At 60.6% G+C, this 115,343-nt stretch carries 84 protein-coding genes, 1 tRNA gene and 1 pseudogene; 49 read left to right on the forward strand and 37 right to left on the reverse strand.

Features of this window, described 5'->3' with window-relative positions; all coding sequences use genetic code 11:
• Nucleotides 1-422: 422 nt before the first annotated feature.
• From PLJ71_00680 to PLJ71_00690, 3 genes are all read left to right on the forward strand, one after another.
• The gene (locus PLJ71_00680) at nt 423-3,740 is read left to right on the forward strand and encodes a family 78 glycoside hydrolase catalytic domain (protein HQM47166.1); all 3,318 of its coding nucleotides are present in this window, start codon (nt 423-425) and stop codon (nt 3,738-3,740) included.
• Nucleotides 3,741-3,925: 185 nt separating this feature from the next.
• Nucleotides 3,926-5,821 carry a translational GTPase TypA gene (gene typA / locus PLJ71_00685; protein HQM47167.1) on the forward strand — a complete coding sequence of 632 codons (1,896 nt, stop codon included), beginning with the start codon at nt 3,926-3,928 and terminating at the stop codon, nt 5,819-5,821.
• A 126-nt stretch (nt 5,822-5,947) separates the two neighbouring features.
• A complete protein-coding gene (locus tag PLJ71_00690) occupies nt 5,948-6,334 on the forward strand; it encodes a tryptophan-rich sensory protein (GenBank protein ID HQM47168.1) in 387 nt (128 codons plus the stop codon).
• Nucleotides 6,335-6,336: 2 nt separating this feature from the next.
• Here the strand turns inward: PLJ71_00690 and PLJ71_00695 are convergent, their stop codons facing one another.
• The 14 genes from PLJ71_00695 to PLJ71_00760 all read right to left on the reverse strand — a co-directional run bounded on the left by PLJ71_00695 (nt 6,337) and on the right by PLJ71_00760 (nt 23,061).
• Nucleotides 6,337-7,593 carry a 4Fe-4S dicluster domain-containing protein gene (locus tag PLJ71_00695; GenBank protein HQM47169.1) on the reverse strand — a complete coding sequence of 419 codons (1,257 nt, stop codon included), beginning with the start codon at nt 7,591-7,593 and terminating at the stop codon, nt 6,337-6,339.
• A complete protein-coding gene (locus PLJ71_00700) occupies nt 7,590-8,930 on the reverse strand; it encodes an FAD-dependent oxidoreductase (protein HQM47170.1) in 1,341 nt (446 codons plus the stop codon). The genes PLJ71_00695 and PLJ71_00700 overlap by 4 nt, the downstream gene beginning before the upstream one ends.
• Before the next feature lie 160 nt (nt 8,931-9,090).
• On the reverse strand, nt 9,091-10,818 hold the full coding sequence (locus PLJ71_00705) for a histone deacetylase family protein (protein HQM47171.1): 1,728 nt from the start codon (nt 10,816-10,818) through the stop codon (nt 9,091-9,093).
• Nucleotides 10,819-10,920: 102 nt separating this feature from the next.
• The gene (locus tag PLJ71_00710) at nt 10,921-12,390 is read right to left on the reverse strand and encodes an arylsulfatase (protein ID HQM47172.1); all 1,470 of its coding nucleotides are present in this window, start codon (nt 12,388-12,390) and stop codon (nt 10,921-10,923) included.
• A 41-nt stretch (nt 12,391-12,431) separates the two neighbouring features.
• Entirely contained in the window at nt 12,432-12,656 is a 225-nt protein-coding gene (locus PLJ71_00715; GenBank protein ID HQM47173.1) for a hypothetical protein, read from the reverse strand.
• A gap of 150 nt (nt 12,657-12,806) precedes the next feature.
• A complete protein-coding gene (locus PLJ71_00720) occupies nt 12,807-13,946 on the reverse strand; it encodes a right-handed parallel beta-helix repeat-containing protein (protein ID HQM47174.1) in 1,140 nt (379 codons plus the stop codon).
• A gap of 265 nt (nt 13,947-14,211) precedes the next feature.
• Nucleotides 14,212-15,432 (reverse strand): DEAD/DEAH box helicase, encoded by a 1,221-nt coding sequence (locus PLJ71_00725; protein ID HQM47175.1) that lies wholly within the window; start codon nt 15,430-15,432, stop codon nt 14,212-14,214.
• A gap of 253 nt (nt 15,433-15,685) precedes the next feature.
• Nucleotides 15,686-18,388: a DEAD/DEAH box helicase family protein gene (locus PLJ71_00730; protein ID HQM47176.1), complete on the reverse strand. Its 2,703-nt coding sequence runs from the start codon at nt 18,386-18,388 to the stop codon at nt 15,686-15,688.
• Between the two features lie 9 nt (nt 18,389-18,397).
• A complete protein-coding gene (locus tag PLJ71_00735; GenBank protein ID HQM47177.1) occupies nt 18,398-19,375 on the reverse strand; it encodes a carbon-nitrogen hydrolase family protein in 978 nt (325 codons plus the stop codon).
• Between the two features lie 60 nt (nt 19,376-19,435).
• Nucleotides 19,436-19,651: a hypothetical protein gene (locus tag PLJ71_00740; protein ID HQM47178.1), complete on the reverse strand. Its 216-nt coding sequence runs from the start codon at nt 19,649-19,651 to the stop codon at nt 19,436-19,438.
• Nucleotides 19,652-19,822: 171 nt separating this feature from the next.
• The gene (locus PLJ71_00745) at nt 19,823-21,757 is read right to left on the reverse strand and encodes a methyltransferase domain-containing protein (protein HQM47179.1); all 1,935 of its coding nucleotides are present in this window, start codon (nt 21,755-21,757) and stop codon (nt 19,823-19,825) included.
• Nucleotides 21,758-21,854: 97 nt separating this feature from the next.
• A complete protein-coding gene (locus PLJ71_00750; GenBank protein HQM47180.1) occupies nt 21,855-22,142 on the reverse strand; it encodes a hypothetical protein in 288 nt (95 codons plus the stop codon).
• A 129-nt stretch (nt 22,143-22,271) separates the two neighbouring features.
• Nucleotides 22,272-22,799 (reverse strand): hypothetical protein, encoded by a 528-nt coding sequence (locus tag PLJ71_00755; protein ID HQM47181.1) that lies wholly within the window; start codon nt 22,797-22,799, stop codon nt 22,272-22,274.
• A 175-nt stretch (nt 22,800-22,974) separates the two neighbouring features.
• A tRNA-Leu gene (locus PLJ71_00760) sits at nt 22,975-23,061 on the reverse strand.
• Between the two features lie 236 nt (nt 23,062-23,297).
• Between PLJ71_00760 and PLJ71_00765 the strand changes: the two genes are divergently transcribed.
• The 6 genes from PLJ71_00765 to PLJ71_00790 all read left to right on the forward strand — a co-directional run bounded on the left by PLJ71_00765 (nt 23,298) and on the right by PLJ71_00790 (nt 28,453).
• Entirely contained in the window at nt 23,298-24,476 is a 1,179-nt protein-coding gene (locus tag PLJ71_00765) for a cellulase family glycosylhydrolase (GenBank protein ID HQM47182.1), read from the forward strand.
• 85 nt (nt 24,477-24,561) lie between these two features.
• Nucleotides 24,562-25,497 (forward strand): GNAT family N-acetyltransferase, encoded by a 936-nt coding sequence (locus PLJ71_00770; GenBank protein ID HQM47183.1) that lies wholly within the window; start codon nt 24,562-24,564, stop codon nt 25,495-25,497.
• Nucleotides 25,498-25,580: 83 nt separating this feature from the next.
• Nucleotides 25,581-26,498: a hypothetical protein gene (locus PLJ71_00775; GenBank protein ID HQM47184.1), complete on the forward strand. Its 918-nt coding sequence runs from the start codon at nt 25,581-25,583 to the stop codon at nt 26,496-26,498.
• A 28-nt stretch (nt 26,499-26,526) separates the two neighbouring features.
• Nucleotides 26,527-27,150 (forward strand): signal peptidase I, encoded by a 624-nt coding sequence (gene lepB / locus PLJ71_00780; GenBank protein ID HQM47185.1) that lies wholly within the window; start codon nt 26,527-26,529, stop codon nt 27,148-27,150.
• Between the two features lie 214 nt (nt 27,151-27,364).
• A complete protein-coding gene (locus tag PLJ71_00785) occupies nt 27,365-28,063 on the forward strand; it encodes a rhomboid family intramembrane serine protease (protein HQM47186.1) in 699 nt (232 codons plus the stop codon).
• A gap of 21 nt (nt 28,064-28,084) precedes the next feature.
• Complete coding sequence (locus PLJ71_00790; protein HQM47187.1) at nt 28,085-28,453, forward strand: J domain-containing protein; 369 nt, start codon at nt 28,085-28,087, stop codon at nt 28,451-28,453.
• Between the two features lie 13 nt (nt 28,454-28,466).
• On the opposite strand, the gene PLJ71_00795 is transcribed toward PLJ71_00790, so the two are convergent.
• From PLJ71_00795 to PLJ71_00805, 3 genes are all read right to left on the reverse strand, one after another.
• Nucleotides 28,467-28,880 (reverse strand): STAS domain-containing protein, encoded by a 414-nt coding sequence (locus tag PLJ71_00795; GenBank protein HQM47188.1) that lies wholly within the window; start codon nt 28,878-28,880, stop codon nt 28,467-28,469.
• Complete coding sequence (locus tag PLJ71_00800; GenBank protein HQM47189.1) at nt 28,877-29,311, reverse strand: ATP-binding protein; 435 nt, start codon at nt 29,309-29,311, stop codon at nt 28,877-28,879. The genes PLJ71_00795 and PLJ71_00800 overlap by 4 nt, the downstream gene beginning before the upstream one ends.
• Nucleotides 29,312-29,430: 119 nt before the next feature.
• A complete protein-coding gene (locus PLJ71_00805; protein HQM47190.1) occupies nt 29,431-29,658 on the reverse strand; it encodes a hypothetical protein in 228 nt (75 codons plus the stop codon).
• A gap of 89 nt (nt 29,659-29,747) precedes the next feature.
• On the opposite strand from PLJ71_00805, the gene PLJ71_00810 reads away from it, so the two are divergent.
• Complete coding sequence (locus tag PLJ71_00810) at nt 29,748-32,150, forward strand: BNR-4 repeat-containing protein (protein HQM47191.1); 2,403 nt, start codon at nt 29,748-29,750, stop codon at nt 32,148-32,150.
• Between the two features lie 82 nt (nt 32,151-32,232).
• Here the strand turns inward: PLJ71_00810 and PLJ71_00815 are convergent, their stop codons facing one another.
• Complete coding sequence (locus PLJ71_00815) at nt 32,233-33,603, reverse strand: Gfo/Idh/MocA family oxidoreductase (protein ID HQM47192.1); 1,371 nt, start codon at nt 33,601-33,603, stop codon at nt 32,233-32,235.
• Between the two features lie 168 nt (nt 33,604-33,771).
• On the opposite strand from PLJ71_00815, the gene PLJ71_00820 reads away from it, so the two are divergent.
• The 3 genes from PLJ71_00820 to PLJ71_00830 all read left to right on the forward strand — a co-directional run bounded on the left by PLJ71_00820 (nt 33,772) and on the right by PLJ71_00830 (nt 37,120).
• Nucleotides 33,772-34,977: a sialidase family protein gene (locus PLJ71_00820; protein HQM47193.1), complete on the forward strand. Its 1,206-nt coding sequence runs from the start codon at nt 33,772-33,774 to the stop codon at nt 34,975-34,977.
• 141 nt (nt 34,978-35,118) lie between these two features.
• Nucleotides 35,119-35,601 carry a MarR family transcriptional regulator gene (locus tag PLJ71_00825; GenBank protein ID HQM47194.1) on the forward strand — a complete coding sequence of 161 codons (483 nt, stop codon included), beginning with the start codon at nt 35,119-35,121 and terminating at the stop codon, nt 35,599-35,601.
• A 97-nt stretch (nt 35,602-35,698) separates the two neighbouring features.
• The gene (locus PLJ71_00830) at nt 35,699-37,120 is read left to right on the forward strand and encodes a radical SAM protein (GenBank protein ID HQM47195.1); all 1,422 of its coding nucleotides are present in this window, start codon (nt 35,699-35,701) and stop codon (nt 37,118-37,120) included.
• On the opposite strand, the gene PLJ71_00835 is transcribed toward PLJ71_00830, so the two are convergent.
• The 4 genes from PLJ71_00835 to PLJ71_00850 all read right to left on the reverse strand — a co-directional run bounded on the left by PLJ71_00835 (nt 37,012) and on the right by PLJ71_00850 (nt 44,006).
• Nucleotides 37,012-38,766, reverse strand: a complete 1,755-nt coding sequence (locus PLJ71_00835) for a DUF4129 domain-containing protein (protein HQM47196.1) — start codon at nt 38,764-38,766, stop codon at nt 37,012-37,014. The genes PLJ71_00830 and PLJ71_00835 overlap by 109 nt on opposite strands.
• Nucleotides 38,741-40,024 carry a DUF58 domain-containing protein gene (locus PLJ71_00840; GenBank protein HQM47197.1) on the reverse strand — a complete coding sequence of 428 codons (1,284 nt, stop codon included), beginning with the start codon at nt 40,022-40,024 and terminating at the stop codon, nt 38,741-38,743. Before PLJ71_00840 ends, PLJ71_00835 begins: the two co-directional genes overlap by 26 nt.
• Nucleotides 40,025-40,150: 126 nt before the next feature.
• Nucleotides 40,151-43,561 carry a M56 family metallopeptidase gene (locus PLJ71_00845; protein HQM47198.1) on the reverse strand — a complete coding sequence of 1,137 codons (3,411 nt, stop codon included), beginning with the start codon at nt 43,559-43,561 and terminating at the stop codon, nt 40,151-40,153.
• 4 nt (nt 43,562-43,565) lie between these two features.
• Nucleotides 43,566-44,006: a BlaI/MecI/CopY family transcriptional regulator gene (locus tag PLJ71_00850; protein ID HQM47199.1), complete on the reverse strand. Its 441-nt coding sequence runs from the start codon at nt 44,004-44,006 to the stop codon at nt 43,566-43,568.
• Nucleotides 44,007-44,271: 265 nt separating this feature from the next.
• Between PLJ71_00850 and PLJ71_00855 the strand changes: the two genes are divergently transcribed.
• The 3 genes from PLJ71_00855 (at nt 44,272) to PLJ71_00865 (ending at nt 47,215) form a co-directional block, all read left to right on the forward strand.
• Nucleotides 44,272-45,615: a hypothetical protein gene (locus PLJ71_00855; GenBank protein ID HQM47200.1), complete on the forward strand. Its 1,344-nt coding sequence runs from the start codon at nt 44,272-44,274 to the stop codon at nt 45,613-45,615.
• A gap of 185 nt (nt 45,616-45,800) precedes the next feature.
• Entirely contained in the window at nt 45,801-46,982 is a 1,182-nt protein-coding gene (locus tag PLJ71_00860; protein ID HQM47201.1) for a Gfo/Idh/MocA family oxidoreductase, read from the forward strand.
• Between the two features lie 5 nt (nt 46,983-46,987).
• Nucleotides 46,988-47,215: a hypothetical protein gene (locus PLJ71_00865; protein ID HQM47202.1), complete on the forward strand. Its 228-nt coding sequence runs from the start codon at nt 46,988-46,990 to the stop codon at nt 47,213-47,215.
• 74 nt (nt 47,216-47,289) lie between these two features.
• On the opposite strand, the gene PLJ71_00870 is transcribed toward PLJ71_00865, so the two are convergent.
• The 4 genes from PLJ71_00870 to PLJ71_00885 form a co-directional block, all read right to left on the reverse strand.
• On the reverse strand, nt 47,290-47,787 hold the full coding sequence (locus PLJ71_00870; GenBank protein HQM47203.1) for a DinB family protein: 498 nt from the start codon (nt 47,785-47,787) through the stop codon (nt 47,290-47,292).
• Nucleotides 47,788-47,929: 142 nt separating this feature from the next.
• Nucleotides 47,930-48,400, reverse strand: coding sequence for a peptide-methionine (S)-S-oxide reductase MsrA (gene msrA, locus PLJ71_00875; GenBank protein HQM47204.1), 471 nt, complete (start codon nt 48,398-48,400; stop codon nt 47,930-47,932).
• Nucleotides 48,401-48,728: 328 nt separating this feature from the next.
• Nucleotides 48,729-50,669, reverse strand: a complete 1,941-nt coding sequence (locus tag PLJ71_00880) for a DUF4838 domain-containing protein (protein HQM47205.1) — start codon at nt 50,667-50,669, stop codon at nt 48,729-48,731.
• A 126-nt stretch (nt 50,670-50,795) separates the two neighbouring features.
• Nucleotides 50,796-52,010 (reverse strand): anion transporter, encoded by a 1,215-nt coding sequence (locus PLJ71_00885; GenBank protein HQM47206.1) that lies wholly within the window; start codon nt 52,008-52,010, stop codon nt 50,796-50,798.
• A 299-nt stretch (nt 52,011-52,309) separates the two neighbouring features.
• Between PLJ71_00885 and PLJ71_00890 the strand changes: the two genes are divergently transcribed.
• The 9 genes from PLJ71_00890 to dut all read left to right on the forward strand — a co-directional run bounded on the left by PLJ71_00890 (nt 52,310) and on the right by dut (nt 63,169).
• Nucleotides 52,310-53,158, forward strand: a complete 849-nt coding sequence (locus PLJ71_00890; GenBank protein HQM47207.1) for a sugar phosphate isomerase/epimerase — start codon at nt 52,310-52,312, stop codon at nt 53,156-53,158.
• A 376-nt stretch (nt 53,159-53,534) separates the two neighbouring features.
• A complete protein-coding gene (locus tag PLJ71_00895; protein HQM47208.1) occupies nt 53,535-54,500 on the forward strand; it encodes a DUF1559 domain-containing protein in 966 nt (321 codons plus the stop codon).
• Between the two features lie 300 nt (nt 54,501-54,800).
• Nucleotides 54,801-55,766 carry an alpha/beta fold hydrolase gene (locus tag PLJ71_00900; GenBank protein ID HQM47209.1) on the forward strand — a complete coding sequence of 322 codons (966 nt, stop codon included), beginning with the start codon at nt 54,801-54,803 and terminating at the stop codon, nt 55,764-55,766.
• 503 nt (nt 55,767-56,269) lie between these two features.
• Complete coding sequence (gap, locus tag PLJ71_00905; protein ID HQM47210.1) at nt 56,270-57,265, forward strand: type I glyceraldehyde-3-phosphate dehydrogenase; 996 nt, start codon at nt 56,270-56,272, stop codon at nt 57,263-57,265.
• Between the two features lie 72 nt (nt 57,266-57,337).
• Nucleotides 57,338-58,570, forward strand: a complete 1,233-nt coding sequence (locus PLJ71_00910; GenBank protein HQM47211.1) for a phosphoglycerate kinase — start codon at nt 57,338-57,340, stop codon at nt 58,568-58,570.
• 120 nt (nt 58,571-58,690) lie between these two features.
• A complete protein-coding gene (rpsO, locus tag PLJ71_00915) occupies nt 58,691-58,960 on the forward strand; it encodes a 30S ribosomal protein S15 (GenBank protein ID HQM47212.1) in 270 nt (89 codons plus the stop codon).
• Between the two features lie 125 nt (nt 58,961-59,085).
• Nucleotides 59,086-61,377, forward strand: coding sequence for a polyribonucleotide nucleotidyltransferase (pnp, locus tag PLJ71_00920; protein HQM47213.1), 2,292 nt, complete (start codon nt 59,086-59,088; stop codon nt 61,375-61,377).
• A 56-nt stretch (nt 61,378-61,433) separates the two neighbouring features.
• Nucleotides 61,434-62,717, forward strand: a complete 1,284-nt coding sequence (locus PLJ71_00925) for a pitrilysin family protein (protein ID HQM47214.1) — start codon at nt 61,434-61,436, stop codon at nt 62,715-62,717.
• A complete protein-coding gene (gene dut / locus PLJ71_00930; protein HQM47215.1) occupies nt 62,714-63,169 on the forward strand; it encodes a dUTP diphosphatase in 456 nt (151 codons plus the stop codon). The genes PLJ71_00925 and dut overlap by 4 nt, the downstream gene beginning before the upstream one ends.
• Nucleotides 63,170-63,499: 330 nt before the next feature.
• On the opposite strand, the gene PLJ71_00935 is transcribed toward dut, so the two are convergent.
• Complete coding sequence (locus PLJ71_00935) at nt 63,500-64,639, reverse strand: hypothetical protein (protein ID HQM47216.1); 1,140 nt, start codon at nt 64,637-64,639, stop codon at nt 63,500-63,502.
• A 211-nt stretch (nt 64,640-64,850) separates the two neighbouring features.
• Nucleotides 64,851-66,950 carry an SUMF1/EgtB/PvdO family nonheme iron enzyme gene (locus PLJ71_00940; protein ID HQM47217.1) on the reverse strand — a complete coding sequence of 700 codons (2,100 nt, stop codon included), beginning with the start codon at nt 66,948-66,950 and terminating at the stop codon, nt 64,851-64,853.
• Nucleotides 66,951-67,226: 276 nt separating this feature from the next.
• Between PLJ71_00940 and PLJ71_00945 the strand changes: the two genes are divergently transcribed.
• Nucleotides 67,227-68,606 carry a hypothetical protein gene (locus PLJ71_00945; protein ID HQM47218.1) on the forward strand — a complete coding sequence of 460 codons (1,380 nt, stop codon included), beginning with the start codon at nt 67,227-67,229 and terminating at the stop codon, nt 68,604-68,606.
• A 231-nt stretch (nt 68,607-68,837) separates the two neighbouring features.
• Nucleotides 68,838-71,393, forward strand: coding sequence for a sodium/solute symporter (locus PLJ71_00950; GenBank protein ID HQM47219.1), 2,556 nt, complete (start codon nt 68,838-68,840; stop codon nt 71,391-71,393).
• Between the two features lie 118 nt (nt 71,394-71,511).
• Here the strand turns inward: PLJ71_00950 and PLJ71_00955 are convergent, their stop codons facing one another.
• Entirely contained in the window at nt 71,512-72,699 is a 1,188-nt protein-coding gene (locus PLJ71_00955; GenBank protein ID HQM47220.1) for a sialidase family protein, read from the reverse strand.
• Between the two features lie 473 nt (nt 72,700-73,172).
• Here PLJ71_00955 and PLJ71_00960 point away from each other — a divergent pair, with 473 nt between their 5' ends.
• From PLJ71_00960 to PLJ71_00970, 3 genes are all read left to right on the forward strand, one after another.
• Complete coding sequence (locus PLJ71_00960; GenBank protein HQM47221.1) at nt 73,173-74,123, forward strand: sugar phosphate isomerase/epimerase family protein; 951 nt, start codon at nt 73,173-73,175, stop codon at nt 74,121-74,123.
• Between the two features lie 56 nt (nt 74,124-74,179).
• Complete coding sequence (locus PLJ71_00965) at nt 74,180-75,565, forward strand: Gfo/Idh/MocA family oxidoreductase (protein HQM47222.1); 1,386 nt, start codon at nt 74,180-74,182, stop codon at nt 75,563-75,565.
• A gap of 447 nt (nt 75,566-76,012) precedes the next feature.
• Nucleotides 76,013-76,996, forward strand: coding sequence for a prepilin-type N-terminal cleavage/methylation domain-containing protein (locus tag PLJ71_00970; protein HQM47223.1), 984 nt, complete (start codon nt 76,013-76,015; stop codon nt 76,994-76,996).
• Between the two features lie 264 nt (nt 76,997-77,260).
• Here PLJ71_00970 and PLJ71_00975 read toward each other — a convergent pair whose 3' ends face one another.
• Nucleotides 77,261-77,410, reverse strand: coding sequence for a hypothetical protein (locus tag PLJ71_00975; protein ID HQM47224.1), 150 nt, complete (start codon nt 77,408-77,410; stop codon nt 77,261-77,263).
• A 264-nt stretch (nt 77,411-77,674) separates the two neighbouring features.
• Here PLJ71_00975 and PLJ71_00980 point away from each other — a divergent pair, with 264 nt between their 5' ends.
• Nucleotides 77,675-80,329 (forward strand): tetratricopeptide repeat protein, encoded by a 2,655-nt coding sequence (locus PLJ71_00980; GenBank protein HQM47225.1) that lies wholly within the window; start codon nt 77,675-77,677, stop codon nt 80,327-80,329.
• A gap of 23 nt (nt 80,330-80,352) precedes the next feature.
• Here the strand turns inward: PLJ71_00980 and PLJ71_00985 are convergent, their stop codons facing one another.
• Nucleotides 80,353-81,234, reverse strand: coding sequence for a twin-arginine translocation signal domain-containing protein (locus PLJ71_00985; protein ID HQM47226.1), 882 nt, complete (start codon nt 81,232-81,234; stop codon nt 80,353-80,355).
• 255 nt (nt 81,235-81,489) lie between these two features.
• Between PLJ71_00985 and PLJ71_00990 the strand changes: the two genes are divergently transcribed.
• The 3 genes and pseudogenes from PLJ71_00990 to PLJ71_01000 all read left to right on the forward strand — a co-directional run bounded on the left by PLJ71_00990 (nt 81,490) and on the right by PLJ71_01000 (nt 84,468).
• Nucleotides 81,490-82,815 (forward strand): hypothetical protein, encoded by a 1,326-nt coding sequence (locus PLJ71_00990; protein ID HQM47227.1) that lies wholly within the window; start codon nt 81,490-81,492, stop codon nt 82,813-82,815.
• Between the two features lie 229 nt (nt 82,816-83,044).
• A pseudogene (locus PLJ71_00995) lies at nt 83,045-83,459 on the forward strand (GxxExxY protein).
• 118 nt (nt 83,460-83,577) lie between these two features.
• On the forward strand, nt 83,578-84,468 hold the full coding sequence (locus PLJ71_01000) for a histidinol-phosphatase (GenBank protein HQM47228.1): 891 nt from the start codon (nt 83,578-83,580) through the stop codon (nt 84,466-84,468).
• Between the two features lie 85 nt (nt 84,469-84,553).
• On the opposite strand, the gene PLJ71_01005 is transcribed toward PLJ71_01000, so the two are convergent.
• Both PLJ71_01005 and PLJ71_01010 read right to left on the reverse strand, forming a co-directional pair.
• On the reverse strand, nt 84,554-84,904 hold the full coding sequence (locus PLJ71_01005; GenBank protein ID HQM47229.1) for an Hsp20/alpha crystallin family protein: 351 nt from the start codon (nt 84,902-84,904) through the stop codon (nt 84,554-84,556).
• A 48-nt stretch (nt 84,905-84,952) separates the two neighbouring features.
• Nucleotides 84,953-85,405, reverse strand: a complete 453-nt coding sequence (locus PLJ71_01010) for an Hsp20/alpha crystallin family protein (protein ID HQM47230.1) — start codon at nt 85,403-85,405, stop codon at nt 84,953-84,955.
• A 376-nt stretch (nt 85,406-85,781) separates the two neighbouring features.
• Between PLJ71_01010 and PLJ71_01015 the strand changes: the two genes are divergently transcribed.
• The 8 genes from PLJ71_01015 to PLJ71_01050 all read left to right on the forward strand — a co-directional run bounded on the left by PLJ71_01015 (nt 85,782) and on the right by PLJ71_01050 (nt 95,593).
• The gene (locus PLJ71_01015; GenBank protein ID HQM47231.1) at nt 85,782-86,135 is read left to right on the forward strand and encodes an exosortase system-associated protein, TIGR04073 family; all 354 of its coding nucleotides are present in this window, start codon (nt 85,782-85,784) and stop codon (nt 86,133-86,135) included.
• Nucleotides 86,136-86,170: 35 nt separating this feature from the next.
• Entirely contained in the window at nt 86,171-86,407 is a 237-nt protein-coding gene (locus tag PLJ71_01020; protein ID HQM47232.1) for a hypothetical protein, read from the forward strand.
• A complete protein-coding gene (locus tag PLJ71_01025) occupies nt 86,404-87,255 on the forward strand; it encodes an HDOD domain-containing protein (protein HQM47233.1) in 852 nt (283 codons plus the stop codon). The genes PLJ71_01020 and PLJ71_01025 overlap by 4 nt, the downstream gene beginning before the upstream one ends.
• Before the next feature lie 20 nt (nt 87,256-87,275).
• On the forward strand, nt 87,276-88,343 hold the full coding sequence (gene recF, locus PLJ71_01030) for a DNA replication/repair protein RecF (GenBank protein ID HQM47234.1): 1,068 nt from the start codon (nt 87,276-87,278) through the stop codon (nt 88,341-88,343).
• Nucleotides 88,344-88,377: 34 nt separating this feature from the next.
• Nucleotides 88,378-88,713, forward strand: coding sequence for a DUF721 domain-containing protein (locus PLJ71_01035; GenBank protein HQM47235.1), 336 nt, complete (start codon nt 88,378-88,380; stop codon nt 88,711-88,713).
• A 120-nt stretch (nt 88,714-88,833) separates the two neighbouring features.
• Nucleotides 88,834-91,239, forward strand: a complete 2,406-nt coding sequence (gene gyrB / locus PLJ71_01040) for a DNA topoisomerase (ATP-hydrolyzing) subunit B (protein HQM47236.1) — start codon at nt 88,834-88,836, stop codon at nt 91,237-91,239.
• 84 nt (nt 91,240-91,323) lie between these two features.
• Nucleotides 91,324-93,858 carry a DNA gyrase subunit A gene (gene gyrA, locus PLJ71_01045; protein HQM47237.1) on the forward strand — a complete coding sequence of 845 codons (2,535 nt, stop codon included), beginning with the start codon at nt 91,324-91,326 and terminating at the stop codon, nt 93,856-93,858.
• A gap of 259 nt (nt 93,859-94,117) precedes the next feature.
• A complete protein-coding gene (locus PLJ71_01050) occupies nt 94,118-95,593 on the forward strand; it encodes an oligosaccharide flippase family protein (GenBank protein ID HQM47238.1) in 1,476 nt (491 codons plus the stop codon).
• A gap of 201 nt (nt 95,594-95,794) precedes the next feature.
• Here PLJ71_01050 and PLJ71_01055 read toward each other — a convergent pair whose 3' ends face one another.
• Nucleotides 95,795-96,058 (reverse strand): hypothetical protein, encoded by a 264-nt coding sequence (locus PLJ71_01055; GenBank protein HQM47239.1) that lies wholly within the window; start codon nt 96,056-96,058, stop codon nt 95,795-95,797.
• 84 nt (nt 96,059-96,142) lie between these two features.
• On the opposite strand from PLJ71_01055, the gene PLJ71_01060 reads away from it, so the two are divergent.
• The 5 genes from PLJ71_01060 (at nt 96,143) to PLJ71_01080 (ending at nt 106,181) form a co-directional block, all read left to right on the forward strand.
• Nucleotides 96,143-97,552 (forward strand): O-antigen ligase domain-containing protein, encoded by a 1,410-nt coding sequence (locus PLJ71_01060; protein HQM47240.1) that lies wholly within the window; start codon nt 96,143-96,145, stop codon nt 97,550-97,552.
• A gap of 110 nt (nt 97,553-97,662) precedes the next feature.
• Nucleotides 97,663-98,976, forward strand: a complete 1,314-nt coding sequence (locus tag PLJ71_01065) for a glycosyltransferase family 4 protein (protein ID HQM47241.1) — start codon at nt 97,663-97,665, stop codon at nt 98,974-98,976.
• A 246-nt stretch (nt 98,977-99,222) separates the two neighbouring features.
• The gene (locus PLJ71_01070; protein HQM47242.1) at nt 99,223-99,972 is read left to right on the forward strand and encodes an FkbM family methyltransferase; all 750 of its coding nucleotides are present in this window, start codon (nt 99,223-99,225) and stop codon (nt 99,970-99,972) included.
• Between the two features lie 423 nt (nt 99,973-100,395).
• Nucleotides 100,396-104,376, forward strand: coding sequence for a PKD domain-containing protein (locus PLJ71_01075; protein ID HQM47243.1), 3,981 nt, complete (start codon nt 100,396-100,398; stop codon nt 104,374-104,376).
• 227 nt (nt 104,377-104,603) lie between these two features.
• Nucleotides 104,604-106,181 (forward strand): DUF5010 domain-containing protein, encoded by a 1,578-nt coding sequence (locus PLJ71_01080; GenBank protein ID HQM47244.1) that lies wholly within the window; start codon nt 104,604-104,606, stop codon nt 106,179-106,181.
• A 46-nt stretch (nt 106,182-106,227) separates the two neighbouring features.
• Here the strand turns inward: PLJ71_01080 and PLJ71_01085 are convergent, their stop codons facing one another.
• Entirely contained in the window at nt 106,228-107,139 is a 912-nt protein-coding gene (locus tag PLJ71_01085) for a radical SAM protein (protein ID HQM47245.1), read from the reverse strand.
• Nucleotides 107,140-107,155: 16 nt separating this feature from the next.
• On the reverse strand, nt 107,156-107,767 hold the full coding sequence (udk, locus tag PLJ71_01090; GenBank protein ID HQM47246.1) for a uridine kinase: 612 nt from the start codon (nt 107,765-107,767) through the stop codon (nt 107,156-107,158).
• 178 nt (nt 107,768-107,945) lie between these two features.
• On the opposite strand from udk, the gene PLJ71_01095 reads away from it, so the two are divergent.
• Nucleotides 107,946-110,735 carry a carboxypeptidase regulatory-like domain-containing protein gene (locus PLJ71_01095; protein HQM47247.1) on the forward strand — a complete coding sequence of 930 codons (2,790 nt, stop codon included), beginning with the start codon at nt 107,946-107,948 and terminating at the stop codon, nt 110,733-110,735.
• Entirely contained in the window at nt 110,728-113,379 is a 2,652-nt protein-coding gene (locus tag PLJ71_01100) for a hypothetical protein (GenBank protein ID HQM47248.1), read from the forward strand. The genes PLJ71_01095 and PLJ71_01100 overlap by 8 nt, the downstream gene beginning before the upstream one ends.
• Here PLJ71_01100 and PLJ71_01105 read toward each other — a convergent pair.
• The gene (locus tag PLJ71_01105; GenBank protein ID HQM47249.1) at nt 113,358-114,911 is read right to left on the reverse strand and encodes a lipase maturation factor family protein; all 1,554 of its coding nucleotides are present in this window, start codon (nt 114,909-114,911) and stop codon (nt 113,358-113,360) included. The genes PLJ71_01100 and PLJ71_01105 overlap by 22 nt on opposite strands.
• Between the last annotated feature and the right edge of the window lie 432 nt (nt 114,912-115,343).

The following is a 115,343-nucleotide window of genomic DNA, read 5'->3' on the forward strand; positions in this document are numbered from 1 at the left end:
CAATAGTGCCACTAATCCGAGACAAGTGATTCGGCGCGTGATTGTGCTCTCAAACATGGCCATTTCCTTTCTGACGCGCGTTTACGGAACGCGAATTCCTCGGCAACGAACCCCCCGTTTGCGCCTTGTGTGCCGTCGCGACGAGGACGCCGAAGCGAGACACTAAAATCCCCATACAACTTGGTCTTGTCGGATACCCGCCCCCTATTATGCCGAAATGGACGCAAGAATGCATCAACCTAGATTTTCGTCCAGAGGAGAAGCCTGGAAGACCGGAGTCGGGTGCGCGAGCTACCCGGCAGCGGACCCTGTGTGGGAGAGTATTGCCTTTTCTGGCAGCCGCATGCAAGATACCGCATGTTCCGCATGCGGTATGTCCGGGCCACTGGCAAATGGCCTAACCGTCTGAAAGGGATATGGATATGTTTAGCCCGAATCTCCAGGTGCTGGTGTGTATCTCGGCTCTGACTGGCGGGGTACCGGCCGCGCCGGGCGCACTGCAGCCGGGATTCCTGCGCTGCGAATACCTTGTTGATCCCATAGGAGTGGGAGTTGCCCCGCCGCGGTTCTATTGGACGGTTGCCTCAAACGAGCGCGGACAGAGGCAATCCGCGTATCAAGTCCTTGTCAGCACGTCGGCTGCCCTCCTTGACCAAGACCAGGGCGAGCGGTGGGACACCGGGCGCGTCGAGTCCGATGAGACGCTGCATGTCACGTATCAAGGCAAGCCACTGGCCCCGGAAACTACGTATTACTGGAAGGTGAGGGTGTGGGACCGTTCGGGGAATCCTTCGGAATGGAGCAAGACTGCCACATTCACCATGGGCCTGCCAAACCAGGCGGATTGGCAGGCGAAATGGATCGAAGCCCCGCGCGAAGCGCCCGAGCCTCTGCCGAAACACAATGGGTTTCACACCCAATTTGTCGAAGACCGCGATACGCCCAAGTGGGTAACGATCGACCTGGGAGCGCAGCGCCCATTCGATAAGGTCCAACTTCACCCCGCGCGGCCATACGATTACACGCCGGACACGCCCGGCTACCTGTTTCCCGTGCGTTTTCGTGTTGATGTGTCCGACAAGGAGAATTTCGAAGTCTTTCAGACGGTCGTCGACAAGACCGGCTCGGACTTCCCAAACCCTGGCGAAAGCGCCCCTGTATTCGAATTCGGCCCCGCAACAGCGCGCTACGTGCGGTTGTACGTGACCCGGCTTGCGCAGCACGATCCCGGCAACCATGCCTTTGCCTTGACCCAGATGCAGGTGTTCGACGGCAACGAGAACATCGCGCGTAACATGCGGGTCATCGCCTCGGACAGCGTGGGGGGGACTTGGTCGCCGGAAGCACTGGTGAACGGACGCACGGAACCCGGTGCGGGCCGCCAAGGCGAACGCCACGCCGCACCCGTATTCCGCAAGGAATTCGAATTGGCCGCCAAACCGGTCCGCGCGCTTCTGCACATCTCCGCGCTGGGATTATGCGAAGCCGAGATGAACGGCCAACATGTCGGCGACCACATCCTCGCTCCGGAATGGACGGACTACCACACCCGTGTGCAGTATCAGACGTATGACGTCACGCCGCTGCTCAAGGAAGGGGAAAATGCCATCGGCGTGACGCTCGGGGACGGCTGGTACGCCGGGCGCATCGGTCTGGCGAATGTCGTACCCGACGGCCTGACGTGGGGCATATACGGCGTGAATCCGAAGCTCATCGCCCGACTGCATATCGAGTGCGCGGACGGTTCGCAGGCCGCCATAATCACGGACGATACCTGGCGCTGGACCCGGAACGGTCCCGTACGCGCAAACGACATCCTCGACGGGGTGGCCTACGACGCGCGTAACGAAATGCCCGGATTCAGCCGGCCGGGGTTCGATGACAGCGGCTGGGAAGCTGCCCGCGTCACCACCCACGACGCGGTGCTCGCAGCCCAGCCGAACGAGCCCATCCGCGTAACGAAGGAGCTTCCCGCCGTCGCGGCGACCGAGCCGAAACCGGGCGTCTACATCTTCGATCTCGGCCAGAACATGGTCGGGCGGCCGCGCATCACGGCGCAAGCGCCCGAAGCTACTGTCATGACCGTGCGGCACGGGGAAATGCTGAACCCCGACGGGACGCTTTACGTTGACAATCTGCGCGGAGCGCCTCAGGTCGACACCTATACTTTCCGCGGTGAAGGCCCCGAAGTTTTCGAGCCGCCGTTTACCTATCACGGGTTCCGCTATGTCGAGCTTTCGGGCCTGCCGGAACGCCCTGCCGAAAATGCGGTCCTCGGCCGGGTGTTTCATTCCGATGCGCCGGTAGCCGGGTCGTTTCAATGCAGCGAACCCATGCTGAACAAGCTGGCCGAGAATATCCTGTGGACCCAGCGCGCCAACCTCATGAGTTCGCCGACGGATTGTCCTCAGCGTGACGAGCGCCTCGGTTGGATGGGGGACATTCAGGTCTTCGCACAGACCGCCGTCTTCAACATGGATATGGCGGGTTTTTTCACCAAATGGCTGCAGGATGTGCGCGACGCGCAGGCCCTCGACGGCCGCTTCCCCGATTTCGCGCCCCATCCTTTCGGCCCCAACGAGCGGTTTTCGGGCGTGCCGGCCTGGGGCGATGCGGGAGTGTTCGTGCCCTGGCACGCCTACGAGAATTACGGCGATGTGCGGATGCTCGGCGAGCAGTACGAGGCCGCAAAACGCTGGCTCGCCTACATCCGCGGCATGAATCCCGATCTCATCTGGCGCAACGGACGCCACAACGATTATGGTGACTGGCTCAACGGCGATACCCTCATCCTTGAGGACTGGCCCAAGACGGGCGGGGAAGTCCCCAAGGAGGTCATGGCGACGGCGTTCTTTGCTCGGTCCACGCAATTCGTGAGCCGCATGGCGGAGGTTCTGGGCAACGATACGGAGGCGCAGGAATATCGGAAGCTGGCGGATGACATTCGTGCGGCTTTCCAGCGCGAGTTCATCGATGCAGAAGGGCGCATCACAGGCGATACGCAGGCCGGATACGCCCTCGCGCTGCATTTCGGGCTGGTGCCCGAAGAACTCCATGACGCCGCGGTCGCCCATATGGTCGAAGCCGTGCGCCGCTACGACGGCCGCATCTCGACCGGCATCCAGAGCACCATCCGCCTCATGATGCAGTTGACCTGCAACGGCCATGTGGACCTCGCCTACAAACTCGCCTTGAACCGCGAAATACCGTCCTGGGGCTACGCCATCGGCCAGGGCGCCACCACCATCTGGGAACGGTGGGACGGCTACGTTGAAGGCCGCGGCTTCCAAAACCCGGGCATGAACTCCTTCAACCATTGGGCGCTGGGCGCGGTGGGCGAATGGCTGTTCCGCGTCGTGGGCGGCATCAATCCCGCGTATCCGGGCGAACCTGAGTGCCTGCCCGCGTATAAGCGCTTCGTCATTTACCCGCGCCCCGGAGGCGGACTCACCTGGGCCACGACCGAATTCCGGTCCATCCGCGGCCCCATCCGGACGGCCTGGCGCATCGAGAACGATACATTGACGCTCGAAGTCTCTATCCCCGCCAATACCACCGCCATCGTCTACGTCCCCACCAAAGACCCGGCGGGCGTCACCGAATCCGGACAGCCCGTGGCCAACATCAAAACCATCACCCCCCTGCGGGATGAAGACGGCTGCGTGGTATATGAGGTGCGGTCAGGGGAGTATGTGTTTGAGGCCGATTTCGGCAATTTTGGGGACACAATACTCAATTAGGCCTTCGCGCGGGCGGCATTCTGTACGTATTCTTACCCCGATTAGCCGGAATTGAGTATTGTGTCCCCCAAATTGCCAAATTGCTAAGTTGCTTTGTGGCAGTGAAATAGGGTAAACTCAGCTACTTTCTTCCTGCGATCTCCGCAGATCGGCGGAGATCGGTCACCCATGAGGACCCCTGACGCATGACCGCTGTCGAGAAGATCAGAAATGTCGCTATTATTGCTCATATCGATCACGGGAAGACCACCCTGATCGACAGCATTTTTCGGGCGGCTCATGTGTTTCGCGATAACGCGCTGGTTGCCGAGCGGGTGATGGACAACAACGAACTCGAGCGCGAGCGCGGTATCACCATCCGGGCCAAGCACTGCACGGTCGAGTGGCACGGTTACCGCATCAATATCATTGACACGCCCGGGCACGCGGACTTCTCGGGAGAGGTCGAGCGCATCCTCTCGATGGTGGATTCGGTGCTTCTGCTGGTCGACGCCAACGAAGGTCCCATGCCGCAGACGCGCTATGTGCTGATGCGGGCGTTGCGGCTGGGTCTGCGGCCCATTGTCATCGTCAACAAGGCGGACCGGCCGGGCGCCGCTCCCGGCCGCACGCTCGACCTGACGTTTGACCTGTTTGTCGAACTGGGCGCCAACGACGCGCAGTGCGACTTTCCGGTTCTTTACGGTTCGGGACTCCAGGGCTGGCTCGTGCGGGACCTCGCAAAGGACCCGCACGAGGGTATGAACGCCCTTTTCGAGACCATCATCGAGAACGTGCCTGCCCCCAGCGCGAACCTCGATGCGCCTTTCCTCATGCAGGTGAGCACGCTCGGGTGGCGCAACCATATCGGGCGCACGGGCACGGGCCGGGTGTTGCAGGGACGGCTCACGCGCGGCGGCGCCATCGCCCATATCACGACGAGGCGCACGGGCACGCAATGGCTCCGTCACCGGGGCGAAGATGTTTCTGATGACTGGGAAGTCACGGGCGTCGCGGACGACCGCGCGGTGCACCTCTGGGTAACCCGCGGCATTGAGACCGTGGCGTGCGGCGAGGTCTCCGCTGGAGATATCGTGACCATCGCGGGCCCGAAGGCCATAAGCATCGGCGACACGCTGGCCGCGCCGGGTCTCGAGGATTGTGCCCTGCCGCCCCTGGACATCGAGGAACCCACCGTAGCCATGACGGTGCTGGTCAATACGGGTCCTTTCGCGGGGCAGGACGGGAACGCCGTCACCATCCGCCAGATCCGGACGCGTCTCGAACGGGAACTGCGCACCAATGTGGCGTTGCGGGTCGAGGAAACCAATCGCGGCGACGGCATGAAGGTCTCGGGCCGGGGCGAACTGCACCTGGCTATCCTCATCGAGGAAATGCGCCGCGAAGGCATGGAACTCTGCGTGTCGTCGCCGGAAATCATCACGCACCACGACGCCGCCGGCACGCTGTTCGAGCCCTTCGAAGAACTGGTTATCGACGTGCCCCTCGAGTTCCAGGGCACCGTTATCGAAAAGGTGGCCCAGCGCAAAGGCCAACTGGTCAGCGTCGAGACCAACGGCGCCGGCATGGTCCGCCTCGAGTTCGCCATTGCCACGCGAGGACTCATTGGTTACCGTGGCGAGTTCCTCACCGATACCCGCGGACTCGGCATCATGGCGTCGCGATTCACGGGGTACGAACGCTGGTCGGGTCCCATCATCACCCGCAGCCGGGGGTCCATGATCAGCATGGACACGGGTGAAGCCACGTCGTACAGCCTCGAAAACCTCCAGGAGCGCGGCACGCTCTTCGTCTCGCCCATGGACCCCGTGTACGAGGGGCAGATCATCGGCGAGAACGCGCGTCCTGGTGACCTTCCCTGCAATCCCACCAAGCGCAAGGCCTTGACCAATCACCGTGCCGCGGGCAAAGACCACGCCATCGGGCTGGACGTCCCGCGCATCCTCACCCTTGATGCCGCGCTCGAATGGATCGCTCCGGATGAACTCGTGGAGGTTACGCCCAGGAACATCCGCGTACGCAAAGCCGTCCTGAGCGTGGAAGACCGCAAACGCCTCCACAAACGCGCGGCCGACGAATAGGGGAGAGGCGGCAGCGCCGGGGCTCGAAAGGCCATTCGGGGCGCTAAGAGAGCCTTGCCAATCTGTATTCGCGGGGGTATCGTGATTGCGGCGAAGCCCTGGATGCGCGGAAAGGAGCGCCGAACGATGTCGGGATGGTATGACGCCCTGGTGAAGCCCGCCTACAACCCGCCCGCGTGGATCTTTGGCCCCGTCTGGACCGCTCTCTACATCATGATGGCGGCGGCGTTCGTTGTCTTCGCCCTGAAATGCAAAGGGCGAACGCGCTGGCTCGGCCTGACGGTCTACACGGTCAACATCATGGCAAATCTCCTGTGGACGCCCCTCTTTTTCCGGTGGCATCTCATTGGAGTGGCGTTTGTGGACTGCTTTTTCATCGCAGCGTCCGCGTGGTTCGTGATTGTGTGGTTCTGGCGTGCGACCCGGGTGGGTGCTTTGTTGTTGATTCCCTACGCCCTGTGGACCTCCTTCGCGAGCGTTCTGAACTTCCACCTCTGGTTCTTGAACCGATAGGCTTAGACAGCGCGGTCAAACCCGGCCGCCCGGTCCGGCAGGCGCTGGGCTTCGCCCCCGCTCTCTCGCGCATTTCCGTAAAGGGCCGCCGGAATCACCCCGATCACCCGTGGAGGGCATGCGGCCACACAGGCGCCGCAGCCGTTGCATTGCTCCGCGTCGACGCGGACCATTGTGGTGTAGGTCTCACGCGAGAACTCTTCGACAATGGCCTTGCGCGGGCAAATCAGGGCACAGGCGGAACATTCCTTCTCCTCTGTAAGAAGGCAGCCGGTCTGTTGGATTTGCGCGAGCCCGATCCGCCAGTTGTTCTTTTCATCGAGAGGAAGCGCGGTAATGGCGCCGGTGGGGCAGCCCAGCCCGCAAGCGTTGCAGGTTTCGAGACAGTAGTTGGCGTCGAAATGAAGTTCGGGAACCAGAAGCAACGCCCAGCTCGGCGGCCGGAGGCCGGGCTGGATGATATTGGACGGGCATGAGCGGACACAGTTTCCGCAGCGGATGCATACTGCCGCAAAGCGGGTTTCGGCGACCGCGCCGGGCGGACGGAGGCGATGCTCATCCGCGGCGCGCGGCGCGCGAACCGCCAGCGCCGACACCGCCATGCCGCCGCCCAGCCCAAGAAACGCCCGGCGCGCGAGTTTGAGGTCCGGCTTCGCTGTTTCGGAAGCGTTGGACGATGCGCGGCGCGCAAGCGCTGCGTTAAGTTCCGCCAGAAGATCCTGGGTCGCGCCGAGCGGGCACAAGCGTTTGCACCATAACAGGGGAAACACGAGGCTCAGGATGAGCACGGCGGCCAATCCTGTCGCGCAGGCAACTTGTGCGGGGAAGGCGATATGCGCGGCGCCGGCTGCTCCCGTGAACAGCGCCAGCGGGTCCAGCAGAAGAAACAGGGGAAGCGACGCGATGGCCCCGCCTAGAGTGAGTAGCGCGGCCCATTGACCGACTTGCGGGACGCGCGAATACGTGGAGTCCGCCGAGGGCCTGGCCTTGGCACATAGCTCCACGAGCCATCCCACCGGGCAGAAATAGCGGCAGAATCCGCGTCTGCGCCATATCACGAACCCCAGCATGGGGAGCGCCAACAGGGCAGACAATGACAGTCCCACCGCCTGGGTGGCCATGACCGTGCACAGAAACAGGAACGGGCTGAGCGCCGGCAGCGCATAGCGCAGGACAACGGGAGGCAGACAGACGGCGCATACCTCCAGAAACACCAGGATTGCGAGACGGTAGCCGGTACGCGGCGGGAAGAATGTCATCCCAGATACGCCCCCTGCTTCTTCAACAATCCCTGAAGCGCCGCAACGGAGATGTTTCGCGGAGTGGCGTTTTCCTGGACAGCGAGGGCGGCTGCCGCGCCCGCCGCGTGCCCCGTCAGCATGCAGGGGGCAATCAGACGCGTATAGTTCAGCATGGTGTTGTCGGCAGCTACGCACCGCCCCGTGGCGAGCAGGTTATCAATGCGCTTCGGCACGAGGGTTCCGTAGGGTATAGGGCATGCCAGGTCTTTCAGGAATGAGTAGGTTCCCCCGATGCCCACCACGTCAGGACACGGCTTCTGTTCGAGCGTGTCTTCCAGCCGAAGCTCCTGCGTGCCCACCAGCGTGCGCGAGGCACGCACGCCCAGTTGGGAGGCGACGTCGAGCAGAAAGACGTTTTCGTAGCCGGGCGTGTCCTGGATCTGCTTGAGCTTGCTCCAGATGGCCTCGCGGGCGTCAAGTTCGCAGGTGGTCAGGGTCTGCACGTCGAGGCAGTCGCCTTGAGGCCCCTGCATGTTGACCCAGCGCACGCCGGGGACCGGGGTAGCGTCGCCGAGGTTGAGTCCCTCCGGCGCCTTGCCGTCCGGCACGTTGCCCAGACGGTGCACGAGGCCGATCCGGTGCACATGAGGGATGCTCTCCGCGCCCGCGGCATCGAACACGTCTCCGTCGCCGGTGGCGTCGATGACCACTTTGGCCCGGACCGCCATGCAACCGGCTTTGCTTTCGAAAAGCACGCCCGTGATGGCGTCGCCGTCCATGATGGCGTTGGTGACCCAACTGTGGAGGACAATATCGACCCCCTCTTCGCGGAGCATCTTGGCCAGAATGTACTTGGCGGCTTCGGGGTCTGTCGTGGCGTCGTGCGGACCGTCAGGAGTGTAGTTGATCGCGCCGTATTTGAGACTGTTTATGCGGCCGAGGATTTCATCGCCGATGCCCTGGACCATCTTCTTGCGCTTGCCGCCGCCGGGGATGTGTGTGCACAGCACGATGAGTACGAGGCCGGCGGTCCACAAACCGCCAAAACAGCCGTAGCGTTCGACAAGGGTGACGTTGACCCCGGCTCGCCGTGCGGCGAGCGCCGAAACAACGCCGGCGGTGCCGCCCCCCACAACCAGCACATCCGTGTCGCGGAACACGGGAATCTCGCGGCGAGGCTGGACCACTTTGCCGTCTTCAAGGAATGCCGCGCCTCCCCGGGCGCTCGCGGTGATTTTGCCGACAACCATGCTGCCTTCGTGAATGGGTTGGGAAGATGCGCGGCCGAATCCGGCGGCGGCAAGCGATGTAAGCCCCAATGCCCTGATGAAATCGCGGCGGTTAAGGTGTTTCATGAAGCAACTCCTATCCTGATGCCCGTGAGACAACCACGATGCCAGAACGGCTGCAAGAATGCCAGAGATGTCGCGTGACGGGCATAGGCCGGCGCCGCATTCCCGCGAACGGTCTGAAACACTCGGTCAGAGTCCATGCAGCGCGTCTTCAGACCATGTGTCAGGCGCACGCGGCGCAGCCTGAGAAGAACGCGACACCCGCCCGCCGGATGTTGCGCACGCTGTAACCGCCTTCCTGGACGACCAGCAGCGGCAGGCCGGCCCGGGCGAGGCGTTTCCCCATCGTACGAAACGCTTCGGCGCGCAATAGCAGGTTTCCCGTCGGATCACCTTTCATGGTGTCGAATCCGAGGCTGATGACGAGGATCTCCGGCTTTTTCCGGCCGATTTCGTCGAGGGACCTGTCGAAAATCCGCAGGTATGCCTCGTTTTCGATACGCGGCGGGAGCGGGAAATTCCTGTTGAAACCGAGGCCTTTGCCGGCGCCCGTTTCGTCGGCGAAACCCGTGAAATAGGGGTAGGCGTAGTCGGGGTGGCCATGAATCGAGACGGTAAACACGTCGTCGCGGTCGTAGAAGATGTCCTGGGTGCCGTTTCCGTGATGGAAATCGATGTCGAGGATGGCCGTCCTGGCCTGTGCGCTGAGATGCTGAGCGGCGATGGCTGCGTTGTTAAAATAGCAGAACCCGCCAAAGAACCGCCTTCCAGCGTGGTGTCCGGGTGGCCGGCAAACGGCATAGGCGAGGCGTCTGCCCGCGAGGATTTCGCCGGCGGCGGTGAGTGCGGCGTCGGCGGCGTCGCGGGCGGCAATATACGCGTTGCGGTATAGAGGCGTATCCGCATCCAGACAGTAGTAACCGGCCTGCACGAGCAATCGTTTGGGTCGCCGTTCCGGGGTGCGCAGAGGGAACGTATCGGGATAGACGGGGCGCCCTTCCTTGATCTTGCCGCACACCTCGCGCAGGTATTCGAGGAATTCGGCATCGTGTACGGCAGCCAGCGGCGCGCGGCCGTGCGGTTTCAGCGGTACGGCCGCGAATAGCCCCGTCTGATCCAGCGAGTCGCATAGGGCCTGGACGCGGATCGGATGCTCGAAATAGCCGCGTTCTTTCACGTGATGAATCTCGTGGCGGGGCGGACGCACCATGGCGAAGGCGTCTGAGAGCTTTCCGGCCTGGACCTCGGCAGGGCGGCCGAGGCTCCTCTGGAGCCGGACCGGCCGGAACCTGACGGGGTCGTCTTGGAAGGAACTCACTACGCGGCGCACATACTCGCGGTCCGCGACATGGCCAAAGCGGCGGGTCAGAATCAGTTCGACGGCTTGGCGGGCTTCGCTGCGCGACAAGGGTTCGTGTCGTCCCAGACCGTCGAACAGAAGGAGCGCGGAACTGGGCGGGCTGCCTACAGGCAGGTGGTACTGGGTGCCGTCGACTACGCGTACGCCGTACCGTTCGTAAAACCGTATGCGTTGGCGGTTTTCGGTTAACGCTGCGGGGTCTCGCGTGAGTTCGGGTTCATCGGGCTCGACCTCCAGGTAGAGTCCGCGTGCTCCGAGGTTGGAGCAGTATTCGCGAACGGTCTCGTACAGCGCTCCTCCGATGCCGCGGCTGCGCACTCCCGGCCGGGTGGCCACGAAATCCAGGAACGCGCTCTTGACTTCGGAAAAGTAGAGGACGAGCGCGAAGGCGTCTACCCGTCCCAGAGCCCCTTCGGCTACCAGGAGGCCCGAGCGGAACCCGTGCTCCGTGGGATGGTGCAGGAGAGACGGCAGCTTGTCGGCATACTCCGCCAGGCCGGGAAAGGTCTCGCGGAAAATGTGTTGCACCTGCTCGACCCGGTCGTGGGAGAGGAAAAAGGCGTTGCCGTGAATGGCCCGGATTCGAAACATGGGCGAAGGCCTCCGAAATTCGCTCCCGTACACATCCCATGGAGGGAACGATATGCGACATTATAGCGTGCCGCGTTCATGAGCCGGCACGGGCGCATGCTATTACGCCTCCGGAGGCTTGTACCGGCCGAATCGGAAGGCTTCGAATTCGGGAACGGCGCGTGCGTCCCACATGATCTGCTCGATGCGCGCCGCGATGTCCGGGTGCTCCCCCGCCACATTCCTGGATTCAGAGAGGTCATTTTCAAGATCGTAGAGTTCCAGGGCGGCGCCGGGGTTCTTTTGGAGGTCCGTTTTGATGCCCTTCCAGTTGCCCATGCGCACAGCCACCTGGCCGCCGTACCCGGCAAAGTCCCAGAACAGAAACTCGTGTTTGCGTTGCGCATCCGCATTTCCCGTGATTACCGGCAGAAAACTGATGCCGTCGGTATTCGGGGGAGGTTCGGCGCCGGCGAGTTCAGCGAGCGTGGCGGCGACGTCATAATGAGCGGCAACATGGTCCGTCACGGCCCCAGGCGCGATTCTGCCGGGCCACCACGCGATCATGGGCATGCGTATGCCGCCTTCATAGAGCGCCCCCTTGAGGCCGCGGAGGGGGCCGACGCTGTTGAAAAATTCGTAATCGACCTGCTCGATAAGGTGGGTCGTGCCGTTATCGGACGTGAAGAATACGAGCGTGTTGCCGTTGATTCCCAGTTCTTCGAGGAGGGCGAAGAGTCTGCCAACCTGTTTGTCCAGGAACGAGATCATGGCGGCGTAACAGGCCCTGGGCGTGGGATGCGGCTGGTAACTCTCGCCTTTGTACGGAGTTTCCTCCCATTTGCCTTTGTATTGCGTGAGTTCCTCTTCGGGAACCTGCAGTGCGAGGTGCGGGATCACCGTGGGGTAATAGAGGAAGAACGGTTCGTCCTTGTGGTCGCGCACGAACTGCAGCATCTCGTCCGCGATGCGTTGCGGCGCGTAGTGTTTGCCCGTCGGGCCGTTGGTATTGCCCTCGAGCGGCTCGCGTTCGGCCTGATTCACGAGGAAACTAGGGTACAGGTTGTGCGCGTGACTCTGGCAGTTGTAACCGTAAAACCGGTCGAACCCCTGGGTAAGCGGATCGCCGCTCGAACCGGGTGCGCCCAATCCCCATTTGCCAAAGCAGCCGGTCGCGTAGCCCCGGCCCTTGAGCAGTTCCGCGAAGGTCACCTCGTTCGCGGGAAGGGGCAATTGCCCGGCGAACGAGTCGCCGCGTCCCATCGCATGGTTGTTGCGCACATAAGCATGGCCACCGTGTTTTCCGGTGAGCAATACGCAGCGCGACGGCGCGCAGACGGCCGAGCCGGCGTAGTACTGCGTGAATCGCATGCCCTGCGCGGCCATGCGGTCGATGTTGGGCGTCTTGATCTTCTCCTGCCCGTAGCAACCGAGTTCTTTCCAACCGAGATCGTCGGCCATGATGAATACGATGTTGGGCAGAACTCCCGGGGACTCCGCGGACCGGGCTGACCGCCCCAGCAGCGAGCCGACCGCACACCCCGCAGCCGTCATTTTGAGAAACTGACGCCGGTTGAGTCCGTTGTCGTACATAATAGCCTCCTGACAATGGCCTTCCAACTTCTACATGGTGTTCAACGCAGTTCGCAGCGCGGCGCGGTTTCCGGCGCTGCCACTCTCTGGACCGCGGATCTCGTGCTCTCTTCGCCGCTATGCTCGGCAATCTTCGCGATGAGCCCTTCGATGAATCTCTGATCAAAAGACACACCCTTGAACGGCGTCTTATCGGGCACGCCTTTCCTGGCCTTATCCTTGGGCGCCTTTTTGCCGGGCTGCTTCTTGTTTGACCGTTCAGACACGGATCTCGTCCCTCATATCTGACGTTTTAGACCGCGAAACGTGTTCCGCCAGGGGACACGTCGCGACCGCCCCCTCTATGATGCCGCAGCCGCGGCTATCTTGCCCGAGCGCACCGCCTGGATCAAGCCAGAAATGAAGATGCGCCCGCCTCACTGGGGAACGGTCTCCTCGCGAATCATCATGCCGTTCTTTACGACCACGGAAGTGTTGTCGAGGATGTTGTCCTTGATGATGATGGGTTTGCGGGCTTCGGTCTGGTCATCGACTTCGATGGCCACATTCTGAAGGACGTTTCCGGTCACCACGATATTGCCGGCAGTGAGTTTAAGGAGGAGAGGCGCGTCCGGATTGCTCGTGTAGATGCAGTTGCCCGTGACGGTCGTGTCGAAGCCGCGCAGGTCCATGGCATGTGTGCACTTTCCGCCCTCATCGACCATGACGATGTTGTCGTTGATGACGTGCCGGTGCGAGTCGGCCCATGTCCGGAAGGCGATATCGATATCGCCGGTTTCGCGCACGTGCACGATGTTTCCGGCCATGATGATATTGTTTCCGCGGTCAGAACCAACGGCGACGTGGGTGCGCCCGGTGATTTCGAAGTAATTGCCGCGAATCTCGCCCGGGCCGGTCAGGATTTCGACGATGTCGGAGGTGGCGTTGCCGAGCCGGTTGTTGATGACCTTCATGCCGGGACCCTCGAGCATGATGCCCAGCCGTTGCGCATCGAACACCACGCAATTCTCGACCGTAATGTGGTGGGTGTCTTCGACCGCGCTGGAGTCGCCGGGCCGGTTGCGATAGGCCTTGATGCCGCAGAACTCGAACCGGTCATGCGATATGTTCGGGTCGCCCTCGGCTTTGGGGTTGCCGTCGCGGTTGGCATCGACGCACACGTCGCGGATGGTCACATGGCCGACGCCTGACCCGATAATCCGGATGACATTCGTTTCCTGCTCAGGCGCCTGGATCAGCTTTGTAGCAACCCCTTCTCCCTGGAGCGTCACGTTGCTTCGGCGAATCAGGACGCCGCCCAACTCACCCTCGACACGCCGTATATCGTAGGTCCCCGCTGCCAGAAAGACAGTGCCGCCCGCTTCCGGCAGCGACTCGATGGCCGCGTTGATCTCCTCCTGGTCCCCCGTGCCGTCGCAAAGAAACTGGGCCGTTGCACGGACCGCAGGGCAAGCGTCACCTGCCGCGACGATCACCTCAAGGGGCCGCGGCTTCTGCTCTTCTGCTTGACCCACGGCCAGGGCCGCGAGTGCCATCACGAACACCGGTGCTCTCATGGCGGTGCCCTTTCTCCGTTGGTTGTCCATGCGCGGAGCTAATGTAGGAGGCCGAAGCCACAGGGTCAAGTTCTTCTTGTATTCGTGCCGTACGAACTGGTGGCGCGAAGGTCCGGATGGCGGAATCCTGGAACCGGGACAGAACCGGCTCGTCCCCCTTCGCCGGACTCGCTTGGGTCAGTCCCTCAGGACAGTGTCTCCGAGGGAGAAGTGGGATTCTCACGCGGCGGCGGGGCACCTGGTCTGCATGTGTCGACGCCGCGGATTACCGGGCAGCCATGAGCTTGCGGCTTCGGCGTCCGCTGCGGATGCCGCGCCGTCTGTTCTTGAATGCTCCCTGTTTGTCCGAGCCGAACAGCGAGACGACGGGAACGGCGCCTTCCCAATCCTCGCGGGGAAGGTTCTTGCCGAGTGCGGTCTCGATCTCGTTCAGGGCCATGAATTCGTCGGGGCAGACGAAGGTAATGGCGTCTCCGGAAGCATTGGCGCGGGCGGTCCGGCCGATGCGGTGGATGTAGTCGTCCGAGCTGTTGGGGATGTCGAAATTGACAACATGGCTGATGCCCTCGACGTCCAACCCCCGCGCGGCCACGTCCGTCGCGACGAGGATCTTGTAGCGTCCGTTGCGAAACCCTTCGATGGCCTGGTCACGCTGGCTTTGTGTGCGGCCGCCGTGGATGGCTTTCACTTTGAAGCCGGCCTTTTGAAGGGCTCGTGCGGTACGGTCGGTGCGGTGTTTGGTCCGCAGGAATACCAGGGCGGACTCTACGTTGGGTTCGCTCAAGATCTTCGACAAGAGGCCGAGCTTGCGTCCGTGCTCGACGGTATAGATGCCCTGGCGGACGGCGTCCGCGGGTCTTGCTGGGGCCCCCACTTGGATGCGGGCGGGGTTGCGGAGCATTTCAGCCGCGAGGCGCTCGATGGGTTTGGGGAAAGTGGCCGAGAACATGAGCGTCTGGCGGTTCTTGGGCAATACGCCAAGGATGCGTTTGATGTCGGGCAGGAACCCCATGTCGAGCATGCGGTCCGCTTCGTCCAGGACGAGGACGGAGAGGTTGTCGAACCGGGTGTTTCGGCGGCCGAGGTGGTCGATGAGACGGCCCGGCGTAGCCACGATGATGGGGCAGCCCTGGCGCAGCGCTTTGGTCTGGGCATCGAAACCGACGCCTCCAAACACGCAGGCGGCGCGCATACCCATGGCTCGTGCCAGCGGCTCGAGCACGGAATGGATCTGCTGGGCCAGTTCGCGGGTGGGGGTGAGCACAAGCATGCCGGTGCCCGGCGTCTTGCCGATGGCCAGACGCGCCAGGGCGGGCAATACGAACGCCAGCGTCTTGCCGGTGCCTGTCTGGGCGATGCCGACCAGGTCGCGCCCGTCCCGGGCGATGGGAATGGCCTGGGCTTGAACCGGTGTCGGTTCAGTGATGTGTTGCTCCTTCAGTATGCGAAGGCAGCGGGGGTCGATGTTCAATTCTTCGAAATTCACAGTGATGTTCCTTCTTCCTTGCCGGTCTGCACCGTTTCAAGGAGTATTCTGCTTTATCAGCACCGGCAAAGTGGGAAGCATCACGCACGTGGGATCCGACTCTGAGGTGAGCATAGTGTAGGAGGGATCGTAAAGGTCAACTGCACCTACTACCATATAAGCAGGCTCTGATTTGTCGTAAGTATACGCGGTAACCTGCTGAAAAGCAACTATCTATCGTGGGCGTTCTGGGCGTTCGGCAGCGCGCGCGACGTTATTGCCATTGGCTCAGGCGTTTGGTTTTGCGCAGGAACCGGCTCGAGAAGGCGCGGGCACGGGCTTTAAGCAGGAAAGCGCGGCCCTCGGGGTTGCGGGTGTAGATGAGGTTGCCCTTGGCGACGCGGCGGTTCCAGCGACGGTGGAAGATGGACGCGCGATCCTTGTTCATGCCCAGAATGATTGGGACGGCGTGGTAGTCCTTCTTGAGCCCCCTGCGCCGGGTAATGAGGTAGCGGGGGTTTTCGATGGGCCCGAGGATCTCGTTGAGGGCATCGGAGAACACGGACTGTTCGTAATAGGTTGCGCCGGCGAGATAGATCTGCCACTCGCCCTCTTGTTCCCGGGTGATGACTTTGAGGTGCCGCCGCTCGGTCTCGATACAATCTGTTTCGCACAGCGCATCGAGCAAAGCGACGCCGATCTGTTTGATGCTGCCATCCACGGGCAGGTGGCGGAGCGAAGTCAGGAGCGCGCGCAACGTCTTGGGCAGGGCCCAAACGAAAGCACCCAGGAACAGGAGCAGGACGGCTATCCCGCCCCCCTCGCTCCGACCCTCCACAAAAGCCCGCGCAGGCCCTTCGAGAACATAGGCGGCGGTGGCAAATGCCGCGCCCGCCTGCACCACGAGCCATTTGAGGGTGTTGGCGAAGTGGACCAGCCGGAACGAAGGCGGCTGCGGGGTCTGCAGTGTGGGAACGACGCGCTGCTGCTCGCCCCGCTCGATGGCTTCCTTCCAGCGCACCTGGAGATTGTCGCGGTCCTTTTCGAGGCGATGAGCCATTTCCTCGTTGTTCGCCTCAATCCCGAACTGGACCATGGTGGTGGCCAAGAAACGGGACGAGCCGGGAAGTCCCAGGCGTTCGATGCCCGCTTCGATGACGGATTTCTGGCAATGCAAGCCGGCGAACGTCTGGAAACGTTCTGCTAACGATGCGTAATCGGAGATGCCGGAAACCAAGCTGGGCGCAATGGCCGCGAGATGCCAGATGCTGGCCGTTTTGCCGGCATCCGTGGGGTCCACGCGGATGGCCCGCCCGCGCATCTGGTTGGTCATGACAAACGCCCCGATTGCGGTGGCGAGGATCAGGGAGTTGACGGAGGGGCAGTCCCATCCTTCGCCAAGCAGGGCGCGGGTGCCGGCCAGCACATGAATGGTTCCGTTTTGTAGAAGCGCCGTGAACGCGCTGGTCAAGTCGTTCAGTTTGCCGGCAACCTCCACGAAATCGCCCGCGAAAGCCATGTCGCGGAACCGTGCATCGGGGGCGTATTGGGCCAAAACCGGTTCCAGCGACCGGTGGGCGACGGCGATGCGGCCGGTGAGCAGAGCCAGGCGGGGACGGTCATGGAATTGAGCGGCTTGTACGAGTTCACAGAACACTGGCCATGCCCCCAAGGTGTCGCTCGCGGTTTCCATGTTCACGGCGCTCTCGTAACGGATGAAATCCGTAAGGATGACCTGGCGCAGGGCATCGCCGCGGATGCGCCGCTCCAATTGGTAGATTTCGGCGCAGCCAGCGACCTTCTCGGACGCGGTGGCGAGGCAACGTTTGACCGGGCGCGATTCGTTCAAGCGCACTTCGCGGCGGTAAAGCAGTTCGGCCGCCCGCAGCGCGCGCGCGAGCTCTTTCTGGTAGGACTGCTGCTCTTCGTTCAGAACGAAACTTGTGTGAAAGAGAAACCCTTCGACCAGAACGTTCCACCAGTGACGGTTCATGTCCGGAAGGTCGTGCGGCGAGGTGTCCAGCGCTGTGAGACAGTGTTTCGGCAACGGTTTGTTTTGCAGTTTCCGGAATGCGAGCAACGCTGCCAGCAGCTCGACGTCGTCGAGCATGACGTCAATGCCGGTGTTCTCGCCGGTCATCCAGGGATGATTGAGAACGGGCTCAACGAACAGCGGCTCCGCCAGGAGGCTCCGGATGGTCTCCTCGACGGAGGCATCGTAGGCGGCCACACGCTCGCGATTGCTCCCCCCGAGCCGGACCAGCCACACGTAGTCCTGATGCGGACACAGGTTGTTGGCGCGGACGAGTTCCGGGACGGAGATCTCCTCGTCGATGGGACCGCACAGCTCCTGGTAACGGCGCCATTCGACGCCGGCAGCGCCGTAGGGAGGCGTGGCGGTCAGGCAGATGAGATACACGTCGTCAATTTCGCCCACGATGTCCTGGAGCGCTTTCCACCATTCGGAATGGAGATGATGCGCTTCGTCGAGGATAAGGGTTCCAAACCCGGCTTTCTTGATGCGTTCGGCGGTGCGCTTGACCTCGCTTTTGTCGGGCGCGCCGGTTTTCGCTTCTTCGTCCTCGTCTTCCCCGGCGATATCCTCGCGGTAACTGGTGTGCAGCGCCTGATAGGTGATGGACGTCAGGAACGCGGGTTTGTCGAGATCCCGGCTGACCCACGGGATATCGGGTGGCGCATCATCAGGGAGGAAATCGCCCAGCCGCAGGAGCCACTGGTCGCGGATGGTGCGCGTGGGCGAGAGAATGAGGCACGGGCGGCCGATGCCGCGAAAAACCTCGAGTCCGAGGGTGGTCTTGCCCGCGCCCGGCGCCGCGACCAGATGCAGGCGCCGGTCGTCGAGATGGCGCTCCACCGCCTGGAGCACCCGCGCCTGATACCCACGCCAGGGAAACCTCAGGGAAAGCGTGTCGAATTCCGCGGGGTGGTTCTCTGCGGCACTTCTTGGCACTGCCATTGTAGACCTCTACCGCTCCGCGGCATTGTATGGGTTGCCCATTCCGTCGATGCGTTCGAAGATCTCTTCTTTGTCCGTGTCGGTGATTCTGCCATACCTGTGAGGCCGGCGGTAGGCGTTGCCCCAGATGGTCTTCGCCCGTTTCTCACGGATAGCGTCGAGGTCGAAGGGTGCGAGATAGAGACCTTCGGATGCGCCCGCGTGCACGACGACCTCGCCCGCCGCGTCGTACGCCACCGATTGACCGTTCATGTGGGGCGCCGGGTAGTTAGTCATAGCGACTCCCACGGCGTTTTCGACCGCACGGATGCGGAACTGCTGGAGGCGCATGTCGTCAAGTTTGCAGCAGTTGGGCGTGAGGATGATCTCGGCCCCGTTGAGCATGAGGATGCGCGCACTTTCCGGGCTTTCGCGGTCGAAGCAGATCATCGCGCCGATCTTGACGGGACCGTTTTCGGTGTCAAGTTCGGCTACAGGCCAGTCGTCACCGGGGGTGCAGTTGCGTTCCATGGGTTTAAAGTCACTGGTGTGGACTTTCGCGTAGGTCAGGACCTGTTTGCCGTGGCGGTCGAACAGAGACAGCGTGTTGCGGGGTGGCCCGTCCCATTTCTCGAGGTAAGTCACACCAATGGCGATTTCGAGTTCCTTAGCGAGATCGGCGAAGTGCCGCACCCATGCACTGTCCCGGCCGATGGCCTGGGCTTGCCATTGCGCGATGGTCTCTGGTTCCGTGCCGTCGGGACGCGTATAGCCAATGCTCCAGATCTCCGGCATGAGGGCCAGGTCTGCCCCCATTTCAGCGGCTTTCTGGCAGAAGAAGCTCGCTTTCTTCAGGTTCTTCTCCTGGTCGTTTCCGTGGGACTCCATTTGAAGCAGAGCCACAGTGAATTTGCCCGGAGACAGCTCCAAGTCCTCGGGCTGAGCAAGAGGAGCAACGACCAGCATGCTTATTATAATCAACAGGATAGGCCGCGTGATGAGGCTCACGGTCTTTCTCCTCAAGGCGCGATAACGCCCGATACTCCGAAAATTGGCCGCAGTCGCGTGCTAGTCCTCCGATGATTTCATGATGGCGATGGACAGGACGATAATGGGCAGGCTGTGCAGCAGGATGCTGAGCGGGCTAGTAATGTTGTAGACGAGCATCATGCTCTGGCTGCCGCCCATCCCCACGACAGGAAGGAATCGCACCAGATACTGGATGAAGTTGAGACCAATGCCCATGCATGCCAGTATGAGTGCCAGTCGTGCAGCGGATTTCATCGCCATCCCCCTCTGTATTGTCGCGCGGATGCGCGCGAAGCGCCCTACCCTCAATCTCTCGAACACGAGGCCATTGTAACGAGGATGGGGAAGGCTGGCAAGAATGAGATGCGCCGGGTAAATAGAAAGCGATGGGCGGCCGGGGCCGCCCATCGCGAACGGGCCGGGTCTCTATGCTGAGTGAGCAGCCATTTCGGGGATGGCGATCCCGGCGGCCTGGTAGCGGCTCTGTGCGGCTTCCAACACAAGCCGGAGCAGGTCGGCATATTTCATGCCCCCGAATCCCGCCATGTAGTTGAGTTTCCCGTCCCAGCACCATCCCGGGTTGGGATTGACCTCGAGGAGCTTGATGCGGCCCTGCGCGTCGGCGCGGAAATCGAATCGGGCGTAATCGCGGCATTCAAGGCGCTCGAACAGCGCGAGGGAGTAATCGTTCAAAGAACGTTTGGTGGTTTCGCCGATGTCGGCCTCGTGGTAATGGATCTCGTTCCAGTAGGGCGATTCGGGGATCCATTTGGATTCATAGCCGAGAATCGGAGGCAGTCCCTCGGGCAGACCGCTGTAATCGACTTCGAGGACCGGCAGGACAGTGAAATCGAAGCCGGGATTGCCGATGATGCCCACGCTGTATTCGGGACCGGTCAGGAATTCCTGGACCAGGACGGGCCGTCGCGGGAAGTTGCGGCGAAGGCCTTCGAGGTAGTCGATCAATTCTTCCTTGGTATGCACCACGGCGTCTTTGGTGATGCCCTGGCTGCTGTCGCCAAAATTGGGTTTGAGGAGCGCCGGGAACAGCGACGGCAGGGTAGCGGCCTGGTCGTCGGGGCTCGAATAGGTTTCGAGCGGCACGGGTACCTCGAGCGACTGCGCGATGGAGCGCACCAGTGCTTTGTTGTAGCACATGCCGAGGCATGCGGGGGCGCCGCCGGAATAGGGGATTCCAAACAGCTCAAGCAGCGCCGGCACGTGCAGTTCCTTGAACGGGTCGTTCTTGAACCCTTCGTCGCACAGGTTGAACACGAAGGGGGGCCGTTCCCTCTCGAGAGAGTCCAAAAGGCTTTCGTGGTCATCCCAGAACGAGAATCTGTATTCCTTGAGCGAGGCGAGCGCCTCTTTCATCCGGCGCACGGTCTCGATGTCTTCGGGGTTGAACTGGCCTTCCCGTTTGACGTCGTCGGGGAGGCGCGGATCGCCGAGGAGCACGGTTACGTCGCGGAAAAGAGGGCCTCTGCGCGTGACCCGAAAGCGGGGTCCGGGAGCCGTGGCGACGATGAAGAGGCGTTGAGCCATCATGCCGAGGTCCTGTTGGCGGTCGGAATCGGTCACGGGTGCGTCTACACGGTTGACGTCGATGAAACCGGCGGTGCGCAGGAGTTTCTTGAGGTCTTCGCAGGTGTAAAGCCGTTCGGCGTAGAACTGGTCAGCGATAACGCCGCGCTCGACATGCGTCACGACTTCGCGGGTGATGAGACGCACTTTGTCGCTCGCGAGGGCGCGTTCCCGGCAGACGAAGTGGTTCTGGTCGACCCATTCCCAGCTTCTGGGCTCGAAATGCGCGCGCATCCAGTCGCCGTCGGTCACGTCAAGCAGGACCTTGCCGCCGTCTCGGAGTACGCGCAGCACGGCGCGCAGCACGGCCAGGTCGTCTTCTTCGCGTTCGAAGTACCCGAACGAGTTGCCCATGATGAAGACGCAATCGAACGAGGACTCGGGGAGCCGGAACTTTCGCGCGTCGCCTTCTCGAAAGGTCACCTGAATCTTCTTGCGGTCGGCGCGGCGCCGGGCCAGGCGCACCAGGTGGCGCGAACGGTCGATGCCGGTCACACTCTTATAGCCGCGCCGTGCAAGTTCCATGCTGTGCCGGCCTTGACCGCAGCACAGGTCGAGAATGCGATCGTCGGGGTCGATGCCCGTGGCCGCGATGAGTTGATCCACGTCCTGGATGGTATTGGTTTCGTTCTCGACGACATCGCCGTCCGTCTTCAAGTAGAGGGCTTTGAATAGAGTTCGCCACCAATCGCTGGGAAGATGGCGTTCGAGGTCGGAGACAGGTCCAAGGGTGCGTGTGCCTTGTCCGTTTGAATTTGTGTGGTGGTTGTTGTTCATTTAGATGCTTCCTTAACCAATCAACGTGTTTTTGCCAGGTTTCTGTGGGCTTGGATGGATTCGGTACATGTCTCAGGCAGAGACGGAGACCGCCGGCCTAATGCGGCATCTCGGCGGTAGCGGAGAGATTGGTGAACTTCAACGACGAAAGTGTTCTATCGGCTCTCATGATCATCTTGACGATGGGCTCATGGAGAAAGCCGTTAAAGGCCTCACGGCTTTGTCCGTCAAGCGATGTGATGTCTCGGCCATCGTCGTTGCTGGCGCGGAATAACCAGCTCTTGCGGTAAACTCTCTTATCCCGCATCTCGGCTCCCCGGATTTCCGATGTGGCGATAAAACGTTGCAGGCCTTGAACCTGCACGTTCGCCCTGGTTCGAGTCATTTGCTTCTCCCTGGGCCCTGGCTTTCCAGAACGCAAAATATTATACACACATACTTTTTGTTTGTATCCACATTTTTTTGGAGGGAGCGGGAAGCGTCCCGGAACGCGGGAGACGCCGCGGCATTTCGACTAAATATTGTAGTCGGCTGCGCCCCGGGAAACAGACACTCTGCTTACCGTCATTCTGTCTCTGCCAGCGGATTTCCACGATCTGCCGGTCCATTCGTAGGTCACGGAGAAGCTGCTGGCGGCCAGCTGGGTTTCCCAATCGGAGTAGTGGATGCGAAGCCGCGTGGCGCCAAGGGGCTCAATCTCCATTCGGAACATGAAACCGTTCTTGAAACCTACCATCTCACCGTTTCGGAACATTTTAGATGCGGCCGGAATTTCATCCTCGGTGAGGTACACGGTGTATTTCTTTCGCAGGCGCGCCAGGACCTTCTCGGTCAATTGCGGCAGCGCGTTGTCTTTTGGGGAGATGAACATGCACCAGGAGAACTTCGTCCCCTTCACCCAATGAGTATGTTCAGGGGTGTTGTCGAGGACCTGCTTCGCCAGGCCGTCGAAATCGGATTCGTCCGGAGGGCGGACGGGTCCGCCATCGCTCGCGCACGACGCCAACAGCAGCAGAGCCGCGACGGTAATGGCATATCGCATGGGAGTAATCTCCTCGCGCCATAGGGCCAAAAGGTGACTTCCTCGCCGAAAAGCATACAACTACGAAACCATGGTAGTCTGGATGAAAGGCCCGTTCAAGGTAGCGGCATCGGGGCTGTTGGAATAAAAAAACGCCCGGCGAAGCAGGATTATCCGCCAGGCATACATGTCGCGATGGTGCCGGAGGGGGGACTCGAACCCCCACACCCTTGCGAGTACATGGCCCTGAACCATGCGTGTCTACCAATTCCACCACTCCGGCGGCGTGCTCTTTCTAATCAAGCCAAAACATGGTAGCGCACGCCGATGGGCCGGGTCAAATCAAACGTGCTGTTGCCAGCACAGAGGTACTAGGCATGCAGAGCGGCGGGCGTCCAAGGAGTCTGAGAGGACCCCGAGCAGGGGTCCAGTTTCGAGCCGGGGTTGGGGCTTTCTTGAGGGGTTCGTGGCGGGATCGTATGCTGTGTCGCGTCAGAAGAGCAAAGGAGGAAGTGCACGGTGAACAGAATCGGCGTTCTAGCGGCATTGTGCATGGTGTGGGCCGCGGGAGTCCGCGCGGCGGAACAGCCGCCGGGCCTTAGTGTCAGCAAGGAGGGTGTCCTTCTGAAAGACGGTCAACCGTACCGGGGAATCGGGGTCAATTATTTCAACGCATTTCTGCGCCGCGTGCAGAATCCTCAGGATACGAGTTACCGGGAGGGATTCAAGACGCTTTCCGGGAAGGGGATTCCGTTTGCCCGGTTTGCGGCGTGCGGTTTCTGGCCGGTCGAGTGGCGCCTGTACCGCGAAGACAAGGAAGCCTACCTGAAACTGCTGGACGATGTAGTGCGGACCGCCGAGGAGGCAGGGGTCGGTCTCATTCCCAGCATGTTCTGGTTCGATGCGTGCGTGCCCGATATCGTTGGGGAGCCGCGCAGCGCCTGGGGCGACCCCGAGAGCAAGACCATCGCGTTCATGCGCCAATACGTGGCGGATGTCGTGCCGCGCTACGTGGATTCTCCTGCCATTTGGGCGTGGGAGCTGGGCAATGAATACGATCTGGCGGCGGACCTTCCCAACGCGTCCACTCACCGCCCCTATGTGCTTCCCCGAATGGGCACGGCCAGTGAGCGCACCGAAAGAGACGACATGACCACCGAGATGCTCGTGTCGGCCTGCCGCGAATTCGCCAGAGCGGTCCGGCAATATGATTCACACCGGGCCATTACGACCGGCAACAGCCTTCCCCGGCCCGCGGCCCATCATATGCATACAGAGGGGACCTGGACGCACGACACGCGCGAGCAGCTTCAGCAGCGCCTGATTCTGACAAGTCCGGACCCGGTCAATCTGGTCTCGGTGCACGTGTATCCCTTCGACCGTGAGGCGCGCTTCGATGGGCAGCCGTCCTACGAGGAGATCCTGTCGCTCGCCCTGGCCGCCTGTAAGGGAGCGGGGAAGGCGCTGTTTGTAGGCGAATTCGGCGCGGCTGATGACGGAAAACACGGCGGGCCACAGGGGCCGGAACATGAGAATCGCGCCGTTTTCGACGCAATAGTGGCCAGCGGCGTGCCGCTCGCCGCCATCTGGGCCTATGACCTCGAGCAACAAAAGGATACGTTCAGCATTACGCCCGACAATGACCGCGCATATCTGCTGGACCTTGTCGCGGAGGCAAACAAGCGGATGAATCCGTGACGGGGAATCGGCGCCGCGCCCCATGCATGAGGGGCCATTGATGCCGCCGCACCCCCGGCGCTTCTCCGCAAGGAGTGTAGAAGCCGTGCGTATTCGGACGATTCTCACGCCTCCCGGCAATTTCTCCGAGTTCATCCGCGACATCGCGCAGGGTTTGACCCAACTGTACGGACCTGCCGCGGGGGATGCGTACCGGCGGATTGCGCCGAAGGCCGTGGAGGCCACGATGCGTTCGCCCGAGGTCCGCACCTATTGCGCCGAGGTGGACGCAGAGGCAGTGGGTATCGCGATGGCACTGTGCCAGAACGACAGGGGCCGGATACCATTTGTGCACGTATTGAAGCGCTTCTGGGGAACGGGTGTTGAAGACCGCCTCATCCGGGAGGCAGTAGAGCCCCTGCGCAGGGGCGGGGTGAGCGCAATCGCTTCGGAATGTATCCCGTTTTGTGACTTGGACTTACGTAAGACCTTCGAGGATTTGGGATTCCAGGTGTTTCCGCGTCAGCTGATGAGTGCCGACACGCAACTGCTTGCAAACATTGGGACGGGGGTGTCGCGTTCGGCCCCATGCGGTCCGTTGGACCTGCGGGGCGCCGCGGAGACGATCGCGGCGGCCTACGAAAACCATCCGGAACGTGAGCTGCATCCCGAAGTGCAAGACGCGCCCTCAGCGGAAGACTACATCCGCAGCACGCTGCAGGGCGCTTACGGCGCGTGCCATCCGGAGTACGTGCGGGTGCTGCGTGGGTACGGTCGCATCCTCGGTGTGATCGTGGGCTGCGAAGTAGCACCCGGCGCAGGCTTTGTGCTGCAGGTGGCCGTGCACCCCGATGCTCAGAAACACGGTCTGGGGAGCGTGCTCATTCAAGACCTTGCGACGTGCTATTTTAAAGCGGGCATGAGGAAAACAGGCTTGGGTGTTACGGTTTCGAATCCCGCGCGCAACCTGTATCTGCGTCTGGGATTCGAGCCGCTGCGCGACGTCGACGCGTTCGTATGGATTCGCCCCTGCCAGGCATAGCCGCCGATGTTGCCGGCGGGACTTGCCGGCGTGCTATAGTGTGATGAAGCGCAGCAGGCGCCGCATTATGGGAAGCGAAAGCCATGAGAAGAAACTTGCTTGCAACATTTGTTCTGAGCTTTGTATTCAGTGCGGCAGCCATTTCCGCGGACCTTCCTCCGGCGCTGTCGCACATGGAGGCGCTTGCCGGTGATGAGCAGCGTCTGGCGGCTGCGGTTCGCGACTTCGACCGCCAGCAGTGCCGCCTGGCCCAGTGGGATATGGACCTCGCCGAGGAATTGGCCATGGCGGGAGATAAGGACCTTGCACAGGAGACCATGGAACGGGCGAAAGATCGCCTGACCATGGTCCAGCAGGCTTACAATTACGTGCTGGAACGGTATCCCGATAACGGCCGCGCTCTGACGTATTATGCCGAGTTGCTTTACGACTACCAGGGGGACCACGCAAAGGCGATCATGCTGTGGAAAAAAGCGTCCGCGCTCTACCCCGAATTGAGCGAACCGTTAAACAATCTGGCGCTCCATTATTGCCATACGGGCGACTTATCGATGGGGCTGGCCTATTTCGATAAAGCGCTGAAACTCGAGCCCAACCACCCGGATTACCTCTTCAACCTGTGCCAGATCTACCTCACGCACTTTCCGGAGGTGGCAAAACGCAACAAGTGGAGTCTCAAGAAGGTCTACCGCACGGCCATGAAAATGTCGAAGAAGGCGGCTGAACTCAGCAATGAGTACGAATTGATTCAAGACTACGCCGTGAATTTCTTTGCTGCTCAGAATTTCCAATTGGAGGCCGACTGGCGGGAAGCCGCCCGTGCCTGGCAGTGGGCGCGGCAGAAAGCGCGCACGACCGACGAGGAATTCTATACGTGGCTCAACGAGGCGCGCGTCTGGATTGCGGATGGGAACAAAGCGAAGGCCCGTGAATGCCTTGATGCGGCACTCGCTATTCGCCCCGGAAACGACGTCGCCACGAACCTGCTGTCCAAACTATGATCCGCACTATCCTGGGAACCTGAGCACCATGACTCAAGAACGGCGAATCTCCCGTGTTCGTTATACCTTCTATGTGTTCATCATCTGCTGCTCGACAGTGATCTGTTATTTGGGCTTTTTCCGGGGCATGCGGTTTTTCGCGGTGCCTTCCGATTCCATGATACCCACCCTGTACCGGGGCGACTACCTGCTCACGCTGAACGCGCCGGAGTACCAGCGGGGCGACCTTGTCGTGTTGAAAGACCCGGCCCGTGACGGGGGCAACCTCGTCAAGCGGATCATCGGCGTGGGGGGGGACATGGTGGCCATTCAGGCCGGCGCGCTCTTTATCAATGGCAAGTACGCGTCTGAACCGTATACGAAAGAGCCCATGGTCTACGAAGTTTTTCCGCCGGTCACGGTGCCCCAGGGGCGCGTATTTGTTCTGGGCGATAACCGCAACGACAGCGAGGACAGTTCGTATTGGGCCAATGCGAAGGAAGACCCTGGAATTTCGCCCGAGCTTCGGGCCGATCCGACGGTTTCGGTGGACGATATTATCGGCAAGGTTCGTTATATCTATCTGCCCGTGTCGAGATGGGGCCCGGTGGCTTCCTATCCGTTGAGCGCCACGCTTGCGGAGCGGCGGGCCTCACAGAACGCCGCCCCGTAAGCCGCGCAAACGGGCGGCCTCCCTCGCGCTTGTGTCTGCCGCGCCAATATGTCAGGCTATATGTCGAGTCTGCGGCCGGCAGAGTGCGTCTCTCCGCCGCGGACGGGCAAGAACGCTAGACCAAGCACTTATGAGCGGCTTTTCCTACACATATGAGCAGCGCACGGGTCCGCCGGGCGGTCGCATTACTTGGGCGGTTCAACGGATTCTGTTGTTGACGTCGGCCGTGTTTGTGGTCCAGTTGCTCGTACACATCTTTGAGCCGTTGGCGGTAAGAACGTCACACCCGTATGCGGCGCCGGGGCTCGAGCTTCTTCACTGGTTTGCCTTCGACTCGTCCACTTTCCCGTGGAACGGGCTGATCTGGCAGCCCCTGACCTACATGTTTCTGCATGGCGGGCTACTTCATCTGTTTGGCAACATGCTGTGGCTGTACGTTTTCGGGCCCGATGTCGAACGTGTCCTGGGTACCCGGCAGTTCTTGCGGTTCTATCTGATTGTCGGCTCGCTGGCAGTGCTGGCGACGCTGATCATGGCGCCTTTCTGGGGCGGGGGGCCCGTGATCGGGGCGAGCGGCGCCACGATGGGCGTGCTGGTCGCGTTTGCCGTTGTGAACCCGGACCGCGAACTGATGTTGTTCCCGATTCCGATACGCCTCACGGCGCGGGCCCTGGTGTTGGTTGTCATCGCGCTCAACATCATGTCGACGCTTGGCGAGGGCGGCACATCGGTCGCGACGCATTTCGGCGGGTTGGCCGTTGGATACGGTTACATGAAGCTAATCCCCTGGTGGCGCACTTTTCGCCGGCGGCAGCGCCGCAAGGTCCAGAGTTCGGAGGACCCGATGGACGCCATCGGCCAGGCTGTGGACAATATCTTCAGCTACGAGAAGGAAAAGCGGCGCAGAAAATAGGCGCTCGAGGAGCGGAGGCACGTGTTCGGCTTCACCAGTCCCAGCGAGATGATCATCGTCGTTCTGATCATCGTGATCATGTGGGTCACGGGACTCTGGCCGGTTGTGATTCGCGGCATCCGGGAACTGCGTGGCGAGCGCGTGGACGAAGGCGCCTCTCAGAACCAGAACCGTTCGCGCCAGCAATCTAACGCGGCTCCTCCGAGCCGGGACTACGACCTCTGTTACAAAATGTTGGGGATATCGCCTTCGGCGCCATGGGAAGAGGTCGAGAAGGCCTACCGGCGCAAGGCAAAACTTCACCATCCCGATCATGGGGGAGATGAAGATACCATGCGGGCGCTCAACGAGGCGTACGCGCAATTGAAAGCCGTCAGAGGCCGGCGCTAGCAGCGGGGCGGTTCTAGTCTTCTTTGGACAGACGGGACCACGCATTTTCCCGTTCGGCGATCTCGAGCGAACGCTCGAAACGTTTCAGGGCCTGCTTATAGTCGCCGTAAATCGTGAATACTTTGTCAAGGTTGGTGATTTCAAAGACTTTGCGCACATCGCTCCTGAGTCCGCACAGGCGCAGATTTCCCCGCATGTTCTGAATGGTCTGGTTGACGCGCAGCAACTCGGTCAGGACGGCGCTGGACAGATATTCGACGTTTTCAAAATCGAGCATGAGGTTAACGCCGCTTAGTTTCTTGAGAAAGTTGAGTATTTCGTTGCCGAACTGGGTGACATTCACGGCATCCAGTACGCTCGCCGCGCCCACACGCCCCACCGTGATGTTGTCCACGATCTCAAAGGTGACCAAGGGAGCGTCGTTCATGTTGCGCCTCCTCTGCACAGGCCGTTCCGCCGCATTCGCATTTCCAGGCAATGTGTTCGCGGGTCATAGTTTACGCTATCCATGCAATGACGAATAAGACAAATGCCCCGGCCGTTCAATTCCGTGCACGGCGGCAATGTTATGTCATCGGGATCAAACCCGGTCCCTTCGTCGCATACGCGGATGCAGCAAATGTCTCCGGGCGCTTCACGCGTCATCTGGATGCGCACCTTGCGGGCGCCGTCCGACTGATTTCCGTGGGTAATGGCGTTTACAATGGCCTCCTCGAGACAAAGCCGGGCATAAAAGACCTGGCCGTCGTCAATCCAGCCGTCTTGAAGCAAAGCATTCAGTGCATCCTGTATCGCGTCTCCCAGCACGTCGAGCGTACTGGGGAATTCCGCACTGTGAAAGACCGCGTTTTCAGCCACGACGGATTATCCAGATTCTCACTCCGAATACTACGCCCTGTGTGCCAGCCGCTTCAGCATACCACACCAGGGTTATGAATCATAGAACGCCGAAGTGGGGCGCGGATAATCCTGCCCGTTCAGTCGAGGCAGGGGTCCACGAGGGTCTTCCGCCACGGCCCGTCGAGTTTCTGGGATGCGCGGAGTTCGCGCGCCACGAGCAGGGCTGGCTCAAACAGCAACGGCGCAATAACCTCGGAAACGCCCGGTTCAGTGACCAGCGCAAGGAAACAGCGCGGCCTTGCGGCGTCCAGGGCTGGATATCTGAGATATCCCCGGCAGGCAGGACGGGCACGCCGGTTGCGCATTCCGCCGCCAGGACATGGTACAGTGGCTCTCATCGCTTGGAACGCGCCATGACGCGAAGACCAAAACACCGGGGAAAGGATTGCATCCTGTGCGAGGCATCACCATCACATTGACTGCGGCGCTCTTGTTGCTTCAGGCTTTCGAGGCCATTGCGGGCGAGGAGCCGCCGGCGGCGCCGGTCTCAGGGGCAGAGCAACCCATGCCGTTGCGCCTTGGAGGTGTGGGCGGACTGTATCTGATGGCCTCTCCCGGCGAGCTCGTGGTGGAGATCGCGAAACAGGACAAGAACAGCCGCGATATCGAGACCCACCTGCGCGCCGTCTTATTCGGCCCCGGCCGCGAGGTGATTCAAGAAGCGTATATCCCCGATGACGGGCAAGCCGCGGGAAGCGGCCCGGGTCCCGTCCAGCGGATACGTTTGGAGACCGCCGTAGAAGCCGCGGGCGTGTACGGGGTCAACATCACCGTGACCGGTGACCCCTACGGAGACCACGCGTTCTGGGCGTTCACGACAAATTGCCCGCACTATCTGGTTGAGACCTCGCGCGGCCATCGCGACGCGCCTCACGAAGAGCCCATAGTCATCAACAACCCCGAGCGCGAAGGAGATGTTTGTTTTCTGCCGCGCGAGACCGCGTTTGCCATCGAGCTGAGCGCGCTGCCGGCGGATACCGCGCCGTTGACGTTGTACGACAGCAAGGAGGCTCTGCTGGCGGCGATCGCGGTATCCGGTGACGGCGCCGCAAGGCATGATGTCGCGGCGGCGGCGCGCGAGAATGTGCCCTGGCGTCTCCACTTCCCGAAATACAAGGCGGTGGTCCACATTGACGGGGTCACGCGGTGGGACTCGAGCGGCGCCAATCTCTCGCTGTGGACGCCCGAGGCTTCGTCGTGGTTCCCGTTTCATCAGAACCGCTGGCTGCTGACGCCCTATCACCGGATTGTGTATGCCAGACCCGGGCAATCGCAATTCCTCACGTTTCGCGTACACAACAATGCGGCCGAACAGCGCACCATCGCCCTGACACTCGAGCACGAGGCTCTCGCGGCAGGCGCGTTCGGCTTTTCAGACACGTCGGACACGAATGTGACGTTGGGACCAGGAAAAACGCGTGACATAAGACTCTTGTGCCATATGCCTGAGGAGGAGTCGGTGCGTACGTGCCGTCTTCGCGCGACCCCTCAGGACGGTTCCGGTTTCACGACTTACTCGAGTGTGACGCTGCGGCCGGGTGTCGCGCCCGCCACTGAACCGCTCACGATTCCCATCAAGCTCGAACCGTACCGTCACGAGAATGCCCAGTTCGGATACCTGCCCGAGTATCCCACGGAAAACGAGGTGTATTTCGACACCGGGAACCGGCCGTATGTCGTCACGGGCGGCACGCTATGGAGCGGCCGCGACGGGGAATGGAAGGCGTTGCCGTTGAAGGCCGCGGACGGAACCGCGATCGCGGCACGCATTTCGAAAGTGGCGTTTGACACGGCTGGGGGAGCGTACTTCATCGGCGAGACTCAAGGTCAGCCGGTCTATGTGCGGTTGCCGGCCGGGAACAGCGCGTTCGAGGCGTACCCGATTCCTGGCAATGGGTCATTCGATATCGAGCAGTTCTCGGGCCACAACACTCCGGCGGGGCCTCCTCCGTTCATTCGGACGGTTCGGACCGCGAAAGATCCGACCCTCATGTGGCGCAGCCTGAACGACATCGAGCTGTTTGTGCCGCGAGCCGAGAACGGCGCGCTCGCCGTAGGCGGCCCCGTGCCGGTTTCGAGGAAATGCATCGGTTTCTCCGCACATTCGGGCATACCCTCAACCATCGTGTCGCGCGGCTCCAAGGTGCACGTCGTCTGGGGCGAAGCGACCGACCCGGGGGAAGAAACGCCCGGCGTGCCCACGTACGCGGCCACCTATGACCGGGAGACAGGGGTCCTGCAAGAACCCGTGCTCATCGGCTACGGCCCCCCCGCTAACGACGTGCACAATTCCCCCTGCATCACCATGGACAGCCAAGGGTTCCTGCATGTGCTCGTAGGGACGCACGGGGCGACCTTCAAGTACGCGCGCTCGCTCAAGGCCAACGACGCGAGCGGGGGATGGACCGAGGCCGAGGATGTCGGCGCCGGGCTGCGACAGACTTATGTAGGTCTCGTCTGCGACGAAGAGGATACGTTGCACCTCGTGTTTCGCCTGTGGCGGACGGACCGGGACTACTTCCCGGCGGACAGCTACGCGACGCTCGCCCATATGAGCAAACGTGCCGGCGAAGCATGGTCTGAGCCGCGGGTGCTTGTCGCGCCGCCGTTCTCCGAATACAGCGTTTTCTACCACCGGCTCACTATCGACCGGCAGGGCGCGCTGTTCTTGTCCTACGATTACTGGTCCACGTTCTGGTTTTACCGCACGGACTATCGGGGCGACCGCCGCGCGCTTCTCACCTCTTCCGACGGCGTGACGTGGAAACTGGCGGGGAATGAAGACCTGATCCGCTGAAGGGCACGGCGCGCCTGGGCCCGCCAAGCCCCGGCTCGGCAAACAGGCAAACGTGCGCGCGGCACGGTCCTTCTTTGCAGTATCAGGCCTTCCAGCGCTCGGTGATCATGGGCTTTCGGAGATTCCATGGGTCGCGCAGGGAGCGATGCAGACGGCGCGATGCCTGGCGGTCGTCGATGATGTGTTCGTGTTTGGGGTCCCACCGGATCGGACGGTTGAGCCGGATGGCCTGGTCGCTGAGATGGCTGATGGCATCGGACCGGATGGCCGACTCGATCGGGTTGATGGTCTCTTCACGGGATTTGACGCAGTCGATAAAGTCGCGTTCCTGGCCCAAGGATACCTTGAGATGCACGTCGTCAGGCTTCAATTGAATGTCGGCCAGCTTCGGATCACTGGTGAACACGGCGGACCGGTCGACACTTACCCAGCCTTCGGTTCCGAAGAACGTGGTGCCGTGATCGACCCATTTGCGGTAGGCGCTCACCACCGGTTGCGCGACGCGGCTCCCCATGAACCGCATCGGCAGGCCGTCCTCGTATTCGCAATGGATATCCCACGATTCAATGGTGTCGCACAGGCCGCCCACGGGGATGCTCCCAGTGCCTTCGTAATAGACCGGGCTGGTGTGGTCCCTGCCCAGGCCCCACTGGGCGATATCGAGCGGATGGGCGCCCCAGCCCGCGATGAATCCCAACGCGTAGTCGTAGATGTGGTATGCGCCGAACGGCGTGCACCGATCTACGGTGTAGGGTTTCTCCGGCGCGGGTCCGAGCCACATGTTGTAGTCGAAACCTTCCGGCGGGTCCACGGGTTCCGTCGAGCCGTAGGGTTTCACCTTAAACGCTTCATACTGCGTCCCCATATCCGGGCACCAGGTCTCGATACGCTCGATTCGGCCGATATATCCGTTGCGGGCCAGTTCGCAGGCGACGCGAAACTTGGCGTCGGACCGCTGCTGCGTGCCGTACTGGAACACGCGCTTGTTGGCGTTGAGTTCCCTGCGCAGGCGTTTCGCCCACGCCATGCTCACGCCGAGCGGTTTCTCGACATACATGTCCTTCCCGGCTTTCGCGGCGGCTATCGCCAGGGGGACGTGCCAGTGGTCGGGCGTTGCGATCACCACCGCGTCGATATCGTCGCGCGCCAGGACCTCACGGAAATCGGCATAGGCCTTCACTACGCCGCTGCCGTACTTGGCGTTGAGTTTTTCGCGCATTTCCTCGCGGCGGTTCGTGAAGCAGTCGCACAAAGCCAGGATCTGCACGTCGTCGTGCTGGACGAACATGCCGATGAGCGCGTTGGCGCGGCTGCCCACGCCCAGATGCGCCACGTTGACGCGGTTGCTCGGGGCGTTCGCGCCAAAGACGGTAGACGGAATAATCCAGGGAGCGGTGCCGAGCGCGGCGGACATTTTCAGAAAACTGCGGCGGGTGGTGGTTCGCTGTTTCATGGCGGGTTCTCCTGCGGGCCCGGTTTCCTCCCAATCTGCCATATCCGGGCCACGCGGCATCATATCACGGGGATGAGACTTGCGGCACACGCCGGGATCGTGCATGCTCGATGCACAGCAACGGAAGTTTGTTTCTCGAGCACATCTGACGAGGAGGGAGAGCACACCATGCAGCGATATACGCCCGCCGGATACATGCTGTTCCTTGCAGCGGCCCTGACGGCAGCACTGTTCGGACAAACCCCGAGCCACGCGGCAGGGAAAGAGGGAGACGCGGCCCTGCAACAACCTTCCGAGGCCTTCGTCGACGTGTTCTCACTGGGCGACGGGGGATATCCCTATATCCGCATCCCCTCGGTGGTCACGACAAAGCATGGGGTCATCCTGGCGTTCGCCGAGGGCCGCCAGGGCGGCGATCATTCCGAGAACGACATCATTTTGAAGCGGAGCACGGACGGCGGGAAATCCTGGGGGGCTGTGCAGGTGATCTCGGAGATGGGCGGCGATTCCCTTAACGATCCGTGCGCCGCCGCTCTCGAAAGCGGCCGGGTGTTGCTCCTGTTCCAGCGTTACCCGAAAGGGTATCACACCGGCAAACTGGAAAACGCCGTGATGGCGGACCCCGGGTACGGCGGGCCCACGAATACGCAGTCATTCCTGACCTACAGCGACGATGACGGGGTCACATGGACGCCGCCGGAAGACGTCTCGCGCGCCTTGAAGCCGGAAAACGTCGTCAGCGTGGGCAGCCCGGGGATTGGCATCGAGCTGCAGTTCGGACCGCATAAGGGCCGTATCGTGTGGCCCCTCTATGAAGTCATGCCGGAAGGCGGCGGGGACCGCTTCTGGCACAATCGCGCCGGTTTCAGTGACGACGGCGGCCGCACCTGGAAGCTCGGCGCGCGCATTGCTCTGGACAACGTGGAGGGCTCCGCCAACGAAGCTCAAGTCGTCGAGCTTCAGGACGGACGCCTTCTCATGAATGCCCGAGGCAGCACCGGCAAGCCCTGCCGCAAAGCCGCCGTCAGCAACGACGCCGGCGAAACGTGGGAACCCATGCGCGAGGACTGTGCGCTGGTCGCGCCTCCGTGCATGGGCAGCATCATCGGCTGCGCGAGTCCCGAAGGCGGAAACCGGCTCGTGCTGGTTTCGCTCCCCAACACCACCAACTCGCGGAGCAACGGCGCCATCTTCGTCAGCAGCGACGGGGGAGAGACCTGGGCCGCCAAGAAAGTTATCTATCCGGGCGGGTTCGGCTACAGTTGCCTCACGATACTTCCTGACGGACGGGTCGGATGCCTTTACGAGCGTGACGACATCAGCCACATCAGCTTTGGCGTATACGACGTAAAATGGCTTCTCAGCGGGGGGTAATCTGCAGTTCCCGATAGGCAGAATCGCCGTAAATCCTTTGTAGGCAGATACTTGTGTCTCGGCGCAACACACGAAAAGATCCTCTTGACAAAATCGATTCGCTCATGTACAGTTAGAGTATGAACAGTTGGAGGGCGAACGATGGCGCTTCAGCACGAACTCGGGCATAAACACCCCTTCGCCTCGAAAGAGCATGAGGCATTGCTCAGCGTCTATTTCACCGCCAACCGCATCAAGCGGCGCGCCACGGACTTCTTCCGTGCTCATGAATTGACCGATGTGCAATTCAACGTGCTCAGCCTGTTGAAACACGAATCCGGTGAACAGGGCGGTCTTACGCAGGTCGAGCTGAGCTGCATGCTGCTTGTGAACCGGGCGAATATCACCTCGATCGTGGACCGCATGGAGAAGGCCGGCCTCATTCGCCGCACTCCAACGGCCCAGGACCGCCGGTACAACCTGGTCAGCCTCACCTCGCGCGGACGGGAACTGCTCGAAGCCACCGAGAAAGACTACCTCGCTGCGGTCCACGCAGTGATGTCGGTTCTGAAGGAAGAGGAATTGGACAGTCTGATTGCGATGCTGAACCGGGTACGCGCCCGGTTAGTCAAGACGAAGGTTTAGAGAGGAAAAGCCCATCTCCCCGCGGGAGACGGGCATGGTTCCGGCCGATCAGTTCATACATAAACTGCTTGGAGCCGAACAAACGGAGGGCCCGGTCATGAAGATGTTGCTGATTGCACCAGCGTCCGGATATTGGCGCCGTATCGGGCGGCGGCGGTTCTTCAACGGCAAAACGTTCCGGTTTTCCATGCTGCCGCTGCTGACGGTAGCCGAATTGTCTCCCAAAGACGCGGAGATTACCCTCATCGATGAACAGTTCCAGGACATTCCTGACGGCATGTTCGACCTGGTCGGGATCACCGCCATGACGGCGTTGGCGCCCCGCGCCTATGAGCTGTGCGCTCATTTCCGGGAACGCGGCATCCCGGTGGTGATGGGCGGTTACCACGCGACATTGAACCCCGGCGAGGCCCTCCAACACGCCGACGCGGTCGTCACGGGACCCGCCTATGGGGCATGGCAACGGGTATGCGAGGACGTTCAGGCGGGCAGACTCCAACGCCGCTACCAGGGCGATATCCGCGGCGGAATCCCGAAGACTCTGCCGCGGCATCTGCTCGACAAGCGCCAGTACGTGACCGCTCATGCCACGTTCGCGACGATGGGATGCCGCAACGCCTGCCGGTTCTGTTCGATAGCGAAGTTTCACGAGAGCCGTTTCTTCACGCGTCCTGTCGAGGATGTGGTGGAAGAGGTGGCGGCGTTCGAGAGCCGCATGTTCATGTTCGTCGACGACAATCTCACGATGGACCGCGAATATGCGCTTGCGCTTTTCGAACGCCTGGCCCCGCTGGGCAAACGATGGGCCACCCAGGCCTCTCTTACCATTGGGGAAGATGAAGAGCTGCTCGCGGCCATGCAGCGCGCCGGCTGCACCGGGGTCTTTGTAGGCCTCGAAACGTTCAATCCCGAAGCCCTGGCGTCGCAACAGAAAGCTTTCAACACCCCCGAGAAGTACCGGCAGGCCGTCGCGGCGTTCCACCGCCACGGCATGTACGTCGAGGCGGGGGTCATGGTCGGCTTCGACCATGATACGCCTGACGTGTTTCGCGACACGCTCGAAGCTCTGGAACGCGCCCGTATTGATGCCATCCAGCTGGCTATCGTGACCCCTCTCCCCGGCACCCCGCTCTTCGAATCGATGAAGGACCGGCTCGCGGACCGCAATTGGGAACACTACGATTACCGTCATGCGGTGTTCGCGCCCGCGCAATTGAGCCGTAACGAATTGCAGGACGGGGCGGACTGGCTGATCCGGGCGTTCTATTCGCCGTGGCGGATAGTCCGGCGCATTCCCCGGTGGATGAGCGTTCCCGGAGGCTGGCGCCTGTGGGTATATCCTCTTGTGCTGAATCTCGCCTACCTGGGCCGCGTGTTTCGCTTCGAGATTGGCGGCTCGAACCCCGCCCGTCAGTGGACGAGTTGGCGGCGGGTCTGCTCGAACGTTATCCAGAATCTCCGCAGCACGTGGAACGTTCTCGGGTCCGGTTCCAGGTCCGAGTATTGGGATCGCACGTAGAGCTGGGTGAGGTTCAAGGCTTCGTCGCGCAGCCCCTCCAGTTCCTTTGGGAACGACTGGATAAACTCGTAGGGCGTCTGGTGCTCGCGGCGGGGCACGCCAATATCGCAGGCGAGGGCGCACAGGGCGTCGTAACTGGTGGCGACTGCCTGAGCAATACCGGCGCGGCCGCGCGGCTCGCCTTGAGCCATTGGATTGGAGTACCGGATTGATTTCGATACCGACCGGCTGATTCGTATGCGCCGCTTGAACTTCGGCAGGCTTGGCCATCGCGCCAGCCGGAGAAGCATGCGGTCCAGCCCGTCGAAGATCTTGACCAGCCAACGGGGAAGATGCCGCCGGCGCCGCGCCAGCGCGAAGGCCAGCGCCCCGAGACCCCGCAGAATGCCGTACAACACGAACAGGCCCAGTACCGCAAGCACAACACAGCCCACGTCGCGGCTGATCTCGGCCAGCCGGGCTTCTTCCTCCGGTGTGACCTGGACGAGCGACAGCCGGAACGTCGAGCCTTTGTTCCATGGGTCGTATTGGTGTTCCCCGACATGCAGGAGGGGCGGCCACGAGGGTTTGGGAAGCGCCGCGGCCCCGAACAGCACGAACAACATCAGTATCGTCCCCAAACCCACCCAGAACGGCCCGATGCCCCCTGGGATCGTCACCCGGCGGTTGCGGAAATAGGCGCGTATCCCCCCGAGGCTTGTCAGCATGAGCAGCGACAATGCGGAGAGCAGGTAGACGATCAGGAGCGCCCATCCGCTGAAGATGAGCCTCCCTCCGCCGTGGCCCAGGATCCGGGGGCCTATCGCGAACACGAACACCACGGGCGCCGTGAAATAGAAAACCGAGATACCCGGATGGCGCTTCTGCAACCGTTTCGCCGGCGCTTCAAGCTTTTTCGAGACCGTCTCGCGTTTCGGGGGCGCCTCCGCCGGATCGTAAGCTTCGAGTTCGAACCATTTGTTCGAGGTGGCGGACTTCCTGGGCGCTTTTGGCGCGGCCCGTGTGGCTTTCAACATGCGGCGGGCGGTCCCGGTCAGAATGCCGATGTCGCCGGCGGTGAGGTTTTCGTCGACGCAGCACTCGTGCATCAGGCGGTTGGTGGCCCACCAGAGCAGAATCACAAGCGTCATATTGAAACCCGTCGCGACAAACGGCTGATTCATGAACTTCCCCGCGACCGAGCCCACCTCGTACGCCCCCGTGGTAATAAACGTGTAGAAACCCGTTACGGCGGCGAGGAGGACGAAGTAGACCAGCGATTCTTCCGTACCGTCGCGGGCAATGACCCGGTTCAGAGCCACCACGCCGAGCACCAGAAACAGCGCGAACGCCCGGATGTTCTTGTCGCTGACTTCGGTGTACACGTAACGGATATCCAGCAGAAACATGACGAACGACAGCACCATCAGGAAGATCATGAGCGGTATCAGCGCATCGATGAGCCAATCCGTGGCCGTGTGCTTCTGCCAGCGCTTCACCCGGCTTTCCGGGAGGGCGCTCTTAAGCGACGCGAAGTCCGTCGCCACGGGCTTCTTCGGCTTCTGCTGCTGGGCGACAGGGGCCTCCATGAGCGACGCGAAATCGGTCGCCTCATATTTTTCGGGCGTCCCGGTTGTCCCATCAGATTCTGGCCGGTGAGATTTCATGCAAATCGCGCTCCGTCTCAATATGCAACACGTCGATGCCGTCGCCCGCCAGCATGACCGAGGCCTCCTCGTACCCGTGGTAGTTGTCGATCAGGAATACGGTGACTGAGAATCCGGAGAGCTTCATCTGGGCAAGCACCCGCGCGAACTCCGGCGTTACCCGCGGCACAACGGGGATGAGGGTGGCGTCCCGCGGCTGCTTGCGGAACTCGGCCATCAACAAGGCCCCCACGTCGAGCCCGTCGGTGGGCAGTACCCGGGCAAGATTCTCGATGATATGCAGCGCCTGCACCGGGCTTCGCCGCGTGGGCACCTCGAGCGGACGCAACGTGTCGGACTTCTCCTCGCCGGCTACTCCTGATTCGGCTTCCTGCCGCGACAGGGTTTCAGTGCCCGCGACCTCGTAGCGAGCCGCCTCGGCGGCGTCGCGCGCGTTGGTTATCATCCCCAGTTGCTCGCCCGAAAGCTGCAACAGGTAGGCGAGGGAGGCAACCGTAGTGATGGCGAGCTCCATCCGCTGCTCTGCTTTGTCGCCGGCGTAGGCGTCCTGGTGCAGGTCGAGCACAAGGGTTGCGCCCAGAACGTTCGAAGGTTCGGTCTGCTTCGTGAAGAGGTCGCCCATCCGTGCCGAAGCCTTCCAATGAATGAGGTTCAGGGGATCTCCCCGCTGGTATTCACGCACTCCCGCGATGCGGGACGGGTCCTCGTAGATTCGGTTCGAGATGCGCACGGGTCCCTGTGGACGGCGCGCGGCAATCGTGAAGGTCTCGATATAGGCTACCGTGGGAAGCACCGAGATGTAATCCTGACGCTTGCCCGTGATAAACCGCCGTTGGAGCCCGAACAAATCTCCCGATTCCATCAGGAGCGGCCCGATGCGATGGTAGCCGCGGCGGGGGCACGTCAAGGTGTATCGAAACCGCAGCGTGCGGCCGGGCATCAGCACCGCCAGCCTGGAGTTGTCGCCTGCGCGCGGGAAATCGGGCGGATGAAGGTCCTCGACATAGAGCCACGGAATAGGCCATCCGCGCCGGTTCTCGACGGTCACTTCGACGGTGATATCCTCGCCCTGGTTCAGGGTTGTACGGTCGAGCGTGCGACGGCAGTCCAGCCCGCTGAGCCATGCCCACGAGCTGAAATGCGCTATGCCTACAAGCAACAGGAAGCCGTAGGCGGCATACGACAGGTACGGACTCTGTATTACGAACGCCAGAGCCAGGACAACGCCGCCGATGATGAACCAGAAGGCATTTCGCATTTCCCGTCTATCATGCCACGTCAGCCCGCGTGAGGAGAAACTGTTTCGGAGACCTGCTGTCGCAAGAGTCGCGTGGCCGGGAAACCACGCCACAGCAGAGGAGCGTGAAGAAGATTCTCCGGCCGCCTACTTGATCAGGCCCGGTAGTTCATCCGGTACCGACCACGTGAGCAACACGACTTCGTAAGGTTCGCGGTGACGGTAGATGCGCACGAGCACGCCGTTGTCGAGCACCCAGAAGTCCGTGACATGCCCTTCGCCTTTCTTAAACCACGTGCGGGCGGTGGAAAGCTGGGTCAGCACGACGTGGTTGGCCTCGAATGACTTGCCCGTAGACAGCTCGATGCGCTCTTTACCCTTATGCTCGAAACGAATCCGATAACTTTCCACGTCTTCGCCGGTGTAATCGGTATCGTAGACGTCCAGCTCCTTCGATTGTCCTTCAGACAGGTTCAGCCCCGCGAGGAGTATCGGCGCGACGCAATACGGGTCCGGCCGCGTGTTGGGGTCGAAAGAAGCGCCAGCGGGCACATCGGCGACCATGTCGCCGCCAAGCTGTCCTTCCTGCACTTTTGTGCGTTGCATGGCGCCTTGGCCGAACACGTACTCGGCGTGGTAACCGGGGCGTTCGCCGCTTGGATAGTGAATGACGTACTTTTGCAGCCGCTTTTCGGCGTCTGAGACCGCCAAGTAGGTCGACGGATAGAACGTCAACTCGCTCCAGACGGCCAATCCGCCGTCCGGCGTCTTTTTGTATGCCACCTCGGCCGTGCCTGCTTCTTGTCCGCGGCTGAAATGTTTGTAGAGCGCCTTAAACGCGACCTCGCCCGGGACATCTTCGAGAGACGGTGCGGGCGGCAACGCCGGCGCGGCTGCAAACCCCTCGGCGGGTGTTATCCAGGCCGGGTCGCCCGGGTCGGGGCTGGCGGTCTTGCCGAGGTAGACGTCGTGGCCGTTGCCGCTGGCGTCGTGGAGCTCCTGGCCCGAGCCCTCCTCGAAGTTCCAGTAGGCCACAAGCCCCGCGGTGCCGGGTTTGATGCCGCCTTCCATGTCCTGGCGGATTTCCTCGGGGCTTCGCACGATATTCCATAACTGAATCTCGCCGATGTCCCCGTGGAAGTATTGCCAGTTGCCTTTATCGACGGCCCCGAGCACGATCCACATCCGGGAGGTATCGTACACGGGCATTTGGGGCAGAGGCGATTCCCCCACCAGGCCGCCGTTCAGGTATACGCGGAGTTTTCCCGCGCCGGCGTCGCGCACGCCCGTCCAGAAATTCCAATCGTGCCCTACGGGCACGGTCGATGATGCGGAGAATGCCACTGGAGCGTCGGTGCGTATAGTCACCCGGTCGTTGTGGATGAACAGGCTCAGGGGGTCCTGCCCGAACGTTTCGTCGCCCCGCCAGAGGATCTGCTCGTCGAACCGGGCCGTATCGCCTTGCTTGCGTATCCATGCCGAGATGGTGGCGTCGCCGCGGATGTCCAGGCTCTCGCTGGGACCTACCATGATGAAGTCGCCCGCGCCGTCAAAACGGAGCGCCGCCCTGCCATGGTAGGGGCGCGCCTCGCCTCCCGCGGTCAGTGATTCGCCTGCCGCGAGAGCCTCGTATCCCGGCAAGGTCTCCGGCGCCGACCACTCGAGCAGCTCGAGTTCGTAGGGTTCACGATGGCGGAGGATGCGGACAATCACGCCGTTATCGAGCACCCAGAAGTCGGTGACATGGGTCGCGCGCTTCTTGAACCACGTGTCCCCGCTTGTGACCTGTTCGAGCACGATGTGCGTGGCTTCAAACTTGCCCGCGGGAACGATCACTTGCTCTTTCCCCACATTCGTGAAGCTGATGGTATAGGCCGCCATGGCATCGCCGGAGTTGTCCCAGTCATATACGGGCATCTCCTTCCGCTCTCCGCCCGCGAGGTTGAGACCGCGGAGAACGATATTCGCGGCAGCATAGGGGTCGGGGCGGCTATTGGGGTCGAACAACGCGCCTTTCGGCACGGGAAGGGCTCTATCGTCCCAGTCTTCGCGAATGCCCCGGCGCGTCACGAGCACCTGGCCGTCCTGGATGTTGAGGTCGAGCCGGTAACCGGGCTTGTCTCCCTGGGCTTCGCGGACGGAGGCGTACGCGATGATTTGGCGGGCTTCATTTCCTTTAGCGATTTCCGTCGAGTTCATGAAGGGCAGACGTGTGATGGCCGTCACTGCGCCCGTCTCGGTTTGCTTCAGCCACAGCTCTCCGGGCTCCGGGAGCTCGCCTCCCCGGCTGCGGTGGCGGTATTTCCCGTGGAATATCACTTTGCCGGGAATCTCGGGGAAAGCGCCGGCGGAAGCCGTCTCCTCCGCGCCCGACAGCGCCGCCGTGCCTGTAGCGGACGGCGTAACGGCTCCGGCAGGTCCCGCGGACGCGGTGCGCAAGCCCGGGAGCGCTGCGATTGCCAGCATGGCCAGAACCGCTATCCCGGCAAGCGACAGCCGGTGAGGTTTGCGCAGCGTGGTATCCATGAGCCGGGTCAACCGGCGGCCCAGGGGATGCATGCGGTCGGCAAACCCCAATATGGCGGGCGACCAACCCGGCCGGGCAACCGTCGACGCCGCGTTAATCAGGCTGCGGCAATACGTGTGTTCGTCGGCAAGGCGCAGCGAAAGCACGAGGTCATCGCAGCAGTCCTCACGGGTCCGCCGCAACGATTTCACGAGCATCCAGACCACGGGATTAAACCACCAGAGGGTTAACAGGACGTTTTCCAGCACCAGTACCCACGGGTCCCTGCGCCGAAGGTGGGCCAGCTCGTGCGCCAGCACGACTTCCAATCCCGCAGGGTCCAACTTCTCCGCCATGGATTCCGGGAGAACGGCCGCGGGACGGAACAGCCCGACCGCCATGGGCGCGGCGTCGCCGGGAGCAAGGAACACCTCAACATCGCCGCGCAACCCGAGGGCTTCACTGGCGCGCGCCGCCGCATCGCGCACCGGCCCCTCCCACGCCGGACGGCAGGACGCGAGCGTCTTTCGCAACATCGCAAGCGACCACAACATCCACCCGCCCATCATGATCGCGCCCGCAATATGCAGCGCCATCAACCAGCCCCGCAAGGTCAGGCGCGCGGACCGAACGGGCGGCGCCTGCCTTCCGGATTCGCCTACATGCGTGTCCGCGGCCCCTTGAACAGCCGTGCCTATCCCCGCGCGTTGCGGAACCGCTAGTTCGGGAGACTGAGCCCGGGCAACGTTCGCGGGACCGGACTCCGATCCCGCCGGAACGGCTTCCGTGTCCTCGAGCGCGGGCGCCTGGATCCGGGCCGGCTCCGGCATCCAGAAGAATACTCCAACCGGCAGCGCCAGCATGGGCGGAATCGCGAATTTCGCCAACGCCACCAGCAACAACCCATATCGGAGCGGCGCCGACCGCCGCCGCAAGGCCCGGACCGCCGCGAGCATAATCACCCCGACGAGCGCAGCCTGCCATGCCGCATGGAACGCATAGGGCCACCACAAAGCGGCCGCGCCGTTCAGAACGTCAATCACCCCGCTCATCGTCCTATCCCTTTCTTGCTCTCGTTTGTTGACGTCGCAAATCGTCCAGAAGCTTCTGTAACTCGTCGACTTCCTCGACCGAGGGCGGGCGCGTCTCGAACAACGAGGCGAACATGGCCGCGCCGCTCCCCCCAAACACCCGCTCGTGAAGGTCCCGCATTATCTTTCTATAAACCGGTTCAGGCGTATGGACAGCACGGAAAACGAACGCCTTGCCGAAATTCCCCTTGCGCTTGCTGACCAGCCCCTTGGCTTCAAGGCGTTTCAGCAGGGTCACCAGAGCCCCGTGCGTCATGGGACGGTACGGCGCCATTTCCTCGCGAATATGCCGGGCCGTGGCTTCTCCCTTCTGCCAGAGGCAGGCCATCACTTCCAGTTCCGCGCCGGGCAGGTTTTCGAGGGCTTTGCGCGCGCTTTCGGTGGGTCTTTGTCGTTTGTTGGTCATGTAGCGGCCTCCAACTTGCCGACGAGGGCTCGGGGCGGGTTTCGGAACCGGCCTCAAAAATATACCTTCGTATACATCCTGTCAAGCAAAAAATACGCGGGCATTTTTTGAACATTCCGGGGGATTGACCGGGCGCAAGGCCGCTGCTACGATGATGCCGCAGGCTAAAGCATGTCCCTGCAACAGGTTACTTGGGCCGATGAACGAGCAACAGGGGGCAACAAGAGAGTCGCTTATGCTCCGTTCTTCAAAAAGTATTGCGCGTATGCTTGCCCTGGCGCTCCTGACGTTCTGTTCTTTCGCTGGCGCCGAGAGCCTCTCGCCTGAACAGGAATCCGCTTTGCGTGATATTGCCCGGGGCGAGGCAACTGTCTGGCCGGGGCTTTCCCCTGAGCAAATTCTCGCCATACAGGAAAAAGCGGAATCCCATTTTGTGCGTTACCAGAGGCAGCACCTGCCGCATGGCCTCAATGCGGACCTTATTTGGACGGATCGAGGGCGCGCACAATTGGCGGAATACAAAGGGCTCGGCGACGGCGCCATCTGGACCGGCCATTACCTGGCCTCCTTGGCATTTCGTTACCATCTGGACCCGGCCCCGTCGACCCGCGACGCGATTCTGGAGACGCTGGATGCGATCGATCGGCTTACGCTCGTGAGCGGCCGTGAAGGGTATATCGCGCGTTACGCAGGTCCCGCGGATGATCCGGTCTACGCGGAATACTACCGGCAAAGCGGAGGAACCGATTGGTTTCGCCCCGGACTGGGCAGAAATGCTTACCGAGGCACTTCTCCCTATGACGATTTTGTATGGCTCGGGGACAGCTCCCGCGACGTCTACGACGGCATTCAATTCGGCCTTGCAGCGCTTTGGATCTATGTGGAGGACGAAGAGGTCCGTGCCCGTGTAAAGGCCATAGTGAGGCGTGTCGGAAGACGCCTTGAAAACGATTCCTTCGTGATTTGGGACGGCGGGTTCAATATCACGCTGCCGTCTCTCTACTCGTATCCGGTCTGGCCCTTGCTGATGGTGTCGGTCTGTCCCGAAGACTTCTCGTCTGTACGCTTCAATTACCAGGTGGGTTCGTTTCTCTATCGCGTCTGCGCCCGTTATTGGGGATTGAACATAAGGACGGAGCACGACAGACAATATTACCCGAACAATCTGAATTTAATCCGCCTGTTTACCCTCTGCCAATTGGAGGACTGCCCGGAACGCAAAGCCGAGTATCAAGACATACTTCGGAACGCCTGCCATGGGGAACTGAGCAATCACCTCAACGCACACTTCGCGGCGATCTACTTGCTCTGCACCGGCGACGACGACCCCGGCGCCGTCGCCACTCTTCAAGGGTCGCTTCTGGATTTCCCCGAGGAAAAGTGGGAGATGCCCGTGGACCACCGTGGCGAAGTGGAAATGCTGGACGCCGACTACGCGCGATATGCCTTGCTGCCTTCTGAGCGGCCCATGCGCGATTTCCTCTGGCAGCGGCCTCCCGCGCTCGCCCACGGCGGCTCCGGCGAACCGATCGAATACCCCGGCATCGACATGTTCTTGCCCTATTGGATGGCGCGCGTGGCAGGCGTCCTTCCGAACGGCGGATTCTGAGCCATGTGAGAGTGAAAGAAGGGCGTGCATGTCTCGACTTCCGCACAACCCCCGCGAACTATCGGGGCATTCCTGTCCGCCATTGATCCCCTTCCCGGCAATTGCCTAGACTACCCGCGGGCGCGGAAGATACGACCCGTTGGATGCCGAAAACGTGGACACCTGTTCAGGAAGGGGGTTCTGACATGGAGAAGAAGACGGTTCGCGCGGGAATCGTGGGGGCGGGGTTTGCGGCCCGGTTCCATTACGAGGCGATCACCAAAGTCTACGGCACGCATGTGGACGTGAAGGGGGTCTACGCCCTCGACACCGCCCAGGCCAAGGCGTTCGCGGAGGAGCGGGGTATCCGCTGCTACGATTCACTCGAATCGCTCATCGGCGACGTGGACGTCGTCCATTGTTGCGTCATCGTGGCTGCTCACGAAGAAATCGCCGTCGCCGCCCTCGAGCAGGACAGGCATGTCATCGTCGAGAAACCCCTTACCGGCTATCTCGGCGACGGCACGCAGGCATTTCACGGGGACCGGTTTCCGAAAGAGGAGGCCCTGAGATACGGGCTTGCGAGCGTGGACCGCATGCTCGCGGCCGAAGAAAAGAGCAAGGGCAGGGTCCTCTACGCCGAAAACTGGGTATACGCGCCGGCCATCCAGCGCGAACGCGAGGTTATCGAGAAGACAGGCGCCCAGATTCTCTGGATCCATGGCGAAGAGGCTCATTCGGGGTCGCACAACCCCACGTATGCCTACTGGAAGTACTCGGGCGGCGGGGTTCTTATCGGCAAAGGCTGCCACCCCCTCACGGCCGCGCTGTATCTCAAGCGCGTCGAGGGGCGCGCCCGCGACGGCAGACCCATCCGCCCCAAGACGGTCACCGCCCGCGCCCACGCCCTCACCCGCATGAAAACGTTTCGCGACGCCGGGCATATCCGGTGCGACTACCACGACATCGACGATTTCTCGATGATGCACGTGACGTTCGAGGACGGCACCCTCGCAACGGTGTTTGCGTCTGATATCGTCTTGGGGGGCATTCACAATTGGCTCGAGGTGGCCGCGAACAACCATCGCACCATCTGCAACATCAATCCGAACACCTCGATGCAGGTCTACAACCCCAAGGAGTCCAATTTCGCCGGCGTCTATACCGTCGAAAAGATCGAAACCAAACAGGGCTGGACCAACATCCCGCCGGACGAGGACTGGTCGACGGGATATCCCCAGGAAATCGAGGCGTTCTACCGGGCCGTAGCGTATGGGGATTCCGTGGAAAGCGACAGCCGGCTGGCCGCCGACGCCATCTCGACCATCTACAGCGCATACGTCTCGAACGAACGCGGCGGGGCCGAGGTCGGCATAAAGGTGTATTAGACCCTGTGTCTTCTTCGGTATTGCCGCTAGGAGGGCCGCTCTATGCCTCGCATGCGCATACGCGGGCGAATCGCAGAAAGGTGCGGCCATGGAGGCGTCACAAGGGCTGCCGGGCGCTGGAGAATCCCCTGTGGCGGTTGCCCGAAACGCACCTTCGCGATCCCGCCGCGGTCGTCCACGAGGGTGTCGTGTACCTCTATTTCACGTATTACGGCCCCAAGGCGGCCACATGAGCTTCCTGCTCGTTGAAAGCTCCGATCTCATTCACTGGCACTGAACCACGTGAGGGCCGGTGGCCGGCCCCGGCTCAGCCTCGCTCATCCGCGGACGGACCGTAGATTGCGGGAAGCGGGACATTGTTCATGCGCGCGTACACCGCGAGCTGTCCGCGATGATGGTAATGATGATTCAGGACCATGCTCCGCAGCACGGCGTAGCGCGGCAGGTCGATGATGGGTTTGCCGCCCATCACCATTTTCCAGTTCTTCATCATGTGCTGGTCGGACACGCCGTCCAACGCGCCGAGAGCCTCCTCGAGATGCTTGTCGAACATCTGCAGCAGTCCGGCGGCACTCTCGGCGATAACCGGTTTGTACTCCTCGGGATTGAATTGCAGTTCGTCCATGGTAATGATGGGCGGCGCGTAGCCCAGGCAATCCGCGAGGTGAGACGCCAGATGTCCCAGCGGCATCGATTTTTCGTGGGGCTTCCATCCGAACAGGTCTGCGGGCAGACGCTCGAGCAGTCTGCGCGTGCCCTTGGCCTCCTGGGCCATCTCCTGTGCCATGGCTTCCGCGATACGCATGACGCACCTCCCCTTCCTGAAAAACCCGTTGTCTGAATGCCGCAACCCGGAAGAATCAGTTCCAATCTACAAGAAAATCCCCGTGGTTTCCACCCGCTCCGGGCTTCTATGCCGTGCGCGGGTACGGAACGGCCACCACGTATCAGAGCGGGCAGCGCCTCAAACCATTCTTCTGGAAATACTGCTGGTGGTAGTCCTCGGCGCGCCAGAACGTCTGCGCCGGCACGATCTCGGTCACGATGGGTTTGCTGTATTTACCGGACTTCTCGAGGGCCTTCTGGGATGCCTTGGCGGCCGCTTCCTGCTCGGGCGTGTGATAAAAAATGGCGGACCGGTACTGGTGGCCGACGTCGGGACCTTGCCGGTTCCGCTGGGTCGGATCGTGCTCTTTCCAGAACACGTCGAGCAATTCCTCGTAGCTGACAATCTCGGGGTCGAAGAGGAGCTCGACGGCTTCGGCATGGCCGGTCGTGCCCATACATACCTCCCTGTAGGTGGGGTCTTTCTTGTCGCCGCCCGTATACCCTACGGAAGTGGCCTGTACACCCTCGACGCGGCGAAACGCCTCCTCAACATGCCAGAAGCAGCCCGCCGCAAATGTGGCCTTTTCCATGTTCCCGGCTCCTTTGAACGTAGACGTGTCTCCCGCCACGCCCTGATTCTCTTCCTTAGCCCCCACGTGTCCCACAAGATAGATGAAGAGCACCGTTCCGAGCGCAATCAGCAATAACGCGTTCCTCCGCATTGGGAATCCTCCGTCTCTGTTCTCTCGGAGAAAACAATCAAAACGGCGCGCATAGTCCCACAAGACCGGGGAAATGAAACCGCTGCGGCGTTGTCCACCGTTGTGGCGTGGTCTCCTGACCGCGCCACGCTTCCGGCCGAAGGTCTCCAAGACGAAAAGCGTGGGCCAGACGCCAGCGCAACCACGACGCGCTTTCTCAGGCCGGCGCGCCGTCGCCTTTTCCCGGGACAAACTTGGCTTCGAGGGCGGTCATGGCAAAGAGCCAGGTATCGAGCACGGGGTGCAGGGCCGGTTCCTTGTCCCATGCCAGTTGTTTGGTGCTTTCCCATTCTCTCCTGGCTTCGTGGTCTTGGCCGAGCGCCTTGGCGTGAAACGCCCGTGCCAATCCCAGCGCGAGTTGCGCGTGGTGTTTCAGGTAGAACCAGGAAGCACGGTGGCAGGGGGCATCCGAGTCGAGATTCGCGTCGATCACCGGCATGAAGCTCTGAATGAGGCCCGGGACTTTCGCGAAACGTTGCGCTTGCTCGGGATCCGCCCACCCTTTCTCGCCGCGGATGTATACGGGGTCGAAGAGCTCGGTTAACCGTTCGAGATAGTCGCGGCAGGCGGCGCCGTCCGTCCCGAAGGCGCTCGCGAAATAGTCATCGGCCAAGATGTCGAAATCCGCCGCTGCGTTCCAGAGGGTTTGCCCCATGGCGGTCATGGCGAGACCCGTCGGGAGGAAGATGCGCTGGATCTGGCAGCTCACGTAACCGTTCAGCCCGATTTTCGCCAGCCCCTTCATATCCTCCGCGATTGTGCGCGAAATCTGCATGTGACCGGGGTCGTTCGAGTGGTCCCACATCAGGTGGTAGTCGAAATCGAAGCTGTCGCCGTCGAACATCTCTTGCCAGGCCTTCAGAAACGCGACATTGTCATCCACGCTCTTCGGGAACTCGAGCTTGTTGCGCTCGAACGGCGGCAACTCGGGCAGGGTCTCGCTCGCTTCGAACGTCTCGCTGTAGGTCCGTACAATCGGGGCGAACATCAGGACGAAACGGTCGGGGTTCTCGAACTTCTCCTTCACCGGCGGCCACAAGAGGTCCACGTAGATCAGAAACACGATCCGCGTCTTGAGCCCGGCCTCCGAAAGGCGGCCGTCGAGCTCGTTCAGCATCATGACGTAGAAATCGGATGGCCGCGCCCTGGCGCATTCCGCGCACTCGCAGTTGTTGTTTGTGCCGTCAGCCAGCCAAAAATGCAGGTAGTCGATGTTCGGATGATCGCGGGCATACGCGACAACGGCGTCGACGACCATGCGCCGCACCTCGGGATTCGAATAGCAGAGGTTGGTGTCGAGGGCCACGCCTTTCCAGAAATCGCGTTTGCCGTTGACCTCGGCCAGGTATTTCGCCACATCGGGCGGGGCGCTGCGGGCCTGCTTGTCCCAGCCCAGCCCGGGAATGCCGAAGGGCTCGCAGGTCCACCCGTGCCCGACTTTGTGATACAGCAGCCCGCGCCGCTTGATCTCGTGCTCGAGCAACGCGGTATATTCGCGGGCTTTTGGGATCGAGAGCGGCGCGCCTTGCCTGTTGGGGTTGCCGGTGTGCCGGTACCATCGGTCGAAAAACGTGTGACCTTCGCGAAACTGAATGAAGTACCCGTTGAATCCCAGTTTCGGAAGCCAGTCCACCATATCCCGCACGTGCTCGTAACTGACCGCCCCCTCGATGCACACGGCGCGGTGGCGACAGGAGGGAGTCTCAGAAACGCGGACGTCCCTCAGTTCGTCGAGCTTTGGCGCGTAGGCCCCGTCGTCGCCGGGCCGCACCCACCGGCAGCCCAGTTCCGTCAGATACCGGTACACGGCCAGCAACACGCTCCGCGGATTGATGCCCGCGATAATCCCCGTGGCGCCCGTTGTATCGATGTGAATGGCATCGTCCAGGTCCGGGTCGGCCACGCCCGGGGCGCTGATTTCGGGAAAGTCCGCCATCAGTCCCAAGGCCAAGCTTTCGGCAGCGCCGTTGTTCACGGCGGCGTAAGAGCCCGTAAGCCGTTCAAGGTACTGTGTCAGCTCCTCCGCGGCCAGGTCGACGGCGGGGTGCTCGCTAGCTACCCGTATTGAAATAAGTTTCGGCAATTTGCTGAATACCATTTTCGCACCCTTTCATCAATTCGCGCCAGAGTGCCCTGATGGAAGATCGCCAGAGCCAGCATAGCGCATTTCGGCGCGGAGAAAAAGGGGCGGAGCGGCGAAGTCTTGACCACGCCTCTTGTGCGGCTACAGATGCATGCGCAACATGAGCCAGGCGCCGGCGATGATGAGGGTGAGCATGGTTACCGGCACTCCGGCACGGGCGTGTTCGGCCCACGAGATGCGCACACCCAACAGGCGCGCCTGCTCGACCACGATGATGTTCGCGATGCTCCCCACGATAATGAGGTTGCCGGCAAAGGTGCTCGATAAGGCCAGGATGGCCCCCGACATGGGATGCGTCGCGGCAGGCAGCAGCAGCATCGTGGCGGGCACGTTGGACACCAGGTTGGACAGCACGGTGGTGGTCACGAACAGCCATGCCGGCTGCGACAGATTGACGCCCGAGTTCTGCGCCGTCTCGAACACTCTCTCCAGCGCACCGCATGCTCTGAATGCGTCGTTGACCACGAACAGGCCGATGAAGAGCACCAGCAGATGCCAGTCCACCACTCCGAGCATTTCACGCGAGTGCATCTTCCGGCTCACCAGCAACAGGCCCGCGGCCCCAAGCGCGATCACTTCCCTGGGGACGGGCAAGAATAGAAACGAGGCAATAAGCAGCGTCAGCACGATTGTCCCCTTGGTTGTCTGCCAGACATTGAGCGGAGGGGAATCGGCGGATACGGGCGGCGATACAAGGCGCCAACGGTTTCTGTACAGCAGTGCAAGAACAGCCCACGTCACAAAAAGACTCAGCAGAACCGCCGGAACCGCATCCACGAGATACGAAGCAAAAGAAAGGGACAGCGCCTGGCCGATCAGCATATTCTGCGGGTTGCCGATCAAAGTCGCCGCGGAGCCGATGTTTGCGGCGCAGGCCAGTCCCAGCAAGAGCGGAACCGGGTTCAGATTTCGGCGCGCGCACCCTTCGACCAGGAGAGGCGTCATGGCCAGGCAGATGATGTCGTTCGTCAGTACGGCCGATAACCCGGCAACAACCGCCAGCAGAACCGCCAGCAGCATCGGCGGGGAGAACGAAACCGCGGCCACGCGCCGCGCGGCGAACGCATAGAACCCCCCCAGCCGAAACTGCGCGGAAACCACCATCAAGCCGAACAGAAGCCCGATCGTGGGGACATCGACGGCGTCCCATGCCTGGTCGGGCGCGACCTCGCCGGTCACAATGAGAACGAGCGCTCCCAGCAGGGCCACTCCCGTGCGGTCCATGGCCAATCCCGGAAAACCGCCAAGTATCATGCCCAGATAGACGAAAATGAATATGCCAACGGCTGTATGCATCTCAACAATCATCCAATCTTGTGGCGCGTCGCGAAAACGTCCTCGCGTATCGCCCCCATTCTCAAATGTTCTTTGGGGAAGCGCCGGCGCCGCCAACACCAAAAACCACCCGCGTATGGCGGCATAGCGCGCCTCATCGGGCGGAATTGTACCCCGCAGACGGGGACGATCACAGATATTTGAATAGGAGACAAGAGAGCAAAGCGTAAGTCGCCCTCGTCTTCTTGAAATCAGGGGCTTCGCAACGGATACTTGCAGGCCATAGGGGCCGAAACGCAGATATCGAGGAGGAGCTGGCGATGAAATACAGCGTGACCAGCGTCATGTTGCCCGAGCTTGATGTGGCCGAAACCTGCGACCTGTTGCAGCAACTCGGGTACGACGGCATCGAGTGGCGCGTCCGATACACGCCTGAAAACGCGCTCGGCAAAGGCTACAGCATGTGGGGTGAACATAAGTCCGGCCTGTCTCCCGCGAACATTGCACAAAAAGCCGGCGAGGTTGCCAAAATCACCGCGGACCACGGCCTCGAGATCTGCGCCATCGCCGCCAATCTCCGGTGCGACGAATTCGACGAGATCAAACGGCTTGCGGACGGTGTGGCGCGCATGGGCCCGATTCCTATCCGCCTGGGCGCTCCCACGGACTACGATCGCTCAGCCAATTACAACGACCTGTACAAACGCGCCGTCGGCGCTTACAGCAAGGCGATCGACGTGCTCAAACCCTACGGCATCCGCTGTTTCATCGAAATCCATGGCGGCACGCTGTTTCCAAGCGCCTCGCTGGCCTACCGCATCGCCGTCAACTTCAAGCCTGATGAAATGGGCGTCATCTACGACGTCAACAACATGGCCAAGGACGGGTTCGAGACCTTCCGCATCGGCATGGAGCTTCTTGGCGCCTATCTCCAACACTGCCACGCGGGAGGCTGGGAACCGGTCCCGGGCGAACCCGACGAAAAGGGCACGGTCCCGTGGTCATACCAGGGATGCGACCTGGCCGAGAGCATCCTCGACATCCCCCAGTTCATCAAGGACCTCAATGCCGTGGGCTACCAGGGATTCATCTCGATCGAGGACTTCCGTCCCGTGGAACCCCGCGAAAAACTCAAACGCCAAATCGACTATCTCAGGTCATTGGAATGATTATCCGCGCCTTGTGGCAGTTGAAGTCCTGACTTCTTCACTTCCGGGCCTTGGGCCAGGCGGGGCAAGCCAATCCGCGGCCGCAAGACCCCCGAATCGAGGAAATGCCGGCGAGACGCCTGCGCTGCCTGGCCGCCGAAGGCGTGGGACCCACGGCTTGTCCAGCGTTTCATGTTATCCCCCAATCGTACCGCTCGAATTGACGGAGTGGGTGGGTTTCTTTTAGATACTTAAGTATTAAGCGATCAAAAATCCTAAGGATTTTTCGCCTTAGGTATTGACGAATGAGACATTTTCAGTCATACTTCCCATGGAAAACGGTTACTTCGTAGGGGAAGAAACCGGGGCGCCACTCTTAAAGTAGGAGGATGAAAGCATGAAGAAGAGGTATGGCTTTACTTTGATTGAGTTGCTGGTTGTTATCGCAATCATCGGCATCCTGGCGGCAATCCTGCTGCCCGCACTCGCCCGCGCACGCGAAGCGGCCCGCCGCGCAAGTTGCGCCAATAACCTCAAACAGATGGGTATCGTGTTCAAGATGTATGCAAACGAAAGCAAGGGCGAGAAGTGGCCTACCTTTATGGCTGATGTGACCACAACAAAGCTGGATTGCACGGCGCCAGGGTTCCCGCCGACCACTAAGGTCGGTCTGCTTGCCGCGGGACCGTGCGTGCCGGCGATCTATCCGGAATACCTGACCGATCCCAATATTATCGTCTGCCCGTCGGACTCGGAGCACACGAAGGACGGCCTGATCAATGCCGTCACGGGAGAAACCGATTTCGGGTATCCGTGCGATAACGCCAACCAGGGCTGGGCGCTTATCGACTCGAGCTACTGGTATCTCGGATGGGTGTTCGACCAAGGCACCAATGTTCCGCCTGCCGACCCTCTGACATTTGTGCTTCTTCAAGCAGTTTTTGAGTCGGTGCCTACGCCTCCAACGGCAACCGCGGACGAGGTTTCCGGGCAGATGTGCGCAGCGGTGGGTCTCCTGATAACGCAACTCCAGGACGGAAATGTTAATGCGGCTGACGCGGATGCAAGTGTTGGCGCTCCCTTTGGGAATGGCGGCGGCGACACCATCTATCGTCTGCGCGAGGGTATCGAACGGTTCATGATCACCGACATCAACAATCCGGCAGGGAGTGCACAGGCCCAGAGTGAGATCTGGGTTATGGCGGACCTTCTCTCGACCGAAGTCTCCCTGATGAACCACGTCCCGGGCGGCGCAAATGTCCTGTATATGGACGGCCACGTCGAGTTCTTGCGGTACAGTGAATTCGGCGAAGCTCCGGTCAACGCGGCGACGGCGATCCTGGTATCGATTATTGGCTCGTAAGCCGCCGTAACACTCTGTTTCGAAGATATTGATGACGCGTTTCCCCGGCTGGATCCGCCGGCGGGGGAAACGCGTTTTTGTGGTGATGCGGGCGTGGCCAGACTGGGCAATTGTGGGACCGCCGCCCCCGGCGGTCATCCGGAGTTTGACTGGCGAGGGCTGCGGTCCCGCAAATGCCAGTCGGCAGCCTCCGCCCCTTTCTGCAGCGTGTTCAGCTTGCCATTGGCTGGCGATGTCATGGTATAGTCTGCTCTCTGACAGCAGTGTACCACTGCTTCATCCTCAAATGAGGTCCCCATCGTGAAAAGACGCATTGCATTCTGGATAGGGTTTGCCGTAGCGGCGGCGATTGGCCTGGCGCTCGTGGCGAAGGCCCGTTGGGACGCCGACTATTACAAGGGGTATGACCCGGCCCTTGCGTTGGAGGCGGCGGAAGAGCCGGCAACGTTCGAGCCGGATTACCGGCGCATAGAGTTCTCGTTCCAGGGAGTTGCCGGAGAGGATCGCGTGCCTGCGGTGCTTGCGACCCCGCGCTCGTGGAAGGGGCCGTATCCCTGCGTGATTTTTCTGCATGGCATCGGGCAGAAGAAGAATTTTATAGACGAAATCGCTGGTTTTTTCACAAAAGGCGGGTTCGCGCTCGTCACGTTCGACCAATACACCTGCGGGGAGAGAAGTCTGCCCGACGACGCGGACAAATTGACCGAGGCGTTGGCTTTACGCCGCCGCGGCGCCCTGACCGTGCTCGAGACCCGGCGGCTGGTGGATTATCTCGTAACGCGCGAAGATATCGCCGCGAACCGGATTTATCTGGTTGGGGCGAGTTTCGGGGCGATTACGGGGTCGACGGCCTTTGCATTCGAGCCACGCCTACAAGCGGGCGTGCTTGTGTATGGCGGGGGTAATCTGCGCATTCTGCTCGACAGCCAGCAGGCGCGCGACGAATTGGGGGGGTGGGTGAAGCCGCTGGCATGGGTGGCTTCGTTCTTGCTTGCCCCGGCCGACCCGATTCGCTACGTCGCGTGGGCGTCGCCCCGGCCGCTTCTGTTTCAGGGCGGCACGCGCGACACGATTGTGCCCGCCGCGAGCGGGGAAGCGCTATTCGAGGCCGCACGCGAGCCCAAGGAAATCATCTGGTACGACAGCGACCACATCGGGCTGGATGAGGAACACGTCACGGTTGTGCTCGACGACGCCATTCAATGGTTGCGTAAGCAGGACCGGCAGATCCGGAAAGGGATTCAGGGCCTGTCGCACGCCACATGAGGGCGCCGGTCCCGCAAAGAGAAGGGCTTTCTTTCTCTTTGAATGCGAATCACAGGCACGAGGCCGGAATAGGGTCCAATCTGAGTATCCGTGGCTGCAACCCGCGACCAGGTGCCCGCCTCACTGCCCGTGCCTTTGGCCGCCCCGCCCATCAACGGCTGTACGGGCGCGCATAAGGGCTGCCGGCCGGCATTTGACTGTGCCTTCTCACGGAGGCGATTCGGGGTGTATGTAGTTGTTTGACTTAGACTTCGCGATTATGGCATAGTATGGTCTTGAAAATCAGGTGAAATGTCCGGAAGACATGCCCCAGGGTTGGGCTGAATCCTTCGGGGCGGCGCGCGTAGATTGCCACGAAGACTAACTTTCCAGCGGGCGCGCCCATCTGCATACATGGAAGCCATAGGCCGATAGCTGTATCGGCTTGGGAAAAAGGGAAATCTGGGGACGGCCCCACGCACCCGAACAATCGCGAGTATCGCAACGAATGAAAGGAAGAGACCATGGCAACTAAGGTAGGCATCAACGGATTCGGACGTATCGGCCGCAACGTATTCAAGCTGCTCATGGAAGAAAAGAGTTTCGACGTTGAGGCCATTAACGATCTGACCGACGCGAAGACACTTGCCCACTTGCTCAAATACGACTCGGTAAACGGCGTTTACAAAAAGGAAGTCAAGAGCACGGATAACGCGATTATCGTGGACGGCCAGGAAATCAAAGTCACGGCCATCAAGAATCCGGCCGAGCTGCCCTGGAAAGACAACGGGGTTTCGCTGGTGCTCGAATCCACCGGCGTGTTCCGCAAGAAGGAACAGTGCATGCTGCACGTGCAGGCGGGCGCCAAGAAAGTCCTCCTGACAGTGCCTCCGAAGGACGCGGTTGACGCCATCATCGTGATGGGCGTGAACGACCGCGAACTGAAGGCGAGCGACGTGGTGGTCTCGAACGCGAGCTGCACGACGAACTGCCTGGCCCCGGTTGCGAAGGTTCTTCACGAGAAATTCGGCATCAAGCGCGGATTGATGACCACGGTGCACGCCTACACGAACGACCAGCGCGTACACGACATGCCGCACAGCGACCTGCGCCGCGCCCGTGCCGCCGCCGAGGCGATCATCCCCACGACGACCGGCGCCGCCCGTGCGGTCGGCAAGGTCTTGCCGGCGTTGAACGGCAAGCTTGACGGCATGGCGATGCGCGTCCCCGTCAAAGACGGGTCGGTGGTGGACCTGGTGGTCGAACTCGAGAAGAAAGCCACCGCGGAAGACATCAACGCCGCCATGAAAGCAGCCGCGGACGGCGAGCTCAAGGGCATTCTGCAGTACTGCGAAGATCCGATCGTGTCGTGCGACGTGATCGGCAATCCGTATTCCAGCGTCTTCGACTCGCTGTGCACCACGGTGATGGGCGACAATTTCGCGAAGGTCATTTCGTGGTACGACAACGAGTGGGGTTACTCGTGCCGTTGCGTTGACCTGTTGAAGAAGATGGCATAGAAACGAAGCAGCACATCGGGCTCGCGCGCGGGCCGCGCGGGCCCGTTACGTAAACATGGCGGAGTGTGAGTCATGGCCAAACTGATGATTGAAGACCTCGATGTGAAAGGCAAGCGCGTAGTGATGCGCGTCGATTTCAATGTCCCTCAAAACGACGATGGGACGGTGCGCGACGACACGCGCATCCGGGCGGCCCTGAAGAGCATCAACTATGTGCGCGACAACGGCGGCATGCTGATTCTCATGTCGCATCTCGGGCGCCCGAAGAACCCCGACAAGGCCGAATCGGCGGAAGAAAAGGCCAAGATCATCAAGGCCAACCAGAAGCTGCGCATGGACCCGGTTGCCGACAAGCTCCGCGAACTGGTCGGCGGCAACGTGACCAAGGTCGATGCGGTTGTGGGCCCTGAGGTGAAGAAGGCTGTCGACGCCATGAAGCCGGGCGACATCATTGTGCTCGAGAACACGCGGTTCCATGCGGGCGAAACGAAGAATGACGAGGCCCTCTCGAAGGAGCTGGCGTCTCTGGGCGATGTGTATGTGAGCGACGCGTTTGGCAGCGTTCACCGTGCCCACTCCTCGACCGAGGGCGTGACCCGGTTCATTGGCAAGAGCGCGGCAGGTTATCTCGTGGCCAAAGAGATGGAATACTTCTCGAAAGTGCTCGAGAATCCGGAGCGCCCGCTTACGGCGGTTCTCGGCGGGGCGAAGGTTTCCGACAAGATCACGGTGATCGACAATCTCCTGAATCTGGTCGACACGCTGATCATTGGCGGCGGCATGGCTTATACGTTCATGAAGGCGCAGGGCTACGAAATCGGCAACTCGCTCCTCGACGAAGGCGGCATCGATGTGGCCAGGAAGGCCATGGAGAAAGCCAAGGAAAAGGGCGTCGAACTGCTCCTTCCGGAGGACACCGTTGTGGCCGACGCGTTTGATGCGAATGCGCATACGAAGGTCGTCGGTCTGGGCGAGATCGAGCCCGGCTGGCAGGGGCTCGATATCGGCCCCAAGACGCTCGAGAAGTTCAAGGCGGCGATCAAGAAGTCCAAAACCGTGGTGTGGAACGGTCCCCTTGGCGTGTTCGAGATGGAGCCGTTCGCGAAAGGCACCAAGGCCGTTGCGGAGCTGCTGGCGAGTTCGCCCGGCATCACCAGCGTGATCGGCGGAGGCGATACCGCGGCGGCCGTGACGCAGTACGGCCTGGCCGAGAAGATGTCTCACGTGTCGACAGGCGGCGGGGCTTCTCTCGAGATGCTCGAGGGCAAAGAGCTGCCGGGCTTGGCGGCTCTCAGCGACAGGTAGTGTGTGTTGGGGCGGGCCGTGCGGTCCGCTCCTGGGAGTTGAATGTACCCGGTTCTCGGCCGCGCGAATCACCGGCGGCGGGCTTGGAATCGGGCGAATGAGAAAGAAAGGTGACGGACAATGGGAACAGCGAAAGCACGCAAGACCGAGATTATCAAGGAACACGGGAAGCACGAAGGCGACACGGGTTCCGCCGAGGTGCAGATTGCACTGCTCACGGAGCGTATTAACCACTTGACGGGGCATTTTCAGACCCACCAGAAAGACTTCGCCGGACGGCGCGGCTTGCTGAAGCTTGTGGGTCAGCGCCGCAACCTGCTCAATTACCTTCGCAACAAGGACGTCGAGCGGTACAGGGCGATCGTGAAGTCCCTCGGTCTGCGCAAGTAAGCCAAAGGCCGCGCCCGCGCGCGGCCTTTCACTACAACGAAAGCGGAAAGAAACATACGAATCAAATCAATGGATATCTTGGAACGGGGTGAGAGACGTTCCTTGACCCAATGGAGTTCAGCGACATGATTGAACGTCTCTCTGTAAACGTAGGGGATAAAGGTGTTGTTTTTGAGACCGGCCGTATCGCCAAGCAGGCGCACGGCTCGGTGCTCGTAACCCAGGGCGACACGATGGTGCTGTGCGCCGTGTGCGTGTCTCCGGAAGGCCGCCCCGGCCAGGATTTCTTTCCTCTGACGGTCGACTACCGCGAGAAAAGTTCTGCCGCGGGGAAGATTCCCGGGAATTTCTTTCGTCGCGAAGCCCGGCCGAGCGAGCGTGAAGTGCTTGTGTGCCGCCTGATCGACAGGCCCATCCGGCCGCTGTTTCCCAAGGGTTTCAGCAACGAGGTGCAAGTCTGCTCGACGGTGTATTCCACCGACAACGAGCACAACCCGGATGTGTTGGCCATCAATGCGGCATCGGCCGCGCTCCACATCTCGAAACTGCCGTTCGAAGGCCCGATCGGAGCGGTCCGTATCGGCATGGTTGACGAGAAACTCGTGATCAATCCTCTCATGACAAGTGAGATGGAGGCGAGCGCCCTCGATCTGGTGATCGCGGGGACGAAAGACGCCATCATCATGGTGGAAGGCCTCGCCGACGAAGTGTCCGAGGAGACGCTCCTCGAGGCGCTTGAGGTGGGACACGCGGAGATCAAGAAAATCTGCGCGTGCATCGAGGAACTGCGCGTCAAGGCGGGTGTCGAGAAGATGGCGTTCGATGCGCCCGGAATCGAGCCGCGGATCATCAGCGATGTCGAGAACTTCGCCAGGGAATCGCTGAAAGCGGCCCTCAAGGTCACCGGGAAGCACGAGCGCCAGGAGGCGGTTGACGCCATCGAAAACGCCCTTGAAGAGAAGCTTCTCGCCGAGTATGGCGAGGAGAAGTTCGAGGAAGTCGCGGGCGATGTGCGCGAATCGTTCAGCGACCTCGAGAAATCCCTCATGCGTCAGGCCGTTATCGAAACGAGCACGCGCGTCGACGGCCGCGATCTGACCACGGTGCGCGATATCTCGATCGAGGTGGGCATACTCCCGCGGGCCCACGGTTCGTGCCTGTTTACGCGCGGCGAGACCCAGGCGCTCGTTACCACCACCCTGGGCACGCGCAGCGACGAACAGCGCCTCGACGAGCTCACCGGCGAGGAGTTTCGGCGCTTCATGCTGCACTACAACTTCCCGCCGTGGTCCGTCGGCGAAGTGCGCCGCATAGCCGGCCCGGGCCGCCGCGAAATCGGCCACGGTAAACTGGCCGAGCGCGCCCTGTCGGGCATTCTCCCGTTTATGGCTGAAGAAGACCCTGAACTGGCTTCGGAAGAGGACGATTTCCCCTATACCATCCGCGTATTGTCGGACATCACGGAGAGCAACGGCTCGAGCTCGATGGCCACGGTGTGCGGGGGGACGATGAGTCTTATGGATGCCGGCGTGCCCATCATCGCGCCGGTCGCCGGTGTGGCCATGGGCCTGATCAAGGAAGGCAGCGAAGCGCGCGTACTCACCGATATTCTCGGCGTCGAAGACCATCTCGGCGACATGGATTTCAAAGTCTGCGGAACCTCCCAGGGCATTACGGCGTTCCAGATGGACGTGAAGATCAAGGGTATCAGCCGCGAGCTGATGAGCCAGGCGCTCGCCCAGGCGCGCGAAGCGCGCCTGCACGTGCTCGAGAAGATGCTCGAGTGTCTGGCCGAGCCGCGCCCCGATGTCTCGCAATACGCGCCCCGAATCTACACCATCAAGATCGATGTGGAGAAGATCCGTGACGTTATCGGACCCGGCGGCAAGGTGGTTCGCGGGATCCAGATGCGCACCGGCGCGGAAATCAACATCGAGGACGACGGCACCATTCACGTGGCCTCGGTGGACAAGGACAGCGCGGATGAAGCGCTTGCCATAATCCGCAGCATCACGGCGGAACCCGAAGTTGGCATGATCTACCCGGGAACCGTCAGCCGCATCCTGAACTTCGGCGCGTTCGTGAGCTTCATGGGCGGCAAGGAAGGCCTCGTGCACATATCGGAATTGGCGCCGGGCCGCATCAACCGCGTTGAAGACGCGGTCAACATCGGCGACGAGATCAATGTGAAGGTCGTCGAAATCGACAACATGGGACGGCTCAACCTCTCGAAAGTCCAGGCCGATGCCGAAATGGGCCGTCTCAGCGAAGAAGAATTGGCGGAAATGGAGCGGTCGCGCGGCCAGGAGCGCGATCGTGGACGCGGAGACAGGGATCGCGGCCGCGGCGGCCGTGACCGGGACCGCGGCGGCCGCGACAGAGACCGCGGCGGTTCTCGCGGGCGGCCGCGCAGGTAATCAACTCTCTGATGGCGCTTCCCAGGTGGAAGCGCCATCGTTCTTGCAAGGAACCGATGGCACAGACATCTTTACCCCGCGCGGAGGGTGGCCAGCAGACCCGTAGTCTCGCCAACGGCGTTACGCTTCTGACCGAGCGGCTGCCGTACGTCCGGTCTGTTTCGCTGGGCGTTTGGATCAAGACCGGCTCGGCCTGTGAACTGCCCCATCTGACCGGCATTTCCCATTTCCTTGAGCATTTGTTTTTTAAAGGCACATCGACGCGCACGACCCGGCAGTTGATGGAAGCCATCGAGTCGCGGGGAGGTCATCTCAATGCGTACACCTCGCGCGATTACACCTGCGTGTACGCAAAGACTCTTGATACGCATCTGGCTACGGCGGCCGAGATCCTCGGGGACATCATCTGCGATTCCCAATTCTTCGATTTCGAGAAGGAACGCAACGTGGTTCTCGAAGAGATCGCTTCGAACGAAGATGTGCCCGAGGACTACATTCATGACCTCTTCGTGAGCGACCTGTTTCCGAAGCACTCGCTGGGCGCGCCTGTCTCAGGGACGCACAAATCCGTTTCCGGGATCACGCTCGAGGATGTTCGGGCGCATTACGCCCGCTGGTACCACCCGCAGAACATGGTCATTTCCGTGGCGGGCAATCTCGACGCGGACGAGGCGCTGGACCTCATCGAGAAGGCCTTTGCACCGCTGAAGCCGGGAAACACGCCTGTCGTCCCAGCCTACGATGCGCCAACCTTCGGGACCGGCATCGACGCGTGCAGGCGAAAGATTGCGCAAAGCCACTATTGCATCGGCTTTCCCGGGCCAGCCACGGACGATCCGGTTCGCTTCGTCTACGATATCCTCGGCAACGCGCTCGGCGGTGGCAGCACCTCGCGTCTGTTCGAGCGGATACGCGAGCAGGAGGGCCTGTCCTATGCCATCTACACGTTTCAGTCCGCTTACTACCGGGCGGGTTTGCTGGGCGTGTACGCGGCGGTGGCCCCCGAGAACCTGGACCGGGCTCTCTCGATGACTTTCGAGGAGATCCGCAGGATTCGCGACGAACGCATCTCGAGCGAAGAGGTCGGCCTCAATCGCGAACAATTGAAGGGCAGCCTGCTCATGGCGCTCGAAGATACGTTTCACCGGATGAGCCGCATGGCGAAATCCTATATGTACCATGGCCGCGTTGTGCCTCTTGAGGAGGTCATTGCGAAAATCGACGCTGTTACGTCCGAGGAGGTGCATGAACTCGCCAATGCCATATTGCAGGCGCAAAGCTGCATGCTGACGGTTCTGGGCCCGAAGAATGCGCTGCATCTCAAGGAAATTCCGCTATGACAGAGCTCTTGCGCGTACAGATCAGCCGCGACCCGGGCACGGAGGATATCCCGTTGCCCCAATACGAAACCGAGCATGCAGCGGGCATGGATGTGCGGGCGGCGGTGCCCGGTCCGGTGACGCTGCAACCCGGCGAACGGGGGCTGATTCCCACGGGGCTGCGCATCGCGTTGCCACCGGGGTATGAAGCCCAGATCCGCCCCCGAAGCGGGCTCGCGATCAAACACGGGCTCTCGCTTCTGAACTCGCCCGGAACCATTGATGCCGACTACCGGGGCGAAATCCGCATCATCGCTGCCAACCTTGGGCGAGAACCGTACACCATCAAGCGCGGCGACAGGATAGCCCAGATGATTATCGCGCCCGTCACGCGGACAGAATGGGTGGTCGTAAGTGAATTGGAGGACACCTCCCGCGGCGAAGGGGGATTCGGGAGCACCGGCAGGCAGTGAGCCCTTGGTCTCCGTGACCGTTTCCTGCACGCCGGTTCTCTCGGGCGGGGTGTCACGAATGCCATCGCATTACACGAAAGCCTCCGCATGCGGTTCATGGCCAAGTTCTGCAATCATCTTCCATCTGGAATCTCCGCCCGGCTCGCCGGCCGTCTTCGGTCTTCCCGGACGGAGGGCCTTCACCAGCTACGCGTGGAACGAGTTCGGCGAAGGGGGAATTGTCGCGCCCACGCGCAGCGAGGGCATGGTGAGACTCGAGGCGAGCGGCGCCGTCTTTGGCTTCTGAAGCCAACAGACTCGGCGGCTACCAAAACACTCGAGGAAAATGGATCAAGTGAACCGGCGGATGCCTCGATAGACCGCTTGCTTGTTGGCGGGCGATGTAGCGGGTTCGTTGAAAAACAAAATGCCCGTGACATTGTCGCCCGGATAGTCGTGAATCCATCCCAGTACCTCATCGATGATCTCGGGTGTCTTGAGCCAGAGTTTGTAGTTCTCGGGACGCTTGTCGCGCGTACAGAAATGAAGGATGCACGGATTGGGCGCGAGGAGGTCAAGCATCGCATACAGTTCTGGCCGCGTGGTGGGGAACTGGATCGTATGAGGGAACACGCAGTCAATGCCGCAGCTGGCAAGGCGTTTCGGGTCGTGACCCCATCCTCGGGCGCATTGCGTGTGGAGGCCGACCGCGATCCCCGGCCGAAGATTCCTGAGGTGCGCCGAGAACTCGGCGAGATACCGGGAAATCCGCTCGGTTTTCCATGCTTCGCGTTGAGCCATTCCCGCACTGTCGAAGAAGGTTCCTGTTGACGCATGAAAGGCGCTGCGCGTGTAGGGACAGTAACAGGTTGACGTTCCCGCATAGCTGATGCGCTCGAACGCGTAGCCGGTGACGTTGGCGTGATCATAGAACGTCAGGAGGTCGGCCGCCTCGTCGAGACCCAATTGCCATGCGCCGGGGGCGTCAGGACAGTGCAGCCAGCCGGCTGGGGCGCCGTCTTCTCTCGTTTGGAGGCACGCTTGGGGGTACGCCGCATTGACAAAATCGGGATTCCATATACCCCAGTTCAGAAACAGTTGAATCTCGATGCGGCGTCCGGCTGCCTCCTCGATGATATCGCGGACGAATTCCCTGCCTGGCCGGGCGTTGACGGCGTTGGGGTCTTGGTAAGGCAGCAGGCGTGGATTCCGCACCGGCCAGGCGTAGCCGTCGTGGGCGGGGTCGAAGTAGCCGTAGCTTTGCATCATGAGGCTGAGCAGATTCATGCGGTTCACGGCCATCTCGTCGAGGAGGCGGAGGAGATAGTCGCGATCCAGACCGGCCGGCGTCATGCTCTGGTAGGTCAGGCCCACCTGCCAGCCAAGGTAACGCAGCGGCCGGACGCGGGCGCCATGTGGGGTACGCGCACAGCCGTTGGCAAAGGAAGCCGCGAAGGCGGACGCGCCAAGGAAGGTCCTTCGGGTAATCATTGGGTCGCCCCTGCGTTTCTTGAACTGTCGGTGCCCTGTGCGTTGCATTCTTGCGGATAACACTCAGATCATGTGCAACGGGTTTCCCGGAATCAAGGCGGAGACAGCATTTCCGTTGCGTGGCCTCCATGGTGAAATGGGCTTCGAATCCTTGACCCCGGAGCGCATGCAGGAAGCAGACACGGGCGTCTGATCATGTCAAGGCCGCCGATTACGGCCAGGTATCCTGGGTCGCGGTGAGCCACGCCAGGTTGAAAGAGTAGTGCTGGTAACTGCTGATGATATGGATTACGCCATCGAGGCCTTGGCAGCCGGCGAGGTAGCCCCGCGGTTCTGCCGAGGTGTCGCTCAAGGTGAACGGCGCGTTGTTGGTGGTTCCCGTCTCACACGGCGCTCCGCCAGGCGTCACCAGGCGCATCACGGGCCAGGTCTCAGCGTCATCGAGACTGAGCGCGGCAAACATCCCGGAACAGAGGCTCTTGTTGCCGGAGCCATCGAACATCTCGACGTCTTTCGCGAAGGAGACAAGCAGGATCGGTCCTTCTTGGAGCCGGAGCAGCACGAGGCGTTGTCCTCCACCGATGGGCTGGAATGGGCTGGGGGCGTAGGTCCACGTTTTTCCCAAGTCCGACGAACGACTCGCGGGCATGTGTCCGTCGATGTCGTTGCCGCGGCCGAGACCGAACAGGCGCCCGTCATCCAACTCGACCACACCGCCATGAACGCCTCGGATCACGCCGCCGGAGTCGGTCCATGTTTGTTCGCCGTCGCGGCTGGTGAGCAACGAGGTGCCGTCCACGTCGGTGGCGTCGCACGCCACGAGGAGCGCGCCGTCGCGGGTGCGGATGACCGGCTCGGACATCTGATGCCTCAGGCCGTGTTCGGACGCGATGAGCCGCGCCTTGGACCATGTGGCGCCGCTGTCGTTCGAGGTCCGCATGGCTGCCGCCAGGTTGCCCCAGGTGGCCGCGGCGGAAAGGCCGACGAACTGGTAGAGCACGCCGCTCTGTTTGTCGAGCCACAGGGAGGGCGCGTGAAGGTTGCGGTCGGGCGCGAGCCAGAATAGCGATGCCGGTTCCCACTCTTTCTGGCCGTGCCGCAGGCGGCTCCCCGCAAGGCAGAGTTCGCGGCCTTTTTCGCGGCTGGTGGTATACCAGATGGCCAGCAGGTCGCCGTTGGGACACGGCGCGATCGCCGGATCGTGGTTGTGGTCAATGAAAAGCGGTCCGTGGGCATCGGGGATGATTCGCACGAACGGGCGAGGCCCCTCGAAATAGGGCTGTGCGGGTTCCGGACCCTGGGCGAGATCCGCGAGTATGGTCTGGTTGACGCCGCGCTGGCATGCGGGCGGCTCCGGCTGCGGGAGCGGCTTTGTGCCAGGCACGGGGCCGATCGCTACGCGGAATCCGATGAGCCAGGACCGGTCCTCGGGCACGGTGCCCATCCGGTTGGCGGAACGCAGGAAGTACAGTTCCGTCGAGTGGCTGCCGCCGCGGGTGACGCGGAATTCGCCTTCAGCATACCCCACGGGGTCCTTTTGGGGTCCCGGCAAATAGGGCCCGTACCAGTCCACGCACCACTCCTCGACGTTTCCGTGCATGTCGTACAATCCCCACGCGTTGGGCGGAGTCATTCCGACGTCCAGCAGAACGATGTTGTCCTTGTAACGGCGTTCGGGGTAACGGAATTTCTCTGTTATGCGTGAAGGATCCGGGTCCGGATGCCATGATTCGAACACGTTTTTGTGGAAAACGTCAGGCAAGGCGTCGCCAGTATGGAATGGCCTTTGTGAGCCTGCCCGGCAGGCGTATTCCCACTCTGCTTCGGTGGGAAGGCGGTAGGGGAGGCCCTCTTTCTCGGAAAGCCACTCGCAAAAGGCCGCGGCGTCAAACCATGAAACAAACACAACGGCCTCGTTGTCCATGCATGAGAATCCTTGATTCCCGCGGTACCTGCCATGAGTGAAATCAAATTGTTCGAACTGTCCGTTTGTGACTTCCATCACGGCCAGGTAGAACGCCTGCGTAATCTCGACGGAATGGGCAGGGTGCTCGTCGAAGTCGCCATGGATGCGCTGCGGCATCGGGCCTGGCTTCTCCTTTACCAGGTCCGTGGTCAGCGCGTCGGGCAAGATGGCGTCCTCGGGCGTCCCCATCGTGAACGTGCCCGGCTCGATGCGCACGAATTTCATGCCGATCGAGTTTGTGAACTCTTTCTGAGACAGTCCCTGCCAGCCTTGCGCGAGAGCCGTCGAAGCCAGGCACAGCAGCGCGCCCGTCACGGCCGTCTTGATGCTCGACCTGATTGCCATAGGAGTCCCCTTCCTTAGTTGATACGCCCTTCGCGCATCAGGTGCTGACCGCCCGCCACCCCAAAACCTGGGAGACATTATATCCACATCCGGGCCGCCGGTTGCATGTCGTCCAGGGTCGGGGAACAGGGGCAGACACGTCTACGCTCCGCCTGTGTCAATCCTCGTTTTTCCGCTCCTGGAAGGGCGTGGGTGATTCTGATAGGCTTTGCTTCTCTTCCCGGCGTCAGTTGGATGCGGCGGGCTGCTCGAATGCTCGAACACGAGGGTGGGTTCATGAATCCGGCTTCCATCGCGAGGATGTGTGCCACGTTTGCCGTTTTGGGGCTGCTGGGAGCGGCAGCACCGGCGGACGAGGCGGAGGATGTGCTGAATCGCCAGCGTGAGTTCAATGCCGTCCAGATTGTGTATCGGAATGGCACGCCGCATACCGATCGCCAGGGGCGTCTTCTGACCACGTTCGAGCCCGGGAAGTCGTTCTTCCAGGTCGGGATTTGGGGCGCTCCGCTGCCTGGCAGGTATTACGATTCGGAGTGTGACTGGGCGGCGCTCAGGGAGGCCGGGTTCAACACCGTGTGGCCTTGGGCCGCGGACCCCGCGACAGCGCTGCAGGCGGGCGCGTCGTTCGGAATGCAGATTGTGCCGATGGGTGAGATTCCGGACGACAAACTGGCGGCGATCAAGGAACATCCCAATCTGCTCGGCAACGTATGGATGGACGAGCCGATAGGCGGTCTGGGCAGTAAAGATATGGACGAACTGTTCGGCAAGTTCGCGGCATACCGCGACCAAGCGCACACGATTGCGCCGGGAATGCCGGTGTTCGTAAATGACGCCCCCTGGATTATGCCCCCGGCCACTACGTGGTGGCTGAAATGGAACTCCGCAGGGGATGTCTCGTGCCACGACAACTACCCGGTGATGAACCGCACCGGCCGCGCCGCTTCGATCGGGGCGGAGCCCAACGGCATCCCGCAGACTGTATCCCTCGCCGTGGCGGACGCAAAGGAACAGAAACCGGTCTGGCTCATCGTGGGGGCGTTCGACCAACCCGGCGCGTACGGGCAAGCCTTCCCATTTCGGTTCCCCACGCCAGAACAGTTGCGCGCGTGCGTGTATGCGGGAATCATACACGGCGCGACAGGGATCATATACTTCATCTGGGACAACTATGTCCCGCGCGACGGCGCCGTGATTGGAATGGCGCCCAATCCGCTTCCGCACTATACGCCCAACCCGAAAAAAGAGGGATTTCCGAACCCCACGCCAGCCACGCCGCTTCAGCTTGTCAATGCCAGGGCTCTCTGGGAAACGGCAACGCAGATTAACCGGGAAATCGCGGAGCTGACCCCTGCAATCCTGTCGCCAACCGTTGGCGCGGACACGCCCTACACACTCAAGATCGAAGGGAAAGCCCCGACAGCCACGCCCATCCGTACGCTGTTGAAAAGAGGTCCCGAGGGTGAATACATCCTTCTGACGGTCAATGTCGACGACGCCGTCTTGAAGGTCGCCTATGAATTTCCCCGGCCGCTCGCGAAGGCCGAAGTTCTGTTCGAGAACCGCCTTCCCGAGACCCTGCCCGATGACGCTGCGACGTTTGAACTCAGTTACGAACCGTTCACCGTCCACGTGGTGCGAATCGTTACGGACTGAGAAAGGGGGCTCCCCGGTCGAGGACGAGGCATGCGGGACCCCGCTCGCCGGGCGCCGGTCTTCTGCCGAACAGGCGGGCTGACTCTGACCGCTGCGATGATATATCATAGCGTTTCCAAGTTCCGGGACGGCCACGCTCGGAAGCGGGGGTGACTGAATTTCCCGGCAGCGGCCATGTTCTCGATATGGGGCGCCGTTCGTGGCAGCTGAACCTCGCATGGAGGGAGTCGCATGTTGTTGATCGCAGGCCGAAAGCGCGCTGTCTTGACCTTGGCCGGTTTCTGTTTCATTGCGGCGGCGCAAGGCGTTTATGGCGCCGTTCAGAATGAGGCCGCCACAGGGCCGGAGCCGGACCGGTTCGTCTGGCAGGACCTGCCGCCGCTGCCCCAGCCCGTGTCCGGGCAGTTTTTGGGTGTTCACGGCGGCGTCCTGGTGGCGGCGGGAGGCATCTCCGCTGATCAAGACTATTCGGACAGCATCTACGTGTTCGGACCCGACGACACCGAGTGGCGGCAGGCCGGAAAACTCACCCAAAACGTTGCGTTTGGCGCCGCCGTTTCCACTCCGGGAGGGGTCATCTGCGCTGGGGGCACCGATGGCGCCCAATGCATGGCTGAGGTGTTCATCTTGCAATGGGACGCGGGGACTTTGACTCGGTCCGCCTTGCCGGCTCTTCCGCGGCCGTGTGCACACATGGCGGCGGCTCTGGTTGGGAACACCGTATACGTTGCCGGTGGCCAAGACGCGCCCGATTCCCCCGAAGCCCTCCATGTTTTCTGGGCATTGGACCTGGATAACACCGGTCAGGGCTGGAAAGAACTCGACCCGTGGCCCGGCCCGCCGAGGATTCAGCCCGTTGCGGCCGGCCAGGACGGCGTGTTCTTGCTGTTTGGCGGCGCGGAGCTCCGTCAGACCGCCGACGGCCGTCTTGAGCGCGTCCTCCTGGCCGACGCGTGCCGGTATAATCCGAAGACCGCCCAGTGGAAGCCGTTAGCGCCTCCGCCGAATCCGCTGGCCGGAGCATCGGCTGTGGCGATGGGTCCCGCGCATGTTCTCGTGTTTGGCGGGGGGAGTGCCCCTGGCAGGGAACCGGGCGCAGCCTCGGATTCGCCCAAGGTACTCGCGTATCACACGATCACGAATACGTGGGCGCAACTTGGAGCCCTGCCCGATGCCACTCCCAATGCGGCAGCCATCTGGGAAGGTGGTTTTGTGCTCGCCGGCATGCCCGTCGCGGCGGGACAAGGCGGCGCACGCGTTTTGCACGGCAAGGTTGCGCCCCGGCCCGAACGTTTCGGCTGGCTCGACCATGCGTCCCTCGTCTTGTACTACGGCGTGCTGATCTACATGGGGTTCTATTTTGCCAAACGCGAGAAGACCACGGGCGACTTCTTCACCGGCGGCGGCCGTGTGCCCTGGTGGGCGGCGGGCATCAGCATCTTTGCCACCTTGCTCAGCGCGATCACGTTTCTGGCTGTTCCTGCCACGTCGTTCGCGAAGGACTGGGTCTATTACATCGGCAATCTCTCGGCCATGGCCGTGATCCCGCTTGTGGTGTACTTGTTTCTGCCGTTTTTCCGCCGTCTGACGGTGGCGAGCGCCTATGAATACCTCGAACGGCGTTTCAATGTGTTCGTGCGCGCGTTTGCGGGAATTGCGTTTATCGTCTTTCAACTGGGCCGGATCGGCATCGTGTTGCTGCTTCCGGCCATCATTTTATCGGAGGCAACCGGTCTTGACGTCGCCACTTCGGTCGCGGGCATGGGCATCTTCACCACGATCTACACGGTGATGGGCGGCATCGAGGCCGTGATCTGGACGGACGTCATGCAGGCCGTGGTGTTGATGGGCGGCGCTATCCTTGCCCTGATCCTTACAATTGCCCGGGTTGACGGCGGTCTGGCCGGCGTCTTGTCTACCGGCTGGGCCGACGGGAAATTTCACATGTTCAACTGGACATGGGATATGACAACTGGGGCCGTTTGGGTCGTATTTCTCGGACGCACGATCGAAACCCTCATTCCCTATACCACCGATCAGACCGTCATCCAGCGGTACTTTGTTGCGCGCACCGACAGAGACGCCGCCCGCGCCATCTGGATCAACGCGTTTCTCGCGCCGCCGGTCGGCCTCATCTTCTTTGGAATCGGCACCGCCCTCTACGTGTTCTACAAGTCGCACCCCGGCCTACTGGATCCCGGCTTGCGCAACGACGGCATCCTTCCCCTGTTCATCGTGCAGAACTTCCCGGCGGGCACGGCCGGAATCGTGACCGCGGCGGTCTTCGCCGCGTCGATGTCCTCCATTGCGAGCAGTCTCAACAGTATCGCTGTCGTGGTGGTCTCGGACTTCTACCAGCGCTTCCACCGGTCCGCTTCAGACCATTCTGCCCTGAAGCTTGCGCGATGGCTGACGCTTCTCGTCGGCGTCGTGGGTACGGGCTCGGCCCTGATTTTCGCCAGGGCCAACGTGGTCTCTCTATGGGAGAACTACATGCAGATCATCGGGCTGTTCGGCGGCGTGGTTGTAGGCCTGTTCCTGCTTGGCATATTCACGCGCCGCACGACGGGCCTCGGCGCGGTGGCCGGCGCGATCGGCGCCACAACCATCCTCTTCATGGTGCGCTCCCAGACCCAAGCCAGTTTCCTCATCTATTCGAGCGTCGGAATCGTCAGTTGTTTCGTTATCGGGTATGTGACCAGCCTCGTGCTTGGCGGCCGCCAGCCCAGCCTCGCCGGGCTTACCTGGTTTACGCGCAACGCGGACGCTCCTCTGAAAGACGGATGAACCGGTTCCCGGCCTGCTGCTTGCCTTGAGCCCGGCGCGCGCGGCCACGGACCTGCCATTGAAGGAAAGGACGGCAGTTCAGTCGGCGTCTATGTGGCCATTCGCCACCACGGGCACATTACTTGCCCCCTTGCCGGACCCACGCCTCGTTGAACCGGGTCAGTTTGATGGTCTCGCCCTCTGGAGGCGAGAACGTGTACGTGCACAGGATATCACCGTTTCGAGATTGGATAACGGTCGGATACGCCGCCCCGACCGCTTCGTTGTTCTCCAGGGTCCGTTTCCACTTCCACGTGGCGCCCTCGTCGTCGCTGAGAAAAGCGCTGAGCAGGTAGCGCCCGCTCCTCGGCCCCCCGGTCGTATCGTTGCATACCAGCAGCCAATTGCCGCTGGCGAGAGCGATGCAGGCCACGCTCGACCCGGGATTCGGGATGTCCATGGGAACTTCGCTCCACGTCGCGCCGCCGTCTTGCGATACCGCGCGGCGCACCTTTTGCGTGTACCCTCTTTCCCGCATGAAGGCGACGAGGTCCCCGTTCCGCTTCTGCACGAGCGCGGGCTGTATGTTGCCGTATGTGTCGAGGACCATCGGCTTGCCGAATTGCCAGGTGTGGCCGCTGTCCCTGGTCGAGGCGATCAGCGAACAGCCGTGGATATCCGAGTAGAGCGGCAGCATCAGGCGGCCGTCCCCGAGCATGATGGGCGGCTGGCGCGTCATCCAGCCGAGCCGGTGGTCGAGTTTCCGGGCGGCCGATTCCCGGAACTCCGTCAATCTCTGGGCCAGTTTCTCATCCCCCGCGACAAGGTCCGCGCAATCCTTATCGAACCGGACGGCGGCCTCCTGAAACACGGTCTCCGCGTCCTGCGGGTGACAGATGAGGACGTCCTGCCAGTCCCACCGGGGAGCACCATCCTGTGTGTAGTGGCTCGACTTCGCGTACTTGATAAGATAGGTGAACGACGTGTTGTCGAGCGAGGAAATCCAGAAGAGCCATAGCGTGTCCTCGTTGTCGATGAACAGAACAGGGTTCTGGTCCGGCAATTCCGGGTTGTCGGCCATTACGAACGGCGCCGACCACGCCGATCCTCCGGCGGGTTTGCGCGCGCCCTGGATGACCAGGGTGTTGTCGCCCTTTTCACCTTGGCCGTGAAACCAGCAGGCCAGGAGGTCCCCCTGGCGGGTTTCCACGATGGACGACGAGTGATTGTGCGCCGATTGTGGAGGGAACAGGAGTTCCTCCTGGTGAAACGCTTCGGGGGCGCCCGCCACCAGTGCCGCAAAGCCAATGACGATTGAGACTAGCATCTTGTGTGTCCTTTGTACCGCTTCGACAAGCGGGAGAAATCCCGCCGACATTATAGGGCGAGTGCTTTTCCTGTTTCCATCAAGACCCGGGCTCACCTATCCCCGGTTTCCCAGATTACCTCCCCTGTGGCGCGGTTTCCCCTTGCCATGGCGCGGTTTCCCCCCGCTGTGGCGCGGTTTCCTGACCGCGCCACCCTTGCGACCGCAAGGTCTCCAATTCTTGATGCACGCTGGAAACCCGCACCATAATTCCCGTCTAGGGCGCCGGGCCCGAAACGGCACGGCGATGCCGCCCTGGACAGCTTCCCCTTGACCCGGTGAGATATCTGGACTACCTGCCGTTCAGCACCGGCCAACCGGGCTTTTGGACTTTGCCTTGACTCGATAGTCGTTTTCTGGTTTATTGAATTCCGCGGATTCTCGGAAAGCTCGATTCAGGAATCCCGGGCGCGGACACGGAGAGGTGTCGTCTCATGAAGATCGGGATGTACAGCATTACGTATCGGGGTGTTTGGTACAAAGGGCCGGCGATCAGTGTCTTCGACCTTCTTCCGCTTGCCAAAGAGCAGGGCTGGGAAGGGGTCGAACTGGATACCGAACGGCCTCACGCCGCACCGATGGACCTTTCGTCCGATGACCGGAAACGGCTCCGGGACTTGTCAGGCACGCTGCAGTTGCCAATCTGCGCGGTGTCGCCAAACTGCGACTTGTCGAGTCCGGTGCCTTCCCATCGCGACGCCATGGTCTGTTACGTTCGCGAGTGCATCAAACTGGCTCACGATCTCGGCGCGCCGATGTGCAAGATCTTCGCCGCCTGGCGCGGCATTACTTTGCACGACGGTGTCGGCACTTACGACGAGACCTACGGGCATGATCCATTCCCGTATTGGAAAGAGAGCCGCTGGGGCTTCGTCGTTAAAGGGGTTCGTGAACTTGCCAGGATGGCTGAGGACTACGGAATCGTTCTTTCGATGCAGAATCACGGACCCGACGTCATCACGACGTATCAGGAAGTGCTCGGGATGATTGAGGAGGTGGGGTCGCCTGCATTCAAGGGGTGCATGGATATCAACATCGAACCTGATCCCGTCTGCGAAACCGCCGAACACGCACAGAAGATGGTGCGGGATTCGGGCGACCTCCAGGTGCATGCCCACTGCAACGGCGAATTTGCGCGAACGGCAGAGGGAGGCGTTGAGCTCGTCGCATCCGGCTATTTCGATGGCCGGTTCTGGGAGCGGAGAGTCGCCTATCCCGCGTACGTCGCTGCTCTGGTCAAAGCCGGTTACAGGGGCTACATCAACTGGGAATTCTGCCATCCGGCCAAGAAGGACGGTCAGTATGCGGGTATAGATTACGTGCACGATCAAACGCGTATGGCGTGGGAATACCTGAAAAGACTGCGCGCCGAAGCCGTTGGTTGAGGAATGGCGGCACGTCTTGAAGCCCCAACGCGAACTCGGCAATGAGGATTCTTCTCATGCAAAGCAATGAAACCAACCGTCATACTTTGTCAATGTCGCGGCGCACATTCCTCGCGGAGGCTGGCGTGGCTTCAGCGGTGATGGGCTTCCAGATGGCCCGTGCCGGGGAAAAACCGAAACAGGCTGGTCCGAACGAACGGCTGAACATCGCCACAGTCGGCGCGGGCGGACAAGCCGCCAGCAACATTCGGGAACTCGACCAAACGGGGCAGGTTAATTTCGTCGCTTTCAGCGACGTGGACGACGAGCGCGCGGCGGACATCTACAAACAGTTTCCAAACGTCCCGACGTTCAAAGACTTCCGTCAGATGCTGGACAGAGTGAAGGACGTTGATGCGGTGCTGGTGGCTACGCCGGACCATATACACGCCCCAGCCACTCTGGCTGCGCTACAGCTAGGCAAGCATGTGTATTGCGAGAAACCATTGACCCATACCGTACATGAGGCACGAGTCATTGCCCAAGCCGCCGCCGAGCACGGTTGCGCCACCCAAATGGGCAACCAGGGTACTGCCTTTGAGGGACCGCGCCGCCTGATCGAGTGGATTCAGGGCGGCGTCATCGGCACGGTGCGGGAAGTGCATGTCTGGTCTGATCGTCCGACGCATTTCGGCAAGATCCTGTGGCCCCAGGGCGTCGAACGGCCAACCGACACGCCCCCGGCGCCGGAAACGCTGGACTGGGACCTGTGGCTGGGACCCGCGCCGGACCGCCCTTACCATCCCGCATACTGTCCTTTTAAATGGCGCGGCTGGTGGGATTTCGGCTCCGGCGGTCTCGGAGACATGGGAATCCACAATATCGCCCCTGTTTTTGATGCGCTGCAGTTGGACGCGCCCACGTCGGTTACGGCCAGCTCATCGCTGTTCAACGCGGACTCGCTGCCGCTGGCAACCACGGTGCATTACCAGTTCCCCGAACGCAACGGGCGGCCGCCGGTCCAGCTTCATTGGTATGACGGGGGGATATTACCGCCCAGGCCGGATGAACTGGAAGAGGGTGAGGAGCTAGACCCGGAAGATGGCGTTATCCTTGTCGGAGATCAAGGCAAGATTCTGGTCGAGGGGTGGGGCGGCAATCATCCTCACCTCATACCCCAGTCCCGGATGGAAACGGTCCAATTGCCGCCCCAGACGATTCCGCCTTCCAAGGGGCATCATCTCGAGTGGCTCGATGCGTGCAGGGGTAATGGGACTACCCGCTCCAATTTCGGTTTCGCGGGTCCACTGACGGAAAGCGTGTTGTTGGGCATAGTGGCCGTGCGCACGCGGCGTACCCTCGAGTGGGATTCCAAAAGCTTGCGCGTGACAAACGTGCCGGAAGCCAACGAGTTCGTCACGAAAACCTATCGAAAAGGCTGGGAGCCGGGCAAGCTGGGCTAGAGGCTGCCTCAAGTAGAGCAGCTGCGTCAGGCAAATCATCGAGTCTCGGCCTGGCACCTATTCGCCGAACGGCTGACGGACCGGTTCGCGCAGCCTAATCCCCAGAGTACCGTCCGTCTCAGGCTTTTCGTTCCCTGCCATTTGGAACCTCGGCATGTAAAAGAAAACTCAGTTTTGTCAATTAAACCCTGCCCGCCCAGAAGTTTATTGACTTTATACAGTCTCTGGTTTACTAGCTGTGCTACCGAGCTTCGTACGGGAGGCTTCCGCAAAAGAGACCAGAAGGGGTGTCTTTCTCATTTGTGGCAGTTTATGCCGGAGGATTCGGTGAAGGGAGGTGCAGAAGAACAGCAATTAAACAACATACCGGTTCCTTATAAGCAGGAGCGGGGGTGAATCATGCAACTATTGGCCAATAAGCAGAGGGGAAAAGGAGCTACACGAGCCATGAAAAAGCATGGATTTACACTCATTGAGCTTCTAGTGGTTATTGCGATTATAGGTATTTTGGCCGCTATTCTTCTCCCTGCCCTCGCGCGGGCACGAGAAGCTGCACGCCGTTCGAGCTGCCAGAATAACCTGAAACAAATGGCGCTTATTTGCAAGATGTTCGCAAACGAGAGCAAGGGCGAAGTGTGGCCCGGACGTTTCAAGGACATCAAGGGAGGGTACGCTCCGGATAATATGCAGTACTGGTCGGTGATTGACCACGTGACGCTGAGTCCGGAGTATATGACGGATCTGAATATCCTCCCGTGCCCGTCGGATAGCACGGGCCCGCCGGACCCGTGGGATGCCCCCGGCACCGGTTATTGGCGCCGCGCGGATCCCTCGTGGGTTGACTATCCGTACGGCGGTCCTATTGCGGGGATCGCGGCTGCCGCCAGTGACCCACTCTCCACGGACCAGAACTGCAGAGACAAAGTGACGAGCCAAGGCTGCTATGTTCGCTGGCTTGATGACTCCTACACCTACTGGGGTTGGGCCATCAAGGGGGCGCAGGCCGCCACGGTGATAGACATGGTCGAGCTGGGCATCGTGCTTGATGACAGCGGCATGACAAGCCTCTACGGCAACGACGCAAATGTTGTCACCAACGCGGACGAGTACAAAGATATCAGCCTGAAGCTTACCACCGGCGACGTCACTCTGTATTGGTTCCGTGAAGGTATCGAACGGTTCTTCATTACGGACATCAACAATCCCGCTGGCTCGGCCCTGGCACAGTCGGAATTGGCCGTGACGTGGGACTCGTCGCGTACTGAGGACGAGGGCGGGGTCTCCGAAGAATTCAATCACATTCCTGGCGGCGCGAACGTCATGTTCATGGACGGCCACGTGGAATTCTTCAGGTATCCGCAGCCGGACGGCAGCAATGCGTTCGTCATGACCAAAGTTGGCCACACGGACGGCTACATGTGGTTCCCGTGATTCGCAACGGCTAGAACCTGCACTGTAGTTAGCTAACACACAAAGAGGCGGGCTCGAAAGAGCCCGCCTCTTTTCTCAATGTCTTCCCTGCGTCCCGCTGCCCGGCTTGCTCCGCTCACGCGAGACGCGCGAGACCCTCCCGCAGCGCGAAGCGCGTCTTTATCTCAGACGTTGGCCGTTTCCGAAATCACACTTCCGCTCCCGCGGGAATCCTCGTTCAGGCAAAATAGACTCTTCCCTGTCAGGAGGCCTGACCGCCCCCGATCATTGGTCGCGTCGATCCGCGCGGTCGGCCTGCGTCCCGTAGTTAATGGTTTCCTCGCCGGGGGCAGCTGTAGAAGTATCTTTGCTGCCGCAACCGAATGTTCCGAGCACCACTCCACACAGAACCAGAAGCAGAATCAGTTTTTTCATGATAGACATTCTCCCTTTCCATGTAGCACCGAACCCACACTCCTCGAACTACTTTACTCCGCACACTAGACGCCAATATAGCACACGCGGGTGCGGGACGCGTAGCGTGATTGTGCCCGCGCAATCGCGTTACGGGCCGCGGCTTGTTGATGCTATAATTCAAGCTCGCGGGTGCGCGGAGCAGGGCATTCTCGCGGGCCGGGGGGGCATGGGGCGCGCAGCAAGCCGCCCCAGGCGACGCCCCCCGATACTAGGGAGGTCTTAATGATGCGGCATACCATCATTGACGTTCTCGCGGTGACGATACTGGTTATTCCGGCTTGTGACAGGCCCGCGCCGAAGGAGGGAATCCCGCCGGACGACCCCACTGAGGTCTCTCAATATGCGCCGCTCAACGTTCTTTATCCGTTGGAAGGCGCCCTGTTTCCGCGGGATATCATTGCGCCGAGGGTGCGCTGGGAGGACCCCGTCGCCGAATCCGACACATGGCTCATTCAGGTAACGTTTCCTGACCAGGCGCAGGGAATAGAGGACACGGTCCAATCGACCGAATGGCTTCCCCCGGCACAGCAGTGGGATGCCATCAAGGAACGTTCGCTGGGCAAGAGCGCGAAAGTGACGGTCCGGGGTTTCAGGCGCGCCGCGCCCGATAAGGTCCTCTCGGAAGGCAGCGTTTCGTTCGGCACTTCGACGGATAGCGTTGAGGCCCCCATCTTCTATCGAGAGGTAAACCTGCCCTTTCTGGAGGCCGTGAAGGACCCGTCGCGCATCCGTTGGCGATTCGGCTCCGTCTCTTCGCCTGAGCGCCCTCCCATCCTGCTCACCAACCTGCCTGTATGCGGAAACTGCCATTCGTTCTCCGCGGACGGCGCTACGCTCGGAATGGATGTTGACTATGCAAACGACAAGGGTTCCTACGCCCTCGTGCCCGTATCACACGAAATCGTCCTAACGGATGAATCCATCATTACCTGGAGCGACTTTGACCGCGATAGTGGTGAAATGACGTTCGGCCTGCTGTCGCAGGTTTCTCCGTGCGGACGCTACGTTATAAGCACGGTGAAGGACCGGTCGGTCTTCGTGCCCCGTCCTGACCTCTACTTCTCGCAATTGTTTTTCCCGCTCAAGGGCGTGCTTGCCGTCTATGACAGACAGACGAAGACCTTCGCGGCGTTGCCCGGCGCAGATGATCCGCAATACGTGCAGAGCAATCCGGCGTGGAGCCCGGATGGCAACTACATTGTTTTCGCGAGAAGCGCCGCGCACCCGCTCAAGAAGCTCCGTGACACCCAGCGCGTGCTTCTTACCCCCGATGAATGCAAGGAGTTCCTCGAGGAGGGCAAGACATTCAAATTCGATTTGTACCGCATACCTTTTAATGGCGGCAAGGGGGGTGAAGCCGTGCCTCTCGAGGGGGCATCAAACAACGGGATGAGCAACTTTTTCCCCAAATACTCTCCCGATGGAAAATGGCTCGTCTTCTGCCGGGCAAACAGTTTCATGTTGCTTCAACCAGACAGTCAATTGTTCATCATGCCCTCGGAAGGCGGAGAAGCCCGCAGACTGCGATGCAACACCGAGCGGATGAATTCGTGGCACAGCTGGTCGCCGAACGGGAAGTGGCTGGCATTCACTTCCAAGATGAATGGACCCTATACCCAGCTTTTCATCACTCATGTCGACGACAATGGCGAGACAACTCCTCCCGTACTTTTGGAGCATTTTTCGGATGCGGACAGGGCGGTCAATATTCCAGAGTTTGTGAATACTGCCCCCGACGCTATGCGGACGATGCGGGAGCACTTCGTTGATGACGTCTCCTTTGAACGGGCCGGAACGGAGTTTCGGAAGGCCAAAGATTACGTGGGAGCGGAACGGCAGTATAGGAGGGCCCTTGAACTCAACCCGAAGAATGCCCGGGCGCATCTGAACCTGGGGTTTGTGCTGGATGCCACCGGCAGGCCCGAAGAAGCCCTCAAGAGTTACGAGGAGGCGCTGCGCCTTGATCCCTCCCTGCCCGAGGCCCACTTCAACTACGCCGGCACAATGCTTGCACAAGGCCAAATCGATACTGCCATTAAGGAGTATCGCGAGACGCTCCGTCTTGACCCGAACTTCGCGAAGGCCTATGCGAACCTGGGAACGGCACTGGAGAAGAAAGGGCAGGCGGAAGAAGCGCTCGCGCAATGCGCGGAGGCCGTGCGCGTTGACCCGGGCAGCAGCGAATTGCGCATCAATCTGGGACTCATGCTTGTGCGCATGGGCCGGGTCGATGAGGCCGTTTCCCATCTGTCGGCGGCCGTTTCGCAGGACCCCGAGAACGTGCCTGCGCATACGAACCTCGGATTGACATTGGCCCAGCAAGGCAAGTTCAACGAGGCGGCAGAACAATATGCCAAGGCGCTGGAAATCGAACCCGAGAATGGCGAAGCCCATGGGCAGATGGGAGCCGTTCTACTCGCTATGGGCCAACTTGACAACGCGTCCGTCCACCTCCAGGAAGCCCTGCGCCTCGGTGTAGACAATGCTGAACTCCGGCGGAACCTTGGACTGGCAATGGCTCAGCAGGGCAAGCTGGACGATGCCGTGACGCACCTGCTGAAAGCCGTTGAGTTGCAGCCCTCGTATGTCCCCGCGCGCGTGAATCTGGGAGCTGTGCTTCTGTCTCAAGGGAAGGCGAAAGAGGCTGCGGTTCACCTTTCCGAGGCGTTGCGCCTTGAACCTGGCAACCTCAACGCAGCCGTGAATCTGGCAGAGGCCTATGCCCAGACGGACGAGTTCGACAAGGCCCTGCCGCTCTTGGAAAAAGCGCTCGAGTCTGCCCTTGCCGGGGGGAACAGCGCTGTCATTCAGGAAATCACTCGCAGGCTCGAGGCTTACAAGGAGGGCAAACCGGGGCACGCCGTACCGGAACGATAGGTGTTCCCTGGCCCCCCCCAGCTTTAGTGCTCGTACAGCGGTTGGTCGCCGACCGTGGCGATCCAGTTTCGGGTCGCCTCGACGGCTTCGAGACCCTGATCGCAGAGGTGGGCGCCGCAGAAAATCATGTCCCCGATGCGCTTCTCCCGGAGCCACTTGAGGCCCATCGTGCATTGCCGCTCAATACGTCCCAGGGGCATAGGTTGCTGCGGGCCGTAGTCCCACATGTAACACCCCATCTGCAGGCGTTTTCCGGGTGCGAGCTCCTTCAGCTTGGCAAAATTGGCCTCGAGCTCGTCCAGTTCTTTGGCTGACCACGACCAGAGCGAGATCTCGTCGCACAGTTCGAGGTAGGGACGCATTCGGTCGTCAAACTTGTCCGCCGTGTAGACGACAATCCCCAATTCGAGCCGGCGGCCGTTGATGGTCATCCGGTCTCGGATAGCCTTCACCTCGCCGACCGTCATCGAGCCTTCCTGGCCTTCGCGGGCGAAGTTGAAGAAGTCGTCCATGTACAAGCCCGTGATATTGGGCATGGAAGCCGCTAACCGCAGGACATATTCGCGTTCCTCGTTCGATGTGGCTCCTGAACTGCCCGTAATCGACCACTGCAGCTTTTTCACGTCCTTGAACGCCGCGGCGTATTCCTCAAACGGATAGGCGGGCTTTCCGGCCGCACGGATGAACATGATGTTGGGCGTGCCCAGGTATTTCGCGGCTTCCACCGGTGTCATGCGCGAGTTGCGCGGCAGCCCGAACATACCGTCATACACGCCAGGGTGATGCGACCACAGCCAAAAGCGGTCGCGGACTCGTTCACGTTCGTCGGCCCGGGGCTCTTGACTCGTCAACGCGGCCATTCCAGCCATAGCGCTCATCTGCACAAAACGACGTCGCGTTACCATTTCGTTATATTCCTTCCGCTTCCCTCGAGTCAGCGCACCGTTCACTTTGAATATCTTACGTACTGTGCGCCGTATTGTCCACACTCATATCAATCATACGATACACAGCCAATCAGTTGAATCTGGTTGCGGGTTACAATCCGCTTCCACTCCGAAGACGCACGGGCTATTGCGTAGACGCGCGGTCTGTCATATCATGGAATTCAAGAGAGGCCGCGGGGTTGTACATTTGGAACACGAGACAGGATTACGGAGATGCCGCGTACCGCATTCATAGTGCTGCTTGCCGCCGCCGCGAGCTCGCTTATCCCCGCCTCAGCCGACACGATCGTCTATCGCGGACGCGAATACTCCGGCGTGACCATTGAAGAGCTCTCCAACCAGTATGTGGTCCATTTTCCGGATACGGGCAGGAAGAAGTATTTCCGGAAAGAGGAAGTAACGTCGGTTCAGCGCACGGGCAACAGCGGGCAGGCCGGTTCCCCGGAGCGGACCGGCGTCTATTCCGCGTCTAAGCCGGCCGTGAGACCTCAAGAACCGGAAACTGCCGACTTGACGCCACAGCAAATCGCTTTGCAGGAATACAAGCAACGGAAGAGAATCCGGGCGCAAGCCGAATTCGAGGCGGCATTCGAACATTGGAGCAAGCTTACCGACGAGCAACGAGAGGCTCTTCTCGCGTCCGCCGTTGACCAGGCGGCCGCCGCCGAAGCCGAGAGACAGCAGACCGCGCAGGCCATCGCGGACCAGCGCCAGCAGTTCGACGGGGAACGGGAAGCCCGGCGCGTCAGCGCGGAAAGCACCGCCGTCGAGAGAGACCGGACCATTAACGAAACCTACGCCGCGGCGTTTGAGGTCCAGGACGTTGACCCATTCGGTTATTTGACCGATCGCGAGGCGCAACACACGGTGGCCCTGGCCGATAGTGTCGGACTCGCCCCGGAGGAGTTCCTGGAAGAATACCTCGACGGGTTTGCATACCCCCCGGTGCCATACTTCGAAACCGGCAGGCGCCGGTTGGCCGATGCGCTCGACGACGCCGACGTCGAAGCCTATTGGATCGAACAGGAGTACAATGCCCGTATCGCCGAGGAAAGCCGCGCGCTCAGTCAGCTTGAAGGAGAAGCGCGCCGCTTTGATCGGCGCAGCAAGACCGTTCTCCGGAGCAACGCCGATCGGGCGCGCCGTCTGGCCAGCACCGCGGATTACCTGGCGGTGCTCGAGGATGCCCGCGCCGCCGAGTACGAGCCTTCGCTCAAGTACCGGAGCCTGTTTTCCGTCGAGGGCAAGGGCGTCACGCAACGGCACATCTCGGCCGCGGCCCCTATCCTGAGAATCGACTGGTGGCTTGACATATCCTCTCCCTTGGCGAATCAGCTCACAATACGCGTGTATGACAGCGTCTCGGAAAAACCGGTCAAGGCCGACTCCTCCGCCAAGCTGCCTTCCGACCATTTCCTGATCATCGATGAGCCCGGCGACTATCTCGTCGAGGCCGAGGGCCCGGAAGGGCTGACTTACACCATCGAGGCCAAGGAGCTCCAAGACCTCACGCTTCCCCCTCCTGCCGAAGAGGAATGAGAGCTCCGCTCGCGTGGCAGCCCCGCCGCGGCACGGCCATCTCGCTCACAACGTATGGGGCGCATGGGCAGGCACGAAACCATGCCAAAGGAGGAGGGAACACCCCAATCCGGATAGGAAAGCCCTTGCTGGAGAGATCTTATTGTCTCCATAAAGACAAGAACGAACTCACACGGAGACACAGGGAACACGAAGATCGAATCCTCCGAAACAGAGTGAGACAGGAAGCATCATTTTGGATTGCGCGGTGGCGCTTCATCGTGAGACGGGTCCCGGGCTGTTGGAAACAGTGTACGAAGCGGTTCTTGCACGCGATCTGGAGGCCCGGGGTCTGCGCATGGCACGGCAAGTTCCCATCCCCATCGGGCTTCGCGGCATCCGGTTCGACGAAGCGTTTCGTGCAGACCTCATCGTGGAGGATACCCGTTCTTGTGGAACTCAAATCCGTGGAGAAGGTCACGAAGGCGCACCACAGGCAGGTGTTGACCTATCCGCGGTTGACGGGTATCAGACTCGGCTGTCTACTCGACTTCGGCGAGGCTTTGATGAGGGACGGCATTTCCCGCATCATAAACGAAGACATTGAGCAGATTTCGCTTCGGAGCAGGCTCCATTTCCTCCGTGTCCTTTGCGTCTCTGTGTGAGTTTCCCCAATCGTGGTCTCATCCGGCGATTTCGGGAACCGGCGCGCATTGCATGGGGGCATGACGATTTGGTAGGTTGCGCGTGTCTTGGCACTCATTCGAGCGCACTGGAGGCCGCATGCATTCCACCAATTCCGCTCCCTGGTACGTCTCGCTGCACGGCGGGCACACGGCCGAGTTCTGCGACCACGGCACGGGGGATCTGCGCGCCGTGCTCGAGGCGGCCGTCGCGAAAGGCTTCTCCACCTACGGGGTCTCCGAGCATGCCGCGCGCGTCGAGGAACGGTTTCTCTACCCCAATGAACGGTGTTTAGGATGGACCATCGAGAAGGTTCAAGAGGATTTCGAGCGTTACGGCAAGGCTGTTTTCGAGCTGGCCGAGGAATTCGCCGGGCGCCTGACCGTCTTGCGCGGCATGGAGGCCGAAGTCGTGCCTGCGAACCGGTACGCGGACATCATGCTGGCCTATCGCGAACGGTTTGCATTCGACTACCTGGTCGGGTCGGTTCATTACGTCGACGAAATGTCGATCGACGACACCCCGGACCAGTTCGAGGAGGCCATGGAGGCCCACGGAGGGCTCGAGCGGTTGGCCGTCCGGTATTACGAGACCGTGGGCGCTATGGTCGACGCGTTGCGGCCCGATGTGGTCGGACATCTCGACGTCATCCGCACAATCGGCTGGAAATACGGCGATCTGGCGTCGCCTGCCATACGCCGGGCCGCCGGGGACGCCCTCGACAGCGTGCGCCGGCAGAACTGTATTCTGGACCTGAACACCGCCGGGTACCGCAAAGGGCTTCATACGCCCTACCCTGACGTCTGGCTTGTCGAACGCGCCCGCGACATGAAGATCCCCTTCGCGCTGGGGGATGACTGTCATGGGCCCGAAGATGTCGGCGCGGAATTCGAACAGGGCCGCGCCTACCTGCTTGCCAACGGCGTCGAGACCGTCACCGTTCTGCAGCGCGACGGAAACCGGGTCGAACGCCGCACCGTGCCGCTCTGAATCCCCTTCGAAAAAGGGACTTCCCCGTGCGGCGGGGGGGGACCGCACGGGGAAGCGGGGGGAAGTTGGGCGGGATATTGTTCCTTTATGTGATCTCGATAGTCCGGGGTTTGAAGGCCTCCGCTTTCGGCAGGGTGACGGTCAGGATGCCGTCCTTCATCACCGCGTTCACCTTTGCGGTGTCAAGAGCGCTGCTAAGTGCGAATATGCGCCGGTAATCGGCGGGGGCACGCTCGCGCAAGAGGTACCTTCCATCGCCGTTCACCTGTTGGCGATGCCCGACCAGCGACAACTCGCCCTGCTTGACCTCAATTTCCACATTCTCCTTTGGTACGCCCGCCAGTTCGGCTTCAATGCGGACCTGGCCAGCCTCCTCGATGATATTCACACGCGGCGTCACATAACGCTTGGTCTTTTCCGCTGCAGCAGTTGTCATGTCGTGTCACTCCCTTGTCAGTCGAATCGGAGCGTCAGCCCCGAGACCTTATTCCACATCCAGCGAAATGCGCTTCGGCTTCGATTCCTCGCGTTTCGGCAACCGCACCCGCAGTACGCCGTCCCGCAACGTGGCTTCCACCTTGTTGGCATCGAAACCACCGGGCAACTCGAAGGTTCGCTGAAACTCTCCATAATGCCGTTCCATCCGGTGGACGTTCTTCTCTTCGTCGCGCCGCTCGTACTCACGTTTGCCCCGAATCTTGACCGTGTTGTCGAGGGCCGTTATCTCGACGTCTTCCCGCTTCATTCCGGGAACGTCCGCCTGCAGGACGTATTCGTTCTCGGTTTCCTGAAGGTCCATAGGCGGGTTCCATGTCTGGCTCGGACGGTCCCACTCGAAACCGTGGTCGCCAAACATTCTTGCCAATTCGTTCTGCAAATCCGCCAAGGCGCTCCATGGGGCCACGTCGCCTGAATGTCTCCAACGCACCAGTGCCATAAAAACTCCTCCTTTCAACAATCGCCGAAACCTGTACGCTCTTTGGGCGTCCGGTTGTTCGCCGCATCCACTTTCTGCCTTCAATGATGCAGGGGTCGTGCCAATTTCGCGATTATCGTGTAAGTGTTTGTAAAAAGGGATGATAGGAACGCGGCGGCCGCCTTGGAAGGTTGTTTCCACGCGGCACCGTGCTCTGAAATGAAAACATTCCTGTTGCGGAATGAAGCGTTCGCCCCCCGTAACATTCCAGGTAAAAGATTGACAACCCTATGGGCCTGTGTTAGACTCAAGCCAGTTGCGCAACGCCTGATATGAAAGTTTGTTAGAAGGGGAGGACCGCCCGGTGGGCACACCAGTCAGAACCGCGAAGAAAACTATGGCAGTCCTATTGGTGGTGGCGCTCGCAGTCACAGCAACCGCGACATGGGGGCAGCAGGTTTACGATCCCTCGCGTGAATTCGCTCCTGTCACCGGCTTCGAGAAAGCCCTGACCAAACTGGGACGCGGTTTGTCGAACATCATGTTCGGGTGGGGCGAAATCCCCATGACGTTCGACCGTAACGTGAAGAAAGGCAAGCCTTTCGCCTACCTGTTCGGCGTGGCTCCAGTGTTGGGGTCTGCTCGCGCCGTCATGCGCACGGGGACGGGTGTTTTTGAAGTCGTGACATTTCCGTTCTCGGACCGTGACGTGAACTACGAGCCGATCCTGGAACCCGAATACATCTTTTGATTCTCTTGAACGAGTGGAAACAGCAAGGACCGGGCTTGGTCGGCCTTCTCACTCTTGCAGACGGAACGGAAGGCCGCGTCGTACTGATGGGGCCGCGAAGCGCCCCTGAGAGCGCGATTGTTGTCATGGTGGGGAAGGAGCCGGGTGCGGTCGAGTCGCTTCCGTTGAGTGAAGTCCTGGATAGAATTCCGCCCGCATCGACAGTGGCCATTCTGTGCGCACAGGAACGGTATTTCGGCGACTCCCAATTGCCGGCGATAGATGTGCAGTGAGCGCGCCGCGAAATATCGACTATCTGCTCGAGGAGATTATTACCCTGCCGAGTCTCCCGGCAACGGTAGCCCGGATTCTGGAATTGTTGAATGACCCCGATTCGTCTCTGTCAGAAGTCGGCAAGATAGTTTCGGGGGACCCCGCGATTGCCCTGAAAACGCTGCGCCTGGTGAACTCGGCGGCGTACGGGCTGCGCGGGCGGGTGACGTCGGTCGAGCATGCCGTCACCCTGCTCGGGGCAAAAGTCATCCAGAATCTTGTTCTTACGGCAACCGTTCTGGACACATTGAGCTCCGGCGCTCGCCTCTTGTTTCAGCACAGCATCGCCGCGGGTGTGGCAGCCCGTTCAATAATGCGCTCCCACATCTTCGGAAATGTCCTCGACCCGGAAGAAGCATTTGCATACGGTCTCTTGCACGATATCGGCAAGATTATTCTCGAGGATTACATGTCCGATGAGTTGGTCCAGGCGGAAGACTTGAGCCGCGTCCAGGGCCTGCCTGGTCATGTCGCTGAACGGGAAGTCATCGGGGTTGACCATGCTGAGATCGGGGGACGCCTGGCGATGAATTGGCGGCTTCCGGATTCGATTGCGGCCGCGATTATGGCACATCACGATCTCGCGCGCTGCAAAGACGACGAATATCTCCCGTACGCAGCCATGTTGAACGCAGCCGACACGATCTGCGTTGCCGCGGGCCTGCCTTCCTACGAGGGGGCCGTCGCCGATGACGCTAACGGAGCGTGGCAGGTCCTGGGGATTACGAGTCCGCAGATCCCCGCGATTCTGGACGATTTCTTCGCTTCAATTCCTGAAGTGGAAGAACTGACCGAAGCCGTGTCTTGAGCCGGCGGTGAACCATGGTCTTGCGCGAGTTGAAGACGGAAGGGTTCCGGTGCCTGAATCTGGCGCAATTCGCGCCGGGAAACGGCGTAAACGTCATATGGGGCGACAATGCCCAAGGCAAGACCTCCCTCCTGGAGGCTATCCTTTACGCGGCCACCTCGAAAAGCCACCGCACGAACCAGGAATCCGACATGGTGCAGCATGGCCAGCATGGCTTTCGTATCCACGCCGCCGCGCAACGCATCGACCGGCCTGTAACCGTCGACGCCACTTGGTGGCACGGGCAGAAGCGCTTCAAGGTCAACGGCGTGGCGCAAAACAAAGTGAGCGGAATCCTGGGTAAAATGCCCGTGGTCTTCTTTTCCCCCGAGGACGTGGAATTGGTCCGTGGAACGGCCGCCGTCCGCAGAAAATTCCTGGACATGGAGATTTCGCAGATCGAACCCGCCTACCTTCGGGCGCTTCAACAGTACCGGCAGGTCCTCAAACAGCGCAACGAACTCCTCAAGCACACGGCTCTCGAGCCTGACCTCTTGGACGCGTGGGACGAGCAGCTCGTGCGGTACGGCCGCGTAATCGCCCGCAGCAGACGGGCTTTTGTTGACGAGTTGCGCGCGGCCGCCGCACCCGCATACCAGACCATCGCGGAAAGCGAGGACTTGGCTATCGCCTTCGCTCCTGACATTCCGCCCGACAAAGATCACCTCGCGGCGCTCCGCGAAACCCGGGAACGCGACCGGCGGTACGGCCTCACGCATCGGGGACCCCATCGAGACGATTTCGACCTTGTCATCTCGGGCAAGGCCGCGCGCCAGTTCGCGTCCCAGGGGCAGCAGCGCACTGCGGCACTGGCCCTCAAACTCGCCGAGTTGCGGCTGGTACGCCAGCGCATCGCAGAGTATCCTATACTCATGCTGGACGATGTCCTCTCCGAGTTGGACCCGAAGCGTTCGAGGCGCCTTTTTCAGACAATTCCGGAGGAAGTGCAGTGCCTGTTGACTGCAACGCACCTGAGCCCGGATGCGGTACCCGCCGGGGTCACGTGCTCTTTCTACCGGATCACGAAAGGGCAGTTGGCTCAGGCCTAGCCCTGGCGCGCCTTCCGTCTCTGGAGACAAGCCGTTGAAACGCAAAAAAGAGCCCACGAGCATACAGGAAGTGCTGGCGCAGTTGCGCCAGGAGACTGAACTGGGCCGCCAACTCGAGCAGGCCCAGATCTGGTCGCGCTGGCCCGAGATTGCGGGAACCCGGCTCATGGAGCACGGGAGGCCCCACGCAGTGCGCGACAAGGTGCTCTATATCGAAGCCGACAGCCCGGTATGGATGCATCGGTTTGCCTATCGGAAGTGGGACCTCATACGCCGGATAAACGGGTTCGCGGGCCACGAATTGGTCTCCGACATCTTTCTGGTCCTTTCGGAGGACGCCAAAGATGCCACGTCACAAGATGGCGTATAGGGCCGGCACGGCAAACGCAAAATGTTGCGTATTTCTTTGATTTTCACCCCCTGATTTGATAGAATAGCTCGACGAAATTTCGGCCCCTCGGCCATGAGCGGGATTTGCGAGGTAAATTCAATGACGAAAGATAGTTATGGCGCTGAATCCATTCAGGTGTTGGAAGGTCTGCAGGCGGTACGAAGACGACCCGCGATGTACGTCGGCGACACCAATACGCGGGGACTTCATCATCTGGTCTACGAGGTGGTCGATAACAGCATAGACGAGGCCCTCAACGGCAATTGTACCAAGATTAGTGTCACCGTTCACATCGACAATAGCGTAAGCGTTGTAGACGATGGGCGCGGTATTCCCGTAGCCAATCATCCCAAGTATCGAAACAAGTCCGCCCTCGAAGTTGTGATGACGATGCTGCACGCGGGCGGCAAGTTCGACAATTCCAATTATAAGGTGGCTGGCGGGCTTCACGGAGTGGGCGTATCGTGCGTAAACGCCCTTTCGGAATGGTGCGAAGTCGAAGTCAGGCGCGAAGGTTATGTCCATTTCATGACCTTCAAACGGGGAGAGCCGCAGGGAAAACTCGAGCGAACCAAACGAGCCAAGGGCACGGGCACGCGCGTCACGTTCCGTCCCGACCCCGAAATCTTCGAGGTCTCCGAATTCAGTTCAGAGACTCTCTTGGCGCGCCTTCGCGAATTGGCGTTCTTGAACAAGGGCCTCAGAATCGCATTCGAAGATGAACGCGTCGACGATGAGCCGGTTGTGATGCAGTATAAGGGCGGCATCATCGAGTATGTCGAATACCTGAACCGTAACCGGGAAGCCCTGCACCGGAAACCCGTCTATTTCGAGGCGCAGAAGGACCGCGTCCAGTGCGAGATCGCCCTGCAATACACGACGTCGTACTCCGAGACGGTGTCGAGTTTTGCGAACAACATCAATACCCACGAAGGCGGCACCCATCTAAGCGGTTTCAAAGCTGCCTTGACCAAGGCCCTCAACGACTATGCCCGGAAGAACAATCAATTCAAAAAGGCTGAGATGAGCATTTCGGGCGATGACTCGCGCGAAGGTCTGACGGCCATCGTGTCCGTCCGCGTGCCCAATCCGCAGTTTGAAGGCCAGACCAAAATGAAACTGGGCAACAGCGAGGTCCAGGGCATCGTGAATTCCATCGTGTACGAGGGGCTGCAAACGTATTTCGAAGAAAACCCAACCGTTGCCAACCGCATTATTTCCAAAACGGTCGAGGCCGCGAGAGCCCGCGAAGCTGCCCGTAAAGCGCGCGATTTGACCCGTCGAAAGAGCGCGTTCGACAGTGGCGCCCTGCCCGGCAAACTTGCCGATTGTTCGGAAAAAGATCCGGCGTTGTGCGAATTGTTCATCGTCGAGGGCGACAGCGCCGGCGGGTCTGCAAAACAGGGGCGCGACCGGCGGTACCAGGCCATACTCCCGCTCCGGGGCAAGATCCTGAACGTCGAAAAGGCCCGCGTCGACAGAATGTTGAACAACGCTGAGATTCGCGCGCTGATTACTGCTTTGGGCGTCGGTTTCGGCAAGGACGACTTCAAGATCGAGAACCTGCGTTACCACAAAGTCATTATCATGACAGACGCGGATGTGGACGGAGCACACATACGCACGTTGCTGCTGACCTTCTTTTACAGGCAGATGCCCGGTTTGATCAAGCGCGGCCACCTCTACATTGCACAGCCGCCGCTGTTCCAGGTCAAACGAGGGAAAAAGGTCCAGTACCTCAATACCGAGGAGCAGATGGAGCGGTTCCTCCTCGAGAACGTCTTGGAAGATGTGAGTGTGACTGCGTCCAACGGCAGCCCGCGCTCAAACAAGGTCACGCTGAAGACGTTGGAAAAAGCTCTCCAGGCAGCCATCGAGCGCGACAGGATGTTTTCCCGGCTGGAGCGCGTGTACGGCGTTGAACGCGACGCCGCCGAAAAGGCACTGAAGCTGCCGCGTGAAAAATGGATGGACCCGGCGAGCCTTTCCCAGAAGGACGTGCGAGACTTGTTTGCGGACGCCGAGATTATCGACACCGGCCAGGTCCAGGGAACACTTATCGAGAACGGCAACGGGGGCGACAAAGAGCGCATCAAACGCGAGAAGGGGCAAGTGGACCTGGCGTTTCTGCGCAGTCACGAATTCTCGGTTCTATTGTCTGAGGCGGACGCCTTGTCCGCGATCGGCAGTCCGCCGTTTCGTGTCGAGCCCGCAAAGGAGGGGCAGCCCTTCGAAACCGATAGCCTTCTTCAATTGCGCGCGCATCTCCTTGAATTGGCTCAGAAAGGGCTTTCCATTCAGCGCTACAAGGGTCTCGGCGAGATGAACCCCGAGCAGCTTATGGAAACAACCATGAATCCGGACAGCCGCACCGTGTTGCGGGTCGAGGCGGAGGATGACACCGCGGCAGACGATATGTTCGTCACTCTTATGGGCGACATGGTTGAGCCGCGCAAGGCCTTCATCGAGAAACACGCGGCGGAGGTGCGCAACGTCGACACATGATGACGGGACGCCAGTTTTCCTGGCGCTGCCGGTGACGGCCGGGGGTAAGCCCGATACATACACGGAAGACAGTCGAGGAGCACGATGTACACACGTAACGAGAAGATAGTTCCTATCGCAATCGAAAGCGAGATGAAGACGTCCTTCATGGATTATTCCATGAGCGTCATCGTCAGCCGTGCGTTGCCGGACGTGCGCGATGGCTTGAAGCCGGTCCATCGGCGGATTTTGTATACCATGCACGAGTTGGGGCTTGTGCACAGCCGGGGATTCCGGAAATCCGCCGCTGTAGTCGGCGACACCATGGGTAAATACCATCCACACGGCGACTCGGCCATTTACGATACGCTGGTTCGTCTGGCACAGCCATGGAGCATGCGTTACCCCCTTGTGGAGGGACAGGGCAATTTCGGCTCGATCGACGGCGACAGTCCGGCGGCCATGCGGTACACCGAAACACGCATGGAAGCAATCACCGCGCAGATGCTCTCGGACATCGAGAAAGAGACCGTCAATATGGTGGCCAACTACGACGGCCGCTTGAAAGAGCCGACCGTATTGCCGTCGGCCATACCCAACCTGCTGGTTAACGGCTCGTATGGAATCGCTGTCGGCATGGCCACGAGCTGCCCGCCCCATAACCTGACCGAAGTGTGTGACGCCATCGTGTACCTTATCGATCACCCCGAAGCCACAAGCAAGGACTTGATGAAGTTCGTCAAAGGCCCGGATTTCCCCGGCGGGGGGATCATATGCGGCCGCGGCGGCATTGCCAAGGCGTACAGGACGGGCAACGGCCGGGTCACAGTGCGGGCGCGTGTAAACGTCGAGACGAACAAGAAGACGGGCAAGGAGAGCCTCATTGTGACCGAGCTTCCGTATCAGGTCAACAAGGCTCGGTTAATTGAGAGCATCGCGGACCTGGTGCGCGCCAAGAAGATCGACGGGATTTCAGATCTTCGCGACGAATCCGATAAGGACGGCATGCGGGTCGTCATCGAGATTCGTAAGGGCGACGAGCCGCAGGTTATTCTCAACCAGTTGTTCAAGTTCACTCAGTTACAGGATACGGCCAGCATCAATCTGCTGGCCCTGGTCAACAATTCGCCGCGCCTCCTTTCCTTGCGGGAGATGGTGTATCACTACGCCGAGCACCGGGCGGAGATTGTTGAACGCCGCACCCGCTACGACCTGGACCAGGCCGAAAAGCGCGCACACATTCTGGAAGGCCTTCTGAAGGCCATCGACAACATCGACGAAGTCATCGCTATTATCCGGGGTTCCGCGGACGCACAAGACGCGCAGAACGCCTTGATGAAGCGGTTCACCTTCAGTGAGGCACAAGCCGGCGCCATCCTCGCCATGCGCCTGCGCCGTTTGACTGGCTTGGAGCGCGAGGAATTGGAGAAGGAATACGCGGAACTGCTCAAGGAGATCGAGCGGCTTCGCAACATCCTCTCGAGCGAAAAGACCATCAAGGCGGAGGTCCGGAGGGAGATTCTGGAGACAAAGCAACAGTACGGCGACAAACGGCGTACGCAGATCCTGGATGAGGTCTCTGAGTTCAGCGTGGAAGACCTGATCGCTGACGAGATGATGGTCGTAACCGTCTCGAATGCCGGCTACATCAAGCGGCTTCCCGTGAGCACGTACCGCAAACAACGGCGCGGCGGCAAAGGGATCACCGGGATGGAGACCAAGGAAGAGGACTTCGTCCGCGACCTGTTCATCGCGTCCACACACCAATACATGCTCTTTTTCAGCAATGCGGGACGCGTTTATTGGCGGAAGGTGCATGAGTTGCCGCGGGCCGGCCGCACGGCGCGCGGCCGCGCCATCGTGAACCTCCTCGAGTTGTCGGGGGGAGAACTCATTACCGCTTGTCTTCCCGTGCGCGACCTGAAGGAAGAGGGCAAGAACGTTTTCATGGTGACCAAGATGGGCACGGTGAAGAAGACGATTCTGAAGGCGTTCAGCAATCCTCGCGCGACAGGCATCATCGCCATCGATATTGACCAGGGCGACGAACTGATCGACGTGCAGATCACCAACGGCGACGACAACATCCTGCTCGCTACCGCTCAGGGGAAGGCAATCCGCTTCCCCGAAAAGGACGTCCGCTCCATGGGGCGTACCGCGCGCGGCGTCGTCGGCATTCGCATGGAAAAGGGCGATTCCGTTATTGGCATGTCGCTGGCCGCGGACGAGAGCACCGTCCTGACGGTTACCGAAAACGGATACGGCAAACGCACAAAGGTGGGCGAGTACCGGTTGCAGCACCGGGGCGGCCAGGGCATCATCAACATAAAGACCTCCGAACGAAACGGGAAGGTGATCGGAATGTTGACCGTCGATGACAACGACGAGATCGTACTGGTAAGCACCGATGGCATCGTGATGCGCTGCGGAGTCAGGGGTATCCGCACCATCGGCCGCAACACACAAGGCGTCAAAGTGATGACACCGCGTCCCGGCGCCAAGGTCAGCGCCGTGGCCAAAGCTGTTGCCGAGACCAAGGAACAGCAGATAACCGATGTCGAAACCGCCGGAACCGAAGCCGAAAACGGCGCCGGCGACAGCGATACCGAAGAATTCACCGCCCCAGACGAGGAAGAATAGCTGACAGGCCGATGCTGTGATGGCGAAAGCATCGCATCGCCAGCGGCCGGCGCGGTCCAGTACAGTGGAGTGGCCAGGGTTCCTGTTTTTGAATAAGGGAGGGTGTGAGCCATCTTCGAATCCAGGTCTGGAAAGTATGCGTATTCCCGTGTTGCTGGGAAGGCGGGCCGCGGCAATTCTTGTGAACTCTGCAGGATGACGGCTCTTTCCGCGAGGCGTTCATACGGTCGGTTTTCTCGGATAGTCGGGGAGGGGACCCATGTCTGACGACGCCGCGCCGGAACTCCCGAATCCTGAAGGGGCCCCTGCTGTCCCGAAGGCGCCTCCACGTTCCCTGAAGCGGTTGGCCATACGAGGTTCCGTCTGGACGTTTGCCGGTTACGGCATCAGTCAGGTGATTCGGCTCGGTGGCAATCTGATCCTGACGCGGCTCTTGTTTCCCGAGGCCTTTGGGGTGATGGCCCTGGTCAACGTGTTCCTGACGGGGTTGGCCATGTTCAGCGATCTTGGTCTTTCCCCGAGCATCGTTCAGAGCCCTCGCGGAGAGGACGCGGATTTTTTGCGGACCGCTTGGACCATCCAAGTGATGCGAGGGGCGGTCCTCTGGCTGGGCGCATTGGCTATAAGTCTTCCTGCAGCAAGCTTTTACGACGAGCCTGCGCTCGCGAGGTTCTTGCCAATCGCTGGGTTCACTCTTTTCATCGCCGGGCTCGAATCCACCAACTTTCTTCTTTTGCAGCGGCACCTGAATGTGATGATTCAGACGGCCTTGGATATTGGTGTGCAACTGGTGAGTCTGCTCGTGAGCATAATGGGAACGCTCGTCTGGCGCGGCGCAATCGAGCAGCGCAACCTGGAAAGGGTCTTGCGTGTTCTGTTCGAGGGACAAGTTCTTGCGGATGAGGCCGTCGGTACGTCCTATCTTTGGGGCGGCATCTGGGCGTTGATTATCGGAACGCTTGTAGGTCGCGCCTTACGCATGTTTGTCACTTTTTCTTTGCCGGGGCCGCGTATGGGGCTCTCACTTCGGAAAGAGCATGTACACGAATTGATTCACTTCGGGAAATGGATATTCCTGGCGAGTATTCTTACATTTTTCGTCAATTCGTCTGATCGACCCGTGCTGGCGAAGTTCATGGATCCCGCCCAACTTGGGGTATATAGCATCGGTATGAATTTTCCCAACGTGGTACAAGGGGTGTTATACGGGATTGCTGGGCGGGTGCTCTTCCCCGTTTATGCTGAATTGGCGCGGGAGCGCCCCGAACATCTGCGAAGCCGTATGATTCGCGTACGCTTTTCCCTTGCGTGTGTTACCTTGCCTATTCTTTGGGTCATGGTGGTCTTGGGCCCGCAGCTCATCGATTTCCTCTACGATGATCGATATAGAGAAGCCGGTGTGTTCATGCAAGTACTGGCGGGAGGCACAATCGTTATAGTTCTGATGAACCCGATTGAAGCCATCTTTCTTTCTGTTGGAAACTCTCGTGGGCACTGTGTGATGTTGATAAGCCGTTCTGTGCTGTTTGTCGTGTCCATGGCCGTGGGGGGCTACTTCTATGGCGCGTACGGCATCGTCTGGGGCGTGGCAATCGGGCCAGCACTCAATTATCCTTTTCTGGTGTTGCTTACGCGCAAGTACGGGGCATGGACACCCCTGTTTGATGCTGCGTGCGTAAGCGTATCGGCCGTGGTTATCATTTTGGGCCTCTGGATAAAGATCTCAATCATGTGAGGTGAGGAAGTTTGGTTACGACCAAGGCCTCAACAGCGTTCGGCAAGGAAGGGCAGCCGGCACAATGCGAATAACGTTTGTGTATCCCGGCATGACCGGGAACTTGATCGGCGTGCCGCCGGTTACGGGGAAGCTGCCCCTCTCGTCTCGAAGCGAGCACTCCAAACCCCGCGACAGGAAGACCTCAAGCACATTTACGACTCATGTGATTCGGGGCTTTTTCCCAGCCGGACAGAGTGGTTCGGCTTGCTCATTCTGGAAGCAATGGCATGCCGCATACCTGTTATCGGAACTCCCGCGGGCGCCGCGCCCGAGCTTCTGGGGTTTGGCGGCGCCGTGCTCGTTGAGTATGACAATGTCGTCGCGATGGCCGATGCCATTCTTCACGTAACAGGGTTGTCGGAAGAAGAATGGCGCGAAATGCCACGTATGGCGCGTGAAGCCGCTGAGCGCTATAGTTGGCATGATGCTACCCTGAGATTTGCGGATGCGTTGCGGCAGGCTGTCGATCGTTCACGCAATGCGCAATATAGAGGAGCCTAGCCTTTTATGCAGGCTACCCACGGCGGGAATGCGTTGGTTGGGATTGCCCTGTTTGGCTGGATCCCACTCGTGTTGTTGCTTTTCGCACTGCTGCCTCCCCGGCGCGCGGCCCTGCTCGGCTTTTTAGGGGGGTGGATGTTTCTTCCCTGCGGCGGGTATGAAATCAAGTTCTTTCCCGAGTACAACAAGACGAGCGCCGTTTGTATCGGGATTTTTCTCGCCACCTTGATATTCGATACGGGGCGAATTACGCGTTTCAGGTTTCATTGGCTCGACCTATTCCCGGTCATGTCATGCGTAGTCCCGTTTTTTTCGTCGCTTTCAAATGGTCTGGGAGCATACGACGGGTTTTCTTCCGTTGCGAGCGAGATGACTATCTGGATGTTTCCTTACCTGATCGGCAGACTTTATTTCACAGATTTCCGAAGCATGAACGAACTGATTCTGGCAATTTTCATTGCTGGGATGGTTTATGCACCGTTTTGTCTTTTCGAGATTCGCTTCAGTCCCAACCTCCATTATTGGGTTTATGGATTTCAGCAATCACCGTTCGTCACAAGGTTCCGCCTCGGGGGTTTCCGGCCCACGGTCTTCATGAGAACCGGTTTGATGCTTTCCTTGTTTATGGGATTTACCGCATTGAGCGGGTTTGGGCTTTGGATTTCCAGAGCGAAGGAAGATTTCCTCGGGTTGCCTCTTTGGGTGTCCGTGGCCGCGCTTGCGGCAACCACGGTCCTGTGCAAATCAACGGGGGCCCTTCTACTTGTATTTGTTGGATTGATCTCGTTACTAGCGGTGAAATACCTGAGAACCAGCTTGCCTGTGATAATGCTTGCCTGTGCCACAATTATGTATATTATCATTCGCGGCAGCGGCTTGTGGTCGGGCACGGAACTGGTCGATGTGGCTTCGGCCACCGTGGGCCAGGAAAGAGCCGATTCATTAGGCCTTCGAATTGTGAACGAAACCGCTCTTGCGGAACGGGCGAGAGAACACCTATTACTTGGATGGGGCGGCTGGGGCGATAGCCGCATAGTGGATGAAGAAGGTCGCGATACAAGCATCACGGACGGTTACTGGATAATCGTATTCGGCACCCGTGGGGCGCTCGGCCTCACAGCCTTCCTCGGCACAGTCTTGGGGCCTGCTTTGTTTCTTCCCTATCGAATCTCCGGAAAGAACTGGATGTTTCCCGCGATAGCCCCAGCTGCTATCGGAGCACTAATCCTTTGCTTATGGATGCTCGACTGCATTCCAAATGCTATGTTCAATCCGATTTACCTTGTGGTCGCCGGGGGACTGGCTGGGTTTCGGAGAGTTGGTGTGCCACGCGCTCAAGAGGTCCGGGTGCCCACAAGACCGTTGAAATACGCGGCCAGGCATCCCGGCGGCGCAACAAACGCTGAGCACACTTGAATCTATCCGATCAGCACGAACATAATCTGATCGACGGTTCCTACACGTCTTGATCATTGCCTGCCCAATGCCGGAACCGTTTAAGGGGTACTCTTATAGGGGCGGAATGAATGCGACAGATCAAAGTACTTTTGATAGCTGAAGCAGCAAACCCGGAGTGGGTGAGCGTTCCGCTCGTAGGGTGGTCGCTCGCGAAAGCCCTGCGCTCTCTCTTTGACGTACATCTCGTCACGCAAGTGAGGAACAGGGACGCGATCCGTGCTGCCGGATTGGAAGAGGGACGTGATTTTACAGCCATCGACTCCGAACTGGTTGCGCGCCCGCTTCACAAGCTTTCAAATCTGATTCGGCGCGGAGCGGGAGTTGGTTTCACAACAGGTACTGCGTTGCAGTTTCCCAGCTACTGCTACTTCGAGCACTTGGTCTGGAAAGCCTTTTCGACGCGGATTCGCGAGAAAGAATTCGACATCGTCCATCGCATAACGCCACTGAGCCCCACATTGCCAAGTCTCATAGCGAAAAAGTGCGCCAAGGCTGCAGTCCCATTCGTATGGGGACCGATTAACGGGGGGGCCCCGTGGCCTAAAGAGTTCGATGCCGTGCGCCGCAAGGAGCGCGAATGGCTTTCCTATGTGCGCGGGGCCTACAAGCTGCTGCCCGGCTACCGGTCAACGCGCCGGTACGCCTCGGCGATTCTTGTCGGCTCCCAGGACACATTGGAGCAGATGCCCCAGAACTATCATGAAAAGTGTGTCTACCTTCCCGAGAACGCCATTTGGCCGGAGTGTTTCTCGCGGCAGGTGGAGCCTCCTACCGATACCCCCATACGCGTGGCTTTTGTGGGCAGGCTCGTGCCCTACAAAGGTGCCGACATGCTTATCGAAGCGGCTGCACAGCTCATCAAAGATGGGAAAATCACGCTGGACGTCATGGGAGACGGTCCCGAAATGCCGCGCCTGCGCGAAATGGTGACGCGCCTCGACGTCGCAAACGGCGTGCGGCTGCGCGGGTGGATCCAGCACGAGGAACTGCAGACGCATCTTGTGCAGTGCCACGTCTTCGGTTTTCCAAGCGTACGCGAATTTGGCGGAGGCGTCGTGCTTGAGGCCATGGCGCTCGGCTTGGTGCCAATTGTCGTTGACTATGCGGGCCCACGAGAACTGGTGACCTCAGACGTGGGTTACAAAGTTCCCATGGGCAAACGTGAAGAGATCATTAAGGGCTTTCGTGAAGTGCTGCAAACAGTCTGCCGACGATCCGCGCAAATTGGCGAGATGGGACAACGCGCAAGGAATAGGGTGATGGCCCTCTTCACCTGGGAGCGAAAGGCGGCTCAGGTCGGGCATGTGTATGAATGGGTACTCCGCATTCGAGCGGACAAACCCAATTTCGCCTTTGACCAGGTTCCCCAGGGACCGCGCTAGCTACTCAGACTGCGGGTATACGGCCTTTGGGGGAAGGCAATACAGACAGCTTACAATGCGTGTCATGGCGGAGAGAGTCAAGATTGTGGGGTCACGAAAATGAAGCGTTTCATGGTGCGTGCCATCTCTGCGGGAATGTCTCTATATCCTTTTCTTACCGGCCGAGGATACGTGTCGAGAACACGTTTCTGCGTGTGGTTGACGAAAGACATGTCCGCTCCGACATGGGTCCGGCTTAGCAATGGCATGGCCATTTTGGTGGACCCCGCAGAAGATTTGGGACGCTGCGTTCTCCTAACGAGGGACTGGGATGCGAAAATTACGAGAGTCTGCCGGAGTTTATTGAGGTCGGGAGATGTCTTTCTAGACATTGGGGCACACTGCGGGCTGGTTTCCCTCAGTGTCTGCGACCTCCTGAACACTGATGGCCGAATACATGCCTTCGAACCCCAGCCCGAACTCATCGCGAGGTTCAAGCAATCGGTGGTACGAAACAATTTGGAGAATGTTTACTTGCACAACGTGGCACTCTCTAACACGACGGAACAAGGTGAGCTAGCCGTGCCGTACGGAAAGACAACATTGGGTTCTCTATCTCGCCGCCTGGATAAGTCGCAATTCACGGTCACAATCAGCCTGAAACAAGCATCCCAGTATCTCCAACAACTTGGCATCGACAAGGTCCGCCTCATGAAGGTGGATGTGGAAGGACACGAATCCGTGTTGTTGGAGGGCATGACCTCTTTCCTGGAAACTTCGTCGGTAGACGCGATCCTTTTTGAATCGGAGCCTCACGAAGGGCCTTTCAGGGAACGGTCCGCGGTCAAGAAACTCGCGGTTCTCGGTTACCGCTTCTTCGCGATCCCGATGACAATGCTCCGTTTGCGGTACATCGAAGTCGATGAGTCGAACGACGGTACGGTTTTCCCCAAAGCGCACGATTTCCTCGCCATCTCCAGAGGATCATCGCTTGCTTCCCTGGGCGTGCGAGGGTAGCAGGACTAATGCAGTGATCCCCGGTCTTCTTACCCGAGTGTGGGAAGTTCTCCGCTCACTGCTCAGATGTTCGCAGAGTTGGCACTGGCCTCGTAAGGCGGTCAAAATACTGGGATCGAAAGAAAGGGAAACAATCGAACTCAGGAAGCTTGAAGGATGCTGATAATTGGCGACGGTATGTCAGGTTGACGAATAACTGGCAGTCAAGCTCGAGATACTGGCCGGAATCCCCAAATGAGCCGTGGACCCATGGGGTCTTTCTGCCGCTGTCAGGATGGGATTTACTGGGGTTGTTTCATGTATGCCCAGTTTGGTATGCAGCTTGCTATACCTTACGGGGCGTGTTCTACTGAGTGCCCAAGACAGATGGTCTGCTCCGCATCAGTCTGCGAAACAGGTTAGATTTAGTAGAGGATGAAAACCATGCCAAAGTCGCTATTCACTGCTGTCAGTGCGTTTGCATGTGTATTGGCCCTTTCTACTGACGCAAGTGCCCTTTCAGCCGTCATTGAGGTCAATGCGCCAAGTTGGTTAGAAACAAGAGCCCCATATCCTGCCGCACTGACACGCTACTATGCGCCTCATCCCGTCTTCTTCGAGGGATGGAAGTCCGAGCCACGAGAAGAGATCGCATCTTACGACTGGGACTTTGGTGATGGAAGTGCTCATTTTTCCGGATTCAACGCAGCTCATGTGTACGAAACGCCAGGCACCTACACCGTGACGCTGAAGGTCACGCGCAAGGCGGCTGTCGGCGAGACGCCGGATACCGATACGGATACGATTGAGATCACGGTACTCGAACGAGATGGCAAGACCTACTATGTGGATTCCGCCATCGGCAATGACACCTATGACGGCAAGTCGCAAACGGTGGCCGGCGGCGGCGCGGGGCCTTGGAAGACCGCGACACATGCGTTTAGACAGATGTGCAGTGGGTTCTATGGCCAGGGAGATCGGATTTTGTTCAAGCGGGGGCAGACCTTCGATTTGGAGGCGAATGTTGTCACTTGGAGCCATTGGGCGACCGGAGACGGCGGCTTTATGTTCGGCGCCTATGGCACGGGGCACAAACCAATAATACAAACAGTTGGTGCTGGAGGCGGCTCGCTGTTCACGTCTGCCGGTGTTGGCGCGCGGTTCATCTCGTTCGTTGACTTGGAGTTCAACTGCACAGCGGAGGGGCAAGAGAGGTCAATCTTCTGGAACAAGGGCTCCGGCGTTGCGACCTTGCTCTGGCTGCGCGTTGATCTGAAGAACTTCTACCAAGGCTGGATATTGACAGCTGGCTATGAGGGCACTGGCGAAGGGTCCGGCATCTTCGTCGTCGATTGTACGACCTATGACTCCCGAATCGTGCATTTCTATTGCATCTCTTCGCGCGTAGCCCTTCTGAACAATCATTTTGACTACTCGCAGAACCACTTGGCTTACGCGGAAAACGTTCGGGTGGGCGTGATTGATGGCAACACTTTTGAGCGTGCCGCGTTTGGCCGCTGTGCGCTCCGCATTAGTGGTGCCGGTCTGAATTACATGGCATCAAATGTATGGGTTTCCAATAATGACTTCCTCGGGTGGATGGATCCAAGGAAACGTGCGGACTATGACGGAAATGTCGCACTTTCGATTAATGGAGACAGATATAACTACACTCTTGTCGGTTTCACGCCGAATGTCCCCACCGAAGACAGATTCGGCGAATGGCTCGTGTTTGAGAACAACGTGGTTACAGACTCGGAGGTTTTTATGCGGCTTGCCGCGTGGGAACACGTCCTGATTCGTAAGAATGTTTTCACGACCCCAGACCCGACGCAGGAAAAGAAGTTCTATATCGGGGAAATGCAAGAACGGCGTCCCCTCTATGATGTCCAGATCGTCGACAACACATTCGAGTATAGGGGTACACTCTCGCCTGGGTTAAGAGCGCCTATGCTATACCTCCGGGCTTACAGTGGGCCTGCGTACCCGTATCGAAACGCTCATGAGGACATTGCAATATCCAGAAACCTCTTCAAAACGAGCGACACAGACCTTTGTTTCCTGATGGTGCCTGATGCTGCTGAGAACTATGCTTGCCTTACCTCTTGTGATAATCTTCTCTATTTTGCGGATGCAAGTCTTGCCGCTTTTGCCCGCGAGACAAGTCCGGTCACGTACTACACCCTTTCCCAGTGGCGCTCCCTGACCGGCAACGACCAGGCGACGCAGATATACACCAACACCAACTGGCCGGTGCCGGGGTGGGCGAAGTCGCCGGAGACCGATGTGGACAGTCCGATTCCGGTTATCTACGAGCGTGCCCAGGCGACCAGCGGCGGCGCGTTGAGCGAAGTGCGCCTGTGGGCGCGGCTGAACGATGGTCCGTGGGCTGATACGGGACTGCGCACTTCTGGCGCTTCGGGGTCGTTCTCGTTCCCGGCGACTCAAGGCGTTGGCACGTACTATTTCGCGACCCAGGCGGTTGACACGCAGGGCAACGCATCGTTGGCGCCGGTGGGGCCCGGTTCGACAAAGACCTACTACACGGGCGGGGCGCCTGCAGACACTACGGCCCCCGATCCGGGTGTTGTGAGCGCGCCTGCATCCGCAACAGCCAGCCCTATCCCAGTCACGTATACGGGCGCTGCCGATGAATCGGGCGGCAGCGGCTTAAAGGAAGTCGAGTTGTGGGTCAAGAAGGCTTCGGTAGGCACGTGGGGCGCCACCGGGCTCAAGGGGAGCGGCGCTTCAGGCTCTTTCAGCTACCCTGTGACGGTATCGGGCGCCGAAACGTTCTATTTCAGCACGCGCGCCAAGGACAATGTGGGCAACATTTCTGCGCTTCCCTCCGACAACGGACAGGCAAGCACTGTCTTTGACAATACCACCCCTCCCGAGCCGGAGACGGACACTGTTGCTCCTACGACCGGCTCATTGAGCGTTCCCAGCGTGACTGCAGCCTCTCCTATCACCATCAGCTACCTTGGCGTTGCGGATGAAGGCGGGAGCGGTCTCAAACAAGTCGTTCTTTGGACCAAGATTAACGGCGGCTCGTGGCTCAGCACCGGCATGACCAACGCCCAGTCAGCGGGGAGCTTCGCCTACACCCCCGCCGCTGGGGACGGTTCGTATGCGTTCGCCCTGCGCGCCGAGGACAATGCCGGGAACTTCTCCGCCGTTCCTTCCGGCGCCGGGACGCCGTGCCTTTTCGACAAGACCCCGCCGGTTGTCGGGTCAATGAATTCCCCGCAATATACAAAGACAACGCCGATTCCGGTCGAGTTTGGCGGTATTTCAGACGGCGCCGGAAGCGGTCTCAAGAAAGTCTATCTCTGGTTCCGTAAGGATGGTGGGAGCTGGACGGACTCGGGTCTCAGCCTGGTCGCGGCATCGGGTGCGTTCAGCCCCGGCGCCAGCCAGAATGGGACCTACGAATACGCGCTGCGGGTGGAAGACACCGCAGGGAACATTTCGCCCGTGCCGGGTGGCGCCGGGCAGACAGCAACCGTCTTCGATACGGTTGCGCCGGCTCTGGGAACGGTGAGCGCCCCGGGCACTGAGAACGCCCCTCCGATCTCCGTGGTGTACAGCGGCGTCCAGGATGCCGGAAGCGGACTGAAGGCGGTGTATCTGTGGTTCCGGAAGGGCGCTGGCACATGGCAGAACTCCGGCTTGTCCTCGGCCGGAGAGTCGGGTTCGTTCTCTTTCAACGGCATGACCGGCAACGATACCTATTACTTTGCGGTGCAGGCCGATGACAATGCGGGCAACCTGACGCCTGTTCCTTCCGGCGACGGGGGCGCCAATACGGTTTACAGCGCGCAATTCAGTCCCGGAACAGCTGCTTCGCCTCAGTATGCAACGTCGGCGCCGATCATCGTTACGTATTCCGGGGCTGTGGCTGCCGAGATTGGCATTAAGTCCGTGCGGCTGTGGTGCAAGTACGGTTCTGACGGCGAGTGGGTCAACACGGGTCTGACGTCTCCCGGTGAATCGGGGCAGTTCGAGTTCTCTCCGGTTTCGGGTGACGGAACCTACCACTTTGCCACCACGGCGGAGAACAATGATGGCGGCCTTACCCCTGAGCCGCCCTATGGCGATGGGGACACGCAGACGATTTACGACACCACGCCGCCTTATCCCGGCAATATGACCTCGCCGCAGTACACGACCCAGACGCCGGTCGTAGTGAATTACAGCGGCGCCAACGATGCCTCCAGCGGCCTGAAAGAAGTGCGTCTGTGGTTCAAGAAGGGTTACGCCGGCGCGTGGCAGGATACAGGCCAGACGAGCACGACTCCGGATGGTTCGTTCACGTTTGAGATAACGGGTGAAGATGCCTACTTCTTCTTCTTGCAGGCTGAGGACAACGCGGGCCTTGTATCCGCGGAGCCCAGCGATGCATTGGTGTTCGGGGGAGGGTGATTCCCTTTCACTAAGTGTGTGTAGGGGATGCGATAACCCCGCTGCTTCGCGCAGCGGGGTTATTCGATCATATGGGTAACACGGGGCTCAGCCTATCTAGCTCCTGACTCTGCACGAGGTGTTTTGCGTACGCCCTCGAATACCTATAGTATGAGCCACACAGTTGTTTGAAGGGCGTGCGGCTTTCCATCCTCCTAAGGCCAGCGACACAAGGAGTGATCGACACGATGCATCCCATGCGCACCGTCTTCCTCTTCGTGACGCTCGGTGCGGCAATTGCCGTTGCGGCCCAGGGCCAATTTCCCCCGTTGCCTGACAAAGCTCCGGGACCGCATGTTGGCCTCGATGCGCCGGTTCACGCCGGCTCGGCTTCGTTTACATTCGGAGCGCCCGTTGTCGGGACCTCGTATTTTTACTGGTACGACATCGAATCGGGCGCGCACATCATCGATGGCGATGGTTCGGACGCGTTGACCACTCACCCGTCGGACATGACGGACCTGAGCTACCGGCACGCATCCTGGCACCGCACCCAGATGGAAGACATGATCGATGCCGGCATCGATTTTCTGATGCCGGTCTTCTGGGGCGTTCCGGGCCAGTATGAAGGGTGGAGTTTCGCGGGGCTCGGCCCGCTGGTCGAGGCTCATCGCGCGTTGGAGACCGAAGGTAAGAGGCCGCCCTTCATCGGGATGTTTTTTGACACCAGTATTCTGAGCCACAACGCCTACGGCAGTTCGGGCGAGCCGTACCATGCCGATCTCGCCACCGATTTCGGCAGGCGGTGGTTTTACACCGCCATTCGCGACTTTTTCAGCTTGATACCTCCCGAAATGTGGGCGCGGGTGGACGGGAAGCCGATTATCTTTCTCTACGCGGGCTCCTTCGCCAAGGCTCAGACACCCGAGGAGTTTCAGGACGTGCGCGCCTGGTTCCGGCAGGATTTCGGCTGTAACCCTTTTATTGTCAAGATGCGCGACTGGCAAGGCGAGGCGGATGCCCAGTATCAATGGGGCGGGGCCATTGAACTCATGCTCGATGAGCACGTGGCGGGATTGGGGCCGGGCTACGATCACAGCGCCGTTGCGGGTCGAGACCCCCGGGTCGTGGACCGCGAATTCGGCTGGCGGTACGCCAATCACTGGCTGCGTCTGCTTCGGATGTCGGTCGAATCGCGGCCTTGGATGGTTCACGTGGAGACCTGGAACGAATGGCACGAAGGCACCGATGTCGCCGCATCGCGGGAGTACGGACGGCTGTACATCATGCTCACCAAGGTCTTTTCGGACATGTGGCGCGCAAAGCAGCTTCTGAAGCCCGTGGGCCCGTTCGTCGAGGCCGGATCGGTGGCTTGGGAGCAGGGCGTCGCCAATGGCATATCTATTCGGCTCAGCGACGGGGACGGGGTATGGCGCGAGAATGAGGCCGGCGGGCGGAAAGCAGTTGTTTCACAGGAGAACCCGGAGACGCCCAACTCCCGCTACCTTTACTTTGACGTCGATGACGGTTTTTCCCTAACCCTGAACGGCGGAGCGGCTCTCGTCGAGGTCACGTATTGGGACACGGGGTGCGAAGCCTTTGCCCTCGAGTACGACAGTACCGACCCCGAGAGCGGGCCTGTGAGCGGGTCGTTCAGGGACGGCGGCTCGAAGACACTCGGGCAAACAGGCGTGTGGCAGACGGCAGTGTTCGAGATCGACAAGTGCCGGTTCGGCAACCGCAGCAATGGCGGCGATTTTCGTCTCGCCGTTCGGGGCGGAGCGCAGGAACTGGCCGTGTGCAAGGTGACCGTGCTTCGGAAATGACCGCGTAACCGGCGCGGCCGAATCCTGAATGTCGGGAAGAGTGGATTCACCGCGCGAAGCGATGCAAGCCGGCTTTCCTCGCTATTTCGACCGCATTTTCATATTCCACGCTTGTGATGCGGCGCGTCAGGGGGGGCATATCGTTCGCATGGTGGCAGGGATGATACTGGGCCATCACATTGACGTAGGTGTTGGGAGAGAGGTCTCTTGCAAGAAACTCCATTATGGCCTGTGTTCCTGCCAGGTTTTCCGGGAGCACGAGATGCCTGACAAGCAAGCCCCGGTACGCGACGCCGCGGGAATCCATCGTCAAATCGCCCACCTGTCGGTGCATCTCGCGCACGGCCGCCCGATTGATGCTCGGATATTCGCTGATTCCTGACAGGCGCTCCGCCGTGGCTGCGTCCGCGTATTTCATATCGGGCATGTAGATGTCGAAAACGCCGTCAAGCAGTTTCAGGGTCGGGACGCTGTCGTAGCCGCCCGAGTTGTACACGAGCGGCAATCGGAGGCCTTGTTCTGCCGCGATAGGAAGCGCTTCGAGGATCTGCGGTACGACATGCGACGGCGAAACCAAATTGATGTTGTGGCATCGCAGAGCCTGAAGGTCGAGCATGAGCCGTGCGAGGTCATTCGCCCCGAGATCGCGGCCCATCCCGTAGGCGCTGAGTTCGGCGTTCTGGCAGAAAAGACACTTCAGATTGCACCACGAGAAGAAAATCGTGCCCGAACCATATGTCCCCACAAGGGGGGATTCTTCCCCGAAATGCGCGTTTGCGCTGCACACACGGGCCTTTGCGCCGGTATTGCACCGGCCGGTCTCTCCGGCAGTCCGGTTGACATGGCACGCATGCGGGCAAACGGCGCAATTCCTCAACAGCGCGCGGGCGGCCTTGACGCGTCTCGCGAGCTCGCCCTTCTCGTGCAAGGCCATGTAGCCGGGCCTATATGGTTCCATGCATGATGCTCTCCGTCTATCCGCTTGTCCGCCTCTTGCCCAGGAAGGCAACCACGCGCCTCACCGACTGTTGGACGGGGTCATCGCCCTGCACGACCAAGTCAGCAAAGGCTTTTGTTGGAAAGACGTACCGTTCGGCCATCGGTTGGACAAAACGTTCGAACTGCTCGCGAATCTGCGGCTCGCTGCGGCCACGTTCCACCCGGTCCCGAACGATGCGCCGGCGCAAGCAGTCCTCGGAAGATAGATCAACGTAGACGCCCACAGTGGCAAGGCTGCGGATACCCTCGAACCACAACGCGAAGATCCCTTCAACAATCAGGATAGGCCGGGATTCGAGCGAAACGACCTCTCGCGTCCGGGCGTGGGTGGCAAAGTCGTAGCTAGGCCGTTTGATAGCCGTTCCCGCAACTATGCGGGCAAGATGGGCCGCCAGCAGGGACCAGTCGATCGCGTCGGGCGCGTCGAAGTTGCATTTCACGCGCTCTTCCATAGGCAAATGCGAATGATCCCGGTAATATGTGTCGATGGGAAGCATCGATACCCTGTCCGGGCCCCAATGAGCCTCCAGGGCACGCACCAGGGTGGACTTCCCAGAACAGGAAGGTCCCCCGAGGGCTATGATCATGGCGGGGCCGCGCATTGATCGGATCCGGGGGTTGGCGTCATGTTCATCCATACCGCAGGACAGTATATACCGGCGCTCATCCCATTGTTCCATCGATAAAGAAGTTCTGCGGAAAATCATAACGGGATTGCGTTAGACTGTAGCTGGTGGTAGAAGAATCACGTGGGGGGCGGCTGGCATGAAAGCCAAACGGATTGTACCGCGACCGTGGATGGCGGGTTGCATTCTTGGCGTGGCGGTCATCTGCGCCGCGGCCGCAAGCGTTGCGGAATCTCTGGCGCTCACGTGTCTCGACCAGACCACGCGAGCGCCTGTGGCGGGCGCGAAGGTGGCGGCTACCGTCGACACCACGCTGACGTATTATGTGACCGATGAGCGGGGCATGTGCGAGATCCCTCTGCCTGAAGGCGGGCCCCGCTCGCTGGTGGCGTTGACGTTGAACGCGGATGCCCATGTGCCCGTTGTTGTGGAATGGCGGGTGGGGTCGCGGCCCATTCCTGACAAGCACACCGTCTTACTCGAACCCGGCGCCGTGATTGGGGGCACCATCCTCAATGCCCGGGAAGAGCCCATCCCCAACGCGCTCGTGCACATTACCGTGCCCATGGCCGAAAGTGCCGGCAATCAGGTGCTCATACGCGACCACACCGAGCGCGCCGGCCCCGACGGCAAATGGACGTGCGGGATCGTGCCTTCCGAGTTGACTGCGGTCCAACTGCAGGTCGAAGTTCTAGAGCTGTCTTTGCAGCAGGTCTTCCGGTACGGCCAGGGGGGACGCGCGCTCGAACCTTTGCGGGACCTCAGCGACCGCCTGGTGCTCGAAGAGCGCGGTATCGTTTACGGCGGCGTGGTAGACCCCGACGGCAAACCGGTTGGCGGCGCCACTGTTGCGGTCTGGCTGACCGACGCGTTGTGGCGCTCCGCGCGCCTGGCCACTACCGACGCGTGGGGGCGCTTCCGAGTAACCGGATGCCCGCCCGGAAACAGCACGATTCTCGTGCGCGCGCCGGGGTGGGCGCCGCTCCTGGAACATGCCGCAGTGGCCATGCAACAACCGTCGCGGACGTTCGTCACCCAGCCTGGAACGCCGTTACGAATCCGGGTGGTAGACGCGGCAGGCGAGCCGTTGCCGGGGGCGTGGGTCACCGTCGATTCGTGGCGCGGTCTCGAAGGACTCCTGGACTGGCAGGCCTTTGCCAACGGGTCCGGCGAAGTCCTCTGGGAAGACGCGCCGAACGAGGGAATCAGCCTTGTGGTGGAAGCGGCGGGCGCCCAACCCAGCACCCTCACGATCCCTCATGTGAAGGATGAAACCTATACGATCCGAATCGGCTCCGCCGTCCGGGTTCGCGGTCAGGTACTCGAGGAAGGCAGTGGCGCGCCCATCGCGGCATTCGAGGCCACCCCCGGAATCCGATATCCGAAGGCGGAGACGGTTCTGTGGTTATCTTCGCGGCGCATCCAATGCGTCGGCGGCGCGTTCAGCTTTACGTTGCCACGGGACGACACGAACGCCAACTTCGTGAAGATCACGGCGCCCGGGCATGCTCCGTGGATATCGGCGGAGATTCCCTCCGAGCGCGACGAATTCGAACTCACGGCCGAGCTTGAGCCGGCCGCGCCCTTGAATGGGCGCGTTGTTGACGCAGGGGGCAAGCCCGTTCAGGGCGCTTTCGTGCACCTCTGCACTCCTTCCGACGGGCTCTACCTGCGTAACGGGCGTGTGGCAAGCGAATTCCTCGGCTTCTACGCGGAAACGGGCGCGGACGGCGAATTCGAGCTTTCCCCTGAACTTCCGCCTTTCTGTATCGCCGCAGTCTGCGGCAATGGCGCCGCCCTTCTTTCCAATGAGGACTGGGCAGCCGGTAGAGATGTCACGATAATGCCCTGGTCTTCCCTTCGCGGCCAAGTTCAGTACGGGGAGGAGGTCCTGCATAATCGCGCATTCAGAATGGCGCTCTGCTTCAAAAAAACGGGCGTTCCAATGCCATTCTTCGAATATCAGGGCAAGACCGATGACCACGGCAACTTCGAACTTGACGGTGTTCCGTGCGTGGAATGCCAGGCGGTATTCGAGGTTGCCATGCCCGACGGTTCAGCGTTTCAATGGCCTACCGAGACGCTTATCCTGCAGGCGGAAACGCCCGCTGACGTGAGTATAGGCGGTACCGGCCAGGCCGTCAGGGGGACCGTGCCACTACCCGAAGAGACCATCGCTACACCGCCCCAGATCATTATGTGCACCATTCAACAACGCACGTCGTGTGCGGGGCAGGAAGGGCCGGTATTCCAGGCGCGCACGCCCGTATCGGCAGATGGCACGTTCTGTTTTCCCGATGTTCCGCCCGGCAGCTACGTGGCCTCCGTAGCCATGCCAAAGGCCTCTTCCGAGGAGGAGGGAGAGACTGCCTTCGACCAGCTGAGGCTTGCTTTCGAGGTCCCTGTACGACAAGAAGGGGGCGCTGCCGAGCCGGTGGATCTAGGCGAAATGGTCCCGCCGGCGAAAGCCGCTCTCACTATCGGAGAGCCGGTGCCCGATATCGATGCCCATCTGCTCGATGGCGCCCCCGTATCTCTGAAGCAGTACGAAGGGAGGTTCCTGCTCGTCGATGTGTGGGCGACGTGGTGCGGCCCTTGCCAGGGCGAGACTCCGTATCTCAAGAAGGTCTTCGAGGAATTCGGGGGAGACCCGCGCTTCGCCATGCTGGGCATCAGCCTCGATGCGGAGAAGGAGCGGCTCACGGACTATCTGGAGCGCGAAAATATCCGCTGGCCGCAGGTTTTCGCCAGTGAAGCGCCCGGGTTGGACCTCTCGCTGACGTGGGGAATCGATGCAATTCCTGCTATCTTGTTGATTGGACCCGACGGGACGTTGGTGGCCCAACATCTTCGCGGCGATGCTATCGGGATCGCTGTGCGCCAGGTGTTGAGTTCTTCCGAAGACACAGAGGAACGAAGCGATGAATAAGCGAAACATCGGAATTACAATCCTCATGATGACCATGGCGTTTGGCACAGGGGCCGAGATTCTCAGTCTGAACGGCAACTGGCGGATTCAATCCTCAGTCAAGGCCGGCCAGGATGCCGCCACGATAGCTTCCCCGGGGCTCGATGTAGGAAATTGGTATCCCGCCAATGTTCCCACGACGGTCCTTGCGGCTCTCGTAGCTGATGGCGTCTACCCGGACCCCTACTACGGTCTGAACCTGAAGTCGATACCGGGATACCAGGAGGGACGCTGGCTCCGCATGCCCGACGACAGTCCTTTCAGGCCCCATTGGTGGTACCGTACCGAGTTTGACGTGCCCGAGGCCGAAGCCAGCCGGCATTATACCCTTCACTTCGACGGCATTAATTACCAGGCCAATGTGTGGTTGAACGGAACCCAGATCGCCGGCCAGGACGCGGTCAAAGGCATGTTTCGCCGGTTCGAGTTCAATGTCGACGGCGTTATCAAACGCGGCGGCGTGAACTGCCTGGCCGTCGAGATCATCCCCCCGGGACTTCTGCCGGACCAGCAATACCGCACGAAGCAGGTTCAGGCCACCACGGGATGGGACGACCACAATCCCCAGCCACCGGACCTGAATATGGGCATCTGGGAGGACGTCTATCTCACCGTGAGCGGCCCCGCCCGCATCAAACATCCTTACGTGGACACCGATCTTGACGTGCCCGCACTCGACCGTGCGCGATTGTCTGTTTCCGCCCAAGTCGTGAACACGTGCGGCGCACCGGTTTCGGCGACAATCCGCGGCGCCATCGAGTCCCGGACCTTCTCACGCACGATTCGGCTTGAAAAAGAGGAAACTGCGGACGTGTTGTTCTCGCCCGTCGAATTCCAGGAACTCGTCGTCGAGAATCCCCGCGTGTGGTGGCCGAATCCGCTTGGCCCCCAAGAGATGTATCAACTGACGCTCACCCTTGAGGTCGACGGCCAGATCTCCGACGAAACCGCAGTGTCGTTCGGCATACGCGAAGCCACGACCTATATCGATGAAGAGGGGTGGCGCGGATACATGATCAATGGACGGCGCGTACTGATTCGCGGCGGCGCCTGGATGACCTGCGACATGCTCCTGCGCTTCGACAACCGCCGTTACGAGGCCCTGGTCAGGTACGCCAAAGAAGCCAACCTCAATATGCTGCGTTCTGAAGGCTTCTCGATTCGCGAAACGGACGAGTTCTACACCATGTGCGACCGGTACGGCGTCATGGTCACCCAACAGCTCTTCGGCAGAAGCATCCCCGATGAACAACTCGCCGTCGATTGCGTCCGCGACACCATCCTCCGCATTCGCAATCACCCGAGCCTGGTGCACTTTCTGGGCCACGATGAGACGTTCCCGACGCGCAACCTCGACGAAGCGTACCGCGGCATCATCGACAGGTATACTCCCGGCCGAACGTACCAGCCGCACTCCGGCGCATTCGACATCGAGGACCGGTTCCAGACCGGCGGCACACGGACCGGCACCCGCGAGCTGTGGACCTACGCCGGGCCCGAGCACTATTACCGCGGCAAAGAAGACGGTGCGTGGGGGTTTGCGCAGTCCGGAGGCATCGGCGGCGTCATCGCCCCCTACGAGAGCGTCAACCGCATGATTCCCGCCGATCAGCAATGGCCCTTGTGGACCGAGGCACTCTCGTTTCACACCGTTATTCAGAGCGGCGAATACTTTGACGCAGCCGTCACGGCCATGGAAAAACGTTATGGTAAACCCGGCGGCATTCAGGAATTCTGCCGCATCGGGCAGGTCATGAACTACGAGAGCGCCCGCGGCATGTATGAAGCCTATGCGCGCAACAAGTACAGCGCGAAGGGCATCACCACCTGGAAATACGACGCCGCATGGCCAGCCGTGATGACGTGGCAGTACGTGGACTGGTACCTCATCCCCTCCGGCGCCTACTACGGCGCCAAGAAGGCCTGCGAGGAGCTGCACGTCCAGTATTCCTATGATGACGATTCGGTGTGCGTCGTAAACAGCCTGTACAAGGATTTCCGGGGCCTGAAGGTGACGGCGCGCGTGCTCAATCTCGACATGACCGTCAAATTGGAGCGCGAAGCGGTCGTTGATGTGATAACCGACGGCAAAACAGAGGCGTTCACCATCGCGTGGCCGGAAGGTCTGAGCAAAACCCATTTCGTGTATCTGGAACTGCGGGATGATTCGGGCCGGATGGTCACCGACAACCTGTATTGGCTGTCGACCGTGCCCGAAACCCCCAGCAAACTCAGTCACGGCGAACATGAACGTTTCTCCATGAGCCGGGATTCGTGGGCCGATATGACCGGACTGCGCAAACTTCCGCGCGTGGCGCTGGAAACCAAGGCAAGCAGCAGCACGAAAGACGGGGAGCGAGTCATCGATGTAGCTCTGCGCAATCCCTCGAAAGCGCTCGCGTTCGCAATCCGGCTCTCCGTGCACAAGGGCCCCGGCGGCGAGGAAGCGGCGCCGTGCTACTGGGACGAGAACCTCGTCAGCATGCTTCCGGGCACGGAGCGCACCGTGAAGGCGGTGCTCAACGAGAGTGAACTCGGAGGCAGCGCGCCAATCGTCAGGCTCGAAGGCTGGAACGTCCCTGTTCAGGAACTCGACGCCGGATGAGGAATCAGCACCGAGGCTGGCGCGCATTCCGCCATCTCGAAATACACCGGCCGCGACATCTGCGGCGCGTACAGGCCCACGGCCTCGCGGTGCCACCACCTGCCTTCCCGGAAGGCTGTCTCGGCGTTGTTGAACGTGTAGACGTAGCGGACGGCGCGAATGTGCCGCGGCGGCGCCAGCGGGAACGGGTTATCGCCCAGCAGGGTGAGGACTTCCGGAGACCCCTCGAGCAGCCGCGACATGAGCGCCACAATCCAGGGATTCGCCGACACCTCTGTCATGGCGGCGAGACGCATGCGCGTATCCAGCCGCGAAAGCCCCGGCTGTAACCACAGAGGCGCTTTCTGCAGGTCGCCGGTCTTGGCGCGGAACTCGTACGGTTTCCATGTCTGCCCGTCCATGCTGCCCTCGATAATGATCTCGGGCCGCTGCTCGGGCGCCAGGGCGAAGGTCTCGTAGGTGTTGATAATATGGAACGGCTCAAAGAGCGCCACAACCGTATCCGCGCGTTCGGGCCAGCCGTCCGGTGAGACCAGCGGGGTTACCAGCTGAATCGCCGACAGAATCAGGATGGGTACCGCCGCCATGCCCACGGCGAAACTGCGCAGAGGCGAGGTTCTCGAAGCGGGCACGTCGCCTTTCCGGCGGATCCACTGGGCCGCCCCCCGCACAAGCCCCCTCCAGAACGCGTCGTCGAGGAGGGTGATGCAAACCGCTATCGTGAGAAGTCCCGTCATCAGGTATAAGCCAATCGCCATAAGCGCTACCTGCTGGAGTATCAGCGCGGCGCACGCCCCTACACGGATCCGCCGGGGCATGAACAGCAGAAACGGCGCCAGAAGCTGGCTTGCGAGCAGCACCGCACCCAGGCCGATGCGAAACGCCGCTGGCGTACCGTTGGCGTACCAGCCCAGCAGCGTCGGCACGGGCTGGCTCACGAAAGGCACCTCGAACGCTGTCACGCCCTCGAGGAGCACGTAATGCAGCCGCACCATTCCCGCTATGAAGACCAGCCGGAACAACAGCAGCCGGTAGAGCCATAGCACCGGTCTTGAGGGCGGGTCGTTCCGGGCGAACCCGGGATACAGCCCCCGCGGCGCCAAGAAGAGCGCCAGGAATCCGACTTCGAGAAGCAACGCGTCCCACTGGAACTCCAACAACTCCTCGCCCACGGTGAAAAGGGACAGGTGCACAATCCAAAGGAAGGGAACCAGCACGATGGGTGAAACGCCCAGAAACAGCAGGCACGAACCTGCCACCCCGGCGCCGCACAGCACGTACAGGAACGCGTCGCTGCTGTTCAGCCAGAAGAGAGTCGGAAACGCCAGATACCGTTCCGCGCCCAACGATAAGCGCGCCAGTTCCAGATTCTCTTGAGCCGGCGAGATCCCGTTTTCACCAAGCAACCCCGGAATCTGCCACAACAGCGACAGAAAAGTCACAAGATACAGCGCAGCGATACAACGCAGAAACACCCAGCGCGTCACCAGAAAACTCTGTGTGGAACGCCGGGGAATCTCTGTCTTCTTCACTTCGGAATGGTCAGTATTTGGCAAATGTGTCAGCATCGTCTTTCACATCTCGGAGTACAGGACGCTGTTCCGGCTCTTTTGTTCATGCGGAAACGGGTGTGTTTTCCGGGGCGCGCTCGTACTCATGCGCTTAAGGATAAGAAAAAGAAAACGCGCCCTGGATGCCTATGACGGCCCCAAGCCGTGGTTGCAGGAATAGCCTCTCGTTGTGCGCGGAAATCAATTATACGATTCGGATGACTCGACTCTGTGAGCACCCGGGATAAATCACCTTCTCTCCTTTAGATAATACACATTACGCTGGAATAGTTCCAGGAGACCGCAAGCGCCTGACGCGGGCATCTCGCCGGCGCTTCTGGAATGAGACCTCTTCGGCCTCAGGAAAGGCTCTGTCAACAGCACGCCAGAGCAGGAGATGGTATCAAGCTCTGT

Source organism: Candidatus Hydrogenedentota bacterium (assembly GCA_035416745.1).
Taxonomy (GTDB): Bacteria; Hydrogenedentota; Hydrogenedentia; order Hydrogenedentales; family SLHB01; genus UBA2224.

Excerpts from the sequence above, each read along its gene's own strand:
- gap (HQM47210.1), top strand. The coding sequence starts at position 56,270 with ATGGCAACTAAGGTAGGCATCAACGGATTCGGACGTATCGGCCGCAAC.
- PLJ71_01015 (HQM47231.1), top strand. The coding sequence starts at position 85,782 with ATGGCAGTCCTATTGGTGGTGGCGCTCGCAGTCACAGCAACCGCGACA.
- PLJ71_01010 (HQM47230.1), bottom strand. The coding sequence starts at position 85,405 with ATGGCACTGGTGCGTTGGAGACATTCAGGCGACGTGGCCCCATGGAGC.
- PLJ71_01055 (HQM47239.1), bottom strand. The coding sequence starts at position 96,058 with ATGCCAACTATAGCGCTCAGCGGCTTCACGCGCCATACGTGGCATTTC.
- PLJ71_00690 (HQM47168.1), top strand. The coding sequence starts at position 5,948 with ATGTCGGGATGGTATGACGCCCTGGTGAAGCCCGCCTACAACCCGCCC.
- PLJ71_01075 (HQM47243.1), top strand. The coding sequence starts at position 100,396 with ATGCCAAAGTCGCTATTCACTGCTGTCAGTGCGTTTGCATGTGTATTG.
- PLJ71_00815 (HQM47192.1), bottom strand. The coding sequence starts at position 33,603 with ATGAAACAGCGAACCACCACCCGCCGCAGTTTTCTGAAAATGTCCGCC.
- PLJ71_00970 (HQM47223.1), top strand. The coding sequence starts at position 76,013 with ATGAAAAAGCATGGATTTACACTCATTGAGCTTCTAGTGGTTATTGCG.
- pnp (HQM47213.1), top strand. The coding sequence starts at position 59,086 with ATGATTGAACGTCTCTCTGTAAACGTAGGGGATAAAGGTGTTGTTTTT.
- PLJ71_00960 (HQM47221.1), top strand. The coding sequence starts at position 73,173 with ATGAAGATCGGGATGTACAGCATTACGTATCGGGGTGTTTGGTACAAA.
- PLJ71_01000 (HQM47228.1), top strand. The coding sequence starts at position 83,578 with ATGCATTCCACCAATTCCGCTCCCTGGTACGTCTCGCTGCACGGCGGG.
- PLJ71_00795 (HQM47188.1), bottom strand. The coding sequence starts at position 28,880 with ATGAACGACGCTCCCTTGGTCACCTTTGAGATCGTGGACAACATCACG.
- PLJ71_01050 (HQM47238.1), top strand. The coding sequence starts at position 94,118 with ATGTCTGACGACGCCGCGCCGGAACTCCCGAATCCTGAAGGGGCCCCT.
- PLJ71_00700 (HQM47170.1), bottom strand. The coding sequence starts at position 8,930 with ATGAAACACCTTAACCGCCGCGATTTCATCAGGGCATTGGGGCTTACA.
- PLJ71_00750 (HQM47180.1), bottom strand. The coding sequence starts at position 22,142 with ATGACTCGAACCAGGGCGAACGTGCAGGTTCAAGGCCTGCAACGTTTT.
- typA (HQM47167.1), top strand. The coding sequence starts at position 3,926 with ATGACCGCTGTCGAGAAGATCAGAAATGTCGCTATTATTGCTCATATC.
- gyrB (HQM47236.1), top strand. The coding sequence starts at position 88,834 with ATGACGAAAGATAGTTATGGCGCTGAATCCATTCAGGTGTTGGAAGGT.
- PLJ71_00720 (HQM47174.1), bottom strand. The coding sequence starts at position 13,946 with ATGAGAGCACCGGTGTTCGTGATGGCACTCGCGGCCCTGGCCGTGGGT.
- PLJ71_01095 (HQM47247.1), top strand. The coding sequence starts at position 107,946 with ATGAAAGCCAAACGGATTGTACCGCGACCGTGGATGGCGGGTTGCATT.
- PLJ71_00965 (HQM47222.1), top strand. The coding sequence starts at position 74,180 with ATGCAAAGCAATGAAACCAACCGTCATACTTTGTCAATGTCGCGGCGC.
- PLJ71_01065 (HQM47241.1), top strand. The coding sequence starts at position 97,663 with ATGCGACAGATCAAAGTACTTTTGATAGCTGAAGCAGCAAACCCGGAG.
- PLJ71_00885 (HQM47206.1), bottom strand. The coding sequence starts at position 52,010 with ATGCATACAGCCGTTGGCATATTCATTTTCGTCTATCTGGGCATGATA.
- PLJ71_00950 (HQM47219.1), top strand. The coding sequence starts at position 68,838 with ATGTTGTTGATCGCAGGCCGAAAGCGCGCTGTCTTGACCTTGGCCGGT.
- PLJ71_00840 (HQM47197.1), bottom strand. The coding sequence starts at position 40,024 with ATGCGAAATGCCTTCTGGTTCATCATCGGCGGCGTTGTCCTGGCTCTG.
- PLJ71_00940 (HQM47217.1), bottom strand. The coding sequence starts at position 66,950 with ATGGCAATCAGGTCGAGCATCAAGACGGCCGTGACGGGCGCGCTGCTG.
- PLJ71_01085 (HQM47245.1), bottom strand. The coding sequence starts at position 107,139 with ATGGAACCATATAGGCCCGGCTACATGGCCTTGCACGAGAAGGGCGAG.
- gyrA (HQM47237.1), top strand. The coding sequence starts at position 91,324 with ATGTACACACGTAACGAGAAGATAGTTCCTATCGCAATCGAAAGCGAG.
- PLJ71_00845 (HQM47198.1), bottom strand. The coding sequence starts at position 43,561 with ATGAGCGGGGTGATTGACGTTCTGAACGGCGCGGCCGCTTTGTGGTGG.
- PLJ71_00730 (HQM47176.1), bottom strand. The coding sequence starts at position 18,388 with ATGGCAGTGCCAAGAAGTGCCGCAGAGAACCACCCCGCGGAATTCGAC.
- PLJ71_00745 (HQM47179.1), bottom strand. The coding sequence starts at position 21,757 with ATGAACAACAACCACCACACAAATTCAAACGGACAAGGCACACGCACC.
- PLJ71_00955 (HQM47220.1), bottom strand. The coding sequence starts at position 72,699 with ATGCTAGTCTCAATCGTCATTGGCTTTGCGGCACTGGTGGCGGGCGCC.
- rpsO (HQM47212.1), top strand. The coding sequence starts at position 58,691 with ATGGGAACAGCGAAAGCACGCAAGACCGAGATTATCAAGGAACACGGG.
- lepB (HQM47185.1), top strand. The coding sequence starts at position 26,527 with ATGACTCAAGAACGGCGAATCTCCCGTGTTCGTTATACCTTCTATGTG.
- PLJ71_00925 (HQM47214.1), top strand. The coding sequence starts at position 61,434 with ATGGCACAGACATCTTTACCCCGCGCGGAGGGTGGCCAGCAGACCCGT.
- PLJ71_01100 (HQM47248.1), top strand. The coding sequence starts at position 110,728 with ATGAATAAGCGAAACATCGGAATTACAATCCTCATGATGACCATGGCG.
- PLJ71_00990 (HQM47227.1), top strand. The coding sequence starts at position 81,490 with ATGCCGCGTACCGCATTCATAGTGCTGCTTGCCGCCGCCGCGAGCTCG.
- PLJ71_00825 (HQM47194.1), top strand. The coding sequence starts at position 35,119 with ATGGCGCTTCAGCACGAACTCGGGCATAAACACCCCTTCGCCTCGAAA.
- PLJ71_00695 (HQM47169.1), bottom strand. The coding sequence starts at position 7,593 with ATGACATTCTTCCCGCCGCGTACCGGCTACCGTCTCGCAATCCTGGTG.
- PLJ71_00975 (HQM47224.1), bottom strand. The coding sequence starts at position 77,410 with ATGAAAAAACTGATTCTGCTTCTGGTTCTGTGTGGAGTGGTGCTCGGA.
- PLJ71_01005 (HQM47229.1), bottom strand. The coding sequence starts at position 84,904 with ATGACAACTGCTGCAGCGGAAAAGACCAAGCGTTATGTGACGCCGCGT.
- PLJ71_00820 (HQM47193.1), top strand. The coding sequence starts at position 33,772 with ATGCAGCGATATACGCCCGCCGGATACATGCTGTTCCTTGCAGCGGCC.
- PLJ71_00850 (HQM47199.1), bottom strand. The coding sequence starts at position 44,006 with ATGACCAACAAACGACAAAGACCCACCGAAAGCGCGCGCAAAGCCCTC.
- PLJ71_00935 (HQM47216.1), bottom strand. The coding sequence starts at position 64,639 with ATGATTACCCGAAGGACCTTCCTTGGCGCGTCCGCCTTCGCGGCTTCC.
- PLJ71_01060 (HQM47240.1), top strand. The coding sequence starts at position 96,143 with ATGCAGGCTACCCACGGCGGGAATGCGTTGGTTGGGATTGCCCTGTTT.
- PLJ71_00775 (HQM47184.1), top strand. The coding sequence starts at position 25,581 with ATGAGAAGAAACTTGCTTGCAACATTTGTTCTGAGCTTTGTATTCAGT.
- PLJ71_00870 (HQM47203.1), bottom strand. The coding sequence starts at position 47,787 with ATGCGTATCGCGGAAGCCATGGCACAGGAGATGGCCCAGGAGGCCAAG.
- PLJ71_00830 (HQM47195.1), top strand. The coding sequence starts at position 35,699 with ATGAAGATGTTGCTGATTGCACCAGCGTCCGGATATTGGCGCCGTATC.
- dut (HQM47215.1), top strand. The coding sequence starts at position 62,714 with ATGACAGAGCTCTTGCGCGTACAGATCAGCCGCGACCCGGGCACGGAG.
- PLJ71_00910 (HQM47211.1), top strand. The coding sequence starts at position 57,338 with ATGGCCAAACTGATGATTGAAGACCTCGATGTGAAAGGCAAGCGCGTA.
- udk (HQM47246.1), bottom strand. The coding sequence starts at position 107,767 with ATGATCATAGCCCTCGGGGGACCTTCCTGTTCTGGGAAGTCCACCCTG.
- PLJ71_00860 (HQM47201.1), top strand. The coding sequence starts at position 45,801 with ATGGAGAAGAAGACGGTTCGCGCGGGAATCGTGGGGGCGGGGTTTGCG.
- PLJ71_00855 (HQM47200.1), top strand. The coding sequence starts at position 44,272 with ATGCTTGCCCTGGCGCTCCTGACGTTCTGTTCTTTCGCTGGCGCCGAG.
- PLJ71_00985 (HQM47226.1), bottom strand. The coding sequence starts at position 81,234 with ATGGTAACGCGACGTCGTTTTGTGCAGATGAGCGCTATGGCTGGAATG.
- PLJ71_00895 (HQM47208.1), top strand. The coding sequence starts at position 53,535 with ATGAAGAAGAGGTATGGCTTTACTTTGATTGAGTTGCTGGTTGTTATC.
- msrA (HQM47204.1), bottom strand. The coding sequence starts at position 48,400 with ATGGAAAAGGCCACATTTGCGGCGGGCTGCTTCTGGCATGTTGAGGAG.
- PLJ71_00755 (HQM47181.1), bottom strand. The coding sequence starts at position 22,799 with ATGCGATATGCCATTACCGTCGCGGCTCTGCTGCTGTTGGCGTCGTGC.
- PLJ71_00705 (HQM47171.1), bottom strand. The coding sequence starts at position 10,818 with ATGTTTCGAATCCGGGCCATTCACGGCAACGCCTTTTTCCTCTCCCAC.
- PLJ71_01080 (HQM47244.1), top strand. The coding sequence starts at position 104,604 with ATGCATCCCATGCGCACCGTCTTCCTCTTCGTGACGCTCGGTGCGGCA.
- PLJ71_00880 (HQM47205.1), bottom strand. The coding sequence starts at position 50,669 with ATGGTATTCAGCAAATTGCCGAAACTTATTTCAATACGGGTAGCTAGC.
- PLJ71_00805 (HQM47190.1), bottom strand. The coding sequence starts at position 29,658 with ATGCGCAACCGGCGTGCCCGTCCTGCCTGCCGGGGATATCTCAGATAT.
- PLJ71_00980 (HQM47225.1), top strand. The coding sequence starts at position 77,675 with ATGATGCGGCATACCATCATTGACGTTCTCGCGGTGACGATACTGGTT.
- PLJ71_00740 (HQM47178.1), bottom strand. The coding sequence starts at position 19,651 with ATGAAATCCGCTGCACGACTGGCACTCATACTGGCATGCATGGGCATT.
- PLJ71_00680 (HQM47166.1), top strand. The coding sequence starts at position 423 with ATGTTTAGCCCGAATCTCCAGGTGCTGGTGTGTATCTCGGCTCTGACT.
- PLJ71_01070 (HQM47242.1), top strand. The coding sequence starts at position 99,223 with ATGGCCATTTTGGTGGACCCCGCAGAAGATTTGGGACGCTGCGTTCTC.
- PLJ71_00710 (HQM47172.1), bottom strand. The coding sequence starts at position 12,390 with ATGTACGACAACGGACTCAACCGGCGTCAGTTTCTCAAAATGACGGCT.
- PLJ71_00945 (HQM47218.1), top strand. The coding sequence starts at position 67,227 with ATGAATCCGGCTTCCATCGCGAGGATGTGTGCCACGTTTGCCGTTTTG.
- PLJ71_00835 (HQM47196.1), bottom strand. The coding sequence starts at position 38,766 with ATGAAATCTCACCGGCCAGAATCTGATGGGACAACCGGGACGCCCGAA.
- PLJ71_00890 (HQM47207.1), top strand. The coding sequence starts at position 52,310 with ATGAAATACAGCGTGACCAGCGTCATGTTGCCCGAGCTTGATGTGGCC.